Raw genomic sequence first — 115343 nt, 5'->3', positions numbered from 1 at the left:
TGCCGAGCGCGCTCATCAGGTCCGCGAGCGCGCTCTGCAGCCGCCGCCCGAACTCCGCCCGCATTCGGTCGATTCGATGGCGCGGGTCGGCCGACACATCGGCGGGCGTGGGGTGCCGGACACCCGCGAGGACGACCACCCGCTCCACTCGTGCGTTGTGGTCCATCCGTACGACGTGGTGACGGGTTCCGGCTGCCGCTCGGGGCCGCGCCCGCCCGACCGACCGTGCCCGGGATCGCGGCCGGCGTTGCGCCCACCAGGACGCCGGCCATCGCGAGGACATGCCCCACTCGGGTTTTAACTCGCATCGTGTCGGCCCACTTTCCGTTCCGCCGTACCGAAGTCGCATTTCTTACGTAGATCATTAATACGATTACGCAGAGTTGCGCCGGGAGCGTTGCGGGCTGCGCCGAACGAATTGACAAGACCCCGTACGGCCCAGGCACCGGACCCCTCCGAACGGCCGATTCGACTCAGGGCAGCGCCACCCGCAACGCGTCGCGCAACGCCTGGATCTGTTCCGGCGTCATGCCCTCGACGAAGTGCACGAGAGCACCGGCGCGGCTGTCGCCGGCCGCCCAGTCGGCGCGCATCAACTCGGCGGTATAGGCGTCCCGGGAGTACACGGCCTCGTATCGATAGGCCCGGCCGTGCAGTCTGCGGCGCAACAGGCCCTTGCGAAAGAGTTTGTCGAGCACGGTCATCACCGTCGTATAGGCGGGCTCGCGCTCCGGCAGCAGCGCCTCCTGCACTTCACGCACCGAGGACGGGCGATTGAGCCGCCAGATGCGAAGCATCACCCGGGTCTCGAGTTCGCCGAGTCGCTTCATGGTCGGACCCTCCCGAAACCTTGTCGCACCGTGAGCTGCGTCACGCGTGGCGAGCGATCCCCTACGCAGCATCGTAGACGCGACTTCGTCCGGATTTGTCGCATCCGGCCCTTCCCCGCGCGAGCGGATGCGGGAACGCGGAACGCACTACTACGTGGCCGCGTAGTGTCCACTCCGTCACGACTTGGTCGATGTGCGGTGAATTGTTACCACTGATCGCGGCCCTGTCGTCGATTCACCGAGGTGTTCGTGCCGCACTCCCCCGAAGCTCCGTCCACGCCCACGTCCATGTCCACGCCCGCCGACCGCCCCGCGCGGCCGAAGGCGTTGCGTCCGCGCCGTCCGGTCATCGTGGTCGCCGGTCTCGCGCTGTTGGCCGTCGCGGTCACCACCGGGGTGCAGGTGTCGGGGACGGACCCCGGCGATGCGCGCGCGGCCGGCTCGACCGGCGCCGATCCGGAGAACGCGCAGTGGCTCGCCGATCGCGGCGCGGACGTCGCGGCACGCTCGCAGGAGCGTCCGTCGTTGGACGCCGCGCGGGAGGCCGAGCGACAGGCCGCCGCGGAGACGGCCGCGCGAGCGGAGGCGGAGCGCCAGGCGGAGGCCGAGCGGGTCGCGGAGGCGGAGCGCCAGGCGGAGGCCGAGCGGGCGGCGGAGGCCGAGCGTCAGGCCGAGGCCGACCGGGTCGCGGCCGAGCGGGCGGCCTCGGGATGGGTGGTGCCGACATCCGGCTACACGTTGACCGGTCGCTTCGGCAACAGCGGCTCGCGCTGGGCGCACACGCACACCGGCCTGGACTTCGCGGCCCGCTCCGGTACGCCGATCAAGGCCGCCGCCGCCGGGAAGATCTCCTCCGCGGGCAGCGCCGGCGCGTTCGGCAACCGGATCGTGATCACCCACCCCGACGGCACCCAGACCTGGTACTGCCACCAGTCCCGGTTCGCGAAGACCTCCGGTTCGGTGGCCGCCGGCGAGGTGATCGGCTACGTCGGTACCACCGGCAACTCCACCGGGCCGCACCTGCACTTCGAGGTGCACCCCAAGGGCGGCGCGGCCGTGGACCCGAAGACCTGGCTGTCCGGCAAGGGCGTCGCGGCCTGATCACCGCGCTCCGGGATCACCGGACCGCTCGACCACGCCCACGTCGGCCGATCCGTCAGCGGCCGACCGCGAGCGAGTCCAGCCAGTCCCACCAGCCGCCTTCGGCGATCAGCGCGGCGAGCTTGGCGTAGCCGGTCGAGTCGCAGTGCGCCCCGTCGCCGTAGGCGTCGATGCTCGCCCACCACTCGGGGTCCGCGCGCAGGGTGTGCTGGAGGGGCACGAAGGTGATGCCGCGCGCGGCGCACGTCTTCGCGTACGCGTCCTCCAGAGCGAGCGCGTCCTCGCCGCCGTTCGGCTCGCCGGGCACCGGTGGTGCGCCGACGACCAGGCAGGTCCAGCGGGCGCCGGTGGCGGTGTCCAGTATCGCGTCGAGGTTGGCGACGCTGTCCGCGTGCCCGACCCGACGGCGGCCGCGCTCGACCTTGACGTCGTTGACGCCGAACGCGAAGACCATGCCGGTGCCGTCGGCGTGCCGCATGCGCGGGACGGCCTCGCCGTACCAGCGCTCCGCGACGTCGGCCGAGGTCTCCAACCGCACGCCGAGGTTGTACGCGGTCAATTGCCGGCCCCGGCGACGGGACTCGGCCGCCAGGCGGCCGACCCATCCGCCGCCGGCGAGATCGCCGACGCCTTGGACGAACGAATCACCGGCGACGCAGATCCGGAGATCGGGGGCTGCTTCCATGCGGCCGACCCTATGCGTACGAACGGGTGACGCGCCCGGGAATGCGACAGGAGCCCCCTCGGGGACGACGATCCGTCACCGAAGGGGCTCCCGAGCGCGGGCCGACCCGTCAGTCGGTGGTCGGCTTCACCAGCGGGAACAGGATCGTCTCGCGGATGCCGCGACCGGTGAAGGCCATGATCATCCGGTCGATGCCCAGCCCCAGACCGCCGCTCGGCGGCATCGCGAACTCCAGCGCGCGCAGGAAGTCCTCGTCGATCCGCATGGCCTCGACATCGCCGCCCGCGGCGAGCAGCGACTGCTCGGTGAGCCGGCGACGCTGCTCGACCGGGTCGACCAGCTCGGAGTACGCGGTGCCCAACTCCATGCCGAAGCCGATCAGGTCCCACTTCTCCGCGACGCCCGGCGTGCTGCGGTGCTGGCGGGTCAGCGGGGACGTCTCGATCGGGAAGTCGCGGACGAAGGTCGGCTCGGCCAGGGTGTGCTCGACCAGCGCCTCGTAGATCTCCTGGACCAACTTGCCCTGGCCCCACGCCTTGTCGTACTCGATCTCCCGCGCGTCGGCGAGCTTGCGCACCGCCTCGATCGGCGTCTCGGGGGTGACCTCCTCGCCGAGCGCCTCGGAGACCGAACCGTAGACGGTGATCTCGCGCCACTCGCCGGAGATGTCCACCTCGCGGTCGCCGTAGCGGAAGGTGTGCGTGCCGAACACGGCCTGGGCGACGTGCTGGTACATCTCGCGGGTGAGCGTGGCCATCGTGTTGTAGTCGCCGTACGCCTCGTACGCCTCGAGCATGGTGAACTCGGGGTTGTGCGTCGAGTCCGCGCCCTCGTTGCGGAAGTTGCGGTTGATCTCGAAGACCTTCTCGGCGCCGCCGACGACCAGGCGCTTGAGGTAGAGCTCCGGCGCGATGCGCAGGTAGAGGTCCATGTCGTACGCGTTGATGTGGGTGACGAACGGGCGCGCGGTGGCGCCGCCGTGTACCGGCTGGAGCATCGGGGTCTCGACCTCCAGGAAGTCCCTGGCGTCGAACCACTCGCGGATCGAGCGCACGATCCGGCTGCGGGTACGCAACATCGCGCGCGACTCGTCGTTGACGATCAGGTCGACGTAGCGCTGGCGGACCCGGGCCTCGGGGTCGGTCAGGCCCTTGTGCTTGTCCGGCAGCGGACGCAGGCACTTGGACGTGATCGCCCACGAGTCGACCATGATCGACAGCTCGCCGCGGCGGGAGGTGATGACCTGGCCCTCGACGCCGACGTGGTCGCCCAGGTCGACGTCGCTCTTCCAGGCGGCCAGCGACTCGGCGCCGACGCCGTCGAGCGAGACCATCACCTGGATGTCGCCGTCGCCGTCGCGCAGGGTCGCGAAGCACAACTTGCCGCCGGTGCGATACAGCACCACCCGGCCGGTGATGCCGACGCGGCGCCCGGTCTCCACATCGGCTTCGAGACCGTCGAACTCCGCGCGCAGGGCCGCCACCGTCGTGCTGCGGGGGAATCCGACCGGGTACGGGTCGGTTCCCTCGGCTCGGAGCCGATCGAGCTTGTCGCGGCGAACCCGCATCTGCTCGGGAAGGTCGTCGATCTGCGGCTGCGCTGCGCTCTGCTCGGTCACGGGACAAGGCTACCCATGGCCAACCACCTCCCCGAACCGATATCCGTCCGGCCCCGGGCGCATCCGCCGCCCGAACGCCGCACGACGTGCCGGCGCGGCTCAGCCGGTGCCGGTCTGCAGGACTTCGGGGGCGGGCAACTGGCCCAGGACGCGGCCCTGGCGGCGGTGCGGAATGACCGGGGAAAGAGTCTCCCGGGCCGGGGCGGGGTCGTCGGGATCGGTGCCGGCGTCCGCCTCGGGTTCGGCCGACCGGGGTCGGATGTCCTCGGCTTCGGCGGGCTCCGGAGCGGGAGGCTCGCCCCTCGGGGATTCGTCGGCCGTGGTCTCCTCGGCCGCGGCTCGGTGTGGTGCCGCCTCGGATTCGGCGGACTCCCGGGCCGAGACCACACGTTCGGTGATCTCGCCCGCCGGCCCCTCGCTCTCGGCCGCCGCCGGTTCGGCCGCTTCGGGATCGAGGAGGTCGTGGCTCGGGGGCGCTGCGGTCTCGTGGACCGCGCTCTCGTGGTCGGGGGCAGCCGCTTCGTGGGGGTCGACCGGTCCGTGTGTGGCTTCCCGGGGCGCGGGGGCCGGCGCCGGTTCCGGGGTGGCCGCCGGCTCGGGGGCGGTCGGCCTCGCTGCGGGTGGTGTCGCGAAGGCGGGCCGGGGGCGGGTCGGGATGAGGATGTCCAGGGGGTCGGGGCGGGCGGACCGGGCGGTGGCGCGGCGGTGGGCTCGGGCGGTGAGGCGTTGTTCGAGGGCGGCCTCGGCGAGGTGGGTGCAGCGGTGCAACAGCGCTACGCGGCTTGCTCGTTCGTGTTCGCCGCAGGGCAGGTCGACGGTGCTGCGCAGGGCGGCCAGGTCCTCGGCGGACGGGATGTGCGCGACCTCGTCGACCGCGTTGCGCAGGCAGGACAGGAAGCCGGCCGCGCTGCCGGGCATCGCCGCCCGATAGCGCCGCAGTTCGGCCGTCATGAACACGCGCAGCCGGTCGCGCTCGTCCTGCGCCTCGGCGATCGCCCGGCCGAGCAACCAGAAGTCGACCGCGTCGCGACCGCCGCGCAACGCGGCGGTCAGCGCGCGACACAGCACCCGCACCTCGTGCGCGCTGAAGGCCATCCCCTGGTCACCATGTGGCGTCGGCATAGCACGCACTGTATGCGGCGAGATGGACAATCCGGTTTATTTCATGCGTGTTTTTTTCCGATTGGGATCGGGAGCCGGCCCCGCAGCCGGCCCGCTCAGACCGCCGCGTTGCGCTCGTAGACCATCCGCAGGCCGATCAGGGTCAGCCACGGCTCGTGCACGTCGATCACCGAAGCCTCGCCCAGCACCAGCGTCGCCAGTCCGCCGGTGGCCACCACGGTGACCGCGTCCGGGTCGTCCGGGGACAGTTCGGCCGCCATCCGCTTGACCACGCCGTCCACCTGCCCGGCGAAGCCGTACAGGATGCCCGCCTGCATCGCCTCGACCGTGCTCTTGCCGATCACGCTGCGCGGACGCATCAGCTCGATCTTGCGCAACTGCGCGCCGCGCGCACCCAGCGCGTCCACCGAGATCTCGATGCCGGGGGCGATCGCGCCGCCGACGTACTCGCCCTTGGTGCTGACCGCGTCGAAGGTGGTCGCGGTGCCGAAGTCGACCACCACGCACGGGCCGCCGTACAACTTGACCGCCGCGAGCGCGTTGATGATCCGGTCGGTGCCGACCTCCTTGGGGTTGTCCATCAGGACCGGCACACCGGTCTTGACCCCGGGTTCGACGACGACCGTGGGGATGTCGCCGTAATAGCGCCGCACCATGTCGCGCATTTCGTGCAGCACGGACGGCACGGTGGAGCAGATCGCGATGCCGTCGATGCCGTCGGCGCCGATCAGCGGGTGCTGGCCGAGCAATCCCGCGAGGACGACGGCGAGTTCGTCCGCGGTCCGCCGGGCCTCGGTCGAGATGCGCCAGTGCTCGACGATCTCGTCACCGTCGAACAGGCCGAGCACGGTATGCGAGTTACCGACGTCGATGGTGAGCAACATCGTGGGCGTCCTTGGTGTTCTGGCTCGGGCCGTGGGGGACGGAGCGCGGCTTCGGAAAGGGGGGCGGGACGGGGAGTGCTGATCCGGTGAACGGTACCGGTCGCTCAGGCGCGCAGGTCCACGCCGACGTCCAGGATCGGGGCGGAGTGGGTGAGCGCGCCGACCGCGATGTAGTCCACACCGGTCTCGGCGACCTCGCGGGCGGTCTCCAGGGTGAGGCCGCCGCTCGCCTCCAGTCGGGCCCGACCGGCGACCAGGGCCACCGCCTCCCGCATACGATCCGGCGTCATGTTGTCCAGCAGGATCAGGTCGGCGCCCGCGTCCAGCACCGGCGGGATCTGGTCGAGGTGGTCCACCTCGACCTCCACCGGCACGTTCGGGAAGGCCGCCCGCACGGCCTTGAACGCCTCGGCGACACCGCCCGCGGCGACCACGTGGTTGTCCTTGACCATCGCCGCGTCGGACAGCGACATCCGGTGATTGACCCCGCCGCCGCAGCGCACCGCGTACTTCTCCAGGGCACGCAGGCCCGGCGTGGTCTTGCGGGTGTCCCGGACCGAGGCACCGGTGCCCTCGATCGTGTCCGCCCACGCGCGGGTGGCGGTGGCCACGCCGGACAGCCGGCACAGCAGGTTCAGCGCGACCCGCTCGGCGGTCAGCAGCGCGCGGGTGCTCGCCTCGGCGGTGAACAACACCGTGCCGGGCGTCACCACGTCGCCGTCGCGCACGTGTCGGGTGAGCACCAGGTCGGCGCCGCAGACCAGTTCGAGCACGGCCTCGGCGACCGGCAGGCCCGCGACCACGCCCGCTCCGCGCGCGGTGAACTCGGCGTGACCGCGCGCGTCCTCGGGCACGGTGGCCACCGAGGTGACGTCCACTCCGCCGTCGAGGTCCTCCGCGACGGCGGCGGTCACCAGCGCGGCGACGGCGAGCGGGTCGAGCCCGGCCTCGGCCAGGCGGGACGTGAGATCGGCGGACAGCTTGACGGTGCTCACGCGGTCGACTCCTTGGGTTCGTGTGCCTGGTAGGCGACGTGCAGGGCACCCTCGCGCAGCGACGTGACGAGGTTGCCGCGCCACCGGGCGTCGTCGAGGTCCGGACGGTCCTCGCGCCAGTGACAGCCGCGCGTCTCCTCGCGGAGCAACGCGGCCCGGGTGAGCGCGCTCGCGACCAGGTGCAGGTTGGTGGTCTCCCACGTCTGCGTGCACGGATCGGTGCTGGTACGAGCGGCCAAGGCGGTCAACGCGCCCCGGGTGTCGGCCAGTCCGGCCGCGTCGCGCAGCACCCCTGCGCCCGAGGTCATCGCGCGTTGCAGGCGCAGCCGGACGTCCTCGGCGAGCAGCCCGGCCGGGCCCTCGGGGGCGACCGGCGCGGCGAACGGCGGCATGTCCCGGGCCAGATCGGCCGCGATCCGCTCGGCGAAGACCAGGCCCTCCAACAGCGAGTTGGAGGCGAGCCGGTTGGCACCGTGCACACCGGTGCAGGCCACCTCCCCACACGCGTACAACCCGGGCACGCTGGTCCGTCCGTGCAGGTCGGTACGCACGCCTCCACTCGCGTAGTGCGCGGCGGGCGCCACCGGGATCGGCTCGGTCACCGGGTCGATCCCGTGCGCGCGGCAGGCGGCCAGGATGGTCGGGAAGCGGTGCTTCCACATGTCCGCGCCGAAATGCCGACCGTCCAGGTACATGTGTTCGGCGCCGGTTTCCGCCATTCGGCGCATGATGCCCTTGGCCACGATGTCGCGCGGGGCCAACTCGCCGAGCGGATGACGGTCCGTCATGAACCGGATGCCGGCCGCGTCCACGAGATGGGCGCCCTCGCCGCGGACCGCCTCGGAGACCAGCGGCTGCTGGCCCTCCGCGCCCGCGCCGAGCCACAACACGGTCGGGTGGAACTGCACGAACTCCAGGTCGGTGACCTCGGCCCCGCCACGCAGTGCGAGCGCGACCCCGTCGCCGGTGGACACCGACGGGTTCGTGGTGGACGAGAAGACCTGGCCCATGCCGCCGGTGGCGAGCACGACGGCGCGCCCCAGGGCGGCACCGACCCCGTCCCGGGCGCCCTCGCCCATCACGTGCAGGGTGACCCCGCAGGCACGCCCGGAGGCGTCCTTGAGCAGGTCGAGCACGAGCGCGTTCTCGATCACCTCGATGTCCGGCGTGGCCCGTACCGCGGCCACCAGCGCCCGCGATATCTCGGCGCCCGTCGCGTCGCCGCCCGCGTGCGCGATCCGGTTGCGCAGGTGGCCGCCCTCGCGGGTGAGCAGCACGTCGCCGTCCGGCCCCCGGTCGAACTCGGCGCCGGTGTCGATCAGCCGGCGCACCGCGTCCGGGCCCTCGGTGACCAGCACCCGGACCGCGTCCTCGGCGCACAGTCCGGCCCCGGCCACGAGCGTGTCGCGCAGGTGCTGTTCGGGGGTGTCGCCCTCGCCGAGCGCGGCGGCTATCCCGCCCTGCGCCCAGCGCGTGGAGCCCTCGTCGAGCTGGGCCTTGGTCACCAACAGGACCCGGCCGGCCCGGCGCGCACGCAACGCGACGGTCAGGCCGGCCACCCCGGAGCCGACCACGATGACATCCGCGCGCACGTTCCACCCGGGATCGGGGGCGGCCAGGCGCGCGGGCAGTGCGGGCGTGTTCATTGCGCGGCCCGGTCGCCGACCACGCGGTCGCCGCGCAGCGTCTCGCCGCCGGGCAGCGCCTCGGCCGGGTCGTGGCCGGTGCCGGTGATCGTGTTGGTCGCGTCCACGAACACCACGCGCGGCTTCATCGCTCGCGCCTCGGCGTCGGTGACCTGGGCGTAGGCGATGATGATCACCAGGTCGCCGGTGTGCACCAGGCGGGCCGCGGCACCGTTGATGCCGATCACGCCGGTGCCGCGCGGGCCCGCGATCGTGTAGGTCTCCAGGCGGGCGCCGTTGTCGATGTCGACCACGTGCACCAGTTCGCCGGGCAGGATGTCGGCGGCTTCGAGCAGATCCTCGTCGATGGTGATCGAGCCGACGTAGTGGAGGTCCGCCTGCGTGATCGTCGCGCGGTGGATCTTGGACTTGAACATCGTGCGCATCATGACCGGGGGACTCCCGTGATCTTCAGTCGGGCGTTGTCGATGAGCCGGGTGGCGCCCACGCGGGCCGCGATCGCCAGGATCGCCGGGCCGGCGTGGTCGGCGGCCACCGGGGTGAAGTCGTCGATGTCGACCAACTCCACATAGTCGGGTTTCAGCACGGCGCGCAGCACGTCCTCGGCGGCGGCGCGCACGGCGCCCGCACCGTCGTCGGCGCGCCGGGCGCCCGCGTCCAGCGCCCGGCTGAGCGAGAGCGCGATCTCCCGTTCGGCCTCGGACAGGTAGCGGTTGCGGCTGGACCGGGCCAGCCCGTCGGGTTCGCGGACGGTGGGCACGCCCACGATCTCGACGGGGAAGTTCAGGTCGCGCACCATGCGCCGGATCAGCGCGAGTTGCTGGGCGTCCTTCTCGCCGAAGAAGGCGACCTTCGGCACGGTCAGGTGCAGGAGTTTGGCGACCACGGTGAGCATGCCGTCGAAGTGGCCGGGCCGGGAGGCCCCTTCGAGCACCGCGCCGGTGGGTCCGGCGGTGATCCGCACCCGCGGTTCGCCGCCCGGGTACACCTCGTCCACCGAGGGCGCGAACACCACGTCGGCGCCCGCCTCCCCGCTCAGTTCCAGGTCGGCGTCCAGGGTGCGCGGGTAGCGGTCCAGGTCCTCGCCCGCGCCGAACTGGAGCGGGTTGACGAACACGGTGACCACGACGTGGCCGGTCGGGCCGACGAACGCGCGCGCCGCCCGGATCAGCGCCGCGTGGCCCTGGTGCAGCGCGCCCATCGTCATCACCACGGCGCGCGGGCCGCCGGGCCGGTCCGCACCGGCCAGGTCGGACGCGGTCCGGGCCAGGCGTACGGCGGTCACGGTCGGCCTCCCTCGGCCAGCACGCCCAGCAGCGCCTCGGCCGACTCGGCCTTGAGCAGGCCGGCGTTCAGCGCGCGGTCGGCGGTCAGTCGGGCCATCGCCACGTACGCGGCCAGCGCCTCGGGCGAGACCCGGCGCAGTTCGGCCACATGCGCGGCCACGGTGCCCGCGTCGCCGCGCGCCACCGGGCCGGTGAGCGCCTGGTCGCCGGCGCGCAGCGCGTTGTCCAGGGCGGCGCCGAGCAGCGGTCCGAGCATCCGGCCCGGGGCCCGGACGCCGGCCGCGCCGAGCAGTTCGAGCGATTGGGCGACCAGGGTGACCAGGTGGTTCGCGCCGTTGGCCAGGGCCACGTGGTAGAGCGCGCGGTCGCGCTCCTCGATCCACTCGGGTTCGCCGCCCATCTCCACCACGAGCGCCTCGGCGACCGGGCGCAGCGGCTCGGGCGAGGTGACCCCGAAGGAGCAGCCGGCCAGCCGTTCGAGGTCGATGGTGCTGCCGGTGAAGGTCATCACCGGGTGCAGCGCGAGCGGCAGCGCGCCGGCGCGGGTGGCCGGTTCCAGGATGTCCACGCCGTAGCGGCCGGACGCGTGCACCAGGAGTTGACCGGCCTTGATCGCGCCGGTCTCGGCCAGGCCGCGCACGAGCGCTTCGAGCGCGTCGTCGGGCACGGTGAGCAGGGTCAGGTCGGAGGCCGCGATCACCTCTTGCGGGGCGACCAGCGGGACACCCGGCAGGAGGTCCTCGGCACGGCGCCGGGAGGTCTCCGAGACGCCGGAGGCGGCCACCACCGAGTGCCCGGCGAGGGCGAGGGCGGCGGCCAGGGTCGGGCCGACGCGACCGGTGCCGACGACTCCCACGCGCAGCCGCGCGGGGCGGTCGGCGGGGTCGGGCGAGCGGCCGTGCGGATGCGGACGTGCGGTGATGTCGTTGTTCACGCGAGCGAGCCTTCCGTTCCAGTCCGCGGCGGGTACCGGACGAGTACTGGCCCGATCAGGGTACTCACGCGCCGGGCGGCCCGGTCCCCGGGTTGGTCGGCAGGTCGGTCGGCAGCGGGCTCGGCGGCGGCCATCGATACCGGGAGGAGCCGGCCTGATACGCGACACGTCGGGCGACCTTGTGCCGGATCAGCTCCGGTCCGCGCATCCCGATCGCGCCGAGCGCGGTCAGCACGAGCCCGGTCAACAACATCGTGCCGGTGACCACCCGGGCGACCCGGACGCTGCGCGGGCCGCCCTGGGTCTGCAGCGAGTAGGCGGAGGGGGCCGGGCGGCCCGGGTCGGCGGTCGATTCCACCGAGGCGCCGCTACTGCGGCCGGGTGACGGTGCGGGGGTGGGGCCGACCTCCAGGGCCCCGGCCGCCGCGGCGATCCCGAGCACGGCGACCGCGAGCGCACAGCGGCGACCGGCACGTATGACGAGTTGACGGCTTCCCATGGGGAGCCTCCCGGAGACCGGCGTCGATTGACCAGGTGCGAGGGTTCCGCCCTCTTCTTTCCCCGAGTCCGTCGCTTATGTGTCCCCTTTCGACCCCGTTCGCATGCCTCTCGTCGTGTGAAGAACCCGCGCTCGGGCCCCGCCGGACGGGCTCCGGGCGGCCCGAGCGACGGTCACCGACACGCGAAAGGGCCTAGCCCAGCCGGACCGGCAATCGGGTGAGCGCGTTGTTGAGGTTCGAGCGCAGCCGCTCTGGCTCGCCGGTCGCCTCGATCGTGGGGTAGGTGGCGAGCAGTTCCTCGAAGAACACCCGGCCCTCCAGGCGGGCGACGTGCACGCCCAGGCAGAAGTGCTCGGCGAAGCCGAAGGACAGGTGCGGGTTGGGCCTGCGGGTGACGTCGAAGCGCTGCGGGTCGGTGAACACCTCCTCGTCGCGGTTCGCCGAGGTGTAGTACATGGCCACCTTGTCGCCCGCCTTGATCGGCACGCCGCGCAGTTCGGTGTCCCGGGTGGCGGTCCGGCGGAAGTAGTGCAGCGGGTTGGCCCAGCGCAGGATCTCCTCGACCGCGCCCGGGACCAGGTCGGGGTTCGCGCGCACCGCCGCGAGCTGCTCGGGGTGGGTCAGCAGCGCGTGCAGGCCGGCGGACAGCATGGTCTTGGTGGTGTCGTTGCCGGCCGTGACCAGTTGTACGAAGAACTGACCGAAGTCGAGGTCGGTCATCATCCGGCCGCCGAACTCGGACTCCAGGATCAGCGAGGTGATGTCCTCGCGCGGCTCCTCGGCCCGGCGCGCGGCGGCGAAGCCGATCGCGTAGCGGGCCATCTCGATCGCCGCCCGACCGCCCTCACCCGCCGTGTTGCGCTCGGCGAGCGCGTGGATGTGGTCCCAGTCGGCCGGCGGCAGGCCCATCAGCTCGCCGATCACCTGGGTCGGCAGGCTGGAGGTGACGTCGTGCACGAACTCGACGTCGCCGGTGCCCACCCGCGCGAAGATCTCCCGGCAGATGGTCCGGATCCGGTCCTCCATGCCGCCGACCACCTTCGCGGTGAAGGACTTCACCAGCGGCTTGCGATACGCGCGGTGGCGCGGCGGGTCCATCGACAACAGCGTGCCGCGCAGGGCTTCGAGCCGCTCGGGTTCGAGGTCCTCCAGGATGATCCCGCCCGCCTCGGCGGAGAAGATCGCCGGGTTCTGCGAGACGTATTCGACGTCGGCGTGCCGGAGCACGGCCCAGTAGCCCGGCTGTCCCGGGATGTCCTGCCAGTGCACCGGGTCGGTCCGGCGCAACTCGGCGAACAGCGCGTGCGGCGGGCCGTCGAGATACAGCTCGGGGCTGTACAGGTCGACTCCGGTCGAATCGGACGTGACGGTCATGGCATCTCCCTCGAAACCTCGGATCGCATCCCGGTCAGCCCACGAGCACGTTCGGCCGGCCGAAGCCCTGTGCCTCGCACAGGGCGTAGTAGGCGCGCAGCGTGCCCGCGCCGTCGGTCACCGAGGTGATGTTGCCCTCGGCGTCCAGGTTGAGGTTGGCGCCGTACATCTGGAACCAGACCCGGGTGTCGGGCTCGACGCAGGTGAGGGTGTGCACGGAGCCGGCGGGCTCATAGAGGAACGAGCCGGCCCGGTTGACGTAGTCGTACTCGGCGTATTTCCACGCGCCGGCCACGGTGTAGCCGTAGACGGGGCCGGTGTGCCGGTGCGTCTCGACGGCGAAGCCCGGCTGGAAGACGTTCTCCACGATCCACAGGCCCTCCTCTTCCTTGACGCACAGCACCTTGAGCTTGTTGCCGCCGCCGATCTCGACGAACGGCAGGTCCTCGGCCCCGATGTGCACGGCGGGGCGTCCGGTTTCGGTGGTGGTCATGCGGGTTCCTCCCGGAGGCGAACGGTGCTCTGTAACGGTGTAACAGCATGCCTCAAGGACCGGTGGGTTTCGAGAGCCGCGTGGGATGGGCAACACCATCGACCGCACATGAGTGCACCGGGGGGACGGAGATGGGGAGCGGGAGATGGGACAGCTCGACGGGAAGGTGGCCGTGGTCACCGGCGGCGCCAACGGGATCGGCCGCGCGTGTTGTGAGCGCTTCGCCGAGGAGGGCGCCGACATCGTGATCGCCGACCTGCTGGACGAGGCCGCGATCGGCACCGTCGAGGCGGTCGAGAAGCGTGGCCGGCGGGCCACCTACATGCACACCGACGCGAGCAGCCCGACCGACGTGGGGACGGTGATGCAGCACGCGATCGACACGTTCGGATCGATCGACGTGCTGGTCACCGCGGCGGGCATCAGCACGGCCGACTATGTCAGCGGCCGACCGAGCAACGCGGTCGCGACCGAGCGGGACCCGATCAAGCGATTCGTGGACAGCCCGCTCGCCGAGTGGCAGCGGGTGCTCGACGTGAACCTGACCGGCACGCTGCTCGCGGTCCAGGCAGCCGCGCGCTGGATGGTGGCCCAGGGGCGACGCGGTTCGATCATCACCATCGCCTCGATCGCCGCCAAGCACCCCGAGGCGGGTTCGGCGGCCTACTCCGTGTCCAAGGCCGGTGTGTGGATGTTGACCAAGCAGGCCGCGCTCGTGCTCGGCCCGGCCGGGATCCGGGTCAACGCGATCGGTCCCGGCTTCATCGAGACCAACATGACCGCGGTGCTGCGCGGGATGCCCGAGCTCGAACAGCGCCTGCTCGGCAGCGTGCCGCTGGGCCGGATGGGCAGCGCCCGCGAGGTGGCCAACGCGGCGCTGTTCCTGGCGAGCGACCAGTCGTCCTACTTCACCGGCGAGATGTTGCACCCGGACGGCGGTTTCTATACCGACTGACCCCACCGCGCGGACGCGCCCGCACGCGGGTCGGGCGATCGCCCGAGCGGCGTGCGGGCGTGGCCCGACGGACGGGGGCTAGCGACCCCTGGCCTTGACCAGACCCGTCTCGTAGGCGAGCACCACGACCTGGACCCGGTCGCGCAGCCCGAGCTTCATCAGGATCCGGCCGACGTGGGTCTTGATGGTGGCCTCGGACAGGAACAGCCGCTGGGCGATCTCCGCGTTGGACAACCCCTGGGCGACCAGCATCATCACCTCCAGCTCGCGCTCGGTCAGCGCGTCCACCACGTCCGGGCGCGGCTCGTGGTCGCTGGGCAGGATCGGCGCGAACCGGTCGAGCAGCCGCTTGGTCGTGCTCGGCGCGACCACCGCGTCGCCGGAGGCCACCGCCCGGATCCCGGACAGCAACTCCGGCGGCGGGACGTCCTTGAGCAGGAAGCCGCTGGCCCCGGCCTTGAGCGCGGCGAACGCGTACTCGTCCAGGTCGAAGGTGGTCAGCATGAGCACCTTGGGTCGGGCCCGGCCCTCGGGCAGCACGAGCGCGTTCTCACCGCTCTCGGCACAGATCCGCCGACACGCCTCGACCCCGTCCATCCGCGGCATCCGCACGTCCATCAGGACCACGTCCACGTCCACGTGCCGAAGCTTGTCCAGCGCCTCGACCCCGTCGCCGGCCTCGGCGACCACACTCATGTCCGGCTGGGCCTGCAACACCATGGTGAAACCGGTCCGCAGCAATTCCTGGTCGTCGACCAGCATCACCTTGATGCTCACTGAGCTCCTTGAAGAGTCGTCCTGACGGGCGTACCGGAGGAGATGGAGGAGTCGTCGGGGCGACCGGCGTAGGGCAACATCGCGCTGACCGACCAACCGCCCCCGACGCTCGGCCCGGTCCGCAACCGACCGCCCAGCATCGCGACCCGCTCGCGCATGCCGACCAGACCGTGGCCCATGCCGTCGCCGGGGGCCGCGGCACCGCGGCCGTCGTCGCTGATCTCCATTTCGAGCCCATCTTCCCCGTAGCCGACACCGACCGTGGCGGTGGCATCGGGACCCGCGTGCTTGCGGGTGTTGGTCAGCGCCTCCTGGACGATGCGGTACGCGGTCAGCGCGACGCTCTGCGGCAGCTCGACCGGCACCCCCTCGACCCGGAGCTCGACGTTGAGGCCGGCGGTGCGCACCTGTTCGACCAATTCGCCGAGTTGTTCGACGCCCGGCTGCGGCACGTACGCGTCGGTCTCGGCCTGCGAACGCAGCACCCCGAGCAGTCGGCGCATCTCGGCGAGCGCCTCCCGCCCCGTCGCCGCGATCGTGCCCAGCGCCTCGCGGGCCCGGTCCGGCGACGACTCGATCGCGTACGCGGCGCCGTCCGCCTGCACCACCATCACCGACACGTTGTGCGCGACCACGTCGTGCAACTCGCGCGCGATCCGGGCCCGCTCGGCCGCCGCCGCGATCTGCGCCTGCTGGTCCCGCTCGAACTCCAGCCGGGTGGCCCGCTCCTCCAACTCGGCGTAGAACGCCCGGCGGGTGCGCATCGAATCGCCCAGCACCCACGCGATGGCCAGCAACACCACGATGAAGCCGAAGCCGATCACGTTGTCGCGGAACGAGGAACCGCCCGTTTCCGGGAAGCGCGAGAGCAGGATCACCGGTCCCAGCACGGTCATCGCCAGCCCCGTGCGGGAGAGCCAGCGCGGACCGGACTTGGCGGCCGTATAGAGCACGACGAGCATCGAATAGTTGGCCGCGCTCAGCGTGTCGTCCCAGACGAGCTGCATCAGGCCGCCGGTCACCACGAGGGCGGTCGCGGTCATCGGACGCACCCGGTGCAGCGCCATGCCCAGGCTCAGCAGCGCCACGATCGCCAGGAACCACCACCGAGGCGCGGCGACGGGGGTGTCCGAGACGACCTGGAGCAGTCCGAGGCCGAGAACCGGAATCGTGCACACCGAGTCGACCCACAGGGGGTGCGCTCGCAGCCACGCATAGATTCGTTGCACACTTCGACGCTACGTGGCCGCGGGCCGGGCGCGCGTCAACCGACTTGCCGAATCATCCCTCCGCCACAAGTCGGATCCGACCGGGTCGCGGGCCCTCCCCGAGTGCCGCCGGGACGGTTCAGCCGCCCTCCCCCGGGCGTACCGGCAGTCGGGCCCGGACCCGCCAGCCGCCGTCCGGCCGGGGCCCGGTCTCCAGATGGCCGCCGAACAGCGCGACCCGCTCGCACATACCGACCAGACCGTGTCCCATCCCGTCGCCGGGAGCCGCCGCGCCCCGCCCGTCGTCGCCCACGTCCAGTTCGACGTCCTCGCCCAGATAGCGAAGGCGCACCCGCGCCTTGGCGTCCGGCCCGCCGTGCTTGCGGGTGTTGGTCAGCGCCTCCTGGACGATCCGGTACACGGTCAACGCGACGCCCTGGGACAGCTCGACCGGCACCCCCTCGACGGTCAGGTCGACCGGCAGGCCCGCGCTGCGCACCCGCTCCAGGAGGTCTTCGAGCTGCTCGACGCCCGGTTGCGGGACATAGGCGTCGCCCTCGCTCTGCGAACGCAGCACGCCCAGCAGGCGGCGCATCTCGGCCAGCGCCTCGCGGCCGGTGGCGGAGATCGTGCCGAGCGCCTCGCGGGTCAACTCGGGCGCGGCGTCCAGCGCGTACGCGGCGCCGTCCGCCTGCACCACCATCACCGACACGTTGTGCGCGACCACGTCGTGCAACTCGCGCGCGATCCGGGCCCGCTCGGCCGCCGCCGCGATCTGCGCCTGCTGGTCCCGCTCGCGCTCCAGCCGGTCGGCCCGGTCCTCCAGCTCGACGTAGTACGCCCGCCGGGTGCGCATCGAATCGCCGAGCACCCAGGCGATCACGAACGGGCCCATCAGCAACAAGGTGAAGAAGATGATGCCGGTGGTCGGCACCTCCGGGTTGTCCCACCAGCGCAACATCGCCGCGATCGGCGCGAGCACCCCGCCGACGAGCGCCGTGCGCGAGACCCAGCGCGAGCTGTACGCGGCGGCGCTGTAGGCGATCGCGGGCATCGCGACCGCCTCCAGGCCGGGCGGTATGTCGTCGAAGAGCTGGAAGATCCCGACCGCGAGGGTGACCGCCAGCGCATGGCTGGGATTGCGCCGGCGGATCAGCAGCACGATCGACATCGTGCCGAGCGCGACCAGGTGCGGGAGGTCGAGCGGGCCCGGCTCGTCGATGATCACCTCGAACAGGCCGAACATGAGCAGCAGCAGCGCCCACGCTGCGTCCACGAGCAGGGGGCGGCCACGGAGCCAGGCGTACAGGTGATGCACACAGGCAGGTTAGACGGGCACATCCGTTCGCCCGCACTCCGGACGGACCGGCACAGACCGACCTCGGTCGTACGGCGGCGATCGGGGGCCGGTACCGTCGGGTTCGATGGAACGACGGCTGACCTGGAAGGAAGCCACCCGTCGGGCGTTGTACGGAGCCGAGGGCTTCTACCGCCGGGCCGAGGGCCCCGCCGGCCATTTCCGCACCTCGGTGCACGCCTCCCCGCTGTTCGCCCGCGCGCTGGCCGACCTCGCGCGCGCCGCGGACCTGGACACCGTCGTGGACGTGGGCGCCGGGCGGGGCGAGTTGTTGGTCGCGCTGTGCCGGATCGCGCCGCACCTGGAGCTGATCGGCGTGGATGTCGCCGGCCGGCCGGAGGCGCTGCCGCCGTCGATCGGCTGGGAACCGGAGGTTCCGCCGGGTCGGACCGCGTTGTTGATCGCCAACGAGTGGCTGGACAACGTCCCCGCCGACGTCGCGGAGGTGGACGAGCACGGTGTGCCGCGGGTGGTCGAGGTGGACGTGCGCACCGGGGACGAGCGGCTGGGCGCCGTCGTCCGCGACGAGGACGCCCGCTGGCTGGATCGCTGGTGGCCGCTGGTCGGCGCGGAGCCGGGCACCCGGGCCGAGATCGGCGAGTCCCGGGACGTCGCGTGGGCGGACGCGATCGAGCGGCTGGAGCGGGGGGTCGCGGTGGCGATCGACTACGGACACCTGGCCGACGGGCGTCCGACGTACGGCTCGCTGACCGGATATCGGCAGGGCCGGCAGGTGCCGCCCATTCCGGACGGCACCTGCGATGTGACCTGCCATGTCGCGATGGACGCGGTGGCGGCGGCGGGCGAGGCGGCGGGCGCGCGGGACACGGTCCTGACCACCCAGCGGCACGCGTTGCGCGCCCTGGGCCTGACCGGCCACCGCCCGCCGTACGAACTGGCCCGCACCGACCCCACCGGCTACCTCGCCGGCCTGCGCGACGCGGGCGAGGCCGGCGAACTCACCGCCCGAGGCGGCCTGGGCGACTTCCACTGGCTGGCTCAGGGCATCCGCATGCCCGTCCCCACCCACCTCCGCCCCTGACCGAACCACCCCGAGCCGATCGGCCCGGCAAACCGGCCGGGCCGGCGTCCGAGGCCGGCCGTCAGCTCGAACCGAGCGCCCCCGCCGCCCGAAGCGCGGCGATCCGCGCCTCGTCGTACCCCAACAAGTCCGCCAGGACCTCGGCGCTGTGCTGCCCGACCGTGGGCGCCCGCTCCGGCACGGGCAGCGACTCCCCGACGAACTTGATCGGCGACGGCAACTGCTCCGCCCCGAGCCGGTCCTGGTCGAACCACGGGAACCGGTGCCGGAACTGCGGATCCTCGGCGATCGTCTGCGGCGTGTTCACCGGCGCGATCGGCGTGTTCGCGTCGTTGCCGAACTCGATCCACTCGCGCGCGGTCCGGGTCGCGAAGATGTCCCGCAGGATGCCGCGCAGCTCGACGTTGCCGACCGCGTGGTCCGCGTACTTGGAGCCGGGCCAGCGCTCGAACAGGTCGGCACGGTCCACCCCCTCGCAGAAGTTCTTCCACAACGACTGCTCGGACGCCATGAACAGCACGTACCGATCGTCCTTGGTCGCGTAGATCTGGTAGCGGACACCCTTCTCCATGCCGCCGGTGCCGGGCGCACGCCGCTCGTAGTTGTCCGACTTGTTGCCGGTCACCTCGGACTCCGGGCGCTCGTACGCCTTCCAGGTCTCGCTGCGCAGCCAGTCCATCGACGCGGCCGCGTCCGACTGGGCGATGTCGATCACACTGCCCTCGCCGGTGGCCCGGGCCCGGATGATGCCCGCGAGCACACCGAGCGCGCCGAACATCGGACCGGCGTGGATGCCGATCGAGGCGTGCTCGGGCAGATACGGGAAGCCGTCCTCGTTGATCGCCGGCTTCACCACGCCGGCCCAGGTGTCGTAGGCGACGCCGTGGCTGGGCATGTCCCGGTACGGGCCGGTGGCGCCGTAGCCGGAGATCGTGCAGAACACGATCCTGGGGTTGATCTTCCTCAGGTCCTCGAAGCCGATCCCGCGCCGGGCCAGACCGCCCGGTCGCATCGCCTCGATCACCGCGTCGGCGTCCTTGACCAGCGCCTTGAAGGTCTCGATCGCCTCCGGCTTGCGCAGGTCCAGGACCAGTGACTTCTTGCCCCGGTTGACGTGCAGGTGCATCAGTGACGAGCCCTCCACGATGGGCCACGTCATGTCCCGGATGTAGTCGCCCTGCGGCGGCTCGATCTTGATCACCTCGGCGCCCAGATCGACCAGCGACGAGGTGATCGCGGCCGGTCCCAGCATCGAACACTCGATGATGCGAACCCCTGCGAGCGGGGCCCCACCCTTCGACTCGACCTGACTCATCGCTGCCTCCCTGCGAATATGACGATGCGTCAGATATTAACCGGCGCTCTCGCCGAGGGAAGAGGCGGAACCTGACGAACTGTCAGATGCGGGTCCGATCCAGCGTTCCGCACCCGCCTCGCGGCGTCCGATCCGTGAGCGTTCGGCCTGTTCGGCGACCATCGCGTCGGCCTCGGCCGCGTCCCGTCGGGCCGCCTTGACGTGCACCGGACCCGGGGTGGAGTCCAGGTGCACGGTGGCCAGGCCGAGCCGGCGCTCCCACGGACCCTGGGTCCGCCGTACGCTCTGCACCTTCGCGTGCGGAATCACATCCAGGATCCGGTGGAACCGGCCGCTGCGGGCCACGAACACCTCGGCGTCCGCGCCGTAGGCGCAGGCCGACCAGCCGACCGGATCGTGCCAACGGGCCCGCCGCGGCGCCGGGATCAGCTCGACCGTGTCGATGTCCACACCCGGCAGGATCTGGCCGAGCAGGCCGTGGGCGACCACACGGGGCGCGACCGGCAACAGGATCGTCTCCTTGTCGTCGGCGTCCTTGCCCCCGTAGCCGGCCACATTGATCTCGACCCGGACCCAGCCACGCAGCCGCCACAACCACGGCTGCACGATCCGCACCGCCTGGACCCGGCCGGGCGGCACCGTCTGATGCCGCTGTTCGAGCAGGCCGTGCCGCAACCGCAGACCGTCCGGCGAACGCGCCACGGTGAAGTCGAAATTCCGGATCACCCGCCCGGCGGTGAACTGCCACGCGGCCAGGAACAGCGGCACCGACCCGAACACGAAGGCGAGTTCGTGCAGGACGAAGGCCAGGATCACCACCACCACACTGGGCGCGAGCGCGGCCCACGTGCCCACCGAGAGCAACACCGAGCCGACCACCGCCGAAAGCGGCACCGAGACCAGCGCCTGCTCGGGCGCCTCCCCCACGTCCGGGCGCACCCCCGCGGCACGCGCGAGCAACTCGGCACGCAACCGCTGCGCCTCCGCCTCGGCCAGATAGGACAGGCTCGCCTCGGCCTTGTCCCCGCCGGCGACCTGGAGCTGCAACTCGGCGAGCCCGAACAATCGGGCGGCCAGCGGGCGGACGATGTCGACCGCCTGGAGCCGGGACAGGCGTACGTGCCGGGTCCGCCGGAACAGCACCCCGGAGTCCAGCCGCAGGTCGTCGCCCTCGATCCGGAACGTGGTGAACCACCACGACAGGTAGCCGTAGCCGAACGCGAGCGGCACCACCACGCCGAGCCCGATCATCAGCCGACCCGGGGTCGCCCACCCGGAGTTGACGTTGTGCACGACCACGCCCAGGCACGCGGCGATCACCACCCAGCCGCGGGCCGGCGGGGTCAGCGGGTGCAGCCGGCGCGGCTCGTCGGTGCCCTGGACGGGCCGCTCGCCGGCGGTGCTCACAACCCCGCCGATCGGGCCTCGCCCAGCGCCGCGAGCCGGTCGCGCAGCCGCGCGGCCTCGGCCGGCGGCAGGCCGCGCACGACCGCGTCCGAGGAGGCCGAGGCGGTGTGCAGGGTCACCGTGGCGATGCCGAAGCGACGCTCCAGCGGGCCCGCCTCGACGTCCACGAACTGCATCCGCCCGTACGGCACCACCACCAGCCGGCGAAACAGCACGCCGTGCGCGATCAGCAGGTCGTCGTCCCGCTCCGCGTAGCGCCACGAGCGCTGGTTGCGCCGGAGCGCGGGCAGACCCCAGGCAGCCGTCCCGACGCAGGCGAGCACCACCACCGCGCCCGCCCACCAGACCACGAACCGGCCGAGCAGACCGCCGGCGAGCACGGCGAACACCACACAGCCGGCGAGCAGCAGCGCGCGGCGCATCCGGTAGAGCTGTTCCGAGACGGCCCGCCAGTCGAGGTCGGGCGGAGCCAGGGCGTCATCGGCCGGTTTCATGGGGGCAACCTTCCCAGGTGGGCATACAAGGGTGCGAAGGAGCACACGACTACTGGCAGACTCAGGGTCCATGACCGCCAGGACCGTGGGCGTGGGTATCGGCGCCGACCAGCTCGACACGACCGACATGGTGCTCAACATCGGGCCCCAACACCCCTCCACGCACGGCGTGCTGAGGTTGCGACTCGTGCTCGACGGCGAGCGGATCGTCTCCGCCGAGCCGATCGTCGGCTACATGCACCGCGGCGCGGAGAAGCTCTTCGAGGTACGCGACTACCGACAGATCGTGATGCTCGCGAACCGGCACGACTGGTTGAGCGCGTTCGCGAACGAGCTGGGCGTGGTGCTCGCGGTGGAGCGCATGCTGGGCATGGAGGTGCCGCAGCGCGCGGTCTGGGCGCGGACCCTGCTCGCCGAGCTGAATCGGGTGCTCAACCATCTGATGTTCCTGGGCTCGTATCCGTTGGAGCTGGGCGCGATCACCCCGATCTTCCACGCGTTTCGCGAGCGCGAGGAGATCCAGGCGGTGATGGAGGAGATCTCCGGTGGCCGGATGCACTTCATGTTCAACCGGGTCGGCGGCCTCAAGGAGGATCTGCCGGCGGGCTGGACCGGGCGGGTACGGCACGCCGTCGCCACCGTCCGCACCCGGCTGACCGGGCTGGACGACCTGGTCTCGGGCAACGAGATCTTCCGTGCCCGCACCCGGGGGGTGGGGGTGCTGACACCGGCCCTGGTGGCCGCGTACGGAGTCAGCGGGCCGATCGCGCGAGCCTCGGGCGTCGACTTCGACCTGCGTCGGGACGAGCCGTATCTGGCCTACGGCGAGCTCGCCGACGTGCTGCGGGTGGTCACCCGCGAGGAGGGCGACTGCCTGGCCCGGTTCGAATGCCTGCTGGAGCAGGTGCACGTGAGCCTGGACCTGGCCGACGCGTGCTGCGACCGGCTCGACGCACTCCCGCAGGGTCCGGTGAACCTGCGGCTGCCGAAGGTGCTCAAGGCGCCCGAGGGCCACACCTACGCGTGGACCGAGAATCCGCTCGGCCTGAACGGCTACTACCTGGTCTCGCGCGGCGAGAAGACGCCGTGGCGACTCAAGCTGCGCTCCGCGTCCTACAACAACGTGCAGGTACTGACCGAGTTGTTGCCGGGCTGCCTGATCGCGGACATGGTGGCGGTCCTGGGATCGCTCTTCTTCGTCGTGGGCGACATCGACAAGTGACACCGCGGACGCCGGTCGGCGGTCGGGCGGGGCGCCGGCCGGGTCAGGCGTGCTTGCGGATGTCGATCCGGGGGATCTCCTCGGTGTCGTCGTGCGCGGTGAGGTCCACCGGCAGCGGCTTGGGCCGCGGCACACCCGGCCGGACCCGGTCGGACTCGCTGGGCGCGAACCGTACGCCCTGGCCGCGGTGCACCGGCGTGGGCTGGACGACCGGCGTGTCCTCGGCGCGGACCGGGTCGGCGAGCCGATCGGCCTCGATGTCGTCGACCGCCCGGTCCGGGACGGAGGTCGCCTCGGCCGGCTCGATCTCCTCCCCCTGCGGGCGCCCCGCGACCAGCGCGTCGTAGCGCGCGTCCGAGCCGAACAGCTCGTCGGTCAGGAAGCCGGTCGCCTCGGGCTCGGCCGGAGCGGCCTTGGGCGCGAAGAAGTCGAACCGCCCGGAGGCCCCGGAGCCGGCCACCCGGCGGGTCACCTCCAGCACCTTGTCCCGCACCATCCGGGTGACCTCGGCGGTCTCGGCTCCGGACGCCCGGGCCGGCGCGGGCACGGTCGCGGGCAGCATGGGGGTCGAGGAGGCGGGCTCGGCCGCGGCGGGCGGCGGCGACGCGACGCCGGGTGTGTCGGCAGGTGTGTCGGCTACCGGAGCCGACGCGGCGGCCGGGGCCGGGACGGCGGGGGCGGCAACGGCCGGCGGCGCGGGCGAAGCGGCAACGGCTGCCCCGGGAGACTCGGCGCGGGCGGGCACGGCGGCGGAGTCGGCCCGGGAGGCTGCCGCCGGGGCGGCCTCGACCGGGGCACCGGCCGGGCGGGCGACACCGCGGCCGGGCTCGGCGGGCCGGGCGACCGGGGCGGCGGGCCGCGTCGCGGCGGCGGGCGCACTCTCGACCCGCGCGGCGGGGCGCGCCGCCGGGCCGAACACCGAGGCCGCGTAGGCCGGGACCAGGTCCGGCGCGGAGACGGGCGGCCGACGCACGGCCGGGACGATGGACGGGGCCGTGGGACGCGCCTCGCCGGCCCGCCGATCCAGCAGGTCCAACACCGCCGCGCCGCGCGCGAACAGGTCCGGGGTCAGCCGTTGCGGACGCGACACCAGGTGGTCGGCGGCCAGTTCGCCGGCCTGCAACACGGCGAGTTCGTGCTCGTCGGCCCGTTCGATCGCCACCCGCAGCTCTTCGGCCGAACGCTCTCGCTCGCGGCGCCGGGCGATGCTCTCCTCGGCCAGTCGCCGGTGGTGTGCGGTACTCCCGCGGACCACCCACGCGATCGCGCCGGCCGCGGACAACACGCCCAGCAGCACGGCGAGTCGAAGTGTGGTCGCACCTCCCGCGACGACCGCCAGGACGACGGCGACGAGCGCCGGCGCGCATATGGCGGCAAGCAGGGATATGCGTGTGGCGGTCGAGACCGAGCGATGGCGTCCACGTGGCATGCACCAGACGTTAGCGCGATACGGCGTTCGCCTTGGTGCGGGGGTTGCCGTGGGCGCGGGCTTTTTTGCTTTCCGTGGGGGGAACTTGGCCGGGCCGACCGCGAACACCGGGCCGGGCCGAAATCCTCCGGAATGCCGCGACGCCGACCGGACCATGGGTAAGTCCGGTCGGCGCCAGGGGATTTGCCGTCATCGAGGAAATTGCGTCAGATCAGGTTCTTGGACTTCAGGTAGGCCTTGGCGACGTCGGCCGGCTTTTTGCGGTCCTCGTCGACCTGCTTGTTGAGCGCGGTCAGGTCCTCGGTGGTGAGCACGGGGGCGAGCTTGTCGACCAGCGGCAGGATCTTGTCCGCCTTGCCCGAATTGACGACCGGAATCACGTTGTCGGCGTTCTGCAGCTTCTTGTCGTCCGTGAGGACGACCAGGCCGAACTGGTCGAGCGTGGCATCGGTGGACGTGGTCAGGACCAGTTGGTCCTTGCCGTCCTTGACCGCCTGCTTGGCGGCGGTGGTGCCCACGCCGAGCGGGTCCACGCCACTCACCTTGATGCCGTACGTCTTCTCCAGGCCCGGGGCGCAGAACGGGCGCGTCCTGCACTCCTCGCCCGCCGCGATCTTCACCTCGATGCCGGCGCGGCCCAGGTCGGAGAGCGTCTTCAGGTTGTTCTTCGCGGCGAAGTCCTTGGTCACCGCGAACGCGTTCTGGTCCACGGCCTGCGACGGTGTTCCGGACTTGAGCCCGGCCGGGCCGGCGAGCGTGTTCAGCGCGGCGACCGTGGCCGCCACATCCGGCGAGGCGACCGGTGCGGCATCCGGGCCGTTCTTCTTCCGGTTCAGGAACTCCGCCATCGTCGCCGCGTATTCCGGCACGACCGCGATCTTGCCCTTCTCCAGCTCGGGTTCGTAGAGCTCACGGTTCTTGACCGTCTTGATGCTCGCCTTCACCCCGCCCTTGTCGAGCAACTGTTTGTACATCTGCGCCAGGATCTCGGATTCGGTGAAACCGGCCGAACCGACCACCGTCTTGTCGTCGTCCGAGGAGGAACACCCCGTCGCGCCCATCAGAAACACCAGGGACAGCCCTGCCGCCACGCCGACCGTCATGCCCGTCTTGCCACGCCGTATAAGCATGCGATGCACCGCCCTTTCCGTTCTCACGAGGTCACACCGCCACGCGGCGTCCGGGCCGTGAACCGCTGCACGAGCGCGAACAGGCCCTCCACCACCAGAGCCAACGCGGCCACGAGGATTGCCCCCGCCACCACTTGACCGTTGTCCTGCAGGTCGAAACCGGCCGTGACGATGCGCCCGAGACCGCCCCCCGCGACCAGTGCCGCGAGTGTTGCGGTCGCAACAACCTGAACGGCACACGTTCGAATTCCCGTCATGATCAACGGAAGTGCCAGGGGCAGCTCGACACGGAACAACATCTGCCCGCCCGTCATGCCCATGCCGCGCGACGCCTCGACCACGTCCCGGTCCACTCCCCGCATGCCGACGTAGGCGTTGGTGAGCACCGGCGGGATGGCGAACAACACGAGCGCGATGATCGTCGCGGTGTCGCCCATGCCGATCGGACTCAACCCGAGCAGCACCAGCACCGCGAACGTCGGGATGGCCCGCCCGATGTTGGAGATGTTGATCGCCAGCGTGCCGCCCCGGCCCAGATGTCCCAGCCACAGCGCGATCGGCAGCGCTATGACCACCGCGACCAGCACGCACACCACGGTCAGCACGACGTGTTCGCCGAGCCGATTCCACACCCCGCTCTCGCCGCTCCAGTTCGTGCCATCGGCCAACCAGTCCCACGCGTCGCCGAGCACGTTCACGCCGAGGCCCCCGCCTTCAGGTCGATCTCGGCCGTCGGCGCGGGCACCGCCGACTGTCGCCGCTTGCGCCCGCCGGCCCGCTCCCACGGGGTCGACAGCCGCTGTACGCCGAGCAGCAACAGGTCGGCCACGATGGCCAGCACGACGCACAACACCGACGCGGTCAACACCTGCGCCTTGAAGAGCGTGTCGATGCCGGAGTAGATCAGGTTGCCCAGCCCGCCGGAGCCGACGATCGCGCCGACCGTGGTGAGCGCGACGGTGGACACCGTGGCGACCCGGACGCCGGCCATGATCGCGGGCAGCGCGAGCGGCAGTTCGACCTGGAACAGCAACCGCCCGGGCCCGTAGCCCATGCCCTTGGCCGCCTCCACCACATCCGGCGGCACCGCCTGCAGACCGGCGAGCATGTTCCGCACCAGGATGGTCAGCGAGTACAACACCAGGCCGATGATCACCGTGGTCTCGGTCAGACCCGTGAACGGCTGCAGAATCGCGAACATCGCCAGCGAGGGAATCGTGTACAGGATCGTGGTCGAGCCGAGCAGCACGCTCCCGGTCAGTCGCCAACGCCGGGCCGCGAGGGCCATCGGGAACGCGACGAGCAGACCGATCGCCACCGATACGACGGTCAGATAGATGTGTTCGCGCAACGCGGTGGTGATCTCCTCGGAGTACTCGTCGAAGTACTTCCCGCAGACCCACGAGTTGCGCTTCAGGCAGTCACCGGAGGCCACAATCACGGGCGGACAGTACCCCAGCGGTCGGACGGACATTCTCGTGACGGCCGACACACCCGGTGTGTGAAGGGGATCGTCCGGGTACGTTGCCACCCTTGGGGGCCGGGAATCACCCGGATCTCCGGACACCTGCCACGATTGCCCGCCATGCCCCCGGAGGGTCCCCATGATCCGGCTCGACCGCGTCACCAAGCGGTACCCCGACGGCACCGAGGCTGTCGCGGAACTGTCCCTGGAGGTCGCCGCGGGCGAACTGGTCACCCTGGTCGGCCCGTCCGGCTGCGGCAAGACCACCACGATGAAGATGGTCAACCGGCTGATCGAACCCACGTCGGGGCGGATCTTCCTGGACGACGAGGACATCACCCGGGCCGACCCGGTCAAGCTGCGCCGGCGGATGGGCTATGTGATCCAGTCCGGCGGCCTGTTCCCGCACCGCACCGTGCTGGAGAACACCGTCACCGTGCCGAGTCTGCTGGGCTGGGACCGCAAGAAGGCCCGGGCTCGCGGCGTCGAACTCCTGGAGCTGGTCGGCCTGGACCCGGCCAGGCTCGGCGACCGCTACCCGCACCAGCTCTCCGGCGGCCAGCGCCAACGGGTCGGCGTGGCCCGCGCCCTCGCCGCCGACCCGCCGGTGTTGCTGATGGACGAGCCGTTCGGCGCGGTGGACCCGGTGGTGCGCGAGCGTCTGCAGAGCGAATTCCTGCGACTTCAGGCGGAGTTGAAGAAGACCGTCCTGCTCGTCACGCACGACATCGAGGAGGCGGTGCGACTCGGTGACCGGATGGCGGTCTTCTCGATGGGCGGCCACATCGAGCAGTTCGACACACCCTCCAGCGTGCTCGGCGCGCCCGCCAACGACTACGTCGCCGACTTCGTCGGGGCGGATCGCGGCCTCAAGCGGCTGTCGGTGACCGAGATCACCCCCGAGGACCTCGAACTGCCGCCGGTCGTGCACCTGGACGACCAGATGTCGGAGGCGCTCGCGAAGCTGCGCGCGGCCGACTCGCGCTGGGCCGTGGTGCTGGACGACGCGGGCAACCTGCACGGGTGGGTGGACGACCGCGCGACCGGCGGTACGGTGCGCGATCGGGCCCGCCGGATGGAGGCCTGGGTGCCGGTGCGCGCCTCGCTCAAGCAGGCGTTCGGCGAGATGCTCCAGCACGACGCCGGGTGGATCGCGGTGCTGGACGGGGACCGGTTCGTGGGCGTGCTCACGCCGGCGCGGCTGCACGAGGCCCTGCGGCGCTCGATCGGTGCGGAGGAGCGGGACATCCCGTTGGCCGAGGTCGTGCTGGACACGATCGAGGGCTGACGGGAAATCCCGGGCCGGCCCGGGGCTACTTGTCCTCGGGGTCCTCGGGGACGCGCAGTATCCGCTCCAGGAACAGGCAGCCGCCGACCAGCAGCAGGCCCGCGCCCACGGCGAAGGCACAGCGCTGGGCCTGGGCCGAGCGCTCGGTGACCTCCAGGAAGCCGGTCAGGTAGAGCGCGTAGCCGCCGTACAGGCCCACCACCAGCGCGCCGACCAACGAACCGGCCTTGGCGAAGACCACCGCCCGCGCGGCGACCAGCGGATCCACCGGGCGGGCGTTCGGCCGCCGCTCGCGCTGCGCCTTGAGCCGCGAACGCAGCGACAGCGCGGTCGCCAACGCGATCGCGGCCAGGCACAACAGCACGATCGGGGCCAGGATCGGGACCACGGGCGGCGTGCCGCGCGAGTCCCACAGGTCGATTCCGGCATACGCGAGGCCACCCGCCCCCAGCGCGAGGGCGAGCAGGACGAGCGGGCGCGTGGGCTTCATCGGTCTGCGGTCAGCTCCAGGTCGTCACGGCGACGCACCCCGTCGAGGCCCACCCGCGCGAGCAGGTCGGCGACCCGGCCGTGGCCCGGTACCTCCGCCTCGGGGTCGATGTCGTGCCACGGTGCGAGCACGAACGAACGCTCGTGCGCGCGCGGATGCGGCAGGGTCAGGCGCGGGTCGTCCCGCACCACGTGCTCGAACCAGATCACGTCCACGTCCAGCGTGCGCGGTCCCCAGCGCTCGACCCGGACCCGCTGGAACGCCTCCTCGATCGAGTTGCCGCGCTCCAGGATCAGATCCGGGGTGAGCAGCGTGCGCACCTCGACCACCGCGTTGAAGTAGGTGCCCTGCTCGGGCCCGCCCACGGGGTCGGTCTCGTAGACCGGGGACACCCGCAGCAGGCTCACTCCCGGGGTGTCGGCGATCTCGTCGATGGCACCCTGGATGGTTTCCAGGCGGTTGCCCAGGTTGCTGCCGAGCGCGAGCACGACCCGGCTCCAGGTCGACGGCATCCGCCGGCCGGCGGTCTCGGCGGGCTGCTCCGGGACCGGTTCGCGCGTGGGCTCCTCGACGGTGTCGGTCATCGGTCCCGCCCTCGCACGATGGTCACCGTCACGTCGTCGAACGGGACGGTGATCGGGGCGTCGGGCTTGTGCACGATCACTTCCACCTCCTGCACGAGCGGGCGGGCCAGGCACACGTCGGCGATCCGCTGCGCGAGCGTCTCGATCAGATCGACCGGGTCGCCCTGGACGACGCCGACCACGTCCTCGGCGACCTCGCCGTAGTGCACCGTGAGGGTGAGGTCGTCGGACTGCGCGGCCGGACGGGTGTCCACCCCGAGCACGACGTCGACAACGAAGGTCTGGCCCTCGTCGCGTTCCTTCGCGAACACTCCATGGTTGCCGCGGGCCTTCAGTCCCCGCAGCGAGACGCGGTCCAGCATCAGTCGCCTCCTCGGCGCTATCCCATCACTGCGCACCCCGACCGTTCGGTTGTCGACCCGTCGAGGGGCGGTCGCGCCGACGGCCGGACCACCTCTGTGCGGTACGAATGTACCCAGCGAACCCGACAGGTTCGCTCGGCCGGGTGCCCCGAAGACACCCGAACGACGCATCGAAGCGATCGGGATCGGTCAGATCTCCTCTTCGGCGTCGACCTCCGCCATCACCGGAGACGCGTGGTGCAGCCACAACCGCCAGCCCGCGGGAGTGCGCCGGAAGACGTTGGTGACCACCGCCCGGCCGCCCGCGAACCCGGCCTCGTCGCCGCCGTCCTCCTCGGCCATCCCGGTCAGCATGTTCGCCGTGCAGGACAACACCGCGACCTCGCCGGCCAGCTTGACCTCGACGTCGGTCAGGAAGAACTGCACATACGCGGTGTTCGCCATGATCAGCGCGTACGAGCGCAGAATCTCCGCGCGTCCGTGCAACGCGGGCCACCCCGGATGCACGCACGTCACGCTGGGCGCGTCGGGGCCGTCGGCCCAGATCGCGCCGAGGGCGTCGATGTCGCCCTCCTCGACGGCCGTCCACAGCGCGAGGTTGACCTCGCGTACCGCGTCCGCCTCGGGCGACGTCTGATCGTCAATCGGGTTCATCGGGCCTCCTGCCAGGCAGCCGCCACCTTGACCGCGTCGAGCGAAGCGGGCACCTCGTGCACACGGACGGCCCACGCGCCCGCGGCGGCGGCCAGCGCGGAGACCGCGGCCGTCGCGTCGTCGCGGCCGCGAGGCGGACGCAGTGTGCCGTCCTCGGCGGCGAGCAGCCGCCCCAGGAAGGTCTTGCGGGACGCGGCCACGAGCAGCGGACGACCGAGCTCGTGCAGCGCGTCCAGGTGGGCGAGCAACGGCCAGTTGTGCGCGGCCGTCTTGGCGAAGCCCAGGCCCGGGTCGAGCACGATCGCGTCGGGGTGCACGCCGGCCGCGATCACCTTCTCCATCCGCTCGGCCAACTCGGTGCGCACCTCGGCGACCACGTCGGCGTAGACCGCGTGCTCCTGCATGCCGCGCGAGTGCCCACGCCAGTGCATGACCACCACGGGCACCCCGCTGTCGGCCACGTAGGCGGCCATCGCCGGATCCGCGAGCCCGCCGCTGACGTCGTTGACCAGCCTGGCGCCGGCCTCGACGGCGGCGCTCGCGACCTCGACCCGGGTGGTGTCCACGCTGACCACCGCGCCGGCCGCGGCCAGTTCGCGCACCACCGGGACGACCCGGCGCAGTTCCTCGTCCACATCGACCCGACCGGCCCCCGGTCGGGTCGACTCGCCGCCCACGTCGATCAGGTCGGCCCCTTGGTCGAGCAGCGCGAGCCCACGCGTGATCGCGGCCTTCGAGTCGAACCACAGGCCGCCGTCGGAGAACGAATCGGGGGTCACATTGACCACCCCCATGACCGCGCACCGGCCGAACTCGGGCAGGCCGCGCACCCGTGGTGGGCGGTCGGGAGCCCGATGTCGCGGGCCGGTCGTCGCTGTCATGGGGAACAGAGTAGGGGTTGACCGGGCGCTGCCCGGTCAACCCCCGAGTACTGCGTCGCGACTTGTCGCCGGTGTCCCCACCGACCCGCGACCGTGCGCCGTGCGACCGCTACCGGCTCAGGATCAGGCTCATCGCCTCGGCCCGCGTGGCCGCGTTCAGCAACTGCCCGCGCACGGCGGAGGTGAGGGTGCGCGCACCCGGCTTCCGTATGCCGCGCATGGTCATGCACAGGTGCTCGCACTCGACCACCACGATCACCCCGCGCGGGCGCAGGATGTTCACCAGCGCGTCGGCGATCTGGGTGGTCAGCCGCTCCTGCACCTGCGGACGCTTGGCGTAGACGTCCACCAGGCGCGCGAGCTTGGAGAGGCCGGTGATCTGACCGTCCTCCGACGGGATGTACCCCACGTGCGCCACCCCGTGAAAAGTCACGAGGTGGTGCTCGCACGTGCTGTAGACCTCGATGTCCTTGACCAGGACCATCTCGTCGTGGCCGAGGTCGAAGGTCGTGGTGAGTACGTCCTCGGGCTCCTGCCGCAGTCCCGCGAAGATCTCCTGGTACGACCTGGCCACACGGGCCGGGGTGTCCTTGAGACCCTCGCGGTCGGGGTTCTCCCCGACCGCGAGCAACAGCTCCCGAACCGCGCGCTCGGCGCGATCCTGGTCGAACTCACCCACGGTACGACCGTCGAAGGTGACCGGGTCGATCGTCACGTTCAGTTCTCCGGAGAATCGGACGGCGGCTCGGGGTGCGCTACCGCCCCACCGGACCCCGTCGTGGTGCCCGTCGCAGAGGTCGAGCCACCGTTGAGAATTCCATTCTCGCTGCCGCCACCGGAGAGTGTGAGCTCGCGGGGCGTCATCACGGGGGGACGGCTGGACGGCTGACGCCGGCTGGAACCCGTCCACGCGGGACGAGCCGGGCGCTTGGTGACCGGAGCGAAGATCTCGGCGACCTGGGCCTTGTCCAGGGTCTCCTTCTCCAGCAGCTCCAGCACCAGGTTGTCCAGCACGTCACGGTTCTCGACGAGAATCTCCCACGCTTCGTTGTGGGCGGTCTCGATGAACCTCTTGACCTCTTCGTCGACGATAGCCGCGACCTCTTCGGAGTAGTCGCGCTGGTGACCCATTTCACGACCCAGGAAGGGCTCGGCACCGTCGTTGCCGAACTTGATCGCACCCAGCCGCTCGGTCATCCCGTACTGGGTGACCATCGAGCGGGCCAGACCGGTGGCCTTCTCGATGTCGTTCGAGGCGCCCGTGGTCGGGTCGTGGAAGACCAGCTCCTCCGCCGCGCGCCCGCCCATCATGTAGGCGAGCTGGTCGAGCATCTCGTTGCGCGTGGTGGAGTACTTGTCCTCTTCGGGCAGGACCATCGTGTAGCCGAGCGCGCGACCGCGGGACAGGATCGTGATCTTGTGCACCGGGTCGGTGTTCGGCAGCGCGTGGGCCACCAGGGCGTGGCCGCCCTCGTGGTACGCGGTGATCTTCTTTTCCTTGTCGCTCATGATCCGGGTGCGCTTCTGCGGCCCGGCCACGACCCGATCGATCGCCTCGTCCATCGACTGCGCGTCGATCAGCTTGGCGTCCGCGCGGGCGGTCAGCAACGCGGCCTCGTTGAGCACGTTCGCCAGGTCGGCACCGGTGAACCCGGGGGTGCGCCGAGCGACCGCCTTGAGGTCGATGTCGTCGGTGACCGGCTTGCCCTTGGCGTGCACCTTGAGGATGTCCCAGCGGCCCTGCATGTCGGGACGGTCGACCGCGATCTGCCGGTCGAAGCGGCCCGGGCGCAGCAGCGCGGGGTCCAGGATGTCGGGCCGGTTGGTCGCGGCGATCAGGATCACGCCGCCCTTGACGTCGAAGCCGTCCATCTCGACCAGGAGCTGGTTGAGGGTCTGCTCGCGTTCGTCGTGACCGCCGCCCATGCCCGCGCCGCGGTGTCGGCCGACCGCGTCGATCTCGTCGACGAAGACGATCGCCGGCGCGTTGGCCTTGGCCTGCTCGAACAGGTCGCGCACTCGGGAGGCGCCGACACCGACGAACATCTCGACGAAGTCGGAACCGGAGATCGAGTAGAACGGCACGCCGGCCTCACCCGCGACCGCGCGGGCGAGCAGGGTCTTGCCGGTTCCGGGCGGGCCGTACAGCAGCACACCCTTGGGGATCTTCGCGCCGACCGCCTGGAACTTGGCGGGCTCCTGGAGGAACTCCTTGATCTCGTGGAGTTCCTCGACCGCCTCGTCCGCACCGGCCACGTCGGCGAAGGTCGTCTTCGGCGTGTCCTTGGAGATCAGCTTGGCCTTGGACTTCCCGAAGTTCATGACCCGGGAGCCGCCGCCCTGCATCTGATTCATCAGGAACAGGAAGACCACGACGATGAGCACGAACGGCAACAGGGAGAACAGGATGCTGACGATCGTGCTCTGCTTGCTGAGCTTGACCGTGTAGGAGTCCTGGATCTTGCCCTGCTCGTACTTGGACTGGAGCAGGCGCTGGATCTCCACGCCCTGCTCGTCGATGTACGAAGTCTTGATCTTGTTGTGCTTGTCGACCTTCACCCCGTCGATCAGGGTGAGTTCGAGTGACTGGTCGTTACCGCCGATGAGCTTGGCTGACTTGACCTGGTCGTTTTGGATCGCCTGGATCGCCTTGCCGGTGTCGACACCCTTGAAGCCGCTCGAAGAGGAGACGAGCTGCATCAGGAGGATCACAGCAATGACGGCCAGCGCGATCCACATGACCGGCCCGCGGAAATAGCGCTTGACGTCCATCGATGCGGGGCAGCAGACGCCCCGTCCCTCCTGCCGACTTTTGACCCGGACGCCTTATGGCGCCCGGGTACGTTGCCTGTCCGGTATCGCCCGGCACGGTCGCCCGTGCTGATCGGATGTCACTGCGTTAGACGGTACACCGGGCGTCCGCACGTCAACGCGCCGCGCGTTCACTCACCTTGCGCGCCTTCGTGAATCGACCCCCGACGCACCCTCCAACGAGGGGAAACGTTCCCCTTGTTCCCGGATGCTGTTACAGGATCTCGATCGCGCAAACCCGAAGCCGTGATCCATGCGTCCGAGCGGGTCAGGTCGGCTTCGAACCACCGTATACATGCTCGGCCAGAGTGCCCACGAACGGCAGGTTGCGGTAGCGCTCGGCGTAGTCGAGGCCGTAACCCACCACGAACTCGTTGGGGATGTCGAAGCCCACGTACTTGACCGGGATGTCGACCTTGGCGGCCTCCGGCTTGCGGAAGAACGCGCACACCTCCAGCGAGGCGGGACCTCGCGAGGTGAGGTTGGCGAGCATCCACGACAGGGTCAGGCCCGAGTCGATGATGTCCTCGACGACCAGCACGTGCCGACCGGCGATGTCCGCGTCGAGGTCCTTGAGGATGCGCACGACGCCCGAGGACTTGGTGCCGGAGCCGTAGGAGGACACCGCCATCCAGTCCATCTTGACCGGCGAGTGCACGGCTCGGGCGAGGTCGGCCATGACCATGACGGCGCCCTTGAGCACGCCGACCAGGAGCAGGTCCTGGCCCCGGTAGTCCTCGTCGATCCGTTCGGCGAGCTCGACGAGCTTCGCCTCGATCTCCTCCTGCGTGACGAGGACCCTTTCGAGGTCGGCGCCCATGTCCTTCTCGTCCACCACATGCCTTACTACGAAGTTTTCGACTGAGCCCCGCGGTCACCGGTCAGGATTGAGCCGGCCGGTGAAAGAGAAGCCTGCCACACCGTCTGCGTATCTCGACGCCCCCGGGCAGGTGGATGGGCCCCTGGCCGTGCCACGAGATGACCAGCTTCTCCACCGCCTCCACGTGTCGGGCGAACAGTGCCCCGGAGGGGCTGCCCGCGCCGACGGCCGTGCGGCGCAATACCCGACGGCGGACCGCGGCGGGCAACTCGGCCAGCCCGGCGACCTCCAGTTCGCCGTCGTCGTGCGTGACGTCCGCCTGGGCGCGGTCGGCCCACTGGTCGAGCGCCTCGGCGTCGTCGCGGAACAGGCGCGCGGTGCGGGCCAGCGCCTCGGACACTCCGGGGCCGAGCGCCTTCTCCAGCACCGGGAGCACCTCGTGCCGCACCCGTGCCCTGGTGTAGGCGGGGTCGGCGTTGTGCGGGTCCTCCCAGGGCAGCAGGTCCTGCGCGACGCACGCCTGCCGGGTGATGTCGCGGCCCAGCTCCAGGAACGGGCGCTGGTAGTGCCCGGTCAGCGGCGGCATGCCGGCCAGCGAGCGCGCGCCGGAGCCTCGGGCGAGCCCGAGCAGCACGGTCTCGGCCTGGTCCTCCAGGGTGTGCCCGAGCAGCACCAGCGCGGCGCCGTGCGTCCGCGCGGCGGTGTCCAGGGCGGTGTATCGGGCCAGCCGCGCGGCGCCTTCGGGGCCGCCGCGGGTGCCGACGGTGACGCCGAGCGCCTCGACCGGACGCAGGCCCAGGTCGCGCAGTCGGGCGACCAGATCCACGGCACGACGGGTGGAGCCCGCCTGGAGACCGTGGTCGACGGTGATGGCTCCGGCACGCAGACCCGCCCGCGGGGCCTCGAACGCGGTGGCCGCTGCGAGCGCCAACGAGTCCGCACCACCACTGCAGGCCACCAGGACCAGGTCACCCGGTTGCAGCTCGCGCAGGGTCTTGCGGACGGCCAGCCTGGTGGCGGCCACGGCGGGATGGGGTCCCACGGCTCGACGACACCTCCTTGCACGTCCGGTTCGGCCGGTTCGCGGAGGTCGCGGCCGCCGCGAGGAATGCCGAAGAGAGTTGGTTCGCCCACGCTACGTCACCCGAAGCGCCCCGGGCCGCAGACACCACCGGATGTCGCCCGGATGAGGACGCGGGCGGGCCGGCGCGGGCCCGGCGCGGCGCGTACCGGCGCCGCGTCGGGTGTCGGGCGTCGACTCTCACCCGGGGTCGGCGGGGCCCTCGGTCGGCGCGCCGGCGGCGCCCGCCTTGCCGTGCACCCGGTCCACCCAGCGGCCCGGCTCGGCCACCTCGGCCTTGGTGGGCAGCGTGTTCGGCGAGGTCCACACCCGGTTGAAGCCCTCCATGCCGACCCGGCCGACCACCTCGCGCACGAACCGCTCGCCGTCGCGGTACTGGCGCAGCTTCGCGTCCATGCCGAGCAGCTTGCGCAGCGCCTGGTCGAGCCGCCCGGTGCCCTGGGCGCGCCGCTCGGCGAACTTCTCCCGGATCTCCGTCACGGTCGGGATGACCTGCGGGCCGACTCCGTCCATCACGAAGTCGGCGTGTCCCTCCAGGAGCGACATCACCGCGGTGATCCGGCCCAGGATCTCGCGCTGCTCGGGCGTCTGGACGAGTTCGACCAGCGAGCCGCCGTCCGTGTCGCCCTCGGTGCCGGCGCGGCGCGCGCCCGCGAACGTGGAGACCGCCTCGCGCAGCCGGCCGAGCACCGCGGAGGGGTCGACCTCGGTCTCCCCGAGGAAGCCGTGGATCTCCTGTTCCAGGTGGTCGCGCAACCACGGCACGGCGGTGAACTGGGTCCGGTGGGTCTCCTCGTGCAGGCACACCCACAACCGGAAGTCGTGCGGGTCCACGCCCAGCTCGCGCTCGACCTGGACGATGTTGGGCGCGACCAGGAGCAGGCGCCCGGGGCCACGCCCGCTCGCGCCCGGGGCCTGCGGCGCGAAGGTCTCGTACTGGCCGAGCACGCGCGAGGACAGGAACGCGAGCAGGGTGCCCAGCTCCAGGCCGGTCACCTTGCCGCCCACGGTGCCCAGCGCGGCACCGCCCGGCACGCTCTCGCGGCGCTGTTCGACCTTGTCCAGGAGTGGTCGCAACACGTGCCGGAAGCCCTGCACGTTGGCCCGGGCCCAGCCCGGTCGGTCCACCACCAGAACCGGGGTGTCGTTGTCGCCCGAATCGAGTCCCGTGAACGCTCGTACGTGTCCCTCGGACGTCTTGGCGTGCGCGCGCAGCTCCGCCACGACCGCCCGCGCCTCGTCCCGTCCGACGTCGGGTCCCGGCCGCACGAGCCGGTTCGCCGTCGCCACGGCCAGGTCCCAATCGATCATGTCCGCACCGTTGCCGCTCGTCATACGGCCACGTTACGTGCTCGGCGCGGCCCCGAAAGAGGAACCGGGGGCTGTGACTTGGTCGGGAGCGGGTTTTGTGCCGGGTCGGCCGGGTCAGCCGGTGCCGCAGCCGCAGTCGGCCAGGGCGGCGGCCATCCGGTCGATCGCCGCGCGGGCCGGGTCGGGATCGCCGGTGAAGCGGTCGGCCAGGATCGCGAACGCGAGCAGTCGCCCGTCCCGGTCCCGGACCAGGCCGGCCAGCGTGCTGACGCCGGTCAACGAGCCGGTCTTGGCCCGGACCACGCCGGCCGCGTCGGCGGCGCTGCTGTTCGGGCCGTACCGCTCGGCCAGGGTGCCGGTGAAGCCCGCGATCGGCAGGCCGGTGAGGGCCCAGCGCAGTTCGGGGTGGGGTTCGGACGCGGCCACCGCGAGGGTCTGCACGAGCGTCTGCGGGGTGAGCCGGTCCTCCTTGTCCAGGCCGCTGCCGTCCTTGAGGTTGGACGCCCCGTAGGTGACGCCCAGGCCCTCCAGGACCTTGCGCGCCGCGACGGTGCCGCCCTGGAAGCTCGCGGGTTGTCCGTTGGCGATCGCGACCTGCCGCAGCAGGGCTTCGGCCAGGTCGTTGTCGCTGACCGTCAACATCTGCTCGACCATCGCGGACAACGGCGGGGACTGGACCGAGGCGAGTGCGGGCGCGCCGCCGGCGGGCGCGGTGCCCGCGGCGGGCGTGCCGTCGACGGTGATGCCCGCCGTCTTGAGCATCGCGGCGAACTTCTTCGCGGCGTCGATGCCCGGCGACGACACCCGGTTGCTCTCCTTGCCGACCACCGTCGGGTCCACCCGACCCTCGTCGACCATCAGCGACACGACGGGGGCGATGTTCTCGTTGACGCCGATCGCGTGCAGGGCCGGGCCGGTGTACAGGGTGGTGTCGTACTGGAGCTTGATCTGGGTGGTGCCGGTCGCCTTGAGCGCGGTCGCGGTCGACTCGGCCAGGTCGGACAGTCGGGCGGGCCGGAAGGCGCTGTTGTACTGGTTGCCGTCGAGCGCGGTCAGCGTCGGGTCGCCGCCGCCGACCAGCACGATGGTGCCGGGCGTGCCGCCGGGCACCACCCGGGTGGCGATCCGGTGGTTCGGGCCGGGTGCGGTGAGCGCGGCCACCGCCGTGGTGATCTTCGTGGTGGACGCGGGAGTTGCCGCGCGGTCCTGGTTGGCGCCGTACAGCGCCTTGCCGGTCAGCGCGTCGACGACGGCCATCGCGGGCGGGGCGCCGAGCGCGGTCGCCTTGGCCAACGGATCCAGCGCGGCCCGGATGCCGGCCTCGGTCGGCACGGCGCCGGTGGCATTGCCGGAAACCGGCGCGAGCACCGGCTGCGCGCTCGCGACCCGGCCGCCCGTCGGATCGGCGCGGGCCGCCAGGGGCTCACCCTTCCACGACTCGTGCACCAGCGTGGTGAGCACGGCCAGCACGATCGCCGCCAGGACTGCGGCGATCGCTTTGCTCCTTGTGCCGGCCACGCGAGACCATCCCCTTCCGCCGGACCACCGGCCATGCGAGACACTGAGATCAGATCAGGTTCTGTCCGGGACCTGTGCCGGGTTCGGCCTCGCGGACAGAACGACCCTAACGGTCCCGGCAACGGTCCCGGCGCAGCACTATGGAGGAGCCTTGGAGTTCGACGTCACCATCGAGATCCCCCGGGGATCGCGCAACAAGTACGAGGTGGACCACGAGACGGGCCGCATCCGGCTCGACCGGATGTTGTTCACGTCGACGCGCTACCCGGCGGACTACGGCTTCATCGAGGACACCCTCGGTGAGGACGGTGACCCGCTGGACGCGCTGGTGCTGCTGGACGAGCCGACCTTCCCGGGCGTCCAGGTCCGATGCCGCGCGATCGGCATGTTCCGGATGACGGACGAGGCCGGCGGCGACGACAAGGTCCTGTGCGTGCCGGCCACGGACCCGCGCGTGGAGCACCTGCGTGACATCCACCACGTCTCGGAGTTCGACCGGCTGGAGATCCAGCACTTCTTCGAGGTCTACAAGGACCTGGAGCCGGGCAAGTCGGTCGAGGGTGCCAACTGGGTCGGCCGCGACGAGGCCGAGGCCGAGGTCGAGGCGTCCCGCAAGCGGCTCACCGAGCAGGGTCACCACTGACCCGGTAGCCCCTCGAACGAACGCCGTCGCCGGCGGCCACCCGCGAAGGTGGCCGCCGGCGACGGCGTTTCGTCGTCGTGACGGTCGAGCGGTCGAGCACTGCGGCGGTCGGGGACAGGGTCAGGACGGGCGGGCGTAGTAGTCCGGGGTGCCCATGTAGAACATGTTGCTGATCTTGATCACGTCGCCGGTGCGCGGCGCGTGGATCATCCGGCCGCCGCCCAGGTACATCGCGACGTGGTGGATGTCGGAGGCGCTCTTGGTCTCGGTCCAGAAGATCAGGTCGCCCGGGCGCAGGTTCCGGTACGACACCGGAGTGCTCTCGAAGTACTGCGTGGCGGCGAAGTGGGTCATCGTCACGCCCGCCTTGCGCCACGCCTGCATGACCAGGCCCGAGCAGTCGTAGCCGCCTGGGCCCTCGCCGCCCCAGACGTAGGGCTTGCCCAGTTGCGCCTTCGCGTAGGCGATCGCGGTGGCCGCGCCGGCGCCGTCGGCCGCGGGGGCCTTGGCGGGCGGGGCGGGTCGGGTCGCGGTCACCGGGTCGGGGCCATCGGCGGGCTTGGCCGGCGCGTTCGTCCTCGTGGGTTTGCCCGCCTCCCGCTCCCGGGCCTCGCGCACCACCCGCGCCTGCTCGGCCTGTCGGTCGGCCTCCTCGCGGGCCGCGTCGGCCTCGGCCCGGGCCCGGGCCTCCTCCTCGGCGCGGCGCCGGGCCTCGGCCTCCAGGCCGTCCCGACGCTGCGTCTCCAGGTCGACCGAGGTCTGCTTCAGCGTGGCCAGTTCGCTCAGCAACTCGGTGCGCCGGGCGGCGACCTCGCCGACGCGGTGCTGCTGCTCGGCGAGTTCGGCCTCGACCCGCTCCTTGGCCGCGAGGACCGCCTCGGCGGCTCGGGTGGCCGTCTCCGCGGTGTGTTCGGCATCGGTCCTGGCACTCGCCGCGTCCCGGACGGCGATGGTGGCGCGGTGCAGGGTGTCCTCGCCGTCCTGCGAGATCCGCCGGATGCCCTCCATGCGGGAGAGCAGGTCGGCGGGCGAGTCGGCGCCCAACACCGCCTGGAAGGTGCCCAGTCGCGCGCCGCCGCCCATCCGGTAGGTCTGTGCGGCGAGCCGGCCGAGTTCGTCCCGGGAGCGGGTCAGCCGGGCGTCCGCCGTACGCAGGTATCCGTCGGCGACCACGGCCCCTCCCGGGCCTGCCCGCGCAGCACCACGGCCCCGTCGTACGCCTCGACGGCGGCCTCGGCGCGGACGTCCAGGCGCCCGAGATCGGTTGTCTCGCGGTCGAGTTCGGCCTCGATCCGACCGATGTCGTCGACCTTGCCGGTGACCGCGTCCCGGGCCTGGCGGACCTGGTCGGCACCGGGGTAGGCGGAGCCTGCGGGGTCGTCGGCGAGGGCGGCGGGGGTGATCGTGAAAACGAGAACGGCGGCGAGTCCGGCAGGGACTGCGGCGCGGATGAACGGTCCAGGCATGCGGTCTCCCTCCAAGCGGCGGGCACCGAAGAGAACCGGGGATCCCGGTTCCGGGCAGATCTCCCAACCTAACGACCGGCGTTCACAATTGCACCATAAGCGACATATTTCCCGCTAATGGGCTTATCCCTCGGGAGTCACTCGAACATCAGTCCCGCACCCGGGTCTCGGCGGCGCGGCGACCCGGCCGGCCGAAAACGCGCCCCGATCACGCCCGGTCGTGCGTTCAGCCGACCGCCGCCGACTGCTCCAGCGACCACATGCACACCGCGCCCGACTCCGCGTCGGCGGTCAGCCAGACGCCGTCCGAGCGCACCACGAGCCATTCGCGCGGCGCGTCCTCGGGATACTCGACCTCGGCGATCGCCCGCAGGTCCGGCACCGAGAACAACACGTGCCGCTCGCCCGAGGAGGCCGCGAGCACCAGGTCGCGGCGCACGAAGCCGGCGTAGATGTCGAACACCTCGTCCGGGTCCGGGAAGACCTGCTCCCCCGGCCGGGCCGCTATCACCGCGCCGTCCGGGTAGCGCACCAGCGCGAGCGGGCCCGCCTCGATCGGCGTGGTGAGCATCATCCGACCGGAGCCGTGCACGTCGGTGAGCACCCGGCTCTCCCCCGGCGGCACCTCGGCCACCCGGTCCGGGGCGTCCGTGCCGAGCACGAAGACCCGGTACGCGTCGTCGGCGTGCGACGCGGCCAGGCCCACGTGCACACCGTCGGGATGCGGAATCAGTTCGGAGCCGACGGTGGCCGGATCCAGCGGCCAGGCCGCGAGCGCACTGCCGTCCGCGCCGTCCAGCAGCACGCATCGGTCACCCTCGGCGGTGCGCACCACCGCCCAGATCCCGGCCGCGGTGACCGCGCAGGAGCCGGCCTCCTCGGGCTCCCACGGCGTGTGCGGATGGGCCCACACCTCGCGCCCCTGTCCGTCCAACACCACCACTCGATCGGGTGCCGAGGCGACGAAGTACCCGAGGTCGGGGGTGACCGAGTGGCCACCCCGCCAATCCTCGGGCAATCGCACCTCGCACACGGTGCTCAGCGAGTCGTCGAGCACGACGAGCGAACCGTCCACCCCGTGCGCGAGCCAGGCCGCCGCACCGGGGATGCGGTCGAGACTCCACAGGGACGGCAGGGTTGCCCGGGCCAGAAGTTGAGCGCGCATGGCGTGAACTCTATTGGCGGCCGGGACCGACCCGTACGGCTCAGCGCCGCGGACCCGATTCCGCGTCCGGCCGGTCGTCGCTCGCGCGGTGCCGACCGCGCCCCGGGGCCGACTCCGGCCGGTCCGCCGCGGTCCGCTTGCGCGACGCCGAACGGGCGCGCAGGAGTTCGATCGCGACCGGGACCACCGAGATCAGCACGATCGCGATCAGGATGAACTCGATGTTGTCCCGGACGAAGCCCACCTGACCCAGCGAGTGGCCGAGCAGGGTGACCCCGACCGCCCACAGCAGGCCGCCGATCACGTTGTAGACCACGAACGTGCGGTACTTCATCGCGGCCACACCCGCGACGATCGGGGTGAAGGTGCGCACGATCGGCACGAACCGGGCCAGCACGATCGAGCGCGGCCCGTACTTCTCGAAGAACTCGTGCGCCTTCGCCACGTTCTCGCGCTTGAACAACCGCGAATCGGGCCGGTTGAACAGGGACGGCCCCACCTTGCGGCCGAACAGGAAGCCGACCTGGTCGCCCGCCACCGCCGCGGCCCACAGCAGCAGGCACACCAGCCACAGCGGCTGGGAGAACTTGCCGTCCGAGACCAGCAGTCCGGTGGTGAACAACAGCGAGTCGCCCGGCAGGAAGAAGCCGATCAACAGCCCCGACTCGGCGAAGACGATCACCAGGATGCCGATCAAACCGAACGTCGAGATCAGTTTGTCGGGGTCCAGAAACGATGGACCCAGGGCGATGGTGTTCACGGCGCGAGCCTCCTGGAACGGGTGATGGCGGACGTCGGAAGTCCCCCGACCAGGTCATGGTTAGGCAAAGAGAATTCCTTCCGAAGGTAACGTCCGCATCGTGGGACCGGTTCCCGACCGGCCGAGGCGACGCTCCTCGGGACGGGATCAGCCGCGCTCGGGCCGGGTCAGCGCGACGAGTGCGCCGTCCTCGTCCATGCTCAGGTCGATGCCCAGGGAGCGCAGCTCGCCGAGCCGACCCAGGTGCGAACCGCCGCACGCGATGTGCGCGTCGCCGTCCGGCAGGCCGCAGTGCCACTCCCGACGGGCGGTGAGCGCCGGGCCGGGCACCTCGATCCGCACCTCGGCATCGGTTTTCAGCCATTGCGCCAACAACGCCTCGACCTCGTCGCGAATGCCGGGCAGTTCCGCGGCCAGGCCGTCCGCGGTGAAGCCCTTCTTGCGCAGCGACTTGCCGATCCGGTAGTCGTCGCGGCTGCCGCCCTCGTCCATCCGGGACGAGGTGATCGCCAGGTTGTCGAAGTCGGGGCGGCCGAGACTGTCGGTACGCACCTCCTTGCGCCAGCGCGGCGCGAGCACCGCGTTGAGCGCGAACGCCAGCAGATGGCACGAGGTGTGCGCGGCGCTCAGCGCGGCCCGACGGTCGGCGTCCACGGCCAACTCGGCACGCGCCCCGACCAGCTCGCCGGGATCGCCCGGGGCCCGGTCCAGGACGTGCAGCACGAGCCAGGACCAGTCCTCGTCGCCGCGCCGGACCGGAATCGCCTCGCCCACCGCGAACTCGCCGGCCGGGCCGAGGGCGCCGGTGACACAGTCCGACACGGTCAGCTCCGCGCCCGCCACCCGGATCACTCCGGTGTCGGCGGGCTGGTCCGGCCAGGTGTGGTCCAGCGGGTGGAACGGCGTCCTGGCGACCACCAGGGCGGTCCGCCCGTCCGGCAACACGGGCGCGGCCAGGATCGGCGCGTCGCCGGTGATCGCGCCCGCCGGGAAGGTCACCTCGGTGGAGGTCGTGGGGAGGGCCATGTGCGTCCTAACCTCGATTCGATCCGGTCGCCATCGTGCCGGTGCGGCAGTGGCGCCATTCGGTCCATTCGATCATGGACAATCCTCCTCACACGGGAATCGCGAGCAGGGACGGTTTGTGCACCACCAAGGCTGGATCTCGACCACGGCGCGACTGGCCGGCGACGCCGAGGCCGGGCCACACGGCGTCGGCTGGATGCTCGTCGCCTTCATCTTCACGTTCGCGGTGACCCGCCTGATCACCCGGTTGATCCGTGCGGGCAAGGGCCCGTTCCGAAACATGATGGTGGGCAAGGTGCACGTGCACCATCAGGTGTACGGGATCTTCCTGATGCTGATCGCGGGCGCGCTGGAGTTCGCCTACGAACCGGGCGGCGCGCTGCGACAGGTGCTCGCCGGGCTCTTCGGGATGGGCGCCGCGCTGACGCTGGACGAGTTCGCGCTGCTCGTGCACCTGGACGACGTGTACTGGGCGGCGGACGGCCGCAAGTCGGTGGACGCGGTGTTGATCACCGCCGCGATGGGCCTGTTGTTGTTCGTCGGCGCCAACCCGCTCGGCCTCGGCGACGGCGACAGCAAGCCGGTGGCCGCGACGGTGGTCGTGTTCAATCTGGCCTTCGCCCTGTGCGCGCTGGCCAAGGGCAAGGTCGCCACCGGGCTGATCGGGGTGTTCGTACCGTTCGTCGCGATGGTGTCGGCGCTGCGCATCGCCAAGCCGGAGTCGCCCTGGGCGCGTTGGCGGTACAAGGAGGGCCCGGGGCGGACCTCGCCGCACGCGGACACCAAGCTGGCTCGCTCGCTGCGCCGCTTCCCGCCCGACCGGCGCACGTGGTGGGACCACACCAAGGACTTCGTCGCGGGCGCACCGCACCACTGACGCGCGCCCGATTCGGCCGCGACGCGCGCCCCGACCGCGGTGTCGGGGTGCGCGGCACGGCCGCGGTGCCTACAGGTTCGGGAGCACCTCGTTCTCGAACAGGCGCAGGCTCTCCCACGCGAGCTCCGGCGGGATGCCGCCCATCATCGGGTGCAGGATCGCGAACGCCGCGTCGCCCTGCGCCTTGAGCTCGGCCACCAGGGTCTCCGGGGTGATCACCCGGTACTGCCCACCCGCGCGCAGCGCGTCGGCGTCGGTGACGCTCGCATAGCCGCCCACGCCCGCGGTGCCCGCCGCGGCCATCGTCTCGCCGTAGGCGTTGACCTCGTGCAGCGCGTGCGGCGCGATCCTGTCCCAGTCCCGGTCCGGCTCGTTCGAGAGATGGAAGAAGCTGGTGTCGCCGCCGAAGTAGGGACCCGGGTCCTCCTCGCCGAGCTTGACCTTCTCGTCCCGGTAGAACTCCCAGATCGCCGGGTTGGACGGCATGAACCCGTCGGCGATGCGCGCGGCGCGGCGGGCGGCGGCCTCGACGCTGCCGCCCAGGATGATCGGCGGGCCACCCTTTTGGAACGGCTCGGGGGTCACCCGCACGGTCCGGCCGCGGAATTCGAACTCCTCGCCCGTCCACGCCTTGCGCAGCGTCTCGACGGTCTCCACCGTGCGCTTGGCCCGCTCGCGCATCGGCACGTCGTACATCGCGAACTCGGTGTCGACGTAGCCGTTGGTGAGCACCACGTTGACCCGGCCCTGGCTGAGCAGGTCGAGCACCGCGAGTTCCTCGGCCAGGTGCAGCGGGTCGTGCAGCGGCGCGGGTATCGCCGCGATGGTCACGCCCATGTTCCGGCTGCGCGCGGTGATCGCGGCGGCGAACTGGAGCGGGGCGGGCAGGTAGCCGTCGGCGAAGCCGTGGTGCTCGGACAGCGTGACCATGAAGAACCCGCGCTGATCGGCCCATTCGACCATGTCGAGTGCCGCCGCGTAGCGCTCCCCCATGCTCGTCCCGGCGAAAGCCGGATTGCGGAAGTCGAAACGCAGCGCGAACACAGCCATGCCGTACTCCTGTCCCCGGCGTCGCCGGGATGAGCGGCGCCGCACTCTCTGATGGGGCGTCAGGTTAGTCGCGCGGGTCGCCGAGAACCAGGGCGGGCCTCGTCACGTGTGCAACGCCCGGTCGAGCAGCACCCGCAGGGCGCGCCGGTCGGCGTCCGGCAGGCCGGTCAGCGGCGGATCGCAGGCCAGCGCGGCGAACAGGCGCTCGCGCAGCTCGGCGCCGGTGGCGGTGAGCGCGATCAGCTTGGCCCGGCGGTCCCCCGGGTGCGGCCGGCGTTCGACCAGGCCGCGCTCCTCCAGGCGGTCCACCACGAACGTCACGTTGGGTGGCTCGCAGCACATCCGCCGACCCAGCTCGCGCATGCCCAGCGGCTCGGCGAGTTCGTGCACGGCGTTCGCCTGGGACGCGGTCAGGCCGACCGCGCCGGCGCACGCGGCGAAGTGCGCGTCCAGCCGTGCGGTGGCCGCGTAGAGCAGCGCGGTCAGTCCCGGCAGCTCGCCTTCCCCCGTGGTCATGGCCACACTCTAGCCGAACTTCGTTACAGCTCGAATGATTCGAGGTGTAACGTCGACTCGGAACTGACACGTCGTCAGTTCCCCTGCTCACCCCGGGAGGAACCCGCCCATGCCCGCAATCCTGGCCGGTCGGATGGCCCTGGTCACCGGTGGCAGTGGCGGCATCGGCTCCGCGTGCGCGGCCCGGCTGCTGCGCGACGGCTGCTCGGTCACGCTCACCGCGCGGCGCCCCGACGTGCTCGCCGCGACGGCCGACCGACTGCGCGCCTCGGCTCCGGCCGACACCGAGGTGCGCGTCGTCGCGGCGGACGCCTGCACCACCGACGGGATCCGCGCCGCGGTCCGGGCGGCGGGCCCCGAACTCGCCGTCTGCGTGGCCACCGTGGGCGGCGGCGGCACCGCGCCGATCCTGGCCATGGACGACGACGCGTTCCTGGCCGACCTGCGGCGCAACACGCACAGCGCGTTCCTGGCGATCAAGTACGCCGCGCCCGTGATCGCCGCGCGCGGCGGCGGCGCGATCGTGTGCGTGTCCTCGACCGCGGCCAAACTCACCATGCCGTTCCTGAGCGGCTACGCGGCCGGGAAGGCGGGCCTGGAGGCACTGGTCCGGGCCGCCGCGGACGAGTTGGGCGCGGCCGGCGTCCGGGTCAACGCGGTCCGTCCCGGCCTGGTGCGCTCGCACGAGGAGGCCCGGATCTTCGGCGACGCCGAGATGATCGCGCGCTTCGTGGCGAACAAGCCGCTGGGCCGCACCGGCCTGCCCGAGGACATCGCCGAAGCGGTCCGCCACCTGGCCGGCCCCGAATCCTCGTGGACCACCGGCCAGAGTCTGGCCGTGGACGGCGGCAACGAGCTGCGCCGGGCGCCGTCCTTCGAGAAGTACGCCCGGGCCGCGTTCGGCGACGCGGTGATCGACGCGGCGGTGGCCGGCCGCGATCCGTACGCCGGATCGCGCTGAACCGCCGCCCGGGCCCCGGAATCCCCGCCCCGCCTCGACCACGCCCCGGCCGCGCCTCGGCCGCACCGACCTCGACCTCGACCTCGACCCGACGGAGCATCCGCATGACCACCGACGTGCAACTTTCCATCGGCCTGCCGAACTTCGGCACCTGGCCCGCCGACGACTGGCCCGGCTTCGTGGACGTCGGCCGAGCCGCCGACGACGCGGGAATCGACCGCATCGTCCTGGTCGACCACGTGGTGATGGGCCCCAACACGCACAACTACACGTGGGGCCGCTTCCCCACGCCGCCCGAGGCCGCCTGGCCCGAGCCGCTCACCCTGCTCGCCGCGATCGCCGCCGTCACCTCCAACGTGCGCCTGGCCACCGGCATCCTGGTCGCCCCGCTGCGCAGCGCCACCCTGCTCGCCAAGACCGCCGCGACGCTGGACCGGATCTCGCGCGGACGCCTGGAGTTGGGCGTGGCCACCGGGTGGCAGCGCGAGGAGTACGACGCGGCCGGCCTGGACTGGGACGCCCGGGGACGACTGCTGACCGACACGCTGGCCGCGTGCAAGGCGCTGTGGACCGACCTGCCCGCGTCCTTCGCCTCCGAGACGGTGAACTTCACCGACGTCTACTGCGCGCCGCAGCCGGTACAGGCGGGCGGCGTGCCGCTGTGGATCGGCGGCACCCTCAACAAGCGCAATCTGGACCGGATCGTGCACAGCGGCGACGGCTGGATTCCGATCATGGGCCTGTCCACCGCCGACATGGCCCGGGACGTGCTCCGCATCCGCGAGGCGCTCGCCGCGGCCGGTCGCGACCCGAAGGCGCTGCGTGTGCAGGGCCCGCTGCCGATGGTCAAGGACGACGCCGGGCGGTTCGACCTGGCCGCCACGATGGCCGGCGCGCCCGAGGTGATCGCCGCCGGTGCGACCGCCGTGCACCTGCCGATCCAGGTGTTCTGTACCGGCCCGGAGCAGGCGCCCGCGTTCTTCGCCGAAGCCAGGAAGTTGTTCGACCGGGTGGTGTCCGGGGGCTGAGTCGCCCCCGAGGGACGCCGCCGGCTGGGGCTTTACCTCTGCTTGGGGAAAGTTCCCGGTTTGCGGAACGTCGTCGGCGGGAGGGTCGTTCCCCTGATCAGGGCGCGAAACGGCGCCTTTGTCCAACGCGGGAGGGCCCTCCATGTCCGACGTCACGCTGCCCACCGGCGCCAACGCGCCCCTGACCGGCGACCGCGCCGAGGTCTCCATCGGGTGGGGCTCGACCGACGTCGTGGACGTGTCCGCCGTGCTGCTGACCGACGCGCACAAGGTGCGCACCGACGAGGATCTGGTCTTCTTCAACAATCCCGTCGGCGGCGACGGCGCGGTGCGCACGGCGGCCGGCCCCTCGGGAACCACCCACGTCAGTGTCGAACTGGCCAAGCTGCCCGCCGACATCGCCCGCGTGGTGGTCGTGGTGAGTTCGGACGCGGATCGCCCGGAGATGACCCTGGGCCAGGTGCCGGGCCTGGGTGCGGTCACCGTGTCCGGCGACGCGCGGATCGGCTACACGCCGGACGCGTTCGCGGGCGGCGAGACGGTCGCGGTCCTGGTCGAGCTGTACCGCCGCGGCGACGCGTGGAAGGTGCGCGCGGTCGGTCAGGGTTATGCGAGCGGGCTGGCCGGGCTGGCCACCGACTTCGGCATCTCGGTCGAGGACGAGCCGGAACCGGAGCCGACCCCCGCGCCCGTCGCGCCCGCGCATGTGATGGTCAAGGAGCCCGCCGCGCCCCCCGCGCCGGCCGCGCCCGCGCCGATCTCGATGGCCAAGGAGCCGCTCGGCCGGGTCGACCTGGCCAAGGGCGGCCGGGCGACGATCAACATGGACAAGGGCGATCGCTCGATCACCGTCACCGCGTCCCTGGTCTGGGACGGCGGCGACGACGCGCGCCGCAAGACCGGCGCCGACCTGGACCTCTACGCGCTGTTCGTGCCCAGGTCCAAGGTGGGTGCGAAGAAGGGCGACAAGGACGGGGTGATCTACTACCGCGAACTCGGCAGCCTGACCGCCGCGCCGTACATCCAACTGGACGGCGACTCGCGGGTCCCCGGCCGGGAGACGGTCCGGATCACCCGGCCCGACGAGCAGGGCTACGTGCTGATCTGCGCCTACAGCGCGGTCGAGAACGGCTTCGGCAGCTTCAAGTCCTACGGCGCGCACGCCGAGGTCACCGACGGCCAGGGCTCCACCGTGAACGTGCCGCTGTTCAACAACAAGCGCGCGGTGTTCTGGGTGGCCATCGCCCTGGTCGACTTCACCGACCCCGACGGCGTCTCGATCCAGCACGTGGAGAAGTACTCGAAGCTGATGCAGGAGCGCCGCCCGATGCTGCACCCGGACGGCACGTTCGAGATGGGCGCCGGACCGGCGGAGTTCAAGACGGTGCGCTCGCCGCGCGAGCGCTGATCGGGTCGCCACCGCTCGGTCGTCGGAGCCGGGCGGTGGCCGATCGTCGAGTCGTCGCGGTTACTTCTTGACCGAGCGGTAGACGATCACCTTGTCGCCGACCCGGGTCTCGTTGAAGAGCCGCTGCACCAGGCCCTTGTCCCGGACGTTCACACATCCGTGCGAGGCACCGTTGTAGCCGTTGGCGGCGAAGTCGGCCGAGTAGTGCACGGCTTGGCCGCCGGAGAAGAACATCGCGAACGGCATCGGCGTGTGGTAGAGCGTCGACACGTGGTCGCGGCTCTTGAAGTTGATGCTGAACGCGCCCTCACGGGTGGGCGTCTCGGCCGAGCCGAAGCGCACGGCCGTGGAGTACTGGGTCTGGCCGTCGATCACCCAGGTGAGCCGGTCGGTGCGCTTGTCGATGCAGATCGCCCGGCCGGTCAGGCACCGCTCGTCCAGCCCGGCCTGTGCGGCCGGCGGCTTGGGCGAGGCGGGCTTGGTGGTCGGCGGCTTGCTCGTCGGCGGCTTGCTCGTCGCGGTGGTGGCCGGCTTGCTCGTGCCGGGCTTGGCGGAGCTGGGCGCGGCGCTGGTGGGCGCGCCGGTCGTGGGCGCGGCGGAGGTCGGCGGCGCGGTGCTCTCGGGCGCCGGCGTCACCGGTGCGGACGAGGAGGTGGCGGGCAGCGGCGACTGCGCACCGGCTTTGGCGTTCGAGTCACTCGACGAACCGGAGTTGCAGGCCGACAAGGCCAGGATCGCGGTCACGGTGACCGCGAGGGATATACGAGTCTTCTTCATCGAGTGGTGCCTCTCCGACCCAAACCCAAATGTGGATGTTCCCCGAGTCGTGCACCCTTGTAGACGCCAATGGGACCCGAGAGGTTGCGTTCCTAGTTTGACCCATTCGTGTGAATGTTCAGCCGGACATGTCCCGCCGTGACCAGTTCGGGATCGACCGGACGCAGATCCGAAGCCCACGCGTCCAGCGCGGCGCCGATCTCGCCCTCGGCCAGGGCCGCGCCGATGCCCAGACACCGCATGCCGGCCGCCTCCGCGGCCCGCACACCGCTCTCCGCGTCCTCCACGACCAGGCAACGATCCGGCCGCACGCCCAGCAGTTCGGCCGCGCGCAGGTAGCCCTCGGGTGCCGGTTTGCCCTCGCGGACGTCCTCCGCGGTGACCATGTACACCGGTTCGGGCAGTTCCGCCGCACGCAGTCGGCCGCGGGCCACCCGGCGGGTGCCGGACGTGACGATGGCCCAGCGCGCCGCGGGCAGCGCGGCGAGCAGACCGACCGCGCCGGGCATCGGGCGGATGCCGGTGAAGTCCCGCTCCTCGCGCTCGACGATCCAGGCCGCCTCGACCTCGGCGTCCAGGGTGGGGGCGACCACGCGGACCAGGTCGATGTCCCGCCGCCCGTAGGAGGCCGCGACGGCCACGTCCGGGTCGACGCCGCGGTCGCGCGCCCAGGCGCGCAGGATGCGTTCGATCAGGGGATGGGAGTCCACCAGCACGCCGTCGAGATCGAACAGGATCGCGTCGCAGTCGAGCGTGGTGCCGTCGTTCGCCATGCGGCCAGGCTGTCAGGAGCGGCGGGGCGGCGTCGAGGGCTTCGGTCGGGTGATCACCGCGCCTGGAACGACACTTGGAACGACACCTGGAACGACACCCTGAAGGGCGCCTTGAGGCGTCACCCACACGGCTCAGCCGTTGATCAGAAGCGATCATCTCCGGACCTGGGACGACGGGCCCGTTGCCTAACCGTCACGTTTGCGCCGACCCCAACCGGCTAGGGGCTCACTACGGCCCGGACACGCTCACCCCCAGGCGGACGTCATGTACTTGGTTCTCGCCCTGCTTGCACTGATTGTGATGTTCCTGCTGATACCCGGGCTGGCCTGGCTGGAGGACCACATGTTGGGGCCCCAGGCCCTGCCGAATCCGACACCCGTACCGCCGACCACACGACCGGCGGTCGAACCCGCCACCGCGACCGCCGCCGTGCTGCCCACCGTCGCGCTGCCCGCCGTGCCTCGACCGACCGGGCACACCGTGCGATCGGGACGGGCCCGGCACGCCCGCCGCCCCGATTCGCCGATCGCCTACCGGCACCACATCGGTCGCCGACGCCCGCCCCGAGCCCCGGTCCTTCGTTGACCACAGGCGCACCGTCCCGGAGGCGACCCTGAGCGAGCCCCCCGCGCCGCCGCCGGTGCGTATCGAATCCGTACCGCCCGAACTGGGCTCCCCGCTGGGCGCCGCGCCGCTGTCCGCGCACTCCGACGTCTGGCATGTGCGCGGCAGCGGCGCCGACGCGGTGCTCAAACTCGCGACGCCGGACGGTACGGCGTCCGCCAATCCGCGCTACTGGGCCCGTGAGGTCGAGGCGTACGAGAGCGGCTTCGCGCCCACCGTGTACGCCGCCTTCGGGCTGACCGCGCCCCGGGCGTTGCGGGCCGACCGGCGACCGGACGGGTCGGTGGCGCTGTGGCTCGACTACGTGCGAGGGCGGTCCGGGACCACGTGGGACCTGCCCCGATGGATCGATTTCGCCCGCCGACTCGGCGCCGCGCAGGCCGCGCCGCGCCCGGACGCACCGCTCTGGTTGTTCGAACCCCCGTCCCCGGTCGGACCGCTGGCGGAACGCGCCGCCGAACTGCCGTACGTACCGTGCCACCTGGATCTGCGTCCGGTGAATCTGATCGCGCGGGAGGAGGACTTCGTGCTGTTGGACTGGTCGCATGTGGGCTACGGGCTGCCGGGCGAGGACCTGACCGGGTTGATCCTGGCCCACGCGGCCGAGCCGGAGTCGGCCTCGGAGCTCAATGCCGCGTTGCCGGCCGAGTACGCGCGGGGCGCGGGGCGGTCGGAGGCGGACGTACGGGTCGCGATCGCCGCGACGGCGCCCGCGAGGTACGGGCCCGGCGCGGACGAGGCGACCCGACGGGTGTTGCGGATGTGGACGCGGGAGGCGGCGGCCGGCTGAGCGCCCGGGAGCCGGGTGCCGGCGGGTCGTCGCGCCCTCGTCCCTATCGGCGCGACCTGCGGAGCGCCCAGATCAGGACCAGGACGGTCGTCGCCGCGGCGATGGCGGCGGGGATCGGACGGCTGCGGACCTCCGCCGCGCCGGCCAGGCTCGCGTGCCGGAGCGGGTCGGGGGTGTGGTCGAAGAGCTGGTTGCCGGCCGCGTGGCCGACCTCGACGGTGCGGTCCTTGGCGTGGCCGACCCGGTTTCCCGCCACCTCGCGGGCCCGGGCGGCGCCGTGGCCGGCGGCTTCCTTGACCTGCTCGGCGCGGTGGCCGGCGGCCTCTTTGACCTGTTCGGCGCGGTGGCCGGCGGCTTCCTTGGCCTGTTCGGCCCGGCGCTCGACGGCCTCCTTGGCCTGTTCGGCCCGGTGGCCGGCGGCCTCCTTGACCTGCTCGGCCCGGCGCTCGACGGCCTCCTTGGCCTGTTCGGCGCGATGTCCGGCGGTCTCCTTGGCCTGTTCGGCGCGGTGCACGGCGGCCTCCTTGGCCTGCGCGGTCCTGTGTCGGGTGGTCTCCTTGGCCTGGTCGGCCCGGTCGCGGACCGCGTCCTCGGCCGACTCGGCCCGGTCGGCCACGGCGGCCGCGATCCGTTGCGCCCGGCGCCGGGTGCGCGGCGCGGCGCGGTCGATCCGCTCGGCCGCCTCGCCGACCTTGCGGTGGATCGCCTCGGGCGGCTCGGCCTGGGTCAACTCCTCCACGGCGTGGTCCACTTGCTCCTGTTTGTGGCCGGGGGTGCGCTCCTGCCGGGGAAGCTCGGACGGCACGCGGGGTTCGACGACGGAATCGGCGGGCGGTGGCACGGTCGGGTCGACGGCGATCTCGTCGGGCTCGCGCGACGCGGACCTGCCGCCGGGCTCTCGGCCTGGGGTACTCATCGGTGCGTACTCCTCTTCACGGTCTCGATGTCCTCGCGTCATCGCCGAGGACCGCGCGCCCTGCGTCTGCCCGGCGAACGGCCGGTCATTCGTCCTCGGCGGCCCTTCGACGGCCGGGGCCGTCTCCCCGATCCTGCCGGGGGCGCAGACCCGGCAGGACCGAGGACACGGTCCCGGCGTTCGGTGCGTCGATGCCGGAATCGGTGTCTCCGGGACGAGGCTAGGAAAGTCCGCGCCGCAGATCCGGGAATGTCACCCGGATGCGCGGCGGCGTGTCCGATGGATCACCCGCTCGGCCGGATCCGGAGCGCGTCCCGGGGGCCGAGCGGGCGATCGTACGCGGTCAGTGTGCGCCGTCACGCCCGCGCGCCGACGACCCGATCCGGACCCGGGTCGGTTGCGGCGGCTTGTCATGGAAGACGCAGTCGCCGCACGTACCGCCGCCGGGAATCCGGTAGTACAGGCAGCACGTGGTGCGCCGGAACGCGCCCAGGGCGCCGTGCAGCCCACTCCCTCGCAGCAGGCCCGTGGCCAACAGACCGTCGGCGAACGACCGGGTCGTCGTCACGAGCTCCGGCTCGTCCGGCGCCGGGTGCCGGTGCAGCACCCGGGCCGCACCCACCAGCGCCGACGCGGCGTTGCCGGCCAGCAGGCGCTCCGCGATCGGCACCACCGCCCGAGTGGCCCGGGCCAGCGGCACCAGGTGCGCGGTCATCACCGCGGCGTACACCCGGTCGATCCCGGCCCGGTTTGCGAGCACCGGCGTCGGGATCGGATCCGGCGCCCACAGTTCGATCGCACCGCTCGCCGGGAAGCGCCAGTGCGTCCGGACCGGGTCCAGGTCCGGCACGACCCGACCGAGCACCGCCGCGCCGAGCGCCACCGACCACAACCGCGAGGCCACGCCCAGGTACAGGATCGACGCGGCGACCCGCGGCTCGTCGGTGCGCAACCGGCCCCGCACGTACTCCACCCGGGCCGCCCACGCGTCGGGCGCGGCGCGGTCGTACAACTCGACCAACGGCCGAAAGCCCGCGCCGTCGGCGATCGCTCCGGTCCGCAGCACGAAGTAGGGCCCCACCTCGGCGACTCGGGCCATCGCGTCGCCGACCCCGGGCCGTGCCGCCGAACCGCTCAGCGGTTGTCGCCCGGACGCCACAGCAGATCACCCGCGCCACCCGCGTCGGCCCGTCGGGCGAGCACGAACAGCAGGTCGGACAGCCGGTTGAGGTAGCGCGCGGTGAGCGGGTTCACCGTCGCGGACCCACCCGCCGCCGGTTCGTCCGCCTCGATCAGCGCCCAGGTCGAACGTTCGGCGCGCCGGGCCGCGGTGCGGGCCACGTGCAGCAGGGCCGCGGCAGGGCTGCCGCCGGGCAGGACGAACGAGCGCAGCGTGGGGAGTTCCGCGTTGAACGCGTCGCAGTGCTCCTCCAGCCGGGCCACGTCGGCCTCGGTGATCCGCAGCCGGGTGTCGCCTTCGGCGATCGGCGCGCACAGGTCCGCGCCGACGTCGAACAGGTCGTGTTGCAGTTGGGCCAACACCGCACGGGTCTGCGGCTCCGGGTCGCCGAGCGCGAGCACGACCCCGATCGCCGCGTTGGTCTCGTCCGTGTCGGCGTAGGCCGCCAACCTCGGATCGGTCTTGCACGTCCGGGAGTTGTCGCCCAGCGCGGTGGTACCGGCATCGCCGGTACGGGTGTAGATCCGGCTCAGTACCAAGGACATGGCGGCAGCACCGGCCTCTCTCGGGGAAATCCGCCCCGGTTGGTGAGGTGGCGACGACGTGAGTCTCCTGGCTCTCGGCTCTTCGCTCCTCCCGGCCTTCCCACCCCGTCGCGGGGTCGTGGCCGGTGTGGGAGTCGCTCCCCGATCACAGTGGCGGGACCGCGTCGGATTCACACCGACTTCCTCGTACCGCCGTCGCATAGCGCCTCCCACCATGACACGCGCGCCGGGCCGGGTCCACTGTCGGGCCCGGTCGGTCCACGCTTGTGGGTGAAGCTCGCCGCCGCTCCGCGTGCCGCGTCGCGAACCGGTGGGCACTGCGCACAGGATCGGGGTTCGAGAGCGGCTCCCTCGGCCGGCATCGGATCCGGCGGGCGCCGGCCGACCCATCCCAGATCCGGCCGTGTCCGGACCAGAGTGCCGGAGGATTGTGTGGCCACGGTTTCCGGAACACCCGAACCGGCCGTCCGGATGCGTCGAGTCGGTGTGGTGCTCGTGTGTTGCGCGGTGTTGTTCGGTGTGGGCGCCGGGTGCCCCGCCGTTGCCGTGGTGCCCATCCCGTCGCTGCCGCCCGTGGTCGCCGGCCCGGCCGGCGACTCCGCTCCGGGCTCGCGTGTCGACCGGGTACGGCCGAACGGCGGGTTCGGAGCGCCGATGCCGGCCGCGCCGCGGGCCGTCACGGATCGGGTCGGCACTCGCGCCGGGCAGTCGGTGGACGTCCCGGTGCTGGCCGGCGACACCGGTGAGGGGCTGGCCCTGGTGTCGCACACCAATCCCGAGCACGGTCTGGTCCTCGACGTCGAGGGCGCTCCGGACGAGGGCACGACGGAGGCCGTGTTGCGCTACACGCCGGGGCCGGGCTTCGCCGGGCGCGACGGCTTCCACTACACGATCGTCGACCGGCTCGGCCGCCAGGCCACCGCGACCGTGCGGATCGACGTGGCGGCCGATCCGGGAGCGGCGGAACGGGCGGTCGAGCCGAGGACGGGCCGGCTCGGCGTGCATCGCGGCGTCGACGAACTGCGGGCGCCGGCGGCCGTGACGCGGCAGGGCGGGCACGATTCGGGCGGCGGACTGTTGCTGTCGGCCTTCCTGGGCTCGGCGTTGCTCGGCGCGGGCATCCTGGGTTGGGTGGCGCACCGTCGGCCGGGGCGGCGGCAGGTGCGCTGAACGGGTGGTGATCGGCGGGCCGATTGCCGGGCCGGTCACCGAACCGATCACTGAAGCGATCGGGAAGCGACCGGGAAGCAGTCGGGACCCGATCACCGGGCCGTTCGCCGCGCTCGGCGCACCCGGTCAGGGCTTTCGGGCCTCCCGGGCCTCCCCGGCCTCGCGGGTCAACCGGTAGAGCCCGTACAGCACTTCGGCGATGCCGACGATCAGCAGCACGACGCCGATCTTCCCGAGCGCGATCACGGGTGTGTCGACGTCGTCCGCGAACAGCTTCAGGGCCGCGCCCACCAGCGCGCTCGCCAGGCCGGCCGTCAACGAACCGCGTGCCTTCGTCATGTTCTTCCCTCCTCCACTCGACCTGCGGACATGCCTACGAGGCTAGGTCCGGGGCCGGGGCCGGCACGCCCTCCGCGAGGACGACCCGGCGTACACACTTCGGCCCAGGCGGGGCCCGATTTCCGGCCCGCGAGCGGCTTCGGCGGACCCGGCCCGCCGGGGGCACAGGTGGGGCCGGCCCCACCCTCGGACGGTGGCCGACCCCATGGGCAGGGGCGATTCGCGCTCCTAGCGTTGGACCCGGTGCCGTACACGGGGTGGCGGCCGGATCGGCGGGAGAATCGACGTGGGCGGGCAACCGACACACGAGTGGTACACGGCGCCGGCCGAGTGGGAGGGCGCCGGCCCGCCGGCCGTCCGGCTCGACGCGGTGCGCAAGGTCCACGGCCGGGGCTCCGCGTCGGTCGCCGCCCTCGACGGGGTCGACATCACGTTCGGGCAGGGCTCGTTCACCGCCGTGATGGGCCCGTCCGGCTCCGGCAAGAGCACCTTCCTGCACTGCGCGGCCGGTCTGGACCGACCCACGTCGGGCACGGTCACGGTGGCCGGCCAGGACCTCGCCGAGTTGAACGAGAACGCGCTGACCAAGCTCCGCCGGGAACGCATCGGCTTCGTCTTCCAGGCGTTCAACCTGCTGCCCACGCTCACCGTGGAACAGAACATCACGCTGCCGATGCGGTTCGCGGGCAAACGCGCCGACCGCCGGCGTGTCGCCGAGGTGATCGCGCACGTGGGCCTTACCGACCGGGCCCGACACCGACCGCACGAGTTGTCCGGCGGCCAGCAGCAGCGGGTCGCGATCGCTCGCGCGCTCGTCGTGAGGCCCGCCGTGCTGTTCGCGGACGAGCCGACCGGTGCGCTGGACACCCGGACCGCGGCCGAGGTGCTCGGCCTGCTCCGGGAATCCGTACGGATCGACGGCCAAACCGTCGTGATGGTCACGCACGACCCGGTCGCCGCCTCCTATGCCGACCACGTGGTCTTCCTGGCCGACGGCCGGATCGCGGACCGGGTGAGCGCGCCGACGGCGGACACCATCGCCGAGCGGATGACCCACCTGGGCGCGTTCGCGGACGTGCCGGGGCCGGGCCGACCCGGGCCGATCGGCAGGGTCCGCTGATGTGGGGGCTCGCCCTGCGCACGCTGCGCTTTCGGGCCGGTGGCTTCGTGGCCACCTTCATCGCGCTGTGCTTCGGCGCGACCGTGGTGATGGCCTGTGGCGGGCTGCTCGAAACCGGGGTCCGCAACAACGCGCCGCCGCAACGCCTGGCGCAGGCTTCGCTGTTGGTGATCGGCGATCCCACCTTCACCGGTCCGCGCGACGGTTCCGGCGACCGCGAGCGGGACTTCGCACTGGCCGAGCGCACCCCGTTGCCCGTGGGGCTCGTGGCTCGGGTGCGGGCGTTGGAGGGGGTGCGGGCGGCGGTCGGCGAACAGACCTTCGAGACCGCGCTGATCGGCCCCGCCGGCAACCACGGGGCGCAGGGCCACGCGTGGGATTCCGCGGCCCTGACGCCGTACCTGCTCGCGCAGGGCACCGCGCCGGTCGGGGCCGACGAGGTGGTGCTGGACAGTACGCTCGCGCGCCGCGCGGGGGTGGCCGTGGGCGATCGGGTCGAGATCGCCGCGCACGGCGGCGCGAGCGCGTACCGGGTCAGCGGCATCGCCCGGGCCGCGCGTACCGTCTCGCAGGCCGGCGTGTTCTTCGCGGCGGCGCAGGCGGACCGGCTCGCGACGCCCGCCTGCACCGTCGCCGACATCGCGATCGTGGCCGCCCCGGGTAGCGATCTCGGCGCGCTGCGCAAGCGGGTCGCCGGGGCACTGCACGACCATCACGTCCGGATCCTGGCCGGTGACGATCGCGGCGCGGTCGAGCACCCCGAGATCCTGGCGAACAAGTCCGACCTGATCTCGCTCGCCGGCGTCTTCGGCGGCCTGGCGGTCTCGGTCGCGGTGTTCGTGGTGGCCGGCACCATCGGGCTGTCCGTGCAGCAGCGCCGGCGCGAGTTCGCGCTGATGCGCGCGATCGGCGCCACGCCCCGCCAGTTGCGCCGGATGTTGCTCGGCGAGACGTTCCTGGTGACCGTCCTGGCGGCGGGCGTGGCCTGGTTCACCGGGCCGGCGGCCGGCCGGGTGCTCTTCCACCGGCTGGTCGCCTCGGACATGGTCGCCGAGACCGTGGAGTTCGAGCAGGGCTGGATCCCGGCGGTGGCCGCGGCGGGCGCGGTGCTGCTGACCGCGCTGCTCGGCGGCTTCGTCGGCGCGCGGCGCGCGGTGACCGCCAAGCCGACCGAGGCACTCGCCGAATCCGCCTTCCAGCCGCGCTGGTTCAACTGGTTCCGGCTCGCGTTCGCGCTGCTCGCGCTGGCCGGCGCCACCGCTCTGAGTCTGGTCACGGTGTACGTCCTGGAGGGTCCGGTGGCCGCGAGCACCGCGGGCCCGGCGGTGATCTGCGCCGCGATCGGCCTGGCCCTGCTCGCCCCCGGCCTGACCAAGCTGCTGACCCGGATGTTGTCCGGCCCGCTGGGCGCGCTGACCGGCGAGTCCGGCCGGATCGCGATGCTCGGCTCGCGGGTCACCTCGGTACGGACGGCCGCCGTGGTGACGCCGATCATGCTCGCGGTGGCGATCAGCACCGGCGAGTTGTACCTGCAGACCACCACGACCACGCACGCCGAACGCGTGTACACGGAAACCCTGCGGGCCGACGCGGTGTTGACCGGTGCGGGCGGCGGCCTCGACCCGGCCCTGGTCGACCGGGTGCGCACGATTCCCGGCGTCGCGAGTGCGAGTACGTACACCGCGAGTGCCGGCTTCATCGAGCAGCCGCGGACCGCGCCGGACGGTCGACACGGCCTGCGACTCCAGGGCATCGACGCCGAGTTCGGTCTCGCCACCACCGGGGTGAGCGCCACCTCCGGGTCGCTGACCGAGCTGCGCGGCAATACCGTGGCGCTGCCCGAGAGCCTGGCCCGCTCGATCCACCGCGGGCTCGGCGACACGATCCGGCTGCGGCTGGGCGACGGGAGTTCGGCCGACGTTCGGGTGGTCGCGCTGTTCGAGAGCCGGCCGGGCTACGACTCGTTGCTGCTGCCGGTGTCGCTGCTCGCGCCGCACACCACCGATGGGCTGCCCGCGCAGATCCTGATCCGCGCGGCACAGGGCACCGACGCCGACCGTCTGGTCGCCTCGCTGGGGGCATGGGCCGAGGAACATCCGGGAGTTCGTGCCGCCTCCCGGGACGCGCTGCTGGAGACGCACGCCGAGGAATCCAAGACCCAGGCGTGGGCCAACTACCTGATCATCGGCATGTTGACCCTGTACACCGCGCTGTCCCTGGTCAACTCGCTGATCCTGGCCACGCACAACCGGCGCCGCGAGTTCGCCCTGCAACGCCTCAACGGCGCGACCCGGGCCCAGATCATGCACATGTCCGCGGTCGAGGCGGCGCTCACCACGTTGATCGGCGTGATCCTGGGCACCGTCGCGGCGGCCGCGGCGGTGGTCCCGTTCAGCCTGTCGCTCACCGACTCGTGGTTGCCGACGGGGCCGATCGGCATCTACGCGGCGGTGGTCGGTACGGCGGCGGCGCTCACCTTCGCGGCGACGTTGCTGCCCACGTGGCGGGCGTTGCGGACCGGGCCGGTGGCGATGGTGCAGGGCTGAGGCGTGGCCGGGGCCGCTCGGCGGGCGGGCCGGCTCAGCGGTCGGGGACCGTCGGGCGGTCGGCGGCGGTGATCAGGTCCTCGAAGGACAGCGGGGTGCGGGGCGTCGGGGCGGCGTCCCCGGCCGCGCGCGTGGTCAGGCCGTCCAGGGCCAGATCGAGATGGTGGTGCAGCACCGCGCCGTCCGGGTCGAGCCGGGCCAGGCCGCCGGGGAGCGGGCGGGACAGCCGGATCGAGAGCAGGACCAGGTCGCCCATGCCGACGTCGGGGCGCAGCGTGCCCGCCGCGTGCGCGGCCTCGATCAGCGCCTCGACGGTACTCGCGGTCGCGGTCCGGATCCGAACCAACTCGGCGTCCACGACCAGTCCTTCGAGGAGTACCAGGATGACCGCCCCCATCCGCAGATCGGCCGCGGCATGCACGAAACGCCGAACCGCCGCGAACGCGTCGTCGTCCACCGTCACCGCCTCCTCGGCGGCCAGCTCCAATCGGCCCAGCAGATCCCCGGTGAGGTCGCGGACCAGCGACTCCCGGTCGGGATAGCGCCGGTACAGCGTGGCGGGCCCGATGCCGGCCCGGCGCACGATCAAGTCCAAAGGCGCCTCCAGACCGCGTTCGAGGAAGACGTCCCGGGCCGCGTCGAGGATCCGCCGTCTGCTGCGTGCCGCGTCCGCGCGCATGGTGCACCGTCCTTCGCTGGTCGGGGTGTACGGGAAGGGTCGACCACACCCGAGAGTTAATCGGAGAGTTTCTCTCCGCATATGCTACCGTTCTGAAACCGGAGAGAAGTTCTCCGCTTGATTTGGAAGGAGCAGATTATGGGCACCCCCGGCACCCGCACCGAACCCCTCACCATCCGCACCGTGATCGACGGCATCGAGCACCCGGAGCAGGACGTCCTCGACTGGGAACTGAACCGCGCCCGGACCGCGCTCGCCCTGCTCAAGGCGCGGATCGGCGACGAGCGCACGCGCGAACTGCTCGCCCCCGACCTGCTCGCCGCGGACGCGGCAATGGCCCCGTTGCCCGGTACCGCGCACGGCGAGTGGCGGTCCGCGGTCACCGAGATGGAGGTCGAGGGCATCGACGCGCACACCTTCCTGACCTGGTGGCAGGGCCGGCTCGGCAGCGCCGACCGGGTCGCGCTGCTCGCGGCCAACCCCGAGCACTACCTCGCGAACTCCGCCGACGGCGTGGTCGAGATCATCGAGACGATCGGCTCCGGGCCGCTGCGCTTCTTCCTCACCTTCCACGACGGCGTCGCGATCGCCGACCCGGGCCACGAGACCTACCCGGTACGCATCGGCGGCACCGGCCGACTCGCCGACGGCACCGAAATCGCCCGCGTCATGCACGAGTTCGGCGACGGCGCGAACGGCCTGCGGATCCGGCTGACCATCCAGTTCCCGACGAGCGCCCCCGAGCACGTCTTCGTCGGCCACCAGTGGCACTTCGCCTGCGAATTCCGCAACTGGCTGGAAGCCGCCCACCGGGCGGCCTGACCCACCTCGCCGACTCGGCCCGGCGCTACTCTCCGGCCACACCAACCTGTGGCCCTACCTCCTGGCCCCACCCCTCAGCGCCCTCCCGGGTACCGACCTGTACCGCCTGCTCACCACAATCCGCCGACACCACGGGCCCACCCCTCCGGGCAGGTCGGCCGTTCCCGCTTCGCCGCCGCCACCACGGTGAGCGCGTCGCCCGGTCGGCCGACGGGCCCGGGCGCCGGTCGACGCCTCGGGCCCGCCGGCTCGCGTCATGCGATCGCGGTGAGGTATCCGTCCGCCTCCTTCAGGCGACCGCGACGGTGCAATTCGTCGATGTCGGAGTCCAGGAAACCGCGGATGTCCCGACCCATCCGTCGCCAGCCGAAGAACTCGCAGGCGTGCCGGACCAGTTCCTCCCGCGACATGCCCGGGCACTCGGCGGCCAGTTCGTACAGCGCCAGTTGCCTTTCCGCCGGCGCGATGTGCGCGGCTTTGCGCGGCGCCTCGCCCTCCGCCGGTACCCGGGCGGCCGGCCGCTCCCGGTCGGTCACATCCAGGAACTCGCCGTCGACCCCGACCCGCCCGGTGCGGACGAGACCACGCACCACTTCCTGCACGTTTTCACGGATCCGGGCGCCCGCCCGGGCCACCCCCCAGGCCTCCCGCGCGCGCTGCACCAACAACTCCTCGTGGATGGGCCCCTCGACCCCGACGACCCGGGTCAGGATGTCGCGCAGCGCGGGGCGGGCCTCCGGGGTGTGCAGTTCGTACGGCGAGCCGGCGGTCGACACGCACACCTCGTACCGGGAACTCCACGGCCGGTCGGGCTCGGTGTCGACCGGGACCCGCTCATGCTCCACGGGTGCCGGGACGGTCGGCGACATCCCGTTCCGCGGGCCGGGAACATCGGAGGAGGTCGAGGTGTCGGGGAGCCGGACCGACGGCCCGACGTCCGGGACACGGTCCGGCTCGTCCCCGGCAGCGGACGTCGCCGGCCTGGCCGCGGCGGTCGTCGACATCGGTCCCCGTTCGATCGCCGCCTCGACCGCGGCGCGCAATCTCGCCTCGGCGGCGGCCCGCCCGCGATACCAGTCGGTGCCCCAGATGCGGTGGAGCCGCCAGCCCAACCCGGCAAGCACCTCCTCCCGCAGCCGATCGCGATCCCGAGCCGTCCTCGACGAGTGGTACATCGCACCGTCGCACTCGATGCCCAGGGCGTAGGAACCGGGGAACTCCGGATGCCGTACCCCCATGTCGATGCGGTATCCGGCGACCCCGACCTGCGGCTGCACGCGATGGCCCCAGTCGCGCAGCACCTGCAGCACCGACTCCTCGAAGGGGCTGTCCGGTTCGGCGTCGGCCTGGATCACGTCCTGCGCGAGGACGGCCGGGCCGTTCTCCGCGTAGTCCAGATACCGCTTGAGGTGCTGAACACTCTCGTTCGTGCCATCAGCCAGGCTGCCGGCGCGGAAGGAGGCGACGACCTCCATGCGCAAGCGCGCCCGGGTGACGGCGACGTTGAGGCGGCGCCAACCACCACCCTTGTTGATCGGCCCGAAGTTCGTGCCGAACTTGGCGTTCTCGTCGGGGCCGTACCCGATCGACATGATCATCACGTCCCGCTCGTCGCCTTGGACCGATTCGAGGTTCTTGACGAAGAACCCGTCGAGCCGATCCTCGGTGAAGCAGTGGTCCAGGTCGGGACGCAGCAACCGGGCCTGCTGAACGGACTGATCGATGGCCGCGGCCTGAGCCTGGGACAGGGCGACGACGCCCAGCGTGCGGCCGGGTCGGGTGTCGAAGTGGTGGATGACCCGCCGGGCGACCATCTCCGCTTCCAGGCGGTTGTCCCGCCGTCCGCCGCGGTCGTAGACACCGTGCGCGTGGAAGTACTCGACACCGATGTCGTTGCCGTGGTCCAGCGCCCCGGGAAACGTCACCATGGAGTTGCCGTAGAACGACCTGTTGCTGAACGTGATCAGGTCCTCGTGCCGGCTTCGGTAGTGCCAGCGCAGCGACAACTCGCGCAGTGCACCCGCCTTGCAGGCGTGCAGCAGGGACTCGAAGCTGTGCGGAGCCTCCTCGTCGTATTGGTCGGAATCGTCCTCCACCGACGAGTCGAAGAAGGATGTCGGCGGCAACTGCTTCTCGTCGCCCGCCACGATCAGCGAGCCCGCCCGGTACACGCAATTGATCGCGTCGGCCGGGCGCACCTGCGACGCCTCGTCGAAGATCACCACGTCGAAGTGATAGTCCGGGGGCAGGAATTGGCTCACCGTCAACGGACTCATCATGAAGCACGGCTTGATCAGCCGAACGACTTCGCGGGTGCGACCGAGCAGTTCCCGCACCGGCATGTGACGACGCTTCAGCTCCGCCTGTTGCTTGATCACCAGGGCCGGCCCGCCACTGAAACGGCGTGGGCGGCGCGCGTTGCATGCCTCGATCACGGCTCCGCTCGCGGCGGCGACGAGCCGACGATCCGCCTCCCGGAAGTCGGCCACCCGGGCGTCCAGGTCCGCCGAACGAGTGGTGGTGAGGCGGGGATCCGTACCGAGCAGATCGTCCGCCCAGCACTTCAGCACCGCCTGTTCGACGACGTCGGGCAACTGCTCGGGAAGAACGCCTCGTTCGACGGCACGAGGAACGAGTTCCTCGACACCGTGCCGGGCCAGCACGTCCAGTCCCGCGCGGTGGGCCTGCCATTCCTCCGGGCCGCGCGGGTCGTCCCGGAGCTCGTCGACGGCCTGCCGGGCCTGATCGAAGGTGCCCAGCAGGGCGGCGGACAACCCGACCCGACGAGGTTCCTCGAAGAGGTCGAGCAGCGCTGTCGAGGACTGCGCCCAGCGCGCGATACGCAGCGTCGCGACGTCGCACCAGTGTCCCAACGCACCACGGACGTCCCGAGCCACCAGTCCCGGCACCGGATCGAACTCGACGCCGTCGGCCAGACGGGACACCAGAATGTCCCGCCGACCGATGCCTCGGGTGAGTTCGGCGATTCGGTCCGCGATGTCCAGCACCGCCCGCAGGGACGGCAGGTCGTCCGCCCCGCGCGGAAGACAGGGGCCCAGCGCCTCCTGATGCAGAGTCAGCAGCCGAGTGACCTCGGCCGCGGCGTCGTGCCAGGCCAGGGCGTCGGTCAGGCGTTGGGGCACGGTCTTGTGCCAACCGGCGCGGGTGAGCGCGACCGCCGCCGCGCGATCCTCGCGATACCGGGAGGACAGCCGCCCGAACACACCCCGGTGCTGCTCGGCGAACCTCCCGATCAGGGCAGGCAACTCCTCTGCTTGCAGGACCTGTTCACCGAAGACGTCCTCCGCTGCCGCACGCGCGACCGCGCAGGCGGCAAACGCGACCTGCAACTCCCCGGCCGCTCGATGTGCCGCGCGCAGGCCGTCCTCGTCGAACCATCGTGCGGGCGGCCGTCGGGCCGCGGAGGTCAGATCGACGAGTTGCAGCAGGCCGAAGGCGGCCTGCATACTCTGCGGCTCGGGCAGTGCGAACAGCTCGGCCAACCGCGCAAACCCGGCGGAGGGATCGTCCGAGAGCCCGGCACCGGCGGTGCCGACCGCGGCCGGGTCTCGTCCGGGCAGGCCCGCCTCCAACGTGGTCACGACCCTGCGTAGGTCGGGCACGGCGCGCGGTTGGGGAATGGTGGCCCCGAACGGACGACGCTCGGCAGCCGTACCCAGGTCGGCGAGTGCCTCGGCGGCCTCGGCGAGCACAGCGGTGGGAGCGGAGTCCCTCTTCAACCCGCGCCAGACGAACGCCTCACGTTCCGCCGCCGGCCGCCAGGCCCGGCCGACGGCGCCCGCCGCCGCCACGATCGACCCCAGGTGTCCGGCTTCGAGTCGGCGGATCGTGTCGGTGCTCCGCGCGCCGAGGGTGAGTTGCGGCGTGTCCGCCTGCTCCAGCAGCACCAGGCGGCCCAGGACGTCGTGCAGGGAACGGCCGAGCGGTTCACGGGTGTGGTTCATCGCCGCCGCATAGGCGGACAGCTCCTCGCGCAGGCGACGGGCCCGATCGAGTTCGTGCTCGGCCGCCCCGGTGATCCGTACCTCGGTGGTCAGCACCCGCTCCAGCTCGGTCGCCACCGCCTTCTTGCCGGTGTCACCGCTGTGCAGGGCCATTACGAAGTCCCCGAGGCCGACACCTCGGAGCCGATTGCGGACGACGTCGAGCGCCGCGGCCTTCTCGCTGACGAACAGAACGGACCGGCCGGCATGCATGAGTGCGGCGATCATGTTGGTGATCGTCTGGCTCTTGCCGGTACCGGGCGGACCGCTCATCACGAAGGAACGCCCGTCCAGCGCGGCCGCGATGCACTGCCGCTGCGAGGAGTCCGCGTTCAGCACGAGCGGGGTCCGCTCGGGCAGTTGGATCTCGTCGATGCGGTCGATCTCGGGCGGCTCGAAGTCGATCAGGTCGTCGGGCAGTCCCGCGTCGGGGCCGAGGCCGACGGCTCGCACCAGCGGATGGGCCAGGATGCGCTCCTCGTTCTGCTGGAGATCCTGGTACATGGCCTCCTTGTGCGACGAGAAGAGGCCGAGCACCACGCGGTCCTCGACCGACCAACCCTGCTGCGTGCCCGCGATCTCCCGGGCGGCCGACAGGACCGCGTCGGAATCGAGCACGTCGCAGTCGGCCACCGTGCTCCAGTCGACACCCAACTGCTCCAACTTGACCGCGAGCGCGGGATTGTGGATCCGGTCCTGGTCCTCCGCCAGGTGCAGTCGCGTCTGCCTCCGCGCGTCCCGACGAAGCTCCACAGGTACGAGCAGCAGCGGAGCAAAGCACGTCTCCGCGGCGCCCGCCTCCCGCCACTCCAACATGCCGACGCCCAGCCAGAGCACCCACAAGCCGTAGTCGATGTACATCTGACCCGACTTCTGCCGCAGTTGGTAGAGCGACGCGTCCAGCCCTGCCTGCGTGTTCTTCCGGGTCACCAGGCCGTCGGCACGACCGGTGCGGCCCGCCTCCGAACCCAGGTCGTACGCGAGGAAGGTCTCGGTGCCCGGTTCGGCCTCCTCCGCCTCCGTGCCTGCCTCGACCCGTCCGTCGGACTCGACGGGAGCGAACGGCCAGCCGCGAGCGAATCCGGCCAACACGGCGGCGGCGTCCGGCGCGACGACCTCCAGAGTGGCAATCCGGGTGTGCCGGAAGTTCAACAGCCGGTTCCGCCCGCCCAGGTCGAGCAGCGAGTCCCGCCAACCGCCCAGGACGCCCCTCAATCGCGCGAGCGCCGCGTCGTCCCCACTGCCAGGCTGCGCAACTCCGGCCGTTCGCGAACTCTGCATGCAGACGTACCTCCGAAGCGGATACGCACAGGAGGCACCCCACCTCGGCCCCCCGGCCGCAGTAAGTATTCAGTGCCGGCAGTCCGACGCACCAGTCACCCGAACAGCCGTCCCCATAAGGCCCATCGGACGATCGACGACTCCGAAACAACCACACCGTGAACCGCGTTCGCGGCGCGTGGCTTCGGCTTTATCGCGCACCGCCGCGGCCCCGAAGCCGACGCGACAACCCCTGCGGCCCACAGCTCTGCGGACGACCAATTTCTCACGTTCGGTGACATCGATGGAGTTGGGCCGGCGGCTGATCCACGCCGCCAATCATTGCCAAATCGGTCCAAGATCGATTTTCGGGCATCCGCGCGCTTTTCCCGTAATAAGCGGAGAATGAAACGGAAGTCTTGGTAAAGTTTTGGCAATGCAGAGGCTCCCGGTGCCGACCGTGACACCCCTGTGACTATCGTTCTGCGATAAGGCGATCGGTTCGACGTCGGCCATCCCGGTCGACACGATCGCCTCCGCCGAATTCGGGGACGAGTTTTGGTGACGGTGAGTGATCGCCGTCGTTGCGACGCGAAGCCGGAACCGGGGACCCTCGCAGTCCCTGGGGTGAATCGGTGCCTCGGCACCGTAGGGCGTCTTCTTCCGCCCGAACCCGTCAGCTAACCCGGTAGGCGGCCGAGGAAGGAGACCCGCCACCAGTGGCGACCCAACGTCGATCCGGGCAGCACCGAAAGCCCAAGCCGCGCACCGCCGTGCGTACCGCAGCGACCGTCGTCACGGCCGCGGCGACGATGACCGGCGTGATGACCTTCGCCGGCACCGCGAGCGCCGACCCCGCGCAGTCGTTCCAGCAGACCAAGGATCGCGTCAACCAACTGCACAGCGAAGTGATCAAGGCCACCGAAGCCGCCAACGGCGTCGACGAGCAGATCACCAAGCAGCAGGGCACGGCGAGCCAGACCCAGGCCCGGATCACCGAGGAACAGGCCGCGCTCAACACCCTGCGCGACCAGATCGGTGTCCTGGCGGCCAACCAGTACCGCACCGGCGGCCTGCCCCCGTCGCTCTCGCTCGCGCTCAGCGGCGACCCCGAGGGCTACCTGCAGAAGTCGCAGATGATGTCCCAGCTCGACGGCCAGCAGGCCGCCAAGCTGAAGCAGATCGCGGCGCAGGCCCGCGTCCTCCAGCAGGACCGCACCGAGGCCACCGCGCAGCTCTCCGCGCTGGAAAAGCTGCGCACCGAGCTGAACACGCACAAGAACGAGATCCAGACCAAGCTCGCCGAGGCCCAGCGGCTGCTGAACACGCTGGACAAGAAGCAGCAGGACGAGATCCTCAACTCGAACGAGCACAAGAACGACACCGGTGCGCGAAGCGACGCCGACCGCAGCTCGCGGGACAAGCCGGACTCGCCGCCGCCGGCGACCAACATCCCGGCCTCCGGCCGGGCCCAGGCCGCGATCAACTTCGCGCTGGCGCAGATCGGCAAGCCGTACGCGCCCCGGGGCGTGGGTCCCGGCTCGTACGACTGCTCGGGCCTGACCCAGGCGTCCTGGAGGGCGGCGAACGTCTCGCTCAGCCGCACCACCTGGACCCAGGTCAACGACGGTCCCAGGATCGCCAAGAGCGCCCTCCAGCCGGGCGACCTGGTGTTCTACTTCTCGGACAACTCGCACGTGGGCATGTACATCGGCAACGGCCAGATCGTGCACGCCCCGCGACCGGGCAAGAACGTAACCAAGGCCCCGCTCGACTCGATGCCCTTCTACGCGGCCATTCGCCCCAGCTGACCCCCCGCGCACACAATGCCCCCGGCCGGAAACCCGGCCGGGGTTTTGCATACCCCGGCCCGTCCGAGCGCCGATTCGTCGACACATCACGCCCGGACCGACCCCGAAAATGCAAAAGGCCCAGATCAGAAACCAACTGACCTGGGCCTTCGAGGAGCCGCCTAAGGGAGTCGAACCCTTGACCTACGCATTACGAGTGCGTCGCTCTAGCCGACTGAGCTAAGGCGGCTTGTCGGTCCACCTTGAAGGTGGCGACAGGGAATGAGTGTACACACCCGTCGGGGTGGTCCACACGCGGCTTTGGCGGGGGTCAGCGGCAGGTCTTGCCCTTGGTGGGGACGGTGCCCTGAGTGAGGTAGTCGACCACCGTGCGGTCGACGCAGTCGCTGCCTCGGCCGAAGGCGGTGTGGCCGTCGCCGTCGTAGGTCAGGAGGCTGCCGGAGGCCAGTTGGCCGGCCAGGGACTGGGCCCAGGAGTACGGCGTGGCCGGGTCGCGGGTGGTGCCGACGACCAGGATCGGGGCGGCGCCCTCGGCCCTGATCGGGTGCGGCCGGCCGGTCGGCGGGGTCGGCCAGGAGGCGCAGGTCAGGCCCGCCCAGGCGAGGTTGCGGCCGAAGGTCGGCGAGTCGGCCAGGTAGCCGGGCAGCTCCCGCTCGACGTCCTCGCGGGACGTCGCGGCCGGCGGCGCGTCCAGGCAGTTCACCGCCGCGTTGGCGGCCATCAGGTTCTTGTACTTTCCGTCCGGACCACGCTCGTAGTACTGGTCGTTGAGTTCGAGCAGCGGCTGCCCGTCGCCGCGCAGCGCGGCCTCCAGCGCCTGTCGCAGATCCGGCCACTGGTCCTTGGAGTACAGCGGCGACAGGATGCCCGTGGTCGCGATCGACTCGGTGACCCTGCGGGTCCCGTCGCCGGACAGCGGGCGGGCGTCGAGCTGTTGGAGCAGGCCGCGGATCCTGGCCAGTCCGGCCTCGCGGGTCGCGCCGAGAGAGCACGAGCCGCCGCCGACGCAGTTGTCCAGGAACGCCGCCAGCGCGGTCTCGAAGCCGCCGCCCTGCACCTTGTTGGCGGCCACCGCCGGCTGGCTCGGATCCATCGCGCCGTCCAGGACCAGCCGGCCGACCCGCTTGGGGTACAGCTCGGCGTACGTCGCCCCGAGGAAGGTCCCGTACGACGCGCCCAGGTAGTAGAGCTTCGCGTCGCCGAGGGCCGCCCGCAGCAGGTCCATGTCGCGTGCCGCGTCCACGGTGCTCACGTGGCCCAGGAGGTCGCCCGAGTCGGCCTCGCAGGCCCGCCCGTACGCGCCGGTGCCGTCCAGCCACGCCTGTTCCTCGTCGGGAGTGTCCGGCGTCGCGTCGAGCTGGGTGAAGGTGTCCATCGCGTTGTCGCTCAGGCAGCCGATCGCGGTACTGCGACCGACGCCGCGCGGGTCGAAGCCGACGATGTCGAACCGCTTGCGCAGTTCGGCCGGATACCTGGTGGCCGCGTACTGCGCGAAGTCCAGGCCGGAGCCACCCGGGCCGCCCGGGTTGAGTACCAGCGAGCCGATGCGATTCGCGCCGACGGCGGGCTTCCTGATCACCGCGAGCTTGATCTTCGGCCCGTCCGGCTTGGCGTGGTCCAGCGGCACCTGGAGCGTGCCGCACTGGAAGCCGCCGGTACACGCGGTCCACCCGATCGGCTCGACCGCCGCGGTCGGCGGTGCCTGGTCGATCGCCTTGCCGTCCGGGTCGCCGGTCGCGGGCGCCTTCGCCGTGTCCGCGACCCGGTCCGGCGACTTCGCCGACGATCCCGAGCCGCATCCCGCCACCAGGAACAGGCCGATCGCCGCCGCCACGACCCTCGCGCACGAACCCCGCATCATGCGACCCGCTCCTCGACTAGCCCGGTGGAACCGTGCACCACGCACCGCGCGGCGTGCACCCCCTGGGGAGGGTAACCACGCAACCCCGCGATACACCCCAACGACGCGACGACCCGACGCCTCGCCCGACCGCCGATCAACTACACCGCTTCCCCTTGGCCGGCATCGTCCCCCGCAGCAGGAACCCCTCCACCGCCCCGTCCACACACGCGCTGTTGCCGCCGTACGCGGTGTGCCCCTCGCCCTCGAAGGTCAGCAGCGTCGCGTCGGCGAGCTGGCCCGCCAGCTTCTCCGCCGAGGCGTACGGCGTGGCCGGGTCACCCGTCGTACCGACCACCAGGATCGGCGCGCTGCCCTGCGCGCGGATCGCGTGCGGCTTCGTCGGCGACTTGAACGGCCAGTCCTCGCAGCTCTGTCCGGTCAGATCCTCGGCGGTGACATCGCGCGACAGCAGCGGCGCCTCGGCCTTGAGTCGGGTCAGCGCGGCCTGCACCTGCGCCGGCGTCGGCGCGTCCCCGGACCCGTCCGCACAGCCGATCGCGATGAACGCGTCCGAGCTGTTGTCGTAGTGCCCTTCCTCGTCCCGCCCGTTGTAGTTGTCGGCGTAGAAGAGCAGGGCGTCCGGCGACTTGCGCACGATCGCGTCCGCGAGCGCGTCGCGCAGGTACTTCCACGCGGTGTCCTTGTCGCCGTAGAGCAGGCTGATCACCCCGGTCCAACCCATGCTGGAGGTGAGCTTGCGGCCGCCCCGGCCGGTGAGCGGGTTCTCCTGGAGACCGTCGAGGAAGTCGGCGGCCCTGGTCGGCGCGGTCTTGGGATCGCCGCCCAGCGCACAGCCGGAACGCCCGGCGCAGTCCTCGGCGAATCGACGCAACGACCGGTCGAAGCCCACCTGCTGCTCGACCGACGCGCTCAGGTTGTCCGCGGCCGGGTCCACCGCGCCGTCCAGGACCAGTCGACCGGTGTGGGTCGGGAAACGTTCCGCGTAGGTGGCGCCCAGGTAGGTGCCGTAGGAGAAGCCGAGGTAGTTGAGCTTCTCGTCGCCCAGGGCCGCGCGCAGCACGTCCATGTCGCGGGCGGCGTTGTCGGTGCCGACGAAGGGCAGCAGTTCGCCGGAGCGGCTCTGGCACTCCGCCGCGTAGGTCCGGTCCCGTTCCTTGGAGCGCGCCTCGGCCCGAGCCGGGTCCTCGGGCAGGTCCTCGGCCACGTACGCGTCCCGCTCGGCGTCGGTCATGCACTTCACCGGCGCGCTGCGGTCGACCCCGCGCGGGTCGAAGCCGATCAGGTCGTAGGCGTCCTGGACCGGCTTGCCGATGGTGTCGTCGGCCATCCACCACGCCGCCTCGACGCCGGAGCCGCCCGGACCGCCGGGGTTGAGCAACAACGAACCGATCCGCTGCCCGGGCTTGGCCGCGGTCTTGCGGGTGACCGCGATGTCGATGGTCTTGCCGGTCGGCCGGGAGTAGTCGAGCGGCACGGTGAACGTCGTGCAACGAAACGCCTTGGCCTGGCTGCGCTGGTCGGCGTCGTCGCTCTCGCACGCCTTCCAGGTCGGCTGCTGGGTGTAGAACCGCGCCAGTCGGGGATCGGGGTCCCCGGGCGTGGCCGGCCCCTTGGCGCCGGCCGCGGTGGGCCGGACCGCATTGGGCCGAGCACCCCCCGCGGCATCACCGAGATCGGACGCGACCGTACAACTCGCGACTGTCGCGACGGCGAGCGCGATCGGGACCGCGCGGCCGAGGAGTCCCACCCGGGATATTCGTTTCACGCGTACTGCCTACCATCGAACGAAAAGTCACGCACGAGCGGTACGCACCGGACCCGGGCCGCGATCCCCCACCCGAGGGTTCCCGGCCCGGTCCCGCGCCGCGTCACGCCGCCGGGGTCCGCGTGTTGCGGCCGAGGAAGGTGAGCGCTTCGGGGAGCTGACGCACTATGTCGCCGGAGGCCCCGCCCGAGCCCGTGATCGCCTTGACCGCGGTCGGCGCCTTGGCCTTCGCCGCGAACTCGCTGCCGCCGGTCTGACCGGAGAGCAGGATCTGTACGTCGGGCCGCGCGTCGAGCAGCTTGACCGGCTCGTTCGCCGCCTTGGCCGCCTTCGTCGCCGCATCGAGGTCCCACAGCGGGGACTTGAGCGTGGTCCGGCCGGACAGGCTGACCGCCGCCGCGTAGTACTGCGGGTACTGCAACGCGTACTTGACCGCGCACAGGCCGCCCGAGCCGTCGCCGATCAGCGCCCACGAGGCGCGGTCGGCGCTCGCGCGGAAGGTCGCCAGCACCGCCTCGCGCACGTCCTCGTTGTGGAAGGTGGCCATCCTGGGCCGGTTCGGCACGTCGCTGCACTCGGTGTCCTTGGCCGCCGTCCGACCGGCGTCCGCGTCCGACTTCGGGTACGGCATCAGCTCGGGCGCGACCACGATGTACGGCGGAACGGTGCCGGTCTCGATGCCCGCGACGAGCTTGGGCAGGAACGCCACCGAGTCGTCCACGAAGCTGTTCGACTCGATGCCCGGCAGGGCCGACTGGGCGACCAGGACGGGGTAGCTGCGGCCCTGGTTGGCGGGCGTGTCGTAGCCCGGCGGCAGCCAGACCCACACATCGGCGGTGACCCCGGACCGGCCGCCCGCCAGACTCATCCTGTTCAGCGTGCCACCGGACTTGGTGCCCACCTTGGTGAAGTTCTGCGGCGCGGCCTTGGGTCGTCCCGACGTGGTGCCGGACGGTTCGGCCGACGGATCGGCCTTGGTGGAGGACGCGACGTTCTGCTTGTCGTCGTCGGCGATCCCCTTGTACGCGAAGGTGCCGCCGACGCCCGCCCCGACCACGACCAGCGCGAGCAGTCCGATGCCCAGCGGCGAGCGCACCCCACGCCTGCGCCGAACGGACGCCGGGTCGGCCCCGATCGGCCGGGGCTCGGGGACCCGCATCGGCTCGTGTCGAGTCAGCGCCGCAGGCGCCGAGGAGGTGAGCTCCACCGGCGCGAACGGCAGCGGCGCCTCGACCCGACCCGGGCCCGGCGCCGCGGCGCTCGTCGGCTCGGACCCGCCCGTCGGCTCCGCCGACCGGACCCGTGCGGTCGGCACGGCCCGGGTGGTCGGCGCGGTCGGCACCGGTTGCCCGGACTCGCCGCCCCGCCCGTCGGCCGGCGGCAACGCGACGGCCCGGGGCCGCTGTTGGGCCTTCAGGTGTGCCTTCGAATCGGCCTTTGCGTCGGCCGTCGCATCACCCGGCGAAAGGCTCTCGACCGGATCGGCCGCCGCACGCGACTTGCGCGCCCTCAGCACGAGAACGACAACCGCCCCGAGGGTCACCGCGATCAGCAGACCTTTGAGCGTCCTGGTCACGGAACGCAACCCCGCACCGTCCTTCCGAACCTCACCAGCCACAATGTTCCCGCGAACTCTCCCACGATGACGTCCGAGTGGGGGTTCCGGGTTCCGTCCGAAGGACACCTCCGCTCCAAGGAGTGAAGGACCGAACCGAACACACGTACAAACAACCGAACGATGCCGTCGACCCACCCGCCGAGCGGGCGCCCGGCCGGGCGAACGGACCGCCGGGCCTCACCCCGTGCGCAGGGTCAACACCATCGCCTCGACCGCGAGCAGCGGGGCCACGTTCGCGTCGATCGCCCGACGGCAGGCCAGGATCGCCTCGATCCGACGCAGCGTCGCCTCCGGCGTGGAGCCGCGGGCGATCGTGTCCAGGTCGGCGCGCAACACGTCGTTGGCCAAGGGCACGGCGGCGCGCAGTTGCAGCGCCAGTACGTCCCGGTAGAACGCGGTCAGGTCCACCAGCGCCCGGTCCAGGCAGTCCCGCTGGGTGCGGGTGGCCCGCTTCTTCTGCTTGTTCTCCAGTTCCTTCATCACGCCGGCCGTGCCGCTGGGCATCCGGCCGCCGCCGACCGCGCCCAGCGCGGCCCGCAGGTCCTCGGTTTCCCGGCCGTCCAGGTCCGCCGCGACCTGCTTCGCGTCCTCGGCGGCCGCGTCCACCAGTCGTTGTGCGGCGGCCATCGCCAGGCCGATGTCGCCGACCACCATCGGGATCCGCAACACGTCGGCGCGGCGCCCGCGGGCCTGTTCGTCCAGGGCCAACCGGCGTGCGCTCTTGATGTCGCCGCCGGACGCGGCCGCGGCGAACGCGGCCATCGCCGGGTCGATACCGTCCCGCCGCATCAGCAGATCGGCCACCGCGCCGGCGGGCGGCGTGCGCAGGGCCACATTGCGACAGCGCGAGCGGATCGTCGGCAGCGCGTCCTCCAGGGACGGTGCGCACAACAACCACACGGTGCGGTCGGCGGGTTCCTCGATCGCCTTGAGCAGTACGTTGCCCGCGCCCTCGGTGAGCCGGCCCGCGTCCTCCAGGATGATCACCTGCCAGCGTCCGCCCGCCGGCGTCATGACCGCGCGCCGGACCAGGTCGCGGGTCTCCTTGACGCCGATCGACAACAGTTCGGTGGCGATCACGTCGACGTCCGCGTGGGTCCCGGTGAGCGTGGTGTGGCAACCGTCGCAGTGCCCGCAGCCGGGCTCGGCGCCCAGGGCCAGGTCCGGGCTGACGCACTGCAACGCCGCCGCGAACGCACGCGCGGCGGTCGCCGTGCCGACCCCCGGCGGGCCGGTGAACAACCACGCGTGGGTCATCCCGCCGACGCCCTCGCCCGCGAGCACCGCACGCGCGGCGCCCGCCGCGGTGCGCAGTTGCTCGGCGACGCGATCCTGCCCGACGAGGTCGTCCCAGACGGTCACGCGCTCTTGTCTCCTCGTTCCGGTGTGCCCGGTACGACCGTACCGGGGTGACGTGACAATCGAGGCCACGTCACCCCCGGACGGACCCGGCCGCCCGGCGGACGGGCGAACCGGCGGAGTCCCCTGCCGGCGTCAGTCCTTGTTGCGCCGCCAGCGCCGCTTGCGCCCCGGCTCGGCCGGCTCGTCCTCGGACGCACCCGCCTGTGCCTCGTCCGCCTCGGACGCCTCCGAACCACCCGTCCACGGCCCGAGCAGATCGTCGGCCAGCGTGTGATCGCTCGGCGCGGCCGGCGGCGGCACCAGCGTGGGCAACGCGTGCGTCTCGTCCAGGCTCAACCTCGGGATCTCCCGGGTGTCCTCGGCCGCCTCGCGCAGTCGGATCTGCTGCAACTCGGTGGTGTCGGCGTCGTCCGCGGCCGGCTTGGCGATGCCGTGTACGGGCGTGTCCGCCATGGACGGGTCCGGCCGCCGAACACCGTGCACCGGCGTCTCGGTCAGGTCACCGCCCCGGCCCGGGCCCGCCTCCGCGGCCAGCGCGGCGGCCTCCTGCGCGGCGCGGGCCTGGGCCGACGCCGCGGCCTCGGCCGCCCGCGACGCCTCCCGCTCGGCCCGGCGACGGTCCGACTCCGCACGGCGCAGCGCGTCCTCCGCACGGCGGCGCTCCTCGGCGGCCCGACGCTCGTCGGCGACCCGGATCGCCTCCTCGGCGCGCATGCGCTCGACGTCGCGCGCCGCCGCGGCCTGCACCCGGTCGCGCTCCTCCTCGGCCAACCGCTGCCGCTCCAGCTCGGCCTCGCGCTCCTCCTCGGCACTGGCCCGGGCCTGCTCGGCCTGAAGCGCGGACGCCTCCTCCAACCGGCGGCGCTGTTCGTCGCGACGCTCGGCCTCCTCCTCGGCGCGCACCCGGGCCTCCTCGGCCCGGGTCTTGGCGTCCTCGGCGACCCGCTGCTGCTCCTCGGCCCGACGCTCGGCCTCCTGCGCGAGCCGGCGGCGCTCCGCCTCGGCGTGCAGCCGGGCCTCCTCGGCCGCCTCGGCCGCGGCCCGGGCCCGCTCGTCCGCCTCGGCGGCGGTGCGCCGGGCCTGCTCCTCGGCGTACCGCTGCTCCTCCTCGGCCAGCCGCGCGGACTCCTCCTCCAGCCGGGCCTGTTCGGCCTGGCGCTGGCGCTCCTCGCTCTCCGCCCGCAGTCGGGCGATCAGCGCGGCCTTCTCCGCGTCCCGGGCGGCCTGCTCGGCCTTGCGCCGGGCGTCCTCCTCGCGCATGCGCTTGGCCAGTTCGAGCGCCTGGCGCTTCTCCTGCTCGGACAGCGGCAGTTCGCGGTCGAGCCGGTGCCGGATCGGGGTGGTGACCGCGTCCGGCTCCTGGTCGGCGTCCACCACCAGGTAGCGGTCGGGGTCGTGCGCGGCCAGGTCCAGGAACGCGTGCCGCACCAACAGGTGGAAGTCGCGCGGCTCGGACTCCAGCCGGTCGGGCGCCTCGGTGAACCGGCTGTGGCCCACCGCCGGGTCCAGGTCGAGCAGGATGGTCAGGTCGGGCAGCAGCCCGTCGGTGGCCCAGCGCGAGACCCGGCCGATCTCCCGCGCGCCCAGGCCGCGGCCGGCGCCCTGGTAGGCGATCGAGGAGTCGATGTAGCGGTCGCTGATCACGATCGCGCCGCGCCGCAGCGCGGGCAGGATCACGGTCTGCACGTGCTCGGCCCGGTCCGCCGCGTACAGCAGCGCCTCGGTGCGCGGGTCGACCGGATCGCCGTCCAGGTCGAGCAACATCGCGCGCAGCCGCTTGCCGACCTCGGTCGCGCCGGGCTCGCGGGTGACCACGACCTCGTGCCCCTTGGCCCGGATCCAGGCCGCGATCGCGTTGGCCTGGGTCGACTTGCCCGCGCCCTCGCCGCCCTCCAGGGCGATGAAGAAGCCGGTGGCCCCGGCCGGTCGGCCGGTGATGTGGTCCTCGTTGCGGGTCGCCGCGGCGAGGTCGCGCAGGATCGGCACCCCGCGCCGGTCGTCCACGCTCAACAGCGCGACCCAGCCCAGGATCACCACGAGCGCGCCGGCGCCGGCCAGCACCAGCGCGGCCCCGCTGTAGTCGAAGGTGAACCGGTCCGCGATCACCCACGAGTGCGTGCCCACGTAGCCCGCGGCGATCGGCCCGGCGACCAGCGCCACGAACAGCACGATCCGCACGATCAGTTGGGCGAACGCGAACGCCCGGGCCCGCAGGTCCTCGCCGAAGTCCAGGCCGTACATGGTGTATCCGGTGACCCACGCGACGCCCGCGAACATCCCGAGCACGGCGGCCAGTACCGCGGCCACCACCACGTTGGCGACCGCGGCCAGGATCAGCAGGGTCAGTCCGGCGAACATCACCGCCATGCCGTACAGCCGCCGCCGGCTGAACGCCGGCACCACCCGCGGGCCCCACAACATGCCCGCGCTGACGCCCGCGATGAGCATCAGGAACACCGTGCCGTAGGCCGCGTTGCCCGCGTGCAGGCCGACCACCAGGAGCGGCGCGGTGGCCACCAGCGCGCCGCCCGCCAGGAACAGCGCGATCATCCCGACGATCAGGCCGCGCGCGGTCCGACCGTGCCCGAACACCTTGCGCCCGTCGGCGAGCACCTTGAACGGGTTGGGCCGCCGGGTGCTGACCGAGCGCCCACGCGTGGGCATCCGGATCAGGAAGGCGAACACCGCGGCGAGCAGGAACACCGCGCCCGCGGTGTAGCAGGCCAGGTTCGAGGGGTGCTCGACGAACATCGACACGTCGTGCGAGAACGCGGTGCCGATCAGCGCGCCGAGGATGAACAGCAGCGCCGCCGCCGGGGCCGCGCCGTAGGAGGTGACCAGGTTGAACTGGTTTGCGGTGCCCAGCCGTTGGCGCGGCACCAGGTTGGGCACGGTGGCGTCCCGGGCGGGTCCGGCGAGTGCGCCGAACACACCGATCGCCGCCGTCGCGCCCCAGACCCACCACATCTTGTCCACGAACGGCACGGACACGAGCACCAGGGCCCGGATCACGTCGCACGTCACCAGCGTCCAGCGCCGGTCGAGGTGGTCCACGATCGCGCCCGCCACCGAGGCGACCGCGGCCGCCGGCAACAACCGCAGCGCGAACACCACCGCGACGGCGGTGGCGTGCTTGCGGTAGTCGCCCTCGACGGTCCACAGCGCGGCCGAGGTCAGCGCCAGCAACGCGAGCCAATCGCCCAGCGCGGAGGCCGCGACCGCGAACCAGAAGCGGCGGAAGGGGCGGATGCTCAGCACGCCCCCGATGCCCTCTGTCGGTTCGACCTGACGGGGCGGTATCGCCGAATCCGGCGCTTGCTGCTCCGCGTGCGTCATACGGAGAACCCTAACGTCGTCACCTGACGGGAAACGGCAACCTCGACCGGATCCCCCGTGCCCCCGGCGGCGGACCGTAGCACAGGGCCCGATGTCGTCGCCGGAACCGACCGAGGCGGCGCCGGATCCCGCCGGCGCCGCCTGATCGATACGTACCGAGATATCCCTACCTCAGTCTTGTCGCCTCACGCCTTGTCGGCCGCGTTCTTCGCGCCGGCACTCGCCGTCGCCTTCGCGGCGGCCGACTTCGTGGTCTTGCCGTCGGCGGCCGTCTTCTTGGCCGCCGTCTTCTTCGCGGCGGTCTTCGTCGCCGTCGCCTTCTTCGCCGGGGCCTTCTTGGCCGCCGCCTTCTTGGTCGTCTTCTTCGCCGGGCCCTTGGCCCGCTTGTCCGCCAGCAGTTCGTAGCCGCGCTCGGGGGTGATCGTGTCCACCGAGTCGTCCGCCCGCAGCGTCGCGTTGGTCTCGCCGTCGGTCACGTACGGGCCGAACCGGCCGTCCTTGACCGTGACCGCCTTGCCGCTGACCGGGTCGGTGCCCAGTTCCTTCAGCGGCGGCTTGGCCGCGGCCCGACCGCGCGCCTTGGGCTGGGCGTAGATGGCCAGCGCCTCGTCCAGGGTCACCGTGAACAACTGGTCCTCGGTCTCCAGCGAGCGCGAGTCGGTGTCCATCTTGAGGTACGGGCCGTAGCGACCGTTCTGCGCGGTGATCTCGGTGCCCGTCTCCGGGTGCTTGCCCACCACACGCGGCAGCGTGAACAGCTTGAGCGCGTCCTCCAGGGTGACCGTGTCCAGCGCCATCGACTTGAACAGCGACGCCGTGCGCGGCTTGGGGCCGTTCTTCGCGGCGGCCTTCTTCGCGGTCTTCTTGGCCGGCTTGGCGCCGTCCGCCGGCGCGGCGGGCGCGGCCGGCGCGGCGGGCGCGGCGGGCGCCTCGGGCTCGGGCAGCACCTCGGTCACGTACGGGCCGTAGCGCCCGTCCTTGGCCACGATCATGTGGCCGCTGACCGGGTCGATGCCCAGCTCGTGGTCGCCGCTGGGCTTGTCGAGCAGTTCCTCGGCCTTGGCCACGGTCAGCTCGTCCGGCGGCAGGTCGTCCGGCACGTCCGCGCGCCGCTCGCCGCGCTCGACGTAGGGGCCGTACCGGCCCACCCGCAACACGATGCCCTCGCCGACCGGGAACGAGTTGACCTCGCGGGCGTCGATCGAGCTGAGGTCGGTGACCAGGGCCTTGAGGCCGCCGAGGTGGTCCTCGTCCGGCCGGCTCTCGTCGCCGAAGTAGAACCTGCGCAGCCACGGCACGGCCTCGGTCTCGCCGCGCGCGATCCGGTCGAGGTCGTCCTCCATCTTCGCGGTGAAGTCGTAGTCGACCAGCGTGGCGAAGTGGCCCTCCAGCAGGCCGACCACGGCGAAGGCGAGGAAGGAGGGCACCAGCGCGGTGCCCTTCTTGAAGGTGTAGCCGCGGTCCAGGATGGTGCCGACGATCGACGCGAACGTCGACGGGCGACCGATCTCCCGGTCCTCCAGCTCCTTGATCAGCGACGCCTCGGTGTAGCGGGCCGGCGGCTTGGTCGCGTGGCCCTCCGGGGTGAGCTCGTCGGCGCTGAGGGCGTCGCCCTCGGTGACCATCGGCAGCCGCCGCTCGCGGTCGTCCAGCTCCGCGTCCGGGTCGTCCGAGCCCTCCACGTAGGCCTTGAGGAAGCCGTGGAAGGTGATGATCTTGCCGCTCGCGGTGAACTCCGCGTCGCGCCCGGGCAGGTCCGCGCCCTGGGCGAGGCCGCCGATGCGCACGGTCACCGACTGGCCGACCGCGTCCTTCATCTGCGACGCGACGGTGCGCATCCAGATCAGCTCGTACAGCCGGAACTCGTCGCCGGACAGCCCGGTCTCGGCCGGCGTGCGGAAGCTCTCGCCCGAGGGTCGGATCGCCTCGTGCGCCTCCTGGGCGTTCTTGACCTTGCCCGCGTAGACACGTGGCGCGTCCGGCACGTACTCGGCGCCGTACAGCTCCCGCACCTGCGCCCGGGCGGCCGTGACGGCCGTCTCGGACAGCGTGGTGGAGTCGGTACGCATGTAGGTGATGAAGCCGTTCTCGTACAGCTTCTGGGCGATCTGCATGGTGCGCTTGGCGCCGTAGCCGAGCTTGCGCGAGGCCTCCTGCTGGAGGGTGGTCGTGCGGAAGGGGGCGTACGGGGAGCGGCGGTAGGGCTTGCGCTCGACGGCGCGCACGGTGAACGACGCGGATTCCAGCGCGGCGCTCAGCGCCCGGGCGCCGGCTTCCTCCAACTGGAGCACACCGGCGTTCTTGAGCTTGCCGTCCGGGCCGAAGTCGCGGCCGGAGGCGACCCGCTTGCCGTCCAGCGAGACCAGGCGCGCGTTCATCGTGCTCGGGTCGGTGGGGTCGCCCGCCCGGCCGGTGCCGAACACGCCCAGCAGGTCCCAGTACGAGGCGGAGGTGAACGCGCGGCGCTCCCGCTCGCGCTCGACCACCAGGCGGGTGGCCACCGACTGCACCCGGCCGGCCGACAGGCGCGGACCGACCTTCTTCCACAGGACCGGCGAGACCTCGTAGCCGTAGAGGCGGTCGAGAATGCGGCGGGTCTCCTGCGCGTCGACCAGTCGCTGGTTCAGCTCACGCGGGTTGTTCACCGCGGTGCGGATCGCGTCCTTGGTGATCTCGTGGAACACCATGCGGTGCACCGGCACCTTGGGCTTGAGCACTTCGAGGAGGTGCCACGCGATGGCCTCGCCCTCGCGGTCCTCGTCGGTCGCGAGGAAGAGTTCGTCGGCGTCCTTGAGGAGCTTCTTCAGCTTCGCGACCTGGGACTTCTTGTCCGCGTTGACCACGTAGATCGGCTCGAAGTCGGCGTCGACGTCGACACCGAGTCGGGCCCACGGCTTGCCTGCGTACTCCGCCGGTACCTCGGCGGCGCCGTTGGGCAGGTCGCGGATGTGTCCCACGCTCGCCTCGACCACGTAACCGGGGCCGAGATAGCCCTTGATCGTTTTCGCCTTGGCCGGGGACTCGACAATGACGAGTCTCAGGCCGTCGCGCGCGGTCTCGCTGCTCGGGGACACCTTCGCTTCTCTCTCCATCGTCGTCGGCAGCGGCCGTGCCCGGTTGGGCAAGGCCGTACTCCGGGGTTCGTATTCACATTGCGGTTGCCGGGTGGCGGAGCGTGACCGGAAGTCGGCCCCGTGTGTCAAACCGGTTCTGCTCGGCTTGCGTCACGGACTCGTCCCGAGGCCGCCGTCCGATCGGACCGCCCGCGGATCCGGCGATTCGCTCCGACGGCCGGGTCCCACGCCCCTCGAACGGTAACGCGCGCATCGCGGTTCCCGCCTCCCGACCCCATTGGTTCGCGGTCGAGCGGGAAGCCGCCGCCTCCATACAACACATTTTCTTGGCAACGGCAAGGAGCATTCCGTGGGGACAACACCTGCGACTGTACAGGCGTGCCGCCCCGGATCACGGTGCACCGGCCCAAGCCGCGCTCAGTCGGTACCGGCGGACCGCTCCTCGGCGGGCTCCCCGACCTCGGGGAACAGCAGGAATCCGTCGGCCACCAAACCGCGCAGTTCGCCCGGTACGGCATCGCGCAACCGGGCCGGGTCCTCGTCGAGCAGTTGGGCGATGGCGTCCACGATGACGCCGGCCGGAAGCTGCCCGTCGCTGGCGCCGGCCAGCGCCGCGCCGACGGTGTCCACCCGGTCCGCCCGGCACATGCCGCGGCGCTGGCGCAACACGACCGTCTCGGGATCCTCGGCACCCGGCGCGCCGGTCTGCTCCTGGACCACGTGGTCGGCGAGCCGGAAGGCGACGTCGAGCAGGCCGTCGTCGTCCGTCCCGGCCAACCGGTCCTGCCGACCGAACCAGGCGTGCACCTCCGCACCGAGCGGTTGTTCGATCGCGTGCGGCCAGTCCTCGATCCGCACGTTCGGCGTGTCGGAGCCGGACGCCCGCAGCGTGATCCAGCCGAATCCGATCCCCTCCACGCCGTCCCGCTCGAACGCCGCCAACCACGCGTCGTAGCGTTCGGCGTAGTCGGTGCCGTGATGGTCACCCGAATCGCGCAACCACAGCTCGGCGTACTGCGCCGGGTCCTGTACGTCGCGCTGGACCACCCACGCGTCGCAGCCGGTCGGCGCGAGCCAGGCCGCCAGCCGGTCCTGCCAGTCCTGGCCGCGCAGGTGCTGCCAGTTGGCCAGCAGTTGGCAGTAGCCGCCGTCGGCCAGGAACGTCGGCGCCTGCGCCACCAGCAGCCGACACACCTCGTCGCCGGGCAGCCCCGCGTCGCGGTAGGTGTACCGCTCGCCCACCGGAGTGATCACGAACGGCGGATTGGACACGATCAGGTCGAACCGCTCGCCCTCGACCGGCTCGAACAGGCTGCCCTCGGCCAGGCCGACATTGCCCACCCCGGACAGCGCCATGGTCAGCCGGGTCAGGTCGAGCGCCCGCTTGTTGACATCGGTGGCCAGCACCGAGTCGGCGTGTCGCGACGCGTGCAGCGCCTGCACACCGCACCCGGTGCCCAGGTCCAGCACCCGACCCACCGGCTCGCGCACGGTGATCCCGGCGAGCGTGGTGGACGCCCCGCCGATGCCCAGCACGTGGTCCGCCCGGACCGGGCCGTTGACCCCGCCGATGCCCGCGCCGAGGTCGGACACCACCCACCAGTCGGTGTCCGCCTCGCCGTAGGGCCGGATGTCCACGAGCGGCCGGACGTGGTCGCCGTCGCGGACCAGCAGCCCGCCCGCGAGCGCCTCGGCCAGCGGCAGGGCCCGCCGTACGTGTGCCTCGGGCGCCGACGTCTGCAGCAGGAACAGTCGGATCAGCACCGCGAGCGGGCTCGCCGCGTCCGCCCGCAGGGCACGCAGCGCCGGCACGGTCTCGCCGCGCGACAGCGCCGCGTACGCCTGTGGGCCGAGGGCGTCGAGGCAGCCGTCGACGGTGTAGCCGGCCGCGATCAGGGCCTCGCGCAGTCGGGCCACCTGGGAGGTGTCGTTCATGGTCACGCGCACCATCCTGCCTGGTGCGCGCCGACCCGGCGGTCAGCCGGCCGACGCCGTGCCGGTCGGCGACGCCGAGGAGGACTCCGCGCCGGCGCTCGGCGGCGGGCTGCTCGACCCGGTGGAGGCGGTCGAGGAGGCGGTCGAGGAGGCACTCGCCGAGGCGGACGTACGCGGCGTGGCGCCCGACGCGCCGGTGGTGGGCGTGGCGCCCGTCGCCGGCGCCGAGGGGACCGGCGCGGTCGGGACCGCGTCCGGCTTGCCCGCCGCACAGCCGGGCACCGCCGCGAGCGCCTTGCCCGCGTCGCCGCGGTGCAGCTTGTCCAGGGCGGTGTGCGAGGAGGCGCGCAGCCCGTCGATCTCCGGGTTCAGCGAGCGCAGCCCGTCGGCGAACACGTTCTGTTGCTCGGTGGCCAGGCCCGCCACCTTGGTCTGGATCCCGGCCCATCCCTTGGCCGTGTTGCGCAGTTCCGCGACCACCGACGTGTGCAGCGCGGCGCCGTCCGAGACCGCGGGTATGCCCGCCTTGTCGAGCGCGTCGGCGAGCGCGTTGTCCGCGTCGGCGAGCCGGGAGATGTCGGTGGCCAGCCGGGTGCGCAGGGTCGCGGGCTGCTCGTTGGGGATCACCGTGGCCACGTCGGCCAGCGCCGCCCGGGCCTCGTCGATCCGCGCCGTCACCTCCACCGCGCAGACCTTCGCGGCCCAGGCCCGCAGTTCGGCCTGCTTCTTCTTGTTCTCGTCGTTCTTGTCGTCGCCGCCGCCACACGCGGTCAAGGCCGATGCCAGGACCAGCGCGGAGACCACCAGGAACTTCCTCGACACGCTTTCCACCTTTGCTCGGAGCCGGACGCAGACTCGCACAGCGCAAAGGTGTTCGGCCAAACACGCTCCCCGGGCGTGGCACGGGCGCGGTACCGATTTCTCCGGTTCCGCGCCCGTACGTACCTCGGATCGAATCAGGCGGCCGCCTTGGTCACCTGTTCCTTGTGGTCGCCGTCGCCGTCGTCCTCGCCGACGACCACCGACTTGCGCTTGCTGTACCAGACCGCGCCCACGATCACCACGACCGAGAAGGCCGCCGCCAGGGCGCGCAGCGCACCGTTCTCGTCCGCGCCGATGCTGAGCTTGACCACGGCCGGCGCGATCAGCAGCGACACCAGGTTCATCACCTTGAGCAGCGGGTTGATCGCCGGTCCGGCGGTGTCCTTGAACGGGTCGCCGACCGTGTCGCCGATGATGGTCGCCTCGTGCGCGGCGGAGCCCTTGCCGCCGTAGCTGCCGTCCTCGACCATCTTCTTGGCGTTGTCCCAGGCGCCGCCGGAGTTGGCCAGGAACACCGCCATCAGCGTGCCGGTGCCGATCGCACCGGCGAGGAACGCCGCGAGCGGGCCGATGCCCAGGGTGAACCCGACCGCGATCGGGGCCATCACCGCGAGCAGTCCGGGAGTGGCCAGCTCACGCAGCGAGTCGCGGGTGCAGATGTCCACCACCCGGCCGTACTCGGGCAGTTCGGTGCCGTCCATGATCCCGGGACGGGTCCGGAACTGGTTGCGCACCTCGAACACCACCGCGCCCGCCGCCCGGGAGACCGCGTTGATCGCCAGGCCGCTGAACAGGAACACCACGGCCGCGCCCAGGATCAGCCCGACCAGGTTGTTCGGCTGGGTGACGTCGGTGGCGAACGCGAACGAGGTGAGCTTGGAGGCGTCCGCGAGCCCGCCGGCCTCGTCCACCGCCGTACGCACCGCGTCGCGATAGGACCCGTACAGCGCGGTCGCCGCGAGCACGGCGGTCGCGATGGCGATGCCCTTGGTGATGGCCTTGGTGGTGTTGCCCACCGCGTCCAGCTCGGTGAGCACCTGGGCGCCCTCGCCCTCGACGTCGCCGGACATCTCGGCGATGCCCTGCGCGTTGTCGGAGACCGGCCCGAAGGTGTCCATGGCCACGATCACACCGACCGTGGTCAACAGGCCGGTGCCCGCGAGCGCGACCGCGAACAGCGCGAGCATGATGATCCCCGCGCCGAGCAGGTACGCGCCCAGCACCGCCACCGAGATCAGCACCGCGGCGTAGACCGCGGACTCCAGGCCGAGTGCGATGCCGGACAGGATCACCGTGGCCGGGCCGGTCAGCGAGGTCTTGGTGACATCGCGCACCGGTCGCCGGCTGGTCTCGGTGAAGTAGCCGGTCAACTGTTGGATGACCGCCGCGAGCACGATGCCGATCAGCACCGCCAGCAACGCGAACACCCGCGGGTCGGCGTCGTGCTTGAGGATCTCCTGGTCGGCCAGCCCGTCCAGCTCCGAGAACTTGCTCGGCAGGTACAGGAACGCGGCGCCCGCGACCAGGACGAGCGAGATGACCGCCGAGACGAAGAAGCCCCGGTTGATCGCGGTCATGCCGCTGCGGTCGCCCGCTCGGGGGGCGACCGTGTAGATGCCCACGATCGCGGTCAGCACGCCGATCGCGGGCACGATCAGCGGGAAGACTAGGCCCGCGTCACCGAAGGCGGCCTTGCCCAGGATCAGCGCGGCGACCAGGGTGACCGCGTACGACTCGAACAGGTCCGCGGCCATGCCCGCGCAGTCGCCCACGTTGTCGCCGACGTTGTCGGCGATCGTCGCGGCGTTGCGCGGGTCGTCCTCGGGGATGCCCTGTTCGACCTTGCCGACCAGGTCGGCGCCGACGTCGGCGGCCTTGGTGAAGATCCCGCCGCCCACGCGCATGAACATCGCGAGCAGCGCGGCGCCGAAGCCGAAGCCCTCGAGCACCTTGGGAGCGTCCTCGCGGTAGAGGATCACCACGAGCGCGGCGCCGAACAGGCCCAGGCCGACGGTGAACATGCCCGCGACGCCGCCGGTGCGGAAGGCGATCCGCATCGCCGCGTCCCGGCCGGCGTTGCCGGATCGGGCGGCGGCCGCGACGCGCACGTTGCTGCGCACCGCGAGCCACATGCCCACGTATCCGGTGACGGCCGAGAAGACCGCGCCCACCAGGAAGAAGATCGAGCGGCCGATCCGCTCGTTCCAGTCGTCCGCGGGCAACAACATGAGCAGGAAGAAGACGCCCACCGCGAACACCGCGAGGGTGCGGAACTGACGGGCGAGGTAGGCCGCCGCGCCCTCTTGGATCGCACCGGCGATCCGGCGCATGGAATCGGTGCCCTCGTCGGCGGCGAGCACTTGACGCACGAGTCCGGCGGCGACGCCCAGGGCACCGAGGGCGATCACCGCGACGATGACTACATAGGTGAGGTTGCCGCCGGAGACGGAGACGTCCGCGGCGGTGGTGAGTTCGGAGGGGTGGATCCCGGACATTCGTCCTCCTTGGCTAGGAGCACTTTCAGATCGGGACTTCTCAATGCGAAAGGAGTGTATGCAAATGATCAAGATCAGACCATGGGAATCGCCATGATCAGATCAAATTACCGATGAAATCCGGGCGTGATTCCCAAAATCAGCGCATCGACCCGGAATCAGGTTTTACGACCCGGAAAATGGGATACACGGGAACGCCGAAATCGCCCCCGGGCATCCCGGGGGCGATGAGGGTCGTACGGGTGGGGCCGGTCAGCCCACGGTCTCGGCGGACTTCGCGCCGGAGGGCCACGACATGCGGATCACGCCGCCCTCGGCGCCGGCCCGCACGTCGAGATCGTCGACCAGGCCCAGGATCACGGCGAGGCCCATCTCGTTCTCGATCAGGTCCAGGCCGGAGCCGTTCGCGGACAGGTCGGGCACCAGCCCGGCGCCCTCCGCGAGGCCCTCCTCGGTCAGCGTCGGCTGCGGCACGCCGTCGTTGACCTCGATACTGAAGCGGCCGTTGCCGTCGTCCAGGGTGACCGTGACCGGGCGGTCGTCGTCCACCCGGTCCTGGTGCATCCCGACGGCGCGGGAACACGCCTCGCCGACGGCGAGGCGCACCTCGTCGAGCACCGTCTCAGCAACCCCCGCTCGCCGCGCCACGGCGGCGGCGACGAGCCGCGCCGTGCGGACGTGTTCGGGCAGCGCGCTGAAGCGCAGCTCGACGATGGCCATGGTTCCCCCAGCCGTGCGAGCACCCGCCCGGGCCGGCGCGGGTGCGGTGTGCGTCCGGTCAGGACGTACGTCGGTCAGTCGGACGAGGCGATGGCCACGGCCACCGACGGATGAATCGGAAAGACCTTGGTCAGGCCGGTGATGCGGAAGATCTTCAGGATGCGCTCCTGAGTGCACACCAACTGCAGCGACCCTTCGTGGGCACGCACCCGCTTCAGGCCACCCACCAGCACGCCGAGCCCGGTCGAGTCCAGGAAGTCGACGGCTTCCATGTCGACGATCAGGTGGAACTGGCCTTCGTTGACGAGTTCCACCAGTTGCTCGCGCAGCTTGGGTGCGGTGTATACATCGATCTCGCCGCCCACCTCGACGATCGTACGACCGCCCTCGGTTCGGGTCGACAGGGACAAGTCCACGGATCCTCCAGCACCTTGCTCTTGAGCGGTCGCCCCCCATGGATCGGCAGCCGCCAAGGCATTCAACCACTTATGGGCACTAGGGGACGATGAATCCCGCGACATTGGATGTAACACTGGTGCCCGATGCAGCCCAGAACACGCCCCCCGGAAGGTCTTCTCGGCCGCCTTATGGCGGGTCGGGATCGACCCGATCGAGTGACGCACGTCCGGCGCATACCCGCTCGCGAAGGTGTTACCGCGGCCTGGCCCGATTGGGTTCGGCCGGAAGTCGGCGACGCGTTTCGCACCGCGGGTATCGAACTGCCGTGGGAGCATCAGGCCCGCGCCGCCTCTGTTGCGGCACGGGGCCGCTCGGTCGTGATCGCCACCGGCACCGCCTCGGGCAAGTCCCTCGCCTATCTGTTGCCGGTCCTCACGACCCTGGTCGAGGGCGCGTCCGCGCCCAGCGGGCGCGGTGCGACCGCACTCTACCTCTCTCCGACGAAAGCGCTGGCCTCGGATCAGGCGCGCGCCGTCGAGGAGTTGCGGTCGGCGAGCCCCGCGCTCGGGTGTGTCCGGGTCGCCACCTACGACGGCGACACCCCCGTCGAGGTCCGGCAGTGGGTCCGCTCGCACGCGTCCTACGTCCTGACGAATCCGGACATGTTGCACCGCGCGTTGCTGCCCGGACACCGTTCGTGGGCGGCGTTCCTGCGCTCGCTGCGCTACGTGGTGATCGACGAATGCCACACCTATCGCGGCGTTTTCGGCTCGCATGTGGCCCAGTTGATCCGCCGGCTGCGCCGGGTGTGTCGCCGGTACGGATCCGATCCGGTGTTCGTGCTGGCGTCGGCCACCGTGTCCGATCCGGCGCTTGCCGCCGAACGGCTGATCGGCACGCCCGTGGTCGAGGTGACCGAGGACGGCTCGCCGCACGGCGAACTGGTGTTCGCCCTGTGGGAGCCGCCACTGACCGGCCATGCGGGTGAACACGGAGCGCCCGTCCGGCGTACCGCGACCTCGGAAACCGCCGATCTGCTCACCGATCTGGTCCTCGACGGCGTACGCACGGTCGCCTTCGTGCGCTCGCGACGCGGCGCCGAGGTGGTGCGGGTGATCGCGCGCGATCACCTGGCCCGGGTGGACGAGTCGTTGGCCGATCGGGTGGCCACCTATCGCGCGGGCTATCTGCCGCAGGAGCGGCGGGCGATCGAGCGCGCGCTGCACGACGGCAGCCTGCTCGGGGTGGCCGCGACCACCGCGCTCGAACTCGGGGTGGACATCTCCGGCCTGGACGCGGTGCTGATCGCGGGCTATCCCGGCACCCGGGCGTCGTTGTGGCAGCAGGCCGGCCGCGCGGGGCGGGCCGGGCAGGAGGCGCTGGCCGTGCTGATCGCGCGGGACGATCCGCTGGACACCTTCCTGGTGCACCACCCCGAGGCCCTGTTCGACCGCCCGGTCGAGGCGACCGTGCTGGATCCGGACAACCCGTACGTACTGGCCCCGCACCTGTGCGCGGCCGCGGCCGAGTTCGCGCTCACCGAGGAGGACCTGGAACTGTTCGGGCCGGTGGCCGCCGAACTGCTGCCGGGTCTGGAACGGCGCGGGTTGCTGCGTCGGCGGTCCACCGGCTGGTACTGGACCAGCCGGGAGCGGGCCACCGACCTGACCGACATCCGCGGCGCGGGCGGGCCGGCGGTGCGGGTCGTCGAACAGGACACCGGGCGCCTGCTGGGCACGGTCGACGCGCCCGCGGCGCACTCCGCGGTCCATCCCGGCGCGGTGCACCTGCATCAGGGCGACACCTTCCTGGTCCGCGAACTCGACCTCGGCGAGGGCGTGGCGCTGGTGCGCGCGGCGGCCCCGGACTGGACCACCAGTGCGCGTGAGGTCACCGAGATCCGGGTCCTGGAGACGGTGCGCACCCAGGAGTGGGGCGCGGCCCGGCTGCACTTCGGCTCGGTCGAGGTCACCAGCCGGGTGGTCTCCTTCCAGCGCAAACGGATCGTCACCGGCGAGGTGCTGGGCGAGCACAAACTCGACCTGCCCGAGCGCAGCCTGCGCACCCGCGCGGTGTGGTGGACGGTGACGCCCGACCAGGTCGCGGCGGCGGGCATCGAGCCGACCGACCTGCCGGGCGCGGCACACGCGGCCGAACACGCCTCGATCGGCCTGCTGCCCCTGTTCGCGACGTGCGACCGCTGGGACATCGGCGGGGTGTCCACGTCGCTGCACCCCGACACCGGCCTGCCGACCGTGTTCGTCTACGACGGCCACCCCGGCGGCGCGGGCTTCGCCGAGCGCGCCTACATCACCGCCACCGCCTGGCTGACCGCGACCCGCGACGCGATCGCCTCCTGCGAATGCGAACACGGCTGTCCGAGTTGCGTGCAATCACCCAAATGCGGAAACGGCAACCACCCGCTGGACAAGCGGGCGGCGGTCGCGCTGTTGGGCGTGTTGTTGGGGGCGGGTGGGAGTGGCGTGGGTGAGGCCGGCGCGGGTGGAAGCGGCGCGGCTGGGGCGGGAGCGGCGGGTAGCGGTTGAGACGACGGATGAGGGGTTGGTTGGGGTGTGGTGAGTGGGCGGAGACACGCCGGTCGGGAGCCTGGGGGTGGTGGGGCCGGCGTGGGCCGTTGCGTGGGCGGGGCCGGCCGGGGTGTTGGTGGTGACCTCTACGGTGGCGAAGGCGTTGGTGAGGTAGCAGTGGGTCGGGTCGGTGTGTTGGGCTCGGGCCACTCGGCGGGCCAGGGCGCAGGCCTCCTCGGGGTTGGCGCCGGCGGCGGCGCGGGCTGCCGCCGCGAGGGCTGCCAGGTCGGCTGCGGCGGCGGCGCGGTGTCGGGCTGCGACCGCCCCGGCGAAGGCGAACACGAATGCCGCCACGCACAGCGGCACCAGCGCGAATGCGACCACCCACAAGGTCGCCGAGCCCTCCTGGGCGGAGCTGCGCGGGTTCACGGGGCCACCTCGTCCTCCAGGGCCGCCACCGCGACATGTTCCACGTGGAACCGCACTCCGGCCCAGGCCGCTCCCGGCACGCCGACCTCGCCGGTGATCCGGAAGCGGACCAGGCCGTCCGCGCGGGACACTTCCGTCCGCGCTCCGACCGGACCTGCGGCCCGGGCCCGCTCTTGGGCGACCGTCTCCGGCTCGCCCCGGGCCAACGCCCGTGCCCCCGCCTGTGCCGCGTCCACACAGCGAATCTGCGCGGCGGCGGCAGCGATGCCGGACACCGACACCGCGGTCAACAGGACCAGCACCGGCAGCACGACCGCGGTCTCCGCGGTCACGAAGCCGTTCGCCGCTCGCGCCCGACGCGCGGCGCCGCGGCGAGGCTCAGAACGAGACATCGAGCGCCTTGGTGATCACGCGGGTGAGCGCCGCCGCCACCCCCGGGCTGGTCACGATCTTGAACAGCACCGCCCCGAAGGCCACCGCGGCGACCGTGCCCACCGCGTACTCCGCCGTGGTCATTCCGGTCTCGTCGCGCAGCCGCAGCCACATCCGACGTGCGGCCGGAGCAAGAATCGGCAGCAGAATCTGCATGGAATCCCCCTTTTTGTATGTGTATATGAATGAATCAGAAGGGCTGCAACAGGGTCGTCGTCAGCCCGATCACGATCGGAACCACTCCGATCAGCAGGAAGGCCGGCAGGAAGCACAACCCGAGCGGGACCGTGGCCCGGACCCCCACCCGGCGTGCGGCCGCACCCGCGGCGCGTCGATGCTCGGCCCGCTGCTCGTCGGCCATCCGGGCCACCAGGGCCGCCGCGGGCGCACCGCCGGTCGCGGCTCGGGCCAGGGCCCGGCCCAGGGGCGCAAGCACCGGATCGTCGGTCAGCGTCAACCAGCACCGCCCCGGATCGCCACCCAACCGCAGCGAGGCCACGATCGGCCGCAGCCGGCTCGCCAGCGGCCCACCGACCGCGTGCGCGACCGCCTCGGCGGCCTCCACCGGCGAGCTGCCCGCCACCAGGCACGCCGCGAACAGGTCGGCGGCAGAGGGCAGATCGGCCCGCAACCGCTCCCGGAGCACCCGACCGGAACGCGGTTCCAACCGACCCAGCCGCCGATCGAGCAGCACCGCCGCGGCGACCCCCGCACCGCCCCCGACCCACCCGCCGAACAACACGAACACCGCCGCCCCGCCCAGCAGCGCCGCCGCCCGCCGCCGCCACACCGGATCGGGCCCCCGCCCCGGCACCCGCCGGTCCCGCGCGCCTCCACCCCGTACCGCGGCCCCCGCACCGCCCGCCGCCGCGACGACCGCCACGAACACCGCGACGCCGCTCACGCCCCCACCCACCGGCCGACCCCCGATCCGCGCCCGGCCCTCATGCCGCCGGCGCCGCGTGAGCCGCCAGGCGGTCCGTCCATTCCAGACCGACGGCCACCAGGACCAGGCCGGCGCACAGGCAGCCGATCCCGGTCGGTGTGCGGAGCAGTACATCCAGGGGCCGGGCGCCGAGACCACTGCCCAGGAACAGGCCGAAGACCGGCAGCGCGGCCAGCACGTGCGCCGTGGAGCGGGCCCCGGCGAGTTCGGCGACCAGTTCCTCGTGCGCGTCCTGCTCCGCCCGCAACGTGCCCGCGATGCGTTCCAGCGCCGGCGCGAACCCGGCGCCCCGGCCGGTCGCGATCCGCCAACACGCGGCGAGCCGCCGAAGTCCGGCCGCCCCGGGCCGGGCCGCCGCCCGATCCAGCGCGGCGGGCACATCGCCACCGACCCGGGCCGACCCGATCGCCTCGCCCACCACCGCCAGGACCGGCCCGTCCACCGCGTGCGCGGCCGCCCTCAGCGCCTCCTCCGGCGACCGCCCCGCCCGCAACTCCCCCGCCAGCACCGCGCACAACCCGGCAACCGCGCCCCGCACCGCGGCGGCCTCCCGATCGGCCGCCGCCCGCGCCCGCCGACGACGCAACACCCACGCCCCCGGCAACGCCACCAGCGCGGGCACCGGCGACCCCAGCAGCAGCGCCGCGCCGCTCCCCGCCGCGAGCACCGCGACCGGCACCCGATACCGCCGCACCCCCGCCCCGAGCCCCGACCGCCCCATCCGCTCGGCATCGAGCGCCCCCAACACCCCCCGCAACCGACCCGGCCCCACCCGAACCATCGACAACCACACCAACCCGGCGACCGCCCCCGCCGCAACCACCGCCGCCGTCATCGACTCCCCCACCCGACAAGCCCCACACCCCGTTCGAACACGCCCGGCCCCTCACCCGCGCCACCACCCCGCCAGCAGCGCGGCCAACCGCCCATGCCCAGGTCCGGGACGAGCCGCGCCCCCGCGCTCGAAGCGCATCGCGGACACCGGGTGCACCCAACCCGCCGGGTCCCGTTCGAGCACGTGGATCTCGGCCACCCGACGCAGGCCGTCGCGCTCACGCACCACATGCACGACCAGATCGAGCGCGGCGGCCAGTTGGCTGTGCAGGGCGTCCCGGCCGAGGCCGGCCAGCGCCCCAAGTGCCTCCAGCCGGGCCGGCACATCCGCCGCCGAGTTCGCGTGCACCGTGCCGCACCCGCCCTCGTGGCCGGTGTTGAGCGCGGCGAGCAACTCGACCACCTCGGCGCCGCGCACCTCGCCGACCACGAGTCGATCCGGCCGCATCCGCAGTGCCTGACGCACCAGATCCCGCAGCGTCACCTCGCCCGCGCCCTCGACGTTGGCCGGCCGCGACTCGAGCCGCACCACATGTGGGTGACGCGGCGTCAGCTCGGCCGAGTCCTCGGCCAACAAGAGCCGTTCGGCGGGATGAGCGCAGCCGAGGAGCGCTCCGAGCAGCGTGGTCTTGCCCGATCCGGTGCCCCCGGAGACCAGGAACGCGGCGCGCGCCGAGACGACCGCACACAGCAGTTCGGCCGCAACCGGCGACAACGAACCGACCCGGACCAGATCGGCCAGCCCCAACGAGGTGCGCCGAGGCACGCGCAACGACAGGCACGTGCCGCGCACCGCGACCGGACGCAGCACCGCGTGCAGCCGGATCCCGTCGGCGAGCGTGGCGTCCACATACGGCGAGGCGTCGTCCAGCCGCCGCCCGGCACCGCTCGCCAACCGCTGGGCGAGCCGCCGCACCGCCGCGTCGTCCGCGAACGTCACCGCCGTGCGCTGCGGCCCCGCGCCCCGGTCGATCCACACCTCGTCGGGCGCGTTGACCAGCACGTCGGTGACCTCGGGATCACGCAGCAGCGCGTCCAGCGGCCCGGCCCCGGCGATCTCCGAGCGCAACGCCCGAACCAGGTCCGGCAACGCCGCCTCGCCGAGCACCCGCCCCTCGGCCCGCAGCGCCGCCGCCACCGCACCGGGCGTCGGCTCGTGTCCGCCCGCGGCCAACCGCGACCGCACCGCCTCGACCAGCCCCGGATCCGGCGGCGCCGGCACCGACGTGGCGGGGCCGGCCACCGGCACCGGTCGCAATTGCGGCGCCGAGAAGACCCCGGTGCCGCCCTCCGCCGGCGTCGGCACCGGCCACGGCGGCGGCTGCGGCACCCCCGTCGGCCGCACCTGCCGCCCGCCCCGCGGCGGCGACCCACCCGGCAGCGGCGTCGGCGGCGGAAACGGCGGCATCGGCGGCACCTCGCGCGCACTCACGCGGCCTCCCGACGCACCACGCCGGCCGGATTGCCCGCCAGATACTCCCGACAGAACCGGGCCAACGGCCCGCGTGAGCGCAGCCCCGGCGGATCACCCCGCTCGGCGGCGGCCGACAATCCCGCCTCCGGTCGCAACTCGCCCGCGAGCGGCAGGCCGAGACCGCGCGCGGCCGCCTCCGAGGTCAGCCCCGAGGAACTCGGCTGCCGCACCACCGCCCGCAGGTCACGCACCATCGGACCGATCCGCGCCGACACCTGCGCCGCCGCGGCCAGCGCCCGCACCTCGGCCGGCACCACCAACAACCCGGTATCGCACTGCCGCAGTGCCTCCGCCCCCGCCGAGTCGGTGTGCCGCGGCACGTCGAGCACCGCGACGTCGTGCCGTCTGCGCACCGCCCGCACCACCGAGCGGATCGTCTCCGGCGGAATCCCCGGCGGTCGCTCGCGATCCCACGAGAGCACGGTCAGCCCGTGCAGGTGCACCAGCGCGTCGGACAGCGCACCGCCGTCGATCCGGCCCCGCGCGCTCGCCAGGTCCGGCCAACGCAGGCCGCTCTCGTCCTCACCGCCCAGCAGCACGTCCAGTCCCCCACCCAGTGGATCCACGTCCACCAGCGCGGTGTTCAACCCCCGGCGCCCCGCGGTCACCGCGAGCGCGCAGGCCAACGTGCTCGCCCCGCTGCCGCCGCAACCGCCGAGCACCGCGATCGTGTGCGCGTCCGGCCCGGTGCCCTCCGCGACATCGCCCAGTCGATCGACGATCCACGCCTCCGCGTCCGGCAGGAACACCACGTGGTCCGCCCCGACGTCCAGGGCCCGTCGCCACACGTCGCCGTCGTCCAGGTCGGCGCCGATCAGCACCACGTCCTCCCGGCGGGGCAGTCCGCAGCGGGCCAGACCCGGTGTCACGTCGTCGCCGACGATCACCAGCGGCGCCGCCGGCCACGCGGTCCGCGCCGCGCCCGCGTCCGGCTGCACCTCGGGCTCGATCCCGGCCGCGGCGCACAACCGCAGAAGTTCGTCGAGCAGGGTCGGATCACCGGTCACCAGGAGCGGGCGGGCCGGCCGCGGTGGGGAGAGCGCTGCCACGGAACCTCCAGGGGTCGGGGAGGTCCGTCCGAACCGGCCCTCCCGAGAACTGACCCCACCGTCGCCGCCGGCGCGCGCTCGGCCGAGCGGGTGGTTCGTGCCTGTGTACAAGCCCGTGCTTGTGGACGACGGATTCACTCGTGCGAGGGACGGCCGGACCGTCCCGGACGGACCCATCGCGTCGACGCGCCCGTGACACGCCGAAAATCGCCCGGGAATCCACCGGAAACACCGGAGAAGGGCAGGTCCGAAAAGGTCACCGACCACACACGGACGGCCGACCCGGAATCGAGGATTCGATCCGAACCGGCCCGGACACTACGGTGACAAATCCCGCCCGCACGCGATGGGTCGGACAAAAAACCGGCCCACACAGGGGTACGGACGCAAAAAAGCCCCCGGACAAGCGACGACCCCCGCCGGGGGGGAGAGCGGGGGTCGTCTCCACGGCCGACTCGGGGGGGGGAGGAGTCGGACCGGGTTAGCACGGTCGCGAACGATCCGTGACTTCCAGGATGTACCCGAGGGGGTTCTCTAGCAAACCCACGACGTGGAGTTTACGCCGAATGGCTGCCCTTATCCTCGTGAACTGTGGAAACCCAGGCTCCGAAGCGGACAGCAGCCTTCTTCGACCTCGACAAGACCATCATCGCCAGGTCCAGTGCGCTGGCGTTCAGCAGATCCTTCTACCACGGCGGTCTCATCAATCGCCGCTCCGTCCTCAAGAGTGCATACGCGCAGTTCGTCTTCCTCGTCGGCGGCGCGGATCACGACCAGATGGAGCGCATGCGTGAATATCTCTCCGCGCTGTGCCGCGGCTGGGACGTCCAGCAGGTGCGCGAGATCGTCGCGGAAACCCTGCACGACATGATCGACCCGATCATCTACGACGAGGCCGCCTCCCTGATCGAGGAACACCACGCCGCCGGTCGCGACGTGGTCATCGTCAGTTCCTCCGGCGCCGAGGTGGTCGAGCCGATCGGCGACATGCTGGGCGCGGACCGGGTGGTGGCCACCCGGATGGTGGTCGAGGACGGCCGCTACTCCGGCGACATCGACTTCTACGCGTATGGGCCCAACAAGGCCGCGGCGGTCAAGGAGTTGGCCCGAACCGAGGGCTACGACCTCGCCTCCTGCTACGCGTACAGCGACTCGATCACCGACCTGCCGATGCTCCTGGAGGTGGGCCACCCGTACGCGGTCAACCCCGATCGCGGCCTGCGCCGCGAGGCGACCGGGCGAGGCTGGCCGGTGCTGGTGTTCAGCCGGCCGGTCGCGCTGCGCCAGCGGGTGCCGTCGCTGTCGGTGCCCTCGCGCCCCGTGCTCGCGGCGACCGCGATCGGCGCGGGTGCCACCGCGGCCGGCTTCGTCTGGTACCTCGCCAAGAAGCGCCGCTGACCCCGAACACCCACGGGAGGCGCATCGCCCGCCGGGCCGGGCGACACGCCGGCGGGTCGACCACACGGCGGATCGGGAGCAAATCCGACAAAGGCCAAAAGTAAAGATCTTGGGCCAGGGGTTCCCCTCCTCCCGGCAACCCACTAGAAAAGGGACCAACGGCCCGTACGGCCCCGCTTCGGCGGTCGGCTCGCGCGGACCGAACACGACCGCCGGGAACCCACGTGCGACCGACCCTCGTAGGGGCCGAACGCGTCGGACGACCTGCATGTTCTTCCCCCCGTGGATGCGCATGCCGGGGCCGATCGTCATAACTGGTACACGCTTGGTACCCCGGTGGGAGTGCGCAAACGGCGGCGTCCACAAGGGCGCCGCCGTCTCGTTTCCCGGGCCCCGCCGAGCCGGTCGTGCCGTCCCGCCCACAGGACGGATCAGATCCCGCGCATCACCGCTTCGCAGACCGCGACGCTCTCCCGCGCGCCCAGCGTCATCGCCTCGGCGCAGTGCCCGATCCAGGTCGCCACACCCGCCGCGGTGCCGCTCTCGTACGCGCGCAGCGCCGCCGCGTAGGCGTCCACGCCCAGGTCCAGGTGGCCGACCTCGGGCACGGCCGCGCCCTTGGGGTCCAAGCCGCGGGTGATCAGTACGATCCGCTGCGCTGCCCGGGCGACCAGGCCGTTGCCCCAGCCGAACGGGGCGAGCGTGAGGATCTCCGCGTGGGTGACCGCGGCGACCACGATCGCGGGGGCCGAGGACGGCGCGAGCAGCAGTCGGGACAACCCGTCCAGGCGGGCGGCCACCTCCTCCGCCGACGGCAGCGGCCCGGGCAGTTCGCCGTCGCGGCGCGGCCGGCCGAGCGCCTCGGCGGGCACCGCGTCGGCGGCGGCGACCACATGCAGCCGGGCCAGCACCTGGAGCGGGCTGTGCCCCCAGGTGCCCAGCAGCGAGCCGATCTCGGCGGACAACCGCAGCGCACCCGCGATCACCGCGCCGTCCCGGCCCGAGGCCGAGAAGTCGGTGCGGCGGCGGATCTCCTCCAGCGACCAGTCGACCCCTTCGAGGGCGGCGCTCGCCCGCGCGCCGCGCAGTGCGGACTCGGCGCTGATGTCCATGCTGCGACGGCGCATCGTGCGGTGGCCGAGCAGCCGGTCGACGGCCTTGCGAGTGTCCTCGACGGACTCCGGCACGCCGGGCAGGGCGGCGAGGGCGGCGAGGGGATCGGTTGCGGTGCTCACCCGGGCGACCCTACGCCGCGCCGGAAACCGTCCGCGACACCGGTCCGCGCGAGGCCCACCCGTCGGCCCACCCGCCGGCGCGTGCTCACCGAACGACTTGACGCGGACACGGTAAGCGACGGATGATCCTATTCGAAAACGATTGTCAAACCCGAATCGCCGGACCCGCGTCGTCGGCCCCGGACGTTCGGACCGTCATCGAAGGGCCCATCCGTGAAGATCGCCTTCGTCGGCAAGGGCGGCAGCGGCAAGACCACGCTGTCGTCCCTGTTCATCCGACATCTCGCGACCACCGGCCGGCCGGTGGTCGCCGTGGACGCGGACATCAACCAGCATCTGGGCGTGGCCCTCGGCCTGGACGAACGCGCCGCCGCGGCACTGCCCGCGATGGGCGCCGAGTTGCCCGCGATCAAGGAGTGGCTGCGCGGCGACAACCCGCGGATCGGCTCGGTCGCCGAGATGGTCAAGACCACGCCGCCCGGCCGGGGTTCGCGGCTGATCCGACTCGCCGACGACAACCCGATCCACGCTGCGTGCGCGCGCGAGGTGCCCGGACTGCCCGGTCTGCGGCTGATGGCCACCGGTCCGTTCGAGGAGTCCGACCTGGGGGTGGCCTGCTACCACTCGAAGGTCGGCGCGGTGGAGCTCTACCTCAACCATCTCGTCGACGGCGCCGGCGAATACCTGGTGGTGGACATGACCGCCGGGTCCGACTCGTTCGCCTCCGGGCTGTTCACCCGCTTCGACCTCACCTTCCTGGTCGCCGAGCCGACCCGCCGGGGCGTCGGCGTCTACCGGCAATACCGCGACTACGCGCGCGACTGGGGCGTGTCGCTCGCGGTCGTCGGCAACAAGGTCCAGGGCCCCGAGGACGTCGAGTTCCTGCGCGAGCACGTCGGCGCGGACCTGCTGACCTGGACCGTGCAGTCCGACTTCGTCCGCGCCCTGGAGAAGGGCCGCGCGCCCGGCTTCGAGACGCTGGAGCCGGCCAACCGCGCCGCGTTGCACACGTTGGCGCGTGCCTGTGACGCCCGCTTCGAGCACCGCGACTGGGAGCGATACACCGCGCAGATGGTCGAGTTCCACCTGCGGAACGCACAAAGCTGGGCCAACGCCAAGACCGGCGTCGATCTCGCCGAGCAGGTCGACTCGGCGTTCGTACTCGGCCCGCAGGCGATCTCCGCCGGGGTCTGAACGCGGCGGGGCGGCCCGCCCCCGAAGGGACGGGCCGCCCCGGGCCCGCAGATCCCGCTCAGTCCTCGGCCGCCGCCGACGACTGCTGCGCGGAGATCTGGTCCATCACCGACGAGTCGGTCAGCGTGGTGACGTCGCCCAGCGTGCGGCCCTCGGCCATGTCCCGCAGCAGGCGGCGCATGATCTTGCCGGAGCGCGTCTTGGGCAGTTCGGTGACCACCTGGATGCGCTTGGGCTTGGCGATCGGGCCGAGCACCCGGCCGACGTGCTCGCGCAGTTCGGCGACGAGTTCGTCGGAGGAGTCCCCGGCCGAGCCGCGCAGGATCACGAACGCCACGATCGCCTGGCCCGTGGTCGCGTCGGTGGCGCCCACCACGGCCGACTCGGCGACCTTGGCGTGCGAGACCAGCGCCGACTCGACCTCGGTGGTGGAGATGTTGTGGCCGGAGACGAGCATCACGTCGTCCACCCGGCCGAGCAGCCAGATGTCGCCGTCCTCGTCCTTCTTGGCACCGTCGCCGGCGAAATACAGCCCGTCGAAGCGGGACCAGTAGGTGTCCCGGAACCGCTGGTCGTCGCCCCAGATGGTGCGCAACATCGACGGCCACGGCTGGTCGAGCACCAGGTAGCCGCCACCGCCGTCGGGCACCTCGGTCGCGGTGTCGTCGACCACCTTGGCCGAGATGCCCGGCAGCGCGCGCTGCGCGGAACCCGGCTTGGTCGAGGTGACGCCCGGCAGCGGGCTGATCATGATCGCGCCGGTCTCGGTCTGCCACCACGTGTCGACGATCGGGGTCTTCCCGGCGCCGATGTGCTCGCGGTACCAGATCCACGCCTCGGGGTTGATCGGCTCGCCGACGCTGCCCAGGACGCGCAGCGAGGACAGGTCGAACTTCGCGGGGATGTCGTCGCCCCACTTCATGCAGGTGCGGATCGCGGTGGGCGCGGTGTACAGGATGGTGACCCCGTACTTCGCCACGATCTCCCACCAGCGGCCCTGGTGCGGCGAGTCCGGCGTGCCCTCGTACATGACCTGGGTGGCGCCGTTGGAGAGCGGGCCGTAGGTGATGTACGAGTGCCCGGTGACCCAGCCGATGTCGGCCGTGCACCAGTAGACGTCGGTCTCGGGCTTGAGGTCGAACACCGCGTGGTGCGTGTAGCTCGCCTGGGTCAGGTAACCGCCGGAGGTGTGCAGGATGCCCTTCGGCTTCCCCGTGGTGCCCGACGTGTACAGGATGAACAGCGGGTGCTCGGCGTCGAACGCCTGCGGCTCGTGCTCCTCGGACTGCGCGTCGACCAGGTCGTGCCACCAGATGTCGCGGCCCTCGGTCCACGCGACGTCGCCGCCGGTGCGACGCACCACGAGCACGTTGCGCACGTCCGGGCAGGAGTCCAACGCCTCGTCGATGGCGGGCTTGAGCGCGGAGGGCTTGCCGCGCCGGTAGCCGCCGTCGGCGGTGATCACGATCCGCGCGTCGTTGTCGTTGACACGTGAGGACACCGCGTCCGCCGAGAAGCCGCCGAAGACGACCGAGTGCGGGGCGCCGATGCGCGCGCAGGCGAGCATCGAGATCACCGCCTCGGGGATCATCGGCAGGTAGATCGCCACCCGGTCGCCCGCCTCGACGCCCAGCGAGGTGAGCGCGTTGGCCGCCTTGGACACCTCGCGCTTGAGGTCGGCGTAGGTCAGCGTGCGGGTGTCGCCCGGCTCGCCCTCGAAGTGGATCGCCACCCGGTCGCCGTGGCCCGCCTCGACGTGCCGGTCGACACAGTTGTAGGCCACGTTGAGCTTGCCGTCGGCGAACCACTTCGCGAACGGGGGCGTCGACCAGTCCAGCGTCTCCTGCGGCTCCACCGCCCAGTCCAGCCGCCGGGCCTGTTCGGCCCAGAAGCCGAGCCGGTCGGCCGACGCCCGCTCGTACGCCTCGGCCTTGACGTTGGCGGCCTCCGCGAGCGCCGGCGGGGGCGCGAAGCGTCGCTCCTCGCGCAGCAGGTTCGACAGTGCCTCTTGGGCCTTGTCCCCGGTGTTCCGGTCTGCGTTGCTCACGCGTACTCCTCCGTGCTGCTGCGGTCGGTTCCTTCCGCCGTAGCTCATCAGGGACCGGCCCGAGCCGGCAAGAGGAGGACCGCGATTGGTTTAGACCACTTCTCGGGCCACGGCGCATCGTGGCCGACGGCGAGATCGTACGGGGTGGCTACCCCGCATTGAGTGCCGGAAAAGTGTGATCTTCGGCGCCCGTCGCGAGCACCTCCGGCAGCGCCCCGGACTCCGCCCGCTCCGCGTCCACCGGCCCGAAATCGCCGCGCACGCCGTCGTAGAGGTACATCTGCGCGGAGGCGAGGTCGAAGTAGAGCCCGAACAGGCGCAGTCGTCCTGCGGCCACCGCCTGGGCGACCACCGCGTGGTCGAGCAGGTTGTCCAACTGCTGGACCACGTTGGTCAGGCACAGTTGTTCCACCGGTGGTACCCGATACCCGGTCAGGGTCGGCGCGGGGCCGGCGGTGAAGCGCGCCAGCGACAATTCGCCGTTGCGCAGCCAACGGTCGAGGTGCGGCGTCGTGCCGGGCTCCGCCCCGGCCTCGGGCGCCTTGCCGACCTTGTCGAGCAGCGCGCCCATCGCCCCGCAACCGGAGTGCCCGCACACCGTGATGCTGCGCACCCCGAGCACCGCCACCGCGTATTCGATCGCCGCGCCCACCGACGCGTCGGCCGTGTCGGAGCCGGCCTGCCCGGTCTCGCCGCGCGGCACCAGGTTGCCGACGTTGCGCACGGTGAACAGGTCCCCGGGGCCGCTCGCGGTGATCAGGTTCGGCACGATCCGCGAATCGGCGCAGGTGATGAACAGTTGTGCGGGCTTTTGTCCCTCCAGCGCGAGCCGCTCCAGGAACGGCTGGACCAGCGGCGCGGTGCGCTGTTGGAACTCGCGCGCACCGGCCACCAGCGCCTGGGACGCGGTGCCGTCCTCGCGCGGGCAGGCCCGCTGCCAGTGCCACCACGGCGCGAACCAACGCGGCGAGGGAGTCAGTCGAGAGCGCCTGGGGCCCGGCGAACCGCCCGCGGCCCGCTCGTAGCAACCGTCGTGGATCTCCTCGATGTCCACCCGACCGCCGCGCGCGAGGTAGCCCACGCGCCACGAGTGCACCGCCTCGAACGCGGCCTGGTCGAGGTAGTCCACCGTCATGTCGACCACGACGTGCTCGCCCGGCGGCAACTTGCCCAGCACTCGGGACAGTCGCGGCACCGACAGGAAGGTCAACGAGCCGTGCACCTCGACGTGCAACACGCCGTCGCCGGGATGCACCCGCACGGTGCTGCGGCTGAGCCGATACAGCGCGGTGAGCACCGCGACCACCACGCCGAGCAGCACGCCCTGGAGCACGCCGGCCAGGATCACCCCGGCGATGGTGGCCGCGTAGGCGGGGAACTCGCGATGCCGGTGCACGTGTCGGATGTGCGCGAGGCTGACCATCTGGATGCCGACCACCATCACCAGCGCGGCCAGCACCGCGAGCGGGATGCGCTCGACGAAGGCGCCGAGCAGGCCCACGAACAACATCACCCACACGCCGTGCATGATCGTCGCGGCCCGAGTGAGCGCACCGGCCCGCACGTTGGTCACCGAACGGATCGCCACGCCGGTCACCGGGTAGCCGCCGATCGCGCCGGAGACCACGTTGCCCACGCCCTGACCGATCAGTTCGCGATCGAGCTTGGCGCGCGGCCCGTGGTGCAGCCGATCCGCCGCGGCGGCCGAGAGCAGCGACTCCATGCCGGAGACCAACGCGACGCTGATCACACCCACCGCGATCGCACCCCACGCGCCCGCCGGCGGCAACACCGGGGTGGTGAGGGCGATCGAGGACAGGTCCACCCGGGCCACGTTCAGGTGCAGGACGCTCGCGGTCACCGTGGCGAGCGAGACCGCGATCAGCGGCGCGGGCACCCGGCCGAGCCGCGCCCACCGCCCGGGCAGCCTGCCGAGCATCGGCCAACCGAGCAGCAGGACCACGGTGATCACCCCGACCGCGACCGTCGGGGCACGCAGATTGCCCACCTGGGTGGGCAGTTCGTGCAGGTTCTCCCAGGCCGAGCGCTGCGGCGCCCCGCCCAGGACCACGTGCAACTGGGCCAGCGCGATCACCACGCCGATGCCCGCGACGACGCCGTGCACGACGGCCGGCGACAGCGCGAGGGTGGCGCGGGCCACCCGGAGCACGCCGAGCAGGATCTGGAGCAGGCCGGCGCCGACGGTGACCAGGCAGGTCACGCGCCAGCCGTAGGTCTGGACGAGGCCGGCCACGATCACGGTCAGGCCCGCGGTGGGACCGCTCACCTGGAGCGGTGCGCCACCGATCAGGCCGACCACGATGCCGCCGACCACGGCCGAGATGATGCCGGCGCCGAGAGGGGCGCCGGCTGCGAGTGCGATGCCGAGCGACAGCGGCACGGCAACCAGGAAAACCACGAGTGAGGCGCCGAAATCCGCGCGCAGCGCGGCGATTCGGGAGACCGGCGCGAGCGTGATGTCAGGGGCAACGGGCATGTCCGTGTCCTCCGGGGTCAGTCATGTCAGTCATGTCATGGCGGGCATGGCTGCCGCAGGGGTGGCGGCGCGCAGGGTCGAACAAGAGTGCCGGGCCGGATAGGCCAAGTTAACTCTAAGTGTTTACCTTGTCACAGTAAGGCTATTCTTTTCGGAACGTAAAATATGCACCCACATGGGTGAATCAGGTGTTTCGCGCCGAGAACCTTCCACACCGTGTGTGATGGCCCGTAATCTCCCCGGAGTGGGGGTGGTTCCGTGCAGGTACTCACACTGTTCGCGACCGGGCTCGGTGCGGGGTTCGTCGCGGGCGGCGCGTCCTGCGCGGCGGTCCAGGGCGGCCTGCTCGCCGGCGCCGTCCGGCCGCGCCCGACCCCGGCCGCCGGTTGCCCGACGACAGCGCCGCGCGGCCTGCTCCCCCGGGCGCTGGCCGTTTTCCTGGGCGCCAAGCTCGCCGCGCACGCCGTCCTGGGCGCCCTGCTCGGGCTGCTCGGCGGCGCGATCCAACCGACCCCCGGCACCCGCGCGATCCTGCTGCTCCTGGCGGGCGCGCTGATGGTGCTCTTCGGCCTGTCCATGCTCGGTGTGCCCGGGGTCGGCAGGCTGCTGCCGCGCGCCTTCGCCCGCGGCGCCGGCCGCGGTCCACTGCTGTTGGGCGCCGCCACCGTGCTGGTGCCGTGTGGCGTCACCCTGGGCGTCGAACTGGTCGCGGTGACCTCGGGAAACGCGTTCGGCGGAGCCGCCGTGCTGACCGGTTTCGTGCTCGGCACCCTCCCGCTGTTCGCCGCGCTCGGCCTGCTGGTCGGCGCCTCCGGACGAGTGCTGCGCGGCCGACCGACCGCGCTCCTGGGCCTGTTGGTACTCGCGGTGGCCGCATGGACGATCGCCTCCGGACTGCGCCTGGGCGGCTGGTGGACGCCGGCCGCGGCGGGCACCGTGGATCACGCGGCGGCGCGCACGGGCACCGACGGCGTGCAACGAGTCACCGTCCGGGTCGGGAACGAGGGCTACCACCCGGCCCGCGCGCTGGCCCGGGCCGGCGTGCGCACCGTGCTGGTGTTGCGTACCGACCACACCACCGGCTGCACCCGGGGCTTCGTGCTGCCCGCCCGGGACGAGCAGCGGGTGTTGCCGGTGACCGGGGCGGCCGAAATCGACCTGGGCACACCGCGCGCCGGCACCCTGACCTGGACCTGTGCGATGGGCATGTACAGCGGCCGCATCGAGTTCCGGAGCGACCCCTGACGCCCGCCCGGCTCGGATCGCTTCCGGGGCCCGACTCCCCGTACGGTGATGTGTCCGCGCTCACGTATGCCGGGTGATCCGCCGCGTCCCGACTCGGGTACGCGGTGAAAGGTCCGGGCACGCACGCAACCGGGTGGGCCCGGCGTGCGTATGTATCGATAGGTAATACAGCCCGGTCCGGCATGTCCATGGGAAGAGGTGAACTGTGCGAACTGTCCGCGGCGCTGCGGTGCTCGTCGTTGTCGCAGTCCTGGCCGCTATCGGTTTCGTGGTTTTCGCAAAGGACGGGAAAGATTCCGGCAATTCCTCTGCAAAGAACCCTGGCAACGGAAATCCGAGCGCTCCGGGCAAGGAATCGGACAAACCGAGAGGTCCGGTCAAGCCGATCGGCGACGGCTCGACCGCCGACACCGGCCCCCAGCCGAACCAGCCCAAGGTGGAGAAGCTCAAGCCGGGCGAGAAACCGCCGCAGTTCGTCATTTTCTCCTGGGACGGCGCGGCCGAGGACGGAAACAAGCTGGTCTCGGAATTCTCGAAGCTGTCCGAGGCGAACAAGGCTCAGATGACGTACTTCCTGAGCGGTATCTACACGTTGCCGAAGACGAAGAAGGCCATGTACACCGGCCCGAAGCACGCGGCCGGCGCGTCCGACATCAACTTCATGTCGGACGAAACGGTGCGCAATACGATCATCCAGATGCGTGAGGTCTGGCTCAAGGGCAACGAGATCGGCACGCACTTCAACGGGCACTTCTGCAACAGCGCCACGAGCGGCAAGAGCTGGAGCCCCGCGGACTGGAAGAACGAGACCGAGCAGGCGGTCAAGTTCGTCCAGAACTGGAAGACCAACACCGGGTACGCCGACCTGCCGCCGCTGCCGTTCGACTACGCACCGGGCAAGGAACTCATCGGCGGCCGGGCCCCGTGCCTGGAGGGCCAGCCGAATCTGATGCGGGCCGCCAAGGAAATGGGATTCCGCTACGACGCGAGTTCTCCCGGCGGTCTCCAGGTGTGGCCCAAGCGCGGCAAGGAGACCGGCATTTGGGACTTCCCGCTCCAGTCGCTTCCGTGGCCGGGCAGCCCGACCAAGTCGCAGCTCTCCATGGACTACAACATCATGTACGAGCAGGAAGCGGTGCACGGCAAGTTCGACCCGTCCAAGAAGGACGCGTGGGAGAAGGAAGCCCACGATTTCTACATGAACGGATTCCAGCGCGCCTATACCACCAACCGCGCGCCGTTGTTCATCGGTAATCACTTCGAGGACTGGAACGGCGGCATCTACATGAATGCCGTCCGGGACACGGTGACCTCGGTCTGCACGAAGGCCGACGTGCGGTGCGTGACCTTCCGTCAGCTCACCGACTGGCTGGAGGGCCAGGACCCCGCGGTGATCGCCAAGCTCCAGGGCCTGGGCGTCGGTCAGAACGTGACCGACTGGAACACGATCGTCAACGCCTCCGCGCAGTCCCCGAACAAGCCCGCGGCGTCGCGCTCGCTCGCCGAGCCGGACCACGCGGTGCTGCCGCGCCGCCAGGACTGAGCCCCCGGCGGCCCCGCCACCCTCGACGCGGCCCCGTACCGAAGACAACTTCGGTACGGGGCCTTTGCGTTGCCGCCGCGCCGGCGACGCGCGTACCGATCGGTTCCACCGGGTCGCACACATTATCGATATACTTACGGCGATCGAGGGCGGAATTCACCGCTCCGACACATGGGTCTCCCTTCGGGAGGCATGCCGGGAAGTCTGGTCGGCGCTGTTTTGTCGTTTTCGCGGGGCGGTATACGCCTGCGAGCCGCAGCCGACCTGGAGGTCCCGTGGGTGCCGAGTCCGCACCACGCAACAAGTTCTTTCGGCGCCCGTCCACGCTGGCCGAGCGGAATTTCATCGCCGACGCGCTGCGCACCGAGACCGTCGGCGGCGCACTGCTGCTGATCGCGGCGGTGGTCGCGGTGATCTGGGCGAACACCGCGTGGAGCGACGCGTATCACGACCTGCGCGACTTCCGGATCGGCCCCGAGGCACTCAACCTCAATCTGTCGCTGGGCACTTGGGCCGCGGACGGACTGCTCGCGGTGTTCTTCTTCGTGGCCGGCATCGAACTCAAGCGCGAACTCGTGGTCGGTGACCTGCGCAATCCCGCCCAGGCGGTGCTGCCGGTGGTGGCCGCCGCGTGCGGCATGATCACCCCGGCGCTGTTCTACTTCGCGGTGAACGCGGGCGGCGGCTCGCCGGACGGCTGGGCGATCCCCACCGCGACCGACATCGCCTTCGCCCTGGCCGTGCTCGCGGTGATCGGCACCAACCTGCCCTCGGCACTGCGTTCGTTCCTGCTGACGCTCGCGGTGGTCGACGACCTCGGCGCGATCCTGATCATCGCGATCTTCTTCACCGACTCGGTGGACTTCCTGGCCCTGGCCGGGGCGTTCGCCCTGCTCGTGGTCTTCGCCCTGCTCCAGCGATTCCGGGTGCGCGGCTGGTGGTGGTACGTACCGCTCGCCCTGGTGATCTGGGCGCTGATGCACGAGAGCGGGGTGCACGCCACGGTCGCGGGCGTCGCGATGGGCCTGTTGATGCGGGTGCTTCCCGACCGGCAGGAGCGGACCTCGCCGGCCGAGCACGTCGAGCACCTGGTCCGCCCGGTCTCCGCCGGCTTCGCGGTGCCGATCTTCGCGCTGATGTCCGCGGGCGTCGCGGTCTCCGGCCCGGTGCTCGCCGACGTGTTCACCCGCCGACCCACGCTCGGCATCATGATCGGCCTGATCCTGGGCAAGGTGGTCGGCATCTTCGTGGGCACCTGGCTGGTCGCCCGATTCACCCGGGCCCAGCTCAGCGACGACCTCGCGTGGTGGGACGTGTTGGGCATGTCGATGCTCGCCGGCATCGGCTTCACGGTGTCGCTGCTGATCAGCGAACTCGCCTTCACCGACGACCCGACGCTGACCGAGGAGGCCAAGGCCGCGGTGTTGGTGGGCTCGGTACTGGCCGCCATCGGGGCCTCGATCGTGCTGCGGATAAGGAACAACGCGTACGCCCGGATGTGTGCCGAGGAGAATCGCGACGACGACGGCGACGGCATTCCGGACGTCTATCAGAGCGACGCCGATCGGTTGCGGAACGAGAAGCTCGGGTACTCCTGACGGCTTCGTTTCCCATCCGAAACACTCGTACGACGCGCCCCGCTGGATCCGTATCGCCACAGCAGGGCATGATCGGGGTCGGATTATCCGTACCCGCACGAGGAGTGACCATGGCAGGCACCGACAGGTCCCCGGCCCAGGACGTGCCCGTCGACGCACAACGATCCCTCGGCGAGCTGTTCTCGTCGGCCAGCCGGGACATGTCCACACTGGTACGCAGTGAGATCGCACTCGCCAAGAGCGAGGTCAAGGTCAGCGTGGTCAACGTCGCCAAGGGTGGCGGCGCGTTCGGCGCGGCGGCCTTCGTCGGTGTGTTCGCGTTCGTCTTCCTGAGCTTCGCCGTCGTCTACGGCATCCACGCCCTCGGCCTCGGCGTGGCGTGGAGCTTCCTGATCGTCGGCGGCTTCTATCTGTTGCTCGCGGGGGCACTCGCCTTCTACGGCATCAAGTCGTTCAAGAAGGTGCGGCCGCCGGAGCGGACGATCACCACGACCCGGGACACGGTGAGCACGCTGAAGAACGTCGGCTGACCCGGCGGCACGGGTCGCCCGACCGGCGGCGGAAACAGGAGCACCATCGCGAGTGTGCGACGCTGCTCGGCATGACGGTTCCCGAGAGCACCGTGGTCAACGTGGCCGGGCCCTGGACGCACCGCGACATCGCCGCCAACGGCGCGCGGTTCCACATCGCGGAGATGGGCGAGGGCCCGGTCGTGCTCTTGCTGCACGGCTTCCCGCAGTTCTGGTGGACCTGGCGGCATCAGCTACCGGTACTGGCCCGGGCCGGCTACCGCGCGGTCGCGCTGGATCTGCGCGGTTACGGCGGCAGCGACCGCACCCCGCGCGGCTACGACCCGATCACTTTGGCCCTGGACGTGACCGGAGTGATCCGCTCGCTGGGCGAGCCGGACGCGATCGTGGTCGGCCACGACCTGGGCGCCTATCTGGGCTGGACCGCCGCGGTGTTGCGGCCCAAGGTGGTCCGCCGCCTGGTCGCGGTGTCGATGCCGCACCCCCGGCGGCTGCGCGGCGCGCTGCTCACCGATCGGCATCAGATGGCGGCGAGTTCGCACATCTTCGGTTTCCAGCGGCCGTGGGTGCCCGAGCGGCAGTTGATCCGCGACGACGCGGCCATGGTCGGGGACATGTTGCGGGAGTGGTCGGCGCCGGGCCGGCCGGCCGACGAGTCGATCACGCGCTACCGGCAGGCGATGCTCGTGCCCGGGACGGCGCACTGCGCGGCGGAGCACTACCGCTGGCTGATCCGCTCGATCCCGCGCCCGGACGGAATCCAGTACTCGGCCCGGATGAAGGCCCCCGTCGAGGTGCCCACGCTGCATCTGCACGGCGCCCTCGATCCGGTGATCCTGCCCCGCACCGCCGCCGGCTCCGGGCGCTATGTCGAGGCGCCCTACCGGTGGCGGCTGCTGGAGGGCGTGGGCCACTTCCCGCACGAGGAACAACCCACGATGTTCACCGAGGAACTTCTGGGCTGGCTGAAGGATCCGGAACCGGAACGTTGAAGTTCCGGCGCTGAACTTCCACAATGGTTTCGGGCCTTCTTGTGTAATTTTGCCAGGGATATCCGACACTTCCGTACAGATCGCCTCGATGGTCTCCGGGAGGCATTTCCCGCCCGCCGAAGCGGGGCGATTACGCCGTCGGTGACCCGGGTAGGCGCCCCCCTATGAGCCGGACGTACAACGCTCCGAGCATGGCGGCGGGGGCCGGGGACACCCGGTCGGAGACGGCAGAGACCCTCATGGTTGAGATCGGCACCACTGGCACTCACGGGTTCGAACACACGCGAGGGGCGCCGGTCGGCGCGGTTGCCGACCGGGGGGATCATTTCCCGGGACTGATGGGGATATTGCGCCGACGAGCACGTTGGTTGACGTTGCGGCTGCGCTCCCCACGCTGACGCTTCGACGCGGCTCGACACCGGGCCGCGTCGCGGTACCGCTTTCCCGCGGGTGAGTTCTTCGTATTCGCCGAACGATTGCTTCTTTTCGTTTTCAGGCGAATGCGCCGAACCACAAAAGGGCGACGGTGGCGATCATCATCACCGGCACCAGGACGAGCGTCTCCAGACGATTCCCGGTCCGGCCGACGATCGCCAGCTCGAAGCGGGTGCCCAGCGGCCAGAGCAGCGGTATCCCCTGCCTGGTGAGGAAGTCGCCGAGCAGGTGCGCGACACAGCCGAGCACGATCACCATGGGCAACCAGTCGGGTGCGGACGGCATCCAGTGGTCGACCACCGCCGTACCGCCACCGGCGAGCGCGACGATGGTGATCCAGGACGCCGGGCCCTTGCCCGGCGGACACACGTTCAGCGCGCGCAACCCCAGCGCGAGCAGCACGAAGACCATGGTGAGGGTGAACGGCCGACCCAGGTGTTGCACGCCCTGCCAGGTCAGCAGTCCGGCCACCAGGACGAAGGCGATCGAGTGGGTGGCGTGCCGATGCCCGCCGGACACCTTGGCCACGCCCGAGCACAACGCGCGCGAGAGTGGGCCGAGGAAGTTGGCGATCGTGCCGTTGTGGTGGTCGAGGTCGGGCAGCAGCGCCGCGCCCGCGGTCAGGAGGGTGCCGATCACGATCTCGGCCCCGGACAGGTGGTTGTGCCACAGGTGTTGCGGCAGGACCGGCGCCGTCGCGGCGAACACCAGTGCCCCGCTGACCGCGTGCGAATGCCCGAGCATTCCCCCACCCCACCCTGCCGGTTGGCACCGTTGGCGGTGCTGCTCGCACGTCTGCCCGAACGGGCGTCGAACATGCGTCACATGGCGCAACTCTGGGTGTCCACCGGGCGGTCGCCGACCGCGCCCGCCTCGGCGTCGGCCCGCACCTCCTCGACGGTGAGCGCGTAGCCGGTGGACTCGTCGTCGAGCGACTTGGCGAAGATCACCCCGGCGACCTTGCCGCCGGGCGAGATCAGCGGTCCGCCGGAGTTGCCCTGGCGGACCTTGGCGTACAGCGAGTACACGTCGCGACTGACCGTGCCCCGCTTGTAGATGTCCGGTCCGCCGGCCTGGATCCGGGCCCGGACCCGGGCGGGTTCGACGTGGAAGGCGCCGTTCTCCGGGAAGCCGACCACGATCGCGTCCGCGCCGCTCTCCACCTTCGGCTCGAACTGCAACGGAGTGGCCTTGAGACCGGGCACCTTGAGCACCGCGATGTCGCGCTTCCAGTCGTAGAGCACCACTTCGGCCTGATACTCCCGCCCCTCGCCGCCGATCTGCACGGTCGGCTTCTTGACGCCGCCGACCACGTGCGCGTTCGTCATCACCCGCTGCGGGGCGTAGACGAAGCCGGAGCCCTCGATCACCTTGCCGCAACTCTTCGCGGTGCCGACGATCTTGACGATGCTGTTGCGACTCTCCTGGACGGCGGGCATCGACAACAGCTTGGGGTCCGGCGGCGGGACCTGCGGGATGTCCTCGCGTACGAACGGGCTGAAGACCTGCGGGAAGCCGTTGCGGTCGAGCAGGTTGCCGAACGAGGAGAACCACGTGTCGGCCCCCTGCGGCAACACCCTCTGCACCCCGCCCAGCACCTGGGACGAGCGCACCTCGCGCGAGATGGTGGGCATCGAGGCGCCCGCGACCGAGGAACCGATCAGCCACACCACGATCAACAGCGCGCACACGCTCACGATCGAGCCGCCGGCCGCGTCCACCAGCCGCGCGGGCCGCCAGGTGAGATGCCGGCGCAGTCGGTTGCCCGCCGCGGTGGTCAGCGCCTGGAGCGCGGTGGCCAACACGAGCACGACGCAGATCGCCGCGATCGAGGGGCCCAACCCCGGCTCGAAGCGGTCGAGCAGCGACGGCACGAGCCACATGCCGAGCACGCCGCCGCCGATGAAGCCCAGGAAGGAGAGCACACCGACGATGAAGCCCTGCCGGTATCCGGAGATGGCGAAGGCCACCGCGGCGGCGAGCAGCAACAGGTCCAGGACATTCACGGGCTCACGTTCTCATGTACGAGCCCACGCTGTCCGCCGCCGTGCCGGTTCGTCGAACACCGGTGACACGGCTGTACAGAGCCGATGTTGACGCTCCGTCAGCCCGGCTGCGGCACCGGACGCGGCGACGGGCCGACGGCCGCGTCCCGGTTCAGTCCCGCACGTGGGGCTCGGAGGCGGTCTCCTCGTAGCGGTCGAAGCCGCGCCGGGCCAACCGGGCCTCGGTCTCGGACAGGGTGACCTCGCGCCGGTCGTCCCACGGCCGCTCCCAGCCGGTGTGGTGCAGCACCCGGTCGATCAGCCCCGCGGTGAAGCCCCAGACCATCATGTCGTGCACCAGGAACGCCGGACCCAGGTGACCGCCGGGGTGGCGCAGCCGGGCCCGGTTGGCCGGGTCGGCCAAATCGGCGATCGACACCCGCATCACCCGGGCGACCTCCTCGGGCGCTCCCGGGGCCACCTCGCTCTCGCGGTGCCACCACGCGAGCACGGGGGTGACCACGAAGTCGCTCACCGGGATGTACAGATCGGGCAACCGGCCGAAGATCCGCACACCGGCGGGGTCCAGCCCGACCTCCTCCTGTGCCTCGCGCAACGCGGTCCCCTCCGGGCCGTCGTCGTCCGGATCCACCGAGCCGCCGGGGAACGCGGCCTGGCCCGCGTGCGAGCGCAGCGTCAGCGCACGCTGGAGCAGCAGCAGGTCCGGGCCGTCGGGTCCCTCGCCGAACAGGATCAGCACCGCGGAGCGTCGACCGCCCTGGGCGGGGGGCAGGAAGCGGCTCAGTTGCTCGGGGCTGATCGACGCGGCGGTGCGCGCGACCGGGCGCAGCCATTCCGGTAGATCGGCTTCGGCCCAGGTCTGGATCCCGGTCCCGGTCTGAGTCACCCGGCGTCCCCCTCGTCTTTCGGTACGTTCCTCGCCGCGTCGACCGGCACCGCGAGCACCGGCAGGGCGGGCGGTTTGAGCCGTTGGCCGGGCTGCCCGGCCATCTCGTACTTGAGCAGCGCCGCGGCCTTGATCGGATCCGTCTCGCCCTCGCCGTACGCCGGACACAGCGGTGCGATGGCGCACGCCCCGCAGGCCGGGCGGCGGGCGTGGCACACCCGGCGGCCGTGGAAGATCACCCGGTGCGAGAGCAGGGTCAGGTCCCTGCGCGGGAAGAGCGCCCCGACCTCCTGCTCGACCTTGACCGGATCCTCGTCCTTGGTCCAGCCGAATCGCCGGGCCAGCCGGCCGAAGTGGGTGTCGACGGTGATGCCGGGGACGTCGAAGACCTCGCCGAGCACCACGTTGGCGGTCTTGCGTCCCACTCCCGGCAGGGTGACCAGGTCGGCGAGCTTGCCCGGCACCTCGCCGTCGTAGCGCTCCAGGAGCGCCTGGGACAGGCCCTGGACCGAGCGCGTCTTGGCCCGGAAGAACCCGGTCGGCTGAATGATCGCCTCCAGCTCGGCCGGCTCCGCGGCGGCCATCGCGGCGGCGTCGGGGAAGCGGGCGAACAGTGCCGGGGTGACCGTGTTGACCCGTCGGTCGGTGGTCTGCGCGGACAACACCACGGCGACCAGGAGCTGGAACGCGGTGCCGTAGTCGAGTTCGCAGTGCGCACCCGGGTATATCTCGCCCAGCTCACGATTGATCCGGCGCGCGCGGCGCACCAGAGCGAGATGGGACTCGGTTTTCACGACCTTCGCGGCAGCCCGCGACCTGCGCGGTGCGGGCTCCGTCACGTTGCTGGACACCCGGCCAGAGTACGCAGATGTGTGGGGACTACGGTCGAGCAGTCCGCACACGCTTGATCACAGGAGCGACATGTCCGGTTACTGCGGATCCGCCCGTTCGTGATCCAGGCCACCCCGCGTAATGATTGCGGGTACCGGTGCGTCAGACTGTGACCGATCGCACTGTTTGACCGCTCGGCTTCATTGGTGTCGACCAGGCCGGCCTAGGAGGAACCTCGTGGACGACGTTTTGCAGCGGGCTCCGCTGTTCGCGGCGCTCGAAGATGAGGACGCCGCCGAGCTGCGGGCCTCCATGACGGAGGTCGCGCTCGAGCGCGGGGACTCGCTCTTCCACGAGGGCGACCCGGGTGACCGGCTGTACGTGGTGATCGAGGGCAAGATCAAGCTGCATCGCAGCTCCAACGACGGTCGCGAGAACATGCTCGCGGTGCTCGGCCCGGGCGAGATGTTCGGCGAGTTGTCGTTGTTCGACCCCGGA

General features: G+C 71.7%; 100 protein-coding genes, 1 tRNA gene, 1 pseudogene and 2 riboswitches (2 of these 104 cut by a window edge). Of the genes and pseudogenes, 26 read left to right on the top strand and 76 right to left on the bottom strand.

Annotated features, from left to right (window positions below):
- On the bottom strand, positions 1 to 166 hold the beginning of the coding sequence (locus tag ACH4U8_RS27210) for a DUF11 domain-containing protein (RefSeq protein ID WP_395780805.1). The gene continues 560 nt to the left of window position 1, outside the view; the window shows 166 of its 726 coding nt (coding positions 1–166); the start codon lies at positions 164 to 166; its stop codon lies off the left edge, out of view.
- Between the two features lie 307 nt (positions 167 to 473).
- Positions 474 to 830: a BlaI/MecI/CopY family transcriptional regulator gene (locus tag ACH4U8_RS27205; protein WP_360313082.1), complete on the bottom strand. Its 357-nt coding sequence runs from the start codon at positions 828 to 830 to the stop codon at positions 474 to 476.
- A 288-nt stretch (positions 831 to 1118) separates the two neighbouring features.
- Between ACH4U8_RS27205 and ACH4U8_RS27200 the strand changes: the two genes are divergently transcribed.
- Positions 1119 to 1931, top strand: coding sequence for a M23 family metallopeptidase (locus ACH4U8_RS27200; RefSeq protein WP_395780803.1), 813 nt, complete (start codon positions 1119 to 1121; stop codon positions 1929 to 1931).
- Between the two features lie 55 nt (positions 1932 to 1986).
- Here the strand turns inward: ACH4U8_RS27200 and ACH4U8_RS27195 are convergent, their stop codons facing one another.
- The 12 genes from ACH4U8_RS27195 to ACH4U8_RS27140 form a co-directional block, all read right to left on the bottom strand.
- Entirely contained in the window at positions 1987 to 2616 is a 630-nt protein-coding gene (locus ACH4U8_RS27195) for a GDSL-type esterase/lipase family protein (protein WP_360313078.1), read from the bottom strand.
- Between the two features lie 109 nt (positions 2617 to 2725).
- Positions 2726 to 4234 carry a bifunctional lysylphosphatidylglycerol synthetase/lysine--tRNA ligase LysX gene (gene lysX / locus ACH4U8_RS27190; protein WP_395780801.1) on the bottom strand — a complete coding sequence of 503 codons (1509 nt, stop codon included), beginning with the start codon at positions 4232 to 4234 and terminating at the stop codon, positions 2726 to 2728.
- 99 nt (positions 4235 to 4333) lie between these two features.
- Entirely contained in the window at positions 4334 to 5356 is a 1023-nt protein-coding gene (locus ACH4U8_RS27185; protein ID WP_395780799.1) for a hypothetical protein, read from the bottom strand.
- A 95-nt stretch (positions 5357 to 5451) separates the two neighbouring features.
- A complete protein-coding gene (locus ACH4U8_RS27180; protein ID WP_020549599.1) occupies positions 5452 to 6240 on the bottom strand; it encodes a type III pantothenate kinase in 789 nt (262 codons plus the stop codon).
- A gap of 104 nt (positions 6241 to 6344) precedes the next feature.
- A complete protein-coding gene (gene nadC / locus ACH4U8_RS27175) occupies positions 6345 to 7235 on the bottom strand; it encodes a carboxylating nicotinate-nucleotide diphosphorylase (RefSeq protein WP_395780797.1) in 891 nt (296 codons plus the stop codon).
- Positions 7232 to 8881 (bottom strand): L-aspartate oxidase, encoded by a 1650-nt coding sequence (locus ACH4U8_RS27170; protein WP_379988785.1) that lies wholly within the window; start codon positions 8879 to 8881, stop codon positions 7232 to 7234. Before ACH4U8_RS27170 ends, nadC begins: the two co-directional genes overlap by 4 nt.
- Positions 8878 to 9309, bottom strand: coding sequence for an aspartate 1-decarboxylase (gene panD, locus ACH4U8_RS27165; protein WP_360313066.1), 432 nt, complete (start codon positions 9307 to 9309; stop codon positions 8878 to 8880). Before panD ends, ACH4U8_RS27170 begins: the two co-directional genes overlap by 4 nt.
- Positions 9306 to 10166: a pantoate--beta-alanine ligase gene (panC, locus tag ACH4U8_RS27160; protein WP_360313064.1), complete on the bottom strand. Its 861-nt coding sequence runs from the start codon at positions 10164 to 10166 to the stop codon at positions 9306 to 9308. The genes panD and panC overlap by 4 nt, the downstream gene beginning before the upstream one ends.
- Entirely contained in the window at positions 10163 to 11101 is a 939-nt protein-coding gene (locus ACH4U8_RS27155) for a DUF2520 domain-containing protein (RefSeq protein WP_360313062.1), read from the bottom strand. Before ACH4U8_RS27155 ends, panC begins: the two co-directional genes overlap by 4 nt.
- Before the next feature lie 64 nt (positions 11102 to 11165).
- Entirely contained in the window at positions 11166 to 11600 is a 435-nt protein-coding gene (locus ACH4U8_RS27150) for a hypothetical protein (RefSeq protein WP_395780795.1), read from the bottom strand.
- Between the two features lie 193 nt (positions 11601 to 11793).
- Positions 11794 to 12975 (bottom strand): cytochrome P450, encoded by a 1182-nt coding sequence (locus ACH4U8_RS27145; protein ID WP_395780793.1) that lies wholly within the window; start codon positions 12973 to 12975, stop codon positions 11794 to 11796.
- 34 nt (positions 12976 to 13009) lie between these two features.
- The gene (locus ACH4U8_RS27140) at positions 13010 to 13468 is read right to left on the bottom strand and encodes a 2,4'-dihydroxyacetophenone dioxygenase family protein (RefSeq protein WP_360313056.1); all 459 of its coding nucleotides are present in this window, start codon (positions 13466 to 13468) and stop codon (positions 13010 to 13012) included.
- A 145-nt stretch (positions 13469 to 13613) separates the two neighbouring features.
- Between ACH4U8_RS27140 and ACH4U8_RS27135 the strand changes: the two genes are divergently transcribed.
- The gene (locus tag ACH4U8_RS27135) at positions 13614 to 14423 is read left to right on the top strand and encodes an SDR family NAD(P)-dependent oxidoreductase (protein ID WP_360313054.1); all 810 of its coding nucleotides are present in this window, start codon (positions 13614 to 13616) and stop codon (positions 14421 to 14423) included.
- Positions 14424 to 14501: 78 nt separating this feature from the next.
- On the opposite strand, the gene ACH4U8_RS27130 is transcribed toward ACH4U8_RS27135, so the two are convergent.
- The 3 genes from ACH4U8_RS27130 to ACH4U8_RS27120 form a co-directional block, all read right to left on the bottom strand.
- The gene (locus tag ACH4U8_RS27130) at positions 14502 to 15200 is read right to left on the bottom strand and encodes a response regulator transcription factor (protein WP_360313052.1); all 699 of its coding nucleotides are present in this window, start codon (positions 15198 to 15200) and stop codon (positions 14502 to 14504) included.
- Entirely contained in the window at positions 15197 to 16429 is a 1233-nt protein-coding gene (locus ACH4U8_RS27125; RefSeq protein ID WP_395780791.1) for a sensor histidine kinase, read from the bottom strand. The genes ACH4U8_RS27130 and ACH4U8_RS27125 overlap by 4 nt, the downstream gene beginning before the upstream one ends.
- Before the next feature lie 118 nt (positions 16430 to 16547).
- A complete protein-coding gene (locus ACH4U8_RS27120; protein WP_360313048.1) occupies positions 16548 to 17726 on the bottom strand; it encodes a histidine kinase in 1179 nt (392 codons plus the stop codon).
- Between the two features lie 106 nt (positions 17727 to 17832).
- On the opposite strand from ACH4U8_RS27120, the gene ACH4U8_RS27115 reads away from it, so the two are divergent.
- Positions 17833 to 18807 (top strand): SAM-dependent methyltransferase, encoded by a 975-nt coding sequence (locus ACH4U8_RS27115; RefSeq protein ID WP_360313046.1) that lies wholly within the window; start codon positions 17833 to 17835, stop codon positions 18805 to 18807.
- Between the two features lie 61 nt (positions 18808 to 18868).
- On the opposite strand, the gene ACH4U8_RS27110 is transcribed toward ACH4U8_RS27115, so the two are convergent.
- The 3 genes from ACH4U8_RS27110 to ACH4U8_RS27100 are packed head-to-tail and all read right to left on the bottom strand — an operon-like array spanning position 18869 to position 22023.
- Positions 18869 to 20122 carry a CoA transferase gene (locus ACH4U8_RS27110; protein WP_360313044.1) on the bottom strand — a complete coding sequence of 418 codons (1254 nt, stop codon included), beginning with the start codon at positions 20120 to 20122 and terminating at the stop codon, positions 18869 to 18871.
- Between the two features lie 36 nt (positions 20123 to 20158).
- Entirely contained in the window at positions 20159 to 21529 is a 1371-nt protein-coding gene (locus ACH4U8_RS27105) for a PH domain-containing protein (RefSeq protein WP_395780789.1), read from the bottom strand.
- Positions 21526 to 22023: a PH domain-containing protein gene (locus ACH4U8_RS27100; protein WP_360313040.1), complete on the bottom strand. Its 498-nt coding sequence runs from the start codon at positions 22021 to 22023 to the stop codon at positions 21526 to 21528. The genes ACH4U8_RS27105 and ACH4U8_RS27100 overlap by 4 nt, the downstream gene beginning before the upstream one ends.
- Positions 22024 to 22093: 70 nt before the next feature.
- On the opposite strand from ACH4U8_RS27100, the gene ACH4U8_RS27095 reads away from it, so the two are divergent.
- Positions 22094 to 23245 carry an NADH-quinone oxidoreductase subunit D gene (locus tag ACH4U8_RS27095; RefSeq protein WP_360313038.1) on the top strand — a complete coding sequence of 384 codons (1152 nt, stop codon included), beginning with the start codon at positions 22094 to 22096 and terminating at the stop codon, positions 23243 to 23245.
- A 43-nt stretch (positions 23246 to 23288) separates the two neighbouring features.
- On the opposite strand, the gene ACH4U8_RS27090 is transcribed toward ACH4U8_RS27095, so the two are convergent.
- The 4 genes from ACH4U8_RS27090 to ACH4U8_RS27075 all read right to left on the bottom strand — a co-directional run bounded on the left by ACH4U8_RS27090 (position 23289) and on the right by ACH4U8_RS27075 (position 27239).
- Positions 23289 to 24674 carry a hypothetical protein gene (locus ACH4U8_RS27090; RefSeq protein ID WP_395780787.1) on the bottom strand — a complete coding sequence of 462 codons (1386 nt, stop codon included), beginning with the start codon at positions 24672 to 24674 and terminating at the stop codon, positions 23289 to 23291.
- Between the two features lie 206 nt (positions 24675 to 24880).
- On the bottom strand, positions 24881 to 25804 hold the full coding sequence (locus ACH4U8_RS27085) for an ABC transporter substrate-binding protein (RefSeq protein WP_395780785.1): 924 nt from the start codon (positions 25802 to 25804) through the stop codon (positions 24881 to 24883).
- 23 nt (positions 25805 to 25827) lie between these two features.
- Positions 25828 to 26502, bottom strand: a complete 675-nt coding sequence (locus tag ACH4U8_RS27080) for an ABC transporter permease (RefSeq protein ID WP_360313034.1) — start codon at positions 26500 to 26502, stop codon at positions 25828 to 25830.
- The gene (locus ACH4U8_RS27075) at positions 26499 to 27239 is read right to left on the bottom strand and encodes an ABC transporter permease (protein ID WP_395781013.1); all 741 of its coding nucleotides are present in this window, start codon (positions 27237 to 27239) and stop codon (positions 26499 to 26501) included. Before ACH4U8_RS27075 ends, ACH4U8_RS27080 begins: the two co-directional genes overlap by 4 nt.
- A gap of 169 nt (positions 27240 to 27408) precedes the next feature.
- On the opposite strand from ACH4U8_RS27075, the gene ACH4U8_RS27070 reads away from it, so the two are divergent.
- Positions 27409 to 28557, top strand: a complete 1149-nt coding sequence (locus ACH4U8_RS27070; protein ID WP_395780783.1) for an ABC transporter ATP-binding protein — start codon at positions 27409 to 27411, stop codon at positions 28555 to 28557.
- Positions 28558 to 28582: 25 nt separating this feature from the next.
- Here the strand turns inward: ACH4U8_RS27070 and ACH4U8_RS27065 are convergent, their stop codons facing one another.
- The 11 genes from ACH4U8_RS27065 to dacB form a co-directional block, all read right to left on the bottom strand.
- Positions 28583 to 29047 carry a DUF3180 domain-containing protein gene (locus tag ACH4U8_RS27065; protein ID WP_360313030.1) on the bottom strand — a complete coding sequence of 155 codons (465 nt, stop codon included), beginning with the start codon at positions 29045 to 29047 and terminating at the stop codon, positions 28583 to 28585.
- Positions 29044 to 29631, bottom strand: a complete 588-nt coding sequence (gene folK, locus ACH4U8_RS27060) for a 2-amino-4-hydroxy-6-hydroxymethyldihydropteridine diphosphokinase (RefSeq protein ID WP_360313028.1) — start codon at positions 29629 to 29631, stop codon at positions 29044 to 29046. Before folK ends, ACH4U8_RS27065 begins: the two co-directional genes overlap by 4 nt.
- Positions 29628 to 29990 carry a dihydroneopterin aldolase gene (gene folB / locus ACH4U8_RS27055; protein ID WP_360313210.1) on the bottom strand — a complete coding sequence of 121 codons (363 nt, stop codon included), beginning with the start codon at positions 29988 to 29990 and terminating at the stop codon, positions 29628 to 29630. Before folB ends, folK begins: the two co-directional genes overlap by 4 nt.
- 192 nt (positions 29991 to 30182) lie before the next feature.
- Positions 30183 to 30647 (bottom strand): nuclear transport factor 2 family protein, encoded by a 465-nt coding sequence (locus tag ACH4U8_RS27050; RefSeq protein WP_360313026.1) that lies wholly within the window; start codon positions 30645 to 30647, stop codon positions 30183 to 30185.
- Complete coding sequence (gene folP / locus ACH4U8_RS27045; protein WP_360313024.1) at positions 30644 to 31528, bottom strand: dihydropteroate synthase; 885 nt, start codon at positions 31526 to 31528, stop codon at positions 30644 to 30646. Before folP ends, ACH4U8_RS27050 begins: the two co-directional genes overlap by 4 nt.
- Before the next feature lie 109 nt (positions 31529 to 31637).
- Entirely contained in the window at positions 31638 to 32243 is a 606-nt protein-coding gene (gene folE / locus ACH4U8_RS27040) for a GTP cyclohydrolase I FolE (protein ID WP_360313022.1), read from the bottom strand.
- A gap of 2 nt (positions 32244 to 32245) precedes the next feature.
- Complete coding sequence (gene ftsH, locus ACH4U8_RS27035) at positions 32246 to 34300, bottom strand: ATP-dependent zinc metalloprotease FtsH (RefSeq protein ID WP_360313020.1); 2055 nt, start codon at positions 34298 to 34300, stop codon at positions 32246 to 32248.
- A gap of 307 nt (positions 34301 to 34607) precedes the next feature.
- Positions 34608 to 35174 carry a hypoxanthine phosphoribosyltransferase gene (hpt, locus tag ACH4U8_RS27030; RefSeq protein WP_078979398.1) on the bottom strand — a complete coding sequence of 189 codons (567 nt, stop codon included), beginning with the start codon at positions 35172 to 35174 and terminating at the stop codon, positions 34608 to 34610.
- A 46-nt stretch (positions 35175 to 35220) separates the two neighbouring features.
- Complete coding sequence (gene tilS / locus ACH4U8_RS27025; protein WP_360313018.1) at positions 35221 to 36201, bottom strand: tRNA lysidine(34) synthetase TilS; 981 nt, start codon at positions 36199 to 36201, stop codon at positions 35221 to 35223.
- Positions 36202 to 36420: 219 nt separating this feature from the next.
- On the bottom strand, positions 36421 to 37575 hold the full coding sequence (locus ACH4U8_RS27020) for a zinc-dependent metalloprotease (RefSeq protein ID WP_360313016.1): 1155 nt from the start codon (positions 37573 to 37575) through the stop codon (positions 36421 to 36423).
- A gap of 90 nt (positions 37576 to 37665) precedes the next feature.
- A complete protein-coding gene (dacB, locus tag ACH4U8_RS27015) occupies positions 37666 to 39069 on the bottom strand; it encodes a D-alanyl-D-alanine carboxypeptidase/D-alanyl-D-alanine-endopeptidase (RefSeq protein WP_395780781.1) in 1404 nt (467 codons plus the stop codon).
- Between the two features lie 151 nt (positions 39070 to 39220).
- Here dacB and ACH4U8_RS27010 point away from each other — a divergent pair, with 151 nt between their 5' ends.
- Positions 39221 to 39712: an inorganic diphosphatase gene (locus tag ACH4U8_RS27010; RefSeq protein WP_020549566.1), complete on the top strand. Its 492-nt coding sequence runs from the start codon at positions 39221 to 39223 to the stop codon at positions 39710 to 39712.
- A 120-nt stretch (positions 39713 to 39832) separates the two neighbouring features.
- On the opposite strand, the gene ACH4U8_RS27005 is transcribed toward ACH4U8_RS27010, so the two are convergent.
- From ACH4U8_RS27005 to ACH4U8_RS26985, 5 genes are all read right to left on the bottom strand, one after another.
- A complete protein-coding gene (locus tag ACH4U8_RS27005) occupies positions 39833 to 40885 on the bottom strand; it encodes an NlpC/P60 family protein (protein ID WP_395780779.1) in 1053 nt (350 codons plus the stop codon).
- Entirely contained in the window at positions 40843 to 41178 is a 336-nt protein-coding gene (locus tag ACH4U8_RS27000) for a hypothetical protein (RefSeq protein WP_395780777.1), read from the bottom strand. Before ACH4U8_RS27000 ends, ACH4U8_RS27005 begins: the two co-directional genes overlap by 43 nt.
- A gap of 226 nt (positions 41179 to 41404) precedes the next feature.
- On the bottom strand, positions 41405 to 42343 hold the full coding sequence (locus ACH4U8_RS26995) for a hypothetical protein (protein WP_360313009.1): 939 nt from the start codon (positions 42341 to 42343) through the stop codon (positions 41405 to 41407).
- A gap of 40 nt (positions 42344 to 42383) precedes the next feature.
- The gene (locus tag ACH4U8_RS26990; protein ID WP_360313007.1) at positions 42384 to 43103 is read right to left on the bottom strand and encodes a VTT domain-containing protein; all 720 of its coding nucleotides are present in this window, start codon (positions 43101 to 43103) and stop codon (positions 42384 to 42386) included.
- A 147-nt stretch (positions 43104 to 43250) separates the two neighbouring features.
- Positions 43251 to 44129: a metal-dependent hydrolase gene (locus tag ACH4U8_RS26985; RefSeq protein WP_360313005.1), complete on the bottom strand. Its 879-nt coding sequence runs from the start codon at positions 44127 to 44129 to the stop codon at positions 43251 to 43253.
- 118 nt (positions 44130 to 44247) lie between these two features.
- Between ACH4U8_RS26985 and ACH4U8_RS26980 the strand changes: the two genes are divergently transcribed.
- The gene (locus tag ACH4U8_RS26980) at positions 44248 to 45006 is read left to right on the top strand and encodes a hypothetical protein (RefSeq protein WP_360313003.1); all 759 of its coding nucleotides are present in this window, start codon (positions 44248 to 44250) and stop codon (positions 45004 to 45006) included.
- A gap of 69 nt (positions 45007 to 45075) precedes the next feature.
- Here ACH4U8_RS26980 and ACH4U8_RS26975 read toward each other — a convergent pair whose 3' ends face one another.
- Together ACH4U8_RS26975 and ACH4U8_RS26970 are read right to left on the bottom strand one after the other, a co-directional pair.
- Positions 45076 to 46056, bottom strand: a complete 981-nt coding sequence (locus ACH4U8_RS26975; protein WP_360313001.1) for an LLM class flavin-dependent oxidoreductase — start codon at positions 46054 to 46056, stop codon at positions 45076 to 45078.
- A 102-nt stretch (positions 46057 to 46158) separates the two neighbouring features.
- Positions 46159 to 46572, bottom strand: coding sequence for a MarR family transcriptional regulator (locus tag ACH4U8_RS26970; protein WP_360312999.1), 414 nt, complete (start codon positions 46570 to 46572; stop codon positions 46159 to 46161).
- 109 nt (positions 46573 to 46681) lie between these two features.
- On the opposite strand from ACH4U8_RS26970, the gene ACH4U8_RS26965 reads away from it, so the two are divergent.
- The 3 genes from ACH4U8_RS26965 (at position 46682) to ACH4U8_RS26955 (ending at position 49969) form a co-directional block, all read left to right on the top strand.
- Positions 46682 to 47533, top strand: a complete 852-nt coding sequence (locus tag ACH4U8_RS26965; RefSeq protein WP_395780775.1) for an SDR family NAD(P)-dependent oxidoreductase — start codon at positions 46682 to 46684, stop codon at positions 47531 to 47533.
- Positions 47534 to 47637: 104 nt separating this feature from the next.
- Positions 47638 to 48561, top strand: a complete 924-nt coding sequence (locus ACH4U8_RS26960) for a TIGR03619 family F420-dependent LLM class oxidoreductase (RefSeq protein ID WP_395780773.1) — start codon at positions 47638 to 47640, stop codon at positions 48559 to 48561.
- 142 nt (positions 48562 to 48703) lie between these two features.
- A complete protein-coding gene (locus ACH4U8_RS26955; RefSeq protein WP_360312993.1) occupies positions 48704 to 49969 on the top strand; it encodes a TerD family protein in 1266 nt (421 codons plus the stop codon).
- Positions 49970 to 50029: 60 nt separating this feature from the next.
- Here the strand turns inward: ACH4U8_RS26955 and ACH4U8_RS26950 are convergent, their stop codons facing one another.
- Entirely contained in the window at positions 50030 to 50746 is a 717-nt protein-coding gene (locus ACH4U8_RS26950) for a L,D-transpeptidase family protein (RefSeq protein ID WP_395780771.1), read from the bottom strand.
- A gap of 92 nt (positions 50747 to 50838) precedes the next feature.
- Positions 50839 to 51519, bottom strand: coding sequence for an HAD-IA family hydrolase (locus ACH4U8_RS26945; RefSeq protein ID WP_360312989.1), 681 nt, complete (start codon positions 51517 to 51519; stop codon positions 50839 to 50841).
- Positions 51520 to 51784: 265 nt separating this feature from the next.
- On the opposite strand from ACH4U8_RS26945, the gene ACH4U8_RS26940 reads away from it, so the two are divergent.
- Positions 51785 to 52105: a hypothetical protein gene (locus ACH4U8_RS26940; RefSeq protein ID WP_395780769.1), complete on the top strand. Its 321-nt coding sequence runs from the start codon at positions 51785 to 51787 to the stop codon at positions 52103 to 52105.
- Between the two features lie 55 nt (positions 52106 to 52160).
- Positions 52161 to 52934 carry a phosphotransferase gene (locus tag ACH4U8_RS26935; RefSeq protein WP_395780767.1) on the top strand — a complete coding sequence of 258 codons (774 nt, stop codon included), beginning with the start codon at positions 52161 to 52163 and terminating at the stop codon, positions 52932 to 52934.
- Positions 52935 to 52977: 43 nt separating this feature from the next.
- Here ACH4U8_RS26935 and ACH4U8_RS26930 read toward each other — a convergent pair whose 3' ends face one another.
- The 3 genes from ACH4U8_RS26930 to ACH4U8_RS26920 all read right to left on the bottom strand — a co-directional run bounded on the left by ACH4U8_RS26930 (position 52978) and on the right by ACH4U8_RS26920 (position 55575).
- Positions 52978 to 53850, bottom strand: a complete 873-nt coding sequence (locus ACH4U8_RS26930; protein ID WP_395780765.1) for a hypothetical protein — start codon at positions 53848 to 53850, stop codon at positions 52978 to 52980.
- Between the two features lie 343 nt (positions 53851 to 54193).
- Positions 54194 to 55009, bottom strand: a complete 816-nt coding sequence (locus ACH4U8_RS26925) for a (2Fe-2S)-binding protein (RefSeq protein ID WP_395780763.1) — start codon at positions 55007 to 55009, stop codon at positions 54194 to 54196.
- Complete coding sequence (locus ACH4U8_RS26920; RefSeq protein ID WP_395780761.1) at positions 54985 to 55575, bottom strand: cob(I)yrinic acid a,c-diamide adenosyltransferase; 591 nt, start codon at positions 55573 to 55575, stop codon at positions 54985 to 54987. Before ACH4U8_RS26920 ends, ACH4U8_RS26925 begins: the two co-directional genes overlap by 25 nt.
- A 60-nt stretch (positions 55576 to 55635) precedes the next feature.
- Positions 55636 to 55763: riboswitch (cobalamin riboswitch) on the bottom strand.
- A gap of 244 nt (positions 55764 to 56007) precedes the next feature.
- Here ACH4U8_RS26920 and ACH4U8_RS26915 point away from each other — a divergent pair.
- Positions 56008 to 56745, top strand: coding sequence for an Ig-like domain-containing protein (locus tag ACH4U8_RS26915; RefSeq protein WP_395780759.1), 738 nt, complete (start codon positions 56008 to 56010; stop codon positions 56743 to 56745).
- 126 nt (positions 56746 to 56871) lie between these two features.
- Here the strand turns inward: ACH4U8_RS26915 and ACH4U8_RS26910 are convergent, their stop codons facing one another.
- A complete protein-coding gene (locus ACH4U8_RS26910) occupies positions 56872 to 57084 on the bottom strand; it encodes a DUF5708 family protein (protein WP_379990125.1) in 213 nt (70 codons plus the stop codon).
- A gap of 286 nt (positions 57085 to 57370) precedes the next feature.
- Between ACH4U8_RS26910 and ACH4U8_RS26905 the strand changes: the two genes are divergently transcribed.
- A complete protein-coding gene (locus ACH4U8_RS26905; RefSeq protein ID WP_379990126.1) occupies positions 57371 to 58204 on the top strand; it encodes an ABC transporter ATP-binding protein in 834 nt (277 codons plus the stop codon).
- Positions 58204 to 60750, top strand: a complete 2547-nt coding sequence (locus tag ACH4U8_RS26900; protein ID WP_395780757.1) for an ABC transporter permease — start codon at positions 58204 to 58206, stop codon at positions 60748 to 60750. The genes ACH4U8_RS26905 and ACH4U8_RS26900 overlap by 1 nt, the downstream gene beginning before the upstream one ends.
- A 34-nt stretch (positions 60751 to 60784) precedes the next feature.
- On the opposite strand, the gene ACH4U8_RS26895 is transcribed toward ACH4U8_RS26900, so the two are convergent.
- Positions 60785 to 61429 carry a TetR/AcrR family transcriptional regulator gene (locus ACH4U8_RS26895; protein ID WP_395780755.1) on the bottom strand — a complete coding sequence of 215 codons (645 nt, stop codon included), beginning with the start codon at positions 61427 to 61429 and terminating at the stop codon, positions 60785 to 60787.
- 138 nt (positions 61430 to 61567) lie between these two features.
- Between ACH4U8_RS26895 and ACH4U8_RS26890 the strand changes: the two genes are divergently transcribed.
- On the top strand, positions 61568 to 62251 hold the full coding sequence (locus ACH4U8_RS26890; RefSeq protein WP_395780753.1) for a hypothetical protein: 684 nt from the start codon (positions 61568 to 61570) through the stop codon (positions 62249 to 62251).
- 254 nt (positions 62252 to 62505) lie between these two features.
- Here the strand turns inward: ACH4U8_RS26890 and ACH4U8_RS26885 are convergent, their stop codons facing one another.
- Positions 62506 to 67536, bottom strand: coding sequence for a DUF3320 domain-containing protein (locus ACH4U8_RS26885; RefSeq protein WP_395780751.1), 5031 nt, complete (start codon positions 67534 to 67536; stop codon positions 62506 to 62508).
- A 545-nt stretch (positions 67537 to 68081) separates the two neighbouring features.
- Positions 68082 to 68225: riboswitch (cyclic di-AMP (ydaO/yuaA leader) on the top strand.
- Between the two features lie 9 nt (positions 68226 to 68234).
- On the opposite strand from ACH4U8_RS26885, the gene ACH4U8_RS26880 reads away from it, so the two are divergent.
- On the top strand, positions 68235 to 69326 hold the full coding sequence (locus ACH4U8_RS26880) for an NlpC/P60 family protein (RefSeq protein ID WP_395780749.1): 1092 nt from the start codon (positions 68235 to 68237) through the stop codon (positions 69324 to 69326).
- A 155-nt stretch (positions 69327 to 69481) separates the two neighbouring features.
- Here the strand turns inward: ACH4U8_RS26880 and ACH4U8_RS26875 are convergent.
- The 12 genes from ACH4U8_RS26875 to ACH4U8_RS26820 all read right to left on the bottom strand — a co-directional run bounded on the left by ACH4U8_RS26875 (position 69482) and on the right by ACH4U8_RS26820 (position 88733).
- Positions 69482 to 69555: transfer RNA gene (locus ACH4U8_RS26875), tRNA-Thr, on the bottom strand.
- Between the two features lie 81 nt (positions 69556 to 69636).
- Entirely contained in the window at positions 69637 to 71187 is a 1551-nt protein-coding gene (locus ACH4U8_RS26870; RefSeq protein WP_395780747.1) for an alpha/beta hydrolase, read from the bottom strand.
- 136 nt (positions 71188 to 71323) lie between these two features.
- Positions 71324 to 72955 carry an alpha/beta hydrolase gene (locus tag ACH4U8_RS26865; RefSeq protein ID WP_395780745.1) on the bottom strand — a complete coding sequence of 544 codons (1632 nt, stop codon included), beginning with the start codon at positions 72953 to 72955 and terminating at the stop codon, positions 71324 to 71326.
- 103 nt (positions 72956 to 73058) lie between these two features.
- Positions 73059 to 74531, bottom strand: coding sequence for an alpha/beta hydrolase-fold protein (locus ACH4U8_RS26860; RefSeq protein WP_395780743.1), 1473 nt, complete (start codon positions 74529 to 74531; stop codon positions 73059 to 73061).
- 219 nt (positions 74532 to 74750) lie between these two features.
- Entirely contained in the window at positions 74751 to 75935 is a 1185-nt protein-coding gene (locus ACH4U8_RS26855) for a DNA polymerase III subunit delta' (RefSeq protein ID WP_360324141.1), read from the bottom strand.
- A gap of 132 nt (positions 75936 to 76067) precedes the next feature.
- A complete protein-coding gene (gene tmk, locus ACH4U8_RS26850) occupies positions 76068 to 79271 on the bottom strand; it encodes a dTMP kinase (RefSeq protein WP_395780742.1) in 3204 nt (1067 codons plus the stop codon).
- A 185-nt stretch (positions 79272 to 79456) separates the two neighbouring features.
- Positions 79457 to 82345, bottom strand: coding sequence for a type I DNA topoisomerase (gene topA, locus ACH4U8_RS26845; RefSeq protein WP_395780740.1), 2889 nt, complete (start codon positions 82343 to 82345; stop codon positions 79457 to 79459).
- Between the two features lie 417 nt (positions 82346 to 82762).
- Positions 82763 to 84295: a class I SAM-dependent methyltransferase gene (locus ACH4U8_RS26840; RefSeq protein ID WP_360324135.1), complete on the bottom strand. Its 1533-nt coding sequence runs from the start codon at positions 84293 to 84295 to the stop codon at positions 82763 to 82765.
- Between the two features lie 27 nt (positions 84296 to 84322).
- On the bottom strand, positions 84323 to 85102 hold the full coding sequence (locus ACH4U8_RS26835) for a hypothetical protein (RefSeq protein WP_395780738.1): 780 nt from the start codon (positions 85100 to 85102) through the stop codon (positions 84323 to 84325).
- A 134-nt stretch (positions 85103 to 85236) separates the two neighbouring features.
- Positions 85237 to 87597, bottom strand: a complete 2361-nt coding sequence (locus ACH4U8_RS26830) for a sodium-translocating pyrophosphatase (protein WP_360324131.1) — start codon at positions 87595 to 87597, stop codon at positions 85237 to 85239.
- 252 nt (positions 87598 to 87849) lie between these two features.
- A complete protein-coding gene (locus ACH4U8_RS26825; RefSeq protein ID WP_360324129.1) occupies positions 87850 to 88317 on the bottom strand; it encodes an ATP-binding protein in 468 nt (155 codons plus the stop codon).
- 74 nt (positions 88318 to 88391) lie between these two features.
- On the bottom strand, positions 88392 to 88733 hold the full coding sequence (locus ACH4U8_RS26820; RefSeq protein WP_020549531.1) for an STAS domain-containing protein: 342 nt from the start codon (positions 88731 to 88733) through the stop codon (positions 88392 to 88394).
- 126 nt (positions 88734 to 88859) lie between these two features.
- On the opposite strand from ACH4U8_RS26820, the gene ACH4U8_RS26815 reads away from it, so the two are divergent.
- On the top strand, positions 88860 to 91262 hold the full coding sequence (locus tag ACH4U8_RS26815; protein ID WP_395780736.1) for a DEAD/DEAH box helicase: 2403 nt from the start codon (positions 88860 to 88862) through the stop codon (positions 91260 to 91262).
- A gap of 132 nt (positions 91263 to 91394) precedes the next feature.
- Here ACH4U8_RS26815 and ACH4U8_RS26810 read toward each other — a convergent pair.
- From ACH4U8_RS26810 to ssd, 7 genes and pseudogenes are all read right to left on the bottom strand, one after another.
- Positions 91395 to 91673 (bottom strand): annotated as a pseudogene (locus ACH4U8_RS26810) (Rv3654c family TadE-like protein); the annotation flags it as partial.
- Positions 91670 to 92005 (bottom strand): TadE family type IV pilus minor pilin, encoded by a 336-nt coding sequence (locus ACH4U8_RS26805; protein WP_360324971.1) that lies wholly within the window; start codon positions 92003 to 92005, stop codon positions 91670 to 91672. The pseudogene ACH4U8_RS26810 and the gene ACH4U8_RS26805, both read right to left, overlap by 4 nt.
- 46 nt (positions 92006 to 92051) lie before the next feature.
- A complete protein-coding gene (locus ACH4U8_RS26800; protein WP_395780734.1) occupies positions 92052 to 92261 on the bottom strand; it encodes a DUF4244 domain-containing protein in 210 nt (69 codons plus the stop codon).
- A gap of 34 nt (positions 92262 to 92295) precedes the next feature.
- Positions 92296 to 93009, bottom strand: a complete 714-nt coding sequence (locus tag ACH4U8_RS26795; protein ID WP_379992102.1) for a type II secretion system F family protein — start codon at positions 93007 to 93009, stop codon at positions 92296 to 92298.
- Positions 93010 to 93049: 40 nt separating this feature from the next.
- On the bottom strand, positions 93050 to 93886 hold the full coding sequence (locus ACH4U8_RS26790; protein WP_395780732.1) for a type II secretion system F family protein: 837 nt from the start codon (positions 93884 to 93886) through the stop codon (positions 93050 to 93052).
- A 51-nt stretch (positions 93887 to 93937) separates the two neighbouring features.
- On the bottom strand, positions 93938 to 95317 hold the full coding sequence (locus ACH4U8_RS26785) for a TadA family conjugal transfer-associated ATPase (protein ID WP_395780730.1): 1380 nt from the start codon (positions 95315 to 95317) through the stop codon (positions 93938 to 93940).
- The gene (gene ssd / locus ACH4U8_RS26780; protein WP_395780729.1) at positions 95314 to 96408 is read right to left on the bottom strand and encodes a septum site-determining protein Ssd; all 1095 of its coding nucleotides are present in this window, start codon (positions 96406 to 96408) and stop codon (positions 95314 to 95316) included. The genes ACH4U8_RS26785 and ssd overlap by 4 nt, the downstream gene beginning before the upstream one ends.
- Positions 96409 to 96999: 591 nt before the next feature.
- Here ssd and ACH4U8_RS26775 point away from each other — a divergent pair.
- Positions 97000 to 97806, top strand: coding sequence for an HAD-IB family hydrolase (locus ACH4U8_RS26775; protein WP_360316048.1), 807 nt, complete (start codon positions 97000 to 97002; stop codon positions 97804 to 97806).
- A gap of 431 nt (positions 97807 to 98237) precedes the next feature.
- Here ACH4U8_RS26775 and ACH4U8_RS26770 read toward each other — a convergent pair whose 3' ends face one another.
- The gene (locus ACH4U8_RS26770; RefSeq protein ID WP_360316046.1) at positions 98238 to 99041 is read right to left on the bottom strand and encodes an oxidoreductase; all 804 of its coding nucleotides are present in this window, start codon (positions 99039 to 99041) and stop codon (positions 98238 to 98240) included.
- A 213-nt stretch (positions 99042 to 99254) separates the two neighbouring features.
- Between ACH4U8_RS26770 and ACH4U8_RS26765 the strand changes: the two genes are divergently transcribed.
- The gene (locus ACH4U8_RS26765) at positions 99255 to 100235 is read left to right on the top strand and encodes an ATP-binding protein (protein ID WP_395780727.1); all 981 of its coding nucleotides are present in this window, start codon (positions 99255 to 99257) and stop codon (positions 100233 to 100235) included.
- Positions 100236 to 100293: 58 nt separating this feature from the next.
- On the opposite strand, the gene acs is transcribed toward ACH4U8_RS26765, so the two are convergent.
- Together acs and ACH4U8_RS26755 are read right to left on the bottom strand one after the other, a co-directional pair.
- Complete coding sequence (acs, locus tag ACH4U8_RS26760) at positions 100294 to 102282, bottom strand: acetate--CoA ligase (RefSeq protein WP_395780726.1); 1989 nt, start codon at positions 102280 to 102282, stop codon at positions 100294 to 100296.
- 148 nt (positions 102283 to 102430) lie between these two features.
- Positions 102431 to 104779, bottom strand: coding sequence for a SulP family inorganic anion transporter (locus ACH4U8_RS26755; RefSeq protein WP_360316039.1), 2349 nt, complete (start codon positions 104777 to 104779; stop codon positions 102431 to 102433).
- 258 nt (positions 104780 to 105037) lie between these two features.
- Here ACH4U8_RS26755 and ACH4U8_RS26750 point away from each other — a divergent pair, with 258 nt between their 5' ends.
- The 5 genes from ACH4U8_RS26750 to ACH4U8_RS26730 all read left to right on the top strand — a co-directional run bounded on the left by ACH4U8_RS26750 (position 105038) and on the right by ACH4U8_RS26730 (position 110687).
- Positions 105038 to 106024 (top strand): sulfite exporter TauE/SafE family protein, encoded by a 987-nt coding sequence (locus ACH4U8_RS26750; protein ID WP_395780724.1) that lies wholly within the window; start codon positions 105038 to 105040, stop codon positions 106022 to 106024.
- Positions 106025 to 106229: 205 nt separating this feature from the next.
- Positions 106230 to 107567, top strand: coding sequence for a hypothetical protein (locus tag ACH4U8_RS26745; protein ID WP_395780723.1), 1338 nt, complete (start codon positions 106230 to 106232; stop codon positions 107565 to 107567).
- 275 nt (positions 107568 to 107842) lie between these two features.
- Positions 107843 to 109165: a Na+/H+ antiporter NhaA gene (nhaA, locus tag ACH4U8_RS26740; RefSeq protein ID WP_395780721.1), complete on the top strand. Its 1323-nt coding sequence runs from the start codon at positions 107843 to 107845 to the stop codon at positions 109163 to 109165.
- 110 nt (positions 109166 to 109275) lie between these two features.
- Complete coding sequence (locus ACH4U8_RS26735) at positions 109276 to 109695, top strand: phage holin family protein (protein WP_360316031.1); 420 nt, start codon at positions 109276 to 109278, stop codon at positions 109693 to 109695.
- A 71-nt stretch (positions 109696 to 109766) separates the two neighbouring features.
- Positions 109767 to 110687 carry an alpha/beta fold hydrolase gene (locus tag ACH4U8_RS26730; protein ID WP_395780719.1) on the top strand — a complete coding sequence of 307 codons (921 nt, stop codon included), beginning with the start codon at positions 109767 to 109769 and terminating at the stop codon, positions 110685 to 110687.
- A 492-nt stretch (positions 110688 to 111179) separates the two neighbouring features.
- On the opposite strand, the gene ACH4U8_RS26725 is transcribed toward ACH4U8_RS26730, so the two are convergent.
- The 4 genes from ACH4U8_RS26725 to nth all read right to left on the bottom strand — a co-directional run bounded on the left by ACH4U8_RS26725 (position 111180) and on the right by nth (position 114865).
- On the bottom strand, positions 111180 to 111866 hold the full coding sequence (locus ACH4U8_RS26725) for a metal-dependent hydrolase (RefSeq protein ID WP_360316026.1): 687 nt from the start codon (positions 111864 to 111866) through the stop codon (positions 111180 to 111182).
- Between the two features lie 77 nt (positions 111867 to 111943).
- On the bottom strand, positions 111944 to 113128 hold the full coding sequence (locus ACH4U8_RS26720) for a MarP family serine protease (protein WP_360316024.1): 1185 nt from the start codon (positions 113126 to 113128) through the stop codon (positions 111944 to 111946).
- Positions 113129 to 113279: 151 nt separating this feature from the next.
- Positions 113280 to 114014, bottom strand: coding sequence for a CoA pyrophosphatase (locus ACH4U8_RS26715; protein ID WP_360316021.1), 735 nt, complete (start codon positions 114012 to 114014; stop codon positions 113280 to 113282).
- On the bottom strand, positions 114011 to 114865 hold the full coding sequence (gene nth / locus ACH4U8_RS26710) for an endonuclease III (protein WP_360316018.1): 855 nt from the start codon (positions 114863 to 114865) through the stop codon (positions 114011 to 114013). Before nth ends, ACH4U8_RS26715 begins: the two co-directional genes overlap by 4 nt.
- A gap of 217 nt (positions 114866 to 115082) precedes the next feature.
- Here nth and ACH4U8_RS26705 point away from each other — a divergent pair, with 217 nt between their 5' ends.
- Positions 115083 to 115343, top strand: partial view of a Crp/Fnr family transcriptional regulator gene (locus tag ACH4U8_RS26705; protein ID WP_020554920.1) — the beginning only. The gene runs 414 nt beyond the window's last position; 261 of the gene's 675 nt are visible here — the first part of the coding sequence; it begins with the start codon at positions 115083 to 115085; its stop codon lies beyond the right edge, outside the window.

Origin of the sequence: Embleya sp. NPDC020886 (assembly GCF_044333915.1) — a bacterium.
Classification (GTDB): Bacteria; Actinomycetota; Actinomycetes; order Streptomycetales; family Streptomycetaceae; genus Embleya.
This window is presented reverse-complemented; position numbering and strand designations above follow the sequence as displayed.

Coding starts and splice junctions, on each gene's coding strand:
- ACH4U8_RS26960 (WP_395780773.1), top strand. CDS start 47,638: ATGACCACCGACGTGCAACTTTCCATCGGCCTGCCGAACTTCGGCACC.
- ACH4U8_RS27195 (WP_360313078.1), bottom strand. CDS start 2,616: ATGGAAGCAGCCCCCGATCTCCGGATCTGCGTCGCCGGTGATTCGTTC.
- ACH4U8_RS26895 (WP_395780755.1), bottom strand. CDS start 61,429: ATGCGCGCGGACGCGGCACGCAGCAGACGGCGGATCCTCGACGCGGCC.
- ACH4U8_RS27200 (WP_395780803.1), top strand. CDS start 1,119: ATGTCCACGCCCGCCGACCGCCCCGCGCGGCCGAAGGCGTTGCGTCCG.
- ACH4U8_RS27000 (WP_395780777.1), bottom strand. CDS start 41,178: ATGCCTGGACCGTTCATCCGCGCCGCAGTCCCTGCCGGACTCGCCGCC.
- ACH4U8_RS26955 (WP_360312993.1), top strand. CDS start 48,704: ATGTCCGACGTCACGCTGCCCACCGGCGCCAACGCGCCCCTGACCGGC.
- ACH4U8_RS26755 (WP_360316039.1), bottom strand. CDS start 104,779: ATGCCCGTTGCCCCTGACATCACGCTCGCGCCGGTCTCCCGAATCGCC.
- ACH4U8_RS26815 (WP_395780736.1), top strand. CDS start 88,860: ATGCAGCCCAGAACACGCCCCCCGGAAGGTCTTCTCGGCCGCCTTATG.
- ACH4U8_RS27150 (WP_395780795.1), bottom strand. CDS start 11,600: ATGGGAAGCCGTCAACTCGTCATACGTGCCGGTCGCCGCTGTGCGCTC.
- ACH4U8_RS26840 (WP_360324135.1), bottom strand. CDS start 84,295: ATGGTGCGCGTGACCATGAACGACACCTCCCAGGTGGCCCGACTGCGC.
- ACH4U8_RS26945 (WP_360312989.1), bottom strand. CDS start 51,519: ATGGCGAACGACGGCACCACGCTCGACTGCGACGCGATCCTGTTCGAT.
- ACH4U8_RS27115 (WP_360313046.1), top strand. CDS start 17,833: ATGGAACGACGGCTGACCTGGAAGGAAGCCACCCGTCGGGCGTTGTAC.
- folP (WP_360313024.1), bottom strand. CDS start 31,528: ATGACAGCGACGACCGGCCCGCGACATCGGGCTCCCGACCGCCCACCA.
- ACH4U8_RS27180 (WP_020549599.1), bottom strand. CDS start 6,240: ATGTTGCTCACCATCGACGTCGGTAACTCGCATACCGTGCTCGGCCTG.
- ACH4U8_RS26790 (WP_395780732.1), bottom strand. CDS start 93,886: ATGACGGCGGCGGTGGTTGCGGCGGGGGCGGTCGCCGGGTTGGTGTGG.
- ftsH (WP_360313020.1), bottom strand. CDS start 34,300: ATGGACGTCAAGCGCTATTTCCGCGGGCCGGTCATGTGGATCGCGCTG.
- ACH4U8_RS26975 (WP_360313001.1), bottom strand. CDS start 46,056: ATGGCTGTGTTCGCGCTGCGTTTCGACTTCCGCAATCCGGCTTTCGCC.
- ACH4U8_RS26830 (WP_360324131.1), bottom strand. CDS start 87,597: ATGTCCGGGATCCACCCCTCCGAACTCACCACCGCCGCGGACGTCTCC.
- ACH4U8_RS26725 (WP_360316026.1), bottom strand. CDS start 111,866: ATGCTCGGGCATTCGCACGCGGTCAGCGGGGCACTGGTGTTCGCCGCG.
- ACH4U8_RS27110 (WP_360313044.1), bottom strand. CDS start 20,122: ATGAGTCAGGTCGAGTCGAAGGGTGGGGCCCCGCTCGCAGGGGTTCGC.
- ACH4U8_RS27170 (WP_379988785.1), bottom strand. CDS start 8,881: ATGAACACGCCCGCACTGCCCGCGCGCCTGGCCGCCCCCGATCCCGGG.
- ACH4U8_RS26900 (WP_395780757.1), top strand. CDS start 58,204: ATGTGGGGGCTCGCCCTGCGCACGCTGCGCTTTCGGGCCGGTGGCTTC.
- ACH4U8_RS27020 (WP_360313016.1), bottom strand. CDS start 37,575: ATGACGAGCGGCAACGGTGCGGACATGATCGATTGGGACCTGGCCGTG.
- ACH4U8_RS26890 (WP_395780753.1), top strand. CDS start 61,568: ATGGGCACCCCCGGCACCCGCACCGAACCCCTCACCATCCGCACCGTG.
- ACH4U8_RS27100 (WP_360313040.1), bottom strand. CDS start 22,023: ATGAAACCGGCCGATGACGCCCTGGCTCCGCCCGACCTCGACTGGCGG.
- ACH4U8_RS27085 (WP_395780785.1), bottom strand. CDS start 25,804: ATGCTTATACGGCGTGGCAAGACGGGCATGACGGTCGGCGTGGCGGCA.
- ACH4U8_RS26910 (WP_379990125.1), bottom strand. CDS start 57,084: ATGACGAAGGCACGCGGTTCGTTGACGGCCGGCCTGGCGAGCGCGCTG.
- ACH4U8_RS26985 (WP_360313005.1), bottom strand. CDS start 44,129: ATGGCCCTCCCCACGACCTCCACCGAGGTGACCTTCCCGGCGGGCGCG.
- ACH4U8_RS27070 (WP_395780783.1), top strand. CDS start 27,409: ATGATCCGGCTCGACCGCGTCACCAAGCGGTACCCCGACGGCACCGAG.
- ACH4U8_RS26970 (WP_360312999.1), bottom strand. CDS start 46,572: ATGACCACGGGGGAAGGCGAGCTGCCGGGACTGACCGCGCTGCTCTAC.
- ACH4U8_RS26800 (WP_395780734.1), bottom strand. CDS start 92,261: ATGCAGATTCTGCTGCCGATTCTTGCTCCGGCCGCACGTCGGATGTGG.
- ACH4U8_RS27050 (WP_360313026.1), bottom strand. CDS start 30,647: ATGAACCCGATTGACGATCAGACGTCGCCCGAGGCGGACGCGGTACGC.
- ACH4U8_RS27095 (WP_360313038.1), top strand. CDS start 22,094: ATGACCGCCAGGACCGTGGGCGTGGGTATCGGCGCCGACCAGCTCGAC.
- ACH4U8_RS27090 (WP_395780787.1), bottom strand. CDS start 24,674: ATGCCACGTGGACGCCATCGCTCGGTCTCGACCGCCACACGCATATCC.
- ACH4U8_RS27140 (WP_360313056.1), bottom strand. CDS start 13,468: ATGACCACCACCGAAACCGGACGCCCCGCCGTGCACATCGGGGCCGAG.
- ACH4U8_RS26730 (WP_395780719.1), top strand. CDS start 109,767: ATGACGGTTCCCGAGAGCACCGTGGTCAACGTGGCCGGGCCCTGGACG.
- panD (WP_360313066.1), bottom strand. CDS start 9,309: ATGATGCGCACGATGTTCAAGTCCAAGATCCACCGCGCGACGATCACG.
- folK (WP_360313028.1), bottom strand. CDS start 29,631: ATGACCGACACCGTCGAGGAGCCCACGCGCGAACCGGTCCCGGAGCAG.
- ACH4U8_RS26950 (WP_395780771.1), bottom strand. CDS start 50,746: ATGAAGAAGACTCGTATATCCCTCGCGGTCACCGTGACCGCGATCCTG.
- ACH4U8_RS26870 (WP_395780747.1), bottom strand. CDS start 71,187: ATGATGCGGGGTTCGTGCGCGAGGGTCGTGGCGGCGGCGATCGGCCTG.
- ACH4U8_RS27205 (WP_360313082.1), bottom strand. CDS start 830: ATGAAGCGACTCGGCGAACTCGAGACCCGGGTGATGCTTCGCATCTGG.
- ACH4U8_RS26825 (WP_360324129.1), bottom strand. CDS start 88,317: ATGGCCATCGTCGAGCTGCGCTTCAGCGCGCTGCCCGAACACGTCCGC.
- ACH4U8_RS26965 (WP_395780775.1), top strand. CDS start 46,682: ATGCCCGCAATCCTGGCCGGTCGGATGGCCCTGGTCACCGGTGGCAGT.
- ACH4U8_RS26940 (WP_395780769.1), top strand. CDS start 51,785: ATGTACTTGGTTCTCGCCCTGCTTGCACTGATTGTGATGTTCCTGCTG.
- ACH4U8_RS26735 (WP_360316031.1), top strand. CDS start 109,276: ATGGCAGGCACCGACAGGTCCCCGGCCCAGGACGTGCCCGTCGACGCA.
- ACH4U8_RS27135 (WP_360313054.1), top strand. CDS start 13,614: ATGGGACAGCTCGACGGGAAGGTGGCCGTGGTCACCGGCGGCGCCAAC.
- ACH4U8_RS26995 (WP_360313009.1), bottom strand. CDS start 42,343: ATGCGCGCTCAACTTCTGGCCCGGGCAACCCTGCCGTCCCTGTGGAGT.
- ACH4U8_RS27145 (WP_395780793.1), bottom strand. CDS start 12,975: ATGACCGTCACGTCCGATTCGACCGGAGTCGACCTGTACAGCCCCGAG.
- ACH4U8_RS27065 (WP_360313030.1), bottom strand. CDS start 29,047: ATGAAGCCCACGCGCCCGCTCGTCCTGCTCGCCCTCGCGCTGGGGGCG.
- tmk (WP_395780742.1), bottom strand. CDS start 79,271: ATGACGCACGCGGAGCAGCAAGCGCCGGATTCGGCGATACCGCCCCGT.
- ACH4U8_RS27185 (WP_395780799.1), bottom strand. CDS start 5,356: ATGCCGACGCCACATGGTGACCAGGGGATGGCCTTCAGCGCGCACGAG.
- ACH4U8_RS26920 (WP_395780761.1), bottom strand. CDS start 55,575: ATGTCCTTGGTACTGAGCCGGATCTACACCCGTACCGGCGATGCCGGT.
- ACH4U8_RS26885 (WP_395780751.1), bottom strand. CDS start 67,536: ATGCAGAGTTCGCGAACGGCCGGAGTTGCGCAGCCTGGCAGTGGGGAC.
- ACH4U8_RS26930 (WP_395780765.1), bottom strand. CDS start 53,850: ATGAGTACCCCAGGCCGAGAGCCCGGCGGCAGGTCCGCGTCGCGCGAG.